The sequence below is a fragment of the Microbacterium sp. GXF0217 genome (assembly GCF_054798195.1).
Map to the genome: position 1 here is coordinate 508,510 of NZ_JBSJZG010000002.1, position 113,339 is coordinate 621,848.

General features: G+C 69.1%; 106 protein-coding genes, 1 tRNA gene and 1 pseudogene (2 of these 108 only partly in view). 55 read left to right on the forward strand and 53 right to left on the reverse strand.

The genetic code is table 11. The features are described 5' to 3' along the window. Nucleotides 1–106, reverse strand: the start of a protein-coding gene (locus ACWAT3_RS05670) for a hypothetical protein (protein ID WP_460796602.1). 554 nt of this gene lie to the left of the window's left edge; only the first 106 of its 660 coding nucleotides appear in the window; it begins with the start codon at nt 104–106; its stop codon lies off the left edge, out of view. Nucleotides 107–259: 153 nt separating this feature from the next. On the opposite strand from ACWAT3_RS05670, the gene ACWAT3_RS05675 reads away from it, so the two are divergent. The 4 genes from ACWAT3_RS05675 to ACWAT3_RS05690 all read left to right on the forward strand — a co-directional run bounded on the left by ACWAT3_RS05675 (nt 260) and on the right by ACWAT3_RS05690 (nt 5,406). Next, nucleotides 260–2,599, forward strand: coding sequence for an arylsulfatase (locus ACWAT3_RS05675; protein ID WP_460796603.1), 2,340 nt, complete (start codon nt 260–262; stop codon nt 2,597–2,599). A 79-nt stretch (nt 2,600–2,678) separates the two neighbouring features. Further along, nucleotides 2,679–4,385, forward strand: coding sequence for an MDR family MFS transporter (locus tag ACWAT3_RS05680; RefSeq protein WP_460796604.1), 1,707 nt, complete (start codon nt 2,679–2,681; stop codon nt 4,383–4,385). 1 nt (nt 4,386) lies between these two features. Beyond that, complete coding sequence (locus ACWAT3_RS05685; RefSeq protein WP_460796606.1) at nt 4,387–4,842, forward strand: MarR family winged helix-turn-helix transcriptional regulator; 456 nt, start codon at nt 4,387–4,389, stop codon at nt 4,840–4,842. Between the two features lie 114 nt (nt 4,843–4,956). After that, nucleotides 4,957–5,406, forward strand: a complete 450-nt coding sequence (locus ACWAT3_RS05690) for a MarR family winged helix-turn-helix transcriptional regulator (RefSeq protein WP_460796607.1) — start codon at nt 4,957–4,959, stop codon at nt 5,404–5,406. A gap of 3 nt (nt 5,407–5,409) precedes the next feature. On the opposite strand, the gene ACWAT3_RS05695 is transcribed toward ACWAT3_RS05690, so the two are convergent. Both ACWAT3_RS05695 and ACWAT3_RS05700 read right to left on the reverse strand, forming a co-directional pair. Next, the gene (locus ACWAT3_RS05695) at nt 5,410–5,979 is read right to left on the reverse strand and encodes an NADPH-dependent FMN reductase (RefSeq protein ID WP_460796609.1); all 570 of its coding nucleotides are present in this window, start codon (nt 5,977–5,979) and stop codon (nt 5,410–5,412) included. A gap of 72 nt (nt 5,980–6,051) precedes the next feature. Further along, nucleotides 6,052–6,837: a helix-turn-helix transcriptional regulator gene (locus tag ACWAT3_RS05700; protein WP_460796610.1), complete on the reverse strand. Its 786-nt coding sequence runs from the start codon at nt 6,835–6,837 to the stop codon at nt 6,052–6,054. Between the two features lie 85 nt (nt 6,838–6,922). Here ACWAT3_RS05700 and ilvD point away from each other — a divergent pair, with 85 nt between their 5' ends. The 5 genes from ilvD to ACWAT3_RS05725 all read left to right on the forward strand — a co-directional run bounded on the left by ilvD (nt 6,923) and on the right by ACWAT3_RS05725 (nt 12,803). Next, complete coding sequence (gene ilvD / locus ACWAT3_RS05705) at nt 6,923–8,839, forward strand: dihydroxy-acid dehydratase (RefSeq protein WP_460796611.1); 1,917 nt, start codon at nt 6,923–6,925, stop codon at nt 8,837–8,839. Between the two features lie 30 nt (nt 8,840–8,869). Next, complete coding sequence (locus ACWAT3_RS05710; protein WP_460796613.1) at nt 8,870–9,847, forward strand: aldo/keto reductase; 978 nt, start codon at nt 8,870–8,872, stop codon at nt 9,845–9,847. Between the two features lie 144 nt (nt 9,848–9,991). Next, entirely contained in the window at nt 9,992–10,999 is a 1,008-nt protein-coding gene (locus tag ACWAT3_RS05715) for a pyridoxal-phosphate dependent enzyme (RefSeq protein ID WP_460796614.1), read from the forward strand. Between the two features lie 44 nt (nt 11,000–11,043). Further along, a complete protein-coding gene (locus ACWAT3_RS05720) occupies nt 11,044–12,672 on the forward strand; it encodes a sodium-dependent transporter (RefSeq protein ID WP_460796616.1) in 1,629 nt (542 codons plus the stop codon). Continuing rightward, nucleotides 12,669–12,803, forward strand: a complete 135-nt coding sequence (locus ACWAT3_RS05725) for a methionine/alanine import family NSS transporter small subunit (protein ID WP_460796617.1) — start codon at nt 12,669–12,671, stop codon at nt 12,801–12,803. Before ACWAT3_RS05720 ends, ACWAT3_RS05725 begins: the two co-directional genes overlap by 4 nt. 64 nt (nt 12,804–12,867) lie before the next feature. On the opposite strand, the gene ACWAT3_RS05730 is transcribed toward ACWAT3_RS05725, so the two are convergent. The 4 genes from ACWAT3_RS05730 to ACWAT3_RS05745 form a co-directional block, all read right to left on the reverse strand. After that, complete coding sequence (locus ACWAT3_RS05730; protein WP_460796618.1) at nt 12,868–13,917, reverse strand: 2,3-butanediol dehydrogenase; 1,050 nt, start codon at nt 13,915–13,917, stop codon at nt 12,868–12,870. After that, a complete protein-coding gene (locus ACWAT3_RS05735) occupies nt 13,914–14,495 on the reverse strand; it encodes a TetR/AcrR family transcriptional regulator (RefSeq protein WP_460796620.1) in 582 nt (193 codons plus the stop codon). The genes ACWAT3_RS05730 and ACWAT3_RS05735 overlap by 4 nt, the downstream gene beginning before the upstream one ends. A 35-nt stretch (nt 14,496–14,530) precedes the next feature. Continuing rightward, complete coding sequence (locus ACWAT3_RS05740; RefSeq protein ID WP_460796621.1) at nt 14,531–15,892, reverse strand: MFS transporter; 1,362 nt, start codon at nt 15,890–15,892, stop codon at nt 14,531–14,533. A gap of 103 nt (nt 15,893–15,995) precedes the next feature. After that, nucleotides 15,996–16,238: a hypothetical protein gene (locus ACWAT3_RS05745; RefSeq protein WP_460796622.1), complete on the reverse strand. Its 243-nt coding sequence runs from the start codon at nt 16,236–16,238 to the stop codon at nt 15,996–15,998. Here ACWAT3_RS05745 and ACWAT3_RS05750 point away from each other — a divergent pair. Beyond that, complete coding sequence (locus ACWAT3_RS05750; protein WP_460796624.1) at nt 16,237–16,434, forward strand: hypothetical protein; 198 nt, start codon at nt 16,237–16,239, stop codon at nt 16,432–16,434. The two genes, ACWAT3_RS05745 and ACWAT3_RS05750, sit on opposite strands and share 2 nt — an antisense overlap. A gap of 29 nt (nt 16,435–16,463) precedes the next feature. Here ACWAT3_RS05750 and ACWAT3_RS05755 read toward each other — a convergent pair whose 3' ends face one another. Continuing rightward, complete coding sequence (locus ACWAT3_RS05755; RefSeq protein WP_460796626.1) at nt 16,464–16,811, reverse strand: hypothetical protein; 348 nt, start codon at nt 16,809–16,811, stop codon at nt 16,464–16,466. 99 nt (nt 16,812–16,910) lie between these two features. Continuing rightward, on the reverse strand, nt 16,911–17,801 hold the full coding sequence (locus tag ACWAT3_RS05760; protein ID WP_460796628.1) for a LysR family transcriptional regulator: 891 nt from the start codon (nt 17,799–17,801) through the stop codon (nt 16,911–16,913). 92 nt (nt 17,802–17,893) lie between these two features. Here ACWAT3_RS05760 and ACWAT3_RS05765 point away from each other — a divergent pair, with 92 nt between their 5' ends. Beyond that, the gene (locus ACWAT3_RS05765; RefSeq protein WP_460796630.1) at nt 17,894–21,334 is read left to right on the forward strand and encodes a bifunctional proline dehydrogenase/L-glutamate gamma-semialdehyde dehydrogenase; all 3,441 of its coding nucleotides are present in this window, start codon (nt 17,894–17,896) and stop codon (nt 21,332–21,334) included. 295 nt (nt 21,335–21,629) lie between these two features. Further along, the gene (locus ACWAT3_RS05770) at nt 21,630–22,115 is read left to right on the forward strand and encodes an FBP domain-containing protein (protein WP_460796632.1); all 486 of its coding nucleotides are present in this window, start codon (nt 21,630–21,632) and stop codon (nt 22,113–22,115) included. 10 nt (nt 22,116–22,125) lie between these two features. Here ACWAT3_RS05770 and ACWAT3_RS05775 read toward each other — a convergent pair whose 3' ends face one another. The 7 genes from ACWAT3_RS05775 to kynA are packed head-to-tail and all read right to left on the reverse strand — an operon-like array spanning nt 22,126 to nt 27,241. Further along, nucleotides 22,126–22,461 (reverse strand): DUF202 domain-containing protein, encoded by a 336-nt coding sequence (locus ACWAT3_RS05775; protein WP_460796633.1) that lies wholly within the window; start codon nt 22,459–22,461, stop codon nt 22,126–22,128. Next, entirely contained in the window at nt 22,458–22,823 is a 366-nt protein-coding gene (locus tag ACWAT3_RS05780) for a YidH family protein (protein ID WP_460796635.1), read from the reverse strand. The genes ACWAT3_RS05775 and ACWAT3_RS05780 overlap by 4 nt, the downstream gene beginning before the upstream one ends. Before the next feature lie 28 nt (nt 22,824–22,851). Then, a complete protein-coding gene (locus ACWAT3_RS05785; protein WP_460796637.1) occupies nt 22,852–23,388 on the reverse strand; it encodes a DEAD/DEAH box helicase family protein in 537 nt (178 codons plus the stop codon). 9 nt (nt 23,389–23,397) lie between these two features. After that, a complete protein-coding gene (locus ACWAT3_RS05790; protein WP_460796638.1) occupies nt 23,398–24,234 on the reverse strand; it encodes a PaaX family transcriptional regulator in 837 nt (278 codons plus the stop codon). Nucleotides 24,235–24,257: 23 nt separating this feature from the next. After that, nucleotides 24,258–25,466: a kynureninase gene (locus ACWAT3_RS05795; RefSeq protein ID WP_460796640.1), complete on the reverse strand. Its 1,209-nt coding sequence runs from the start codon at nt 25,464–25,466 to the stop codon at nt 24,258–24,260. 1 nt (nt 25,467) lies between these two features. Beyond that, nucleotides 25,468–26,385, reverse strand: a complete 918-nt coding sequence (locus tag ACWAT3_RS05800; protein ID WP_460796641.1) for a hydrolase — start codon at nt 26,383–26,385, stop codon at nt 25,468–25,470. A 1-nt stretch (nt 26,386) separates the two neighbouring features. Continuing rightward, nucleotides 26,387–27,241 carry a tryptophan 2,3-dioxygenase gene (gene kynA / locus ACWAT3_RS05805; RefSeq protein WP_460796643.1) on the reverse strand — a complete coding sequence of 285 codons (855 nt, stop codon included), beginning with the start codon at nt 27,239–27,241 and terminating at the stop codon, nt 26,387–26,389. 166 nt (nt 27,242–27,407) lie between these two features. On the opposite strand from kynA, the gene ACWAT3_RS05810 reads away from it, so the two are divergent. Then, nucleotides 27,408–27,701: an HNH endonuclease signature motif containing protein gene (locus ACWAT3_RS05810; protein ID WP_460796645.1), complete on the forward strand. Its 294-nt coding sequence runs from the start codon at nt 27,408–27,410 to the stop codon at nt 27,699–27,701. Between the two features lie 6 nt (nt 27,702–27,707). Here the strand turns inward: ACWAT3_RS05810 and ACWAT3_RS05815 are convergent, their stop codons facing one another. Further along, nucleotides 27,708–28,232, reverse strand: a complete 525-nt coding sequence (locus ACWAT3_RS05815) for a TetR/AcrR family transcriptional regulator (protein ID WP_460796646.1) — start codon at nt 28,230–28,232, stop codon at nt 27,708–27,710. A gap of 73 nt (nt 28,233–28,305) precedes the next feature. On the opposite strand from ACWAT3_RS05815, the gene ACWAT3_RS05820 reads away from it, so the two are divergent. Beyond that, the gene (locus ACWAT3_RS05820; RefSeq protein WP_460796647.1) at nt 28,306–29,013 is read left to right on the forward strand and encodes an MBL fold metallo-hydrolase; all 708 of its coding nucleotides are present in this window, start codon (nt 28,306–28,308) and stop codon (nt 29,011–29,013) included. A 31-nt stretch (nt 29,014–29,044) separates the two neighbouring features. Here ACWAT3_RS05820 and ACWAT3_RS05825 read toward each other — a convergent pair whose 3' ends face one another. The 4 genes from ACWAT3_RS05825 to ACWAT3_RS05840 form a co-directional block, all read right to left on the reverse strand. Beyond that, nucleotides 29,045–29,596 carry a cysteine hydrolase family protein gene (locus ACWAT3_RS05825; RefSeq protein ID WP_460796649.1) on the reverse strand — a complete coding sequence of 184 codons (552 nt, stop codon included), beginning with the start codon at nt 29,594–29,596 and terminating at the stop codon, nt 29,045–29,047. After that, entirely contained in the window at nt 29,593–31,044 is a 1,452-nt protein-coding gene (locus ACWAT3_RS05830; RefSeq protein ID WP_460796651.1) for a purine-cytosine permease family protein, read from the reverse strand. Before ACWAT3_RS05830 ends, ACWAT3_RS05825 begins: the two co-directional genes overlap by 4 nt. A gap of 75 nt (nt 31,045–31,119) precedes the next feature. Further along, nucleotides 31,120–33,648: an MSCRAMM family protein gene (locus ACWAT3_RS05835; RefSeq protein WP_460796653.1), complete on the reverse strand. Its 2,529-nt coding sequence runs from the start codon at nt 33,646–33,648 to the stop codon at nt 31,120–31,122. 115 nt (nt 33,649–33,763) lie between these two features. Continuing rightward, complete coding sequence (locus tag ACWAT3_RS05840; protein ID WP_460796654.1) at nt 33,764–35,053, reverse strand: M18 family aminopeptidase; 1,290 nt, start codon at nt 35,051–35,053, stop codon at nt 33,764–33,766. A gap of 103 nt (nt 35,054–35,156) precedes the next feature. Here ACWAT3_RS05840 and ACWAT3_RS05845 point away from each other — a divergent pair, with 103 nt between their 5' ends. Beyond that, nucleotides 35,157–42,080 carry a DUF7507 domain-containing protein gene (locus ACWAT3_RS05845; protein WP_460796655.1) on the forward strand — a complete coding sequence of 2,308 codons (6,924 nt, stop codon included), beginning with the start codon at nt 35,157–35,159 and terminating at the stop codon, nt 42,078–42,080. 430 nt (nt 42,081–42,510) lie between these two features. Here ACWAT3_RS05845 and ACWAT3_RS05850 read toward each other — a convergent pair whose 3' ends face one another. Next, a complete protein-coding gene (locus ACWAT3_RS05850) occupies nt 42,511–43,167 on the reverse strand; it encodes a response regulator (RefSeq protein WP_460796656.1) in 657 nt (218 codons plus the stop codon). Nucleotides 43,168–43,394: 227 nt separating this feature from the next. Here ACWAT3_RS05850 and ACWAT3_RS05855 point away from each other — a divergent pair, with 227 nt between their 5' ends. Next, nucleotides 43,395–44,576, forward strand: a complete 1,182-nt coding sequence (locus tag ACWAT3_RS05855) for a sensor histidine kinase (protein ID WP_460796657.1) — start codon at nt 43,395–43,397, stop codon at nt 44,574–44,576. A gap of 485 nt (nt 44,577–45,061) precedes the next feature. After that, on the forward strand, nt 45,062–46,138 hold the full coding sequence (locus ACWAT3_RS05860) for an alcohol dehydrogenase catalytic domain-containing protein (protein WP_460796658.1): 1,077 nt from the start codon (nt 45,062–45,064) through the stop codon (nt 46,136–46,138). 35 nt (nt 46,139–46,173) lie between these two features. Here the strand turns inward: ACWAT3_RS05860 and ACWAT3_RS05865 are convergent, their stop codons facing one another. Continuing rightward, on the reverse strand, nt 46,174–46,446 hold the full coding sequence (locus ACWAT3_RS05865) for a DUF7218 family protein (protein ID WP_460796659.1): 273 nt from the start codon (nt 46,444–46,446) through the stop codon (nt 46,174–46,176). A 31-nt stretch (nt 46,447–46,477) separates the two neighbouring features. Further along, nucleotides 46,478–46,891 (reverse strand): CBS domain-containing protein, encoded by a 414-nt coding sequence (locus ACWAT3_RS05870; protein ID WP_460796660.1) that lies wholly within the window; start codon nt 46,889–46,891, stop codon nt 46,478–46,480. 199 nt (nt 46,892–47,090) lie between these two features. Here ACWAT3_RS05870 and ACWAT3_RS05875 point away from each other — a divergent pair, with 199 nt between their 5' ends. Continuing rightward, nucleotides 47,091–47,426 carry a DUF7882 family protein gene (locus tag ACWAT3_RS05875; RefSeq protein ID WP_460796661.1) on the forward strand — a complete coding sequence of 112 codons (336 nt, stop codon included), beginning with the start codon at nt 47,091–47,093 and terminating at the stop codon, nt 47,424–47,426. Here ACWAT3_RS05875 and surE read toward each other — a convergent pair. Next, nucleotides 47,363–48,178: a 5'/3'-nucleotidase SurE gene (surE, locus tag ACWAT3_RS05880; RefSeq protein ID WP_460796662.1), complete on the reverse strand. Its 816-nt coding sequence runs from the start codon at nt 48,176–48,178 to the stop codon at nt 47,363–47,365. The two genes, ACWAT3_RS05875 and surE, sit on opposite strands and share 64 nt — an antisense overlap. Then, nucleotides 48,175–49,170 carry a 1-phosphofructokinase family hexose kinase gene (locus ACWAT3_RS05885; RefSeq protein WP_460796663.1) on the reverse strand — a complete coding sequence of 332 codons (996 nt, stop codon included), beginning with the start codon at nt 49,168–49,170 and terminating at the stop codon, nt 48,175–48,177. Before ACWAT3_RS05885 ends, surE begins: the two co-directional genes overlap by 4 nt. 189 nt (nt 49,171–49,359) lie before the next feature. Here ACWAT3_RS05885 and ACWAT3_RS05890 point away from each other — a divergent pair, with 189 nt between their 5' ends. The 3 genes from ACWAT3_RS05890 (at nt 49,360) to ACWAT3_RS05900 (ending at nt 51,362) form a co-directional block, all read left to right on the forward strand. Continuing rightward, entirely contained in the window at nt 49,360–49,815 is a 456-nt protein-coding gene (locus ACWAT3_RS05890; RefSeq protein WP_460796664.1) for an SRPBCC family protein, read from the forward strand. A 348-nt stretch (nt 49,816–50,163) separates the two neighbouring features. Beyond that, nucleotides 50,164–51,051, forward strand: coding sequence for an SDR family oxidoreductase (locus ACWAT3_RS05895; RefSeq protein WP_460796665.1), 888 nt, complete (start codon nt 50,164–50,166; stop codon nt 51,049–51,051). Next, nucleotides 51,048–51,362 carry a hypothetical protein gene (locus tag ACWAT3_RS05900; RefSeq protein ID WP_460796666.1) on the forward strand — a complete coding sequence of 105 codons (315 nt, stop codon included), beginning with the start codon at nt 51,048–51,050 and terminating at the stop codon, nt 51,360–51,362. Before ACWAT3_RS05895 ends, ACWAT3_RS05900 begins: the two co-directional genes overlap by 4 nt. Before the next feature lie 14 nt (nt 51,363–51,376). Here ACWAT3_RS05900 and ACWAT3_RS05905 read toward each other — a convergent pair whose 3' ends face one another. The 5 genes from ACWAT3_RS05905 to ACWAT3_RS05925 all read right to left on the reverse strand — a co-directional run bounded on the left by ACWAT3_RS05905 (nt 51,377) and on the right by ACWAT3_RS05925 (nt 54,682). Next, complete coding sequence (locus ACWAT3_RS05905) at nt 51,377–52,384, reverse strand: cation transporter (RefSeq protein ID WP_460796667.1); 1,008 nt, start codon at nt 52,382–52,384, stop codon at nt 51,377–51,379. Beyond that, nucleotides 52,381–52,887: a type 2 periplasmic-binding domain-containing protein gene (locus tag ACWAT3_RS05910; RefSeq protein ID WP_460796668.1), complete on the reverse strand. Its 507-nt coding sequence runs from the start codon at nt 52,885–52,887 to the stop codon at nt 52,381–52,383. Before ACWAT3_RS05910 ends, ACWAT3_RS05905 begins: the two co-directional genes overlap by 4 nt. 69 nt (nt 52,888–52,956) lie before the next feature. Then, the gene (locus tag ACWAT3_RS05915) at nt 52,957–53,697 is read right to left on the reverse strand and encodes a YidC/Oxa1 family membrane protein insertase (RefSeq protein WP_460796669.1); all 741 of its coding nucleotides are present in this window, start codon (nt 53,695–53,697) and stop codon (nt 52,957–52,959) included. 61 nt (nt 53,698–53,758) lie between these two features. Further along, nucleotides 53,759–54,031, reverse strand: coding sequence for a DUF6412 domain-containing protein (locus tag ACWAT3_RS05920; protein WP_460796670.1), 273 nt, complete (start codon nt 54,029–54,031; stop codon nt 53,759–53,761). A gap of 42 nt (nt 54,032–54,073) precedes the next feature. Further along, nucleotides 54,074–54,682, reverse strand: coding sequence for an FHA domain-containing protein (locus tag ACWAT3_RS05925; RefSeq protein WP_460796671.1), 609 nt, complete (start codon nt 54,680–54,682; stop codon nt 54,074–54,076). Nucleotides 54,683–54,801: 119 nt separating this feature from the next. On the opposite strand from ACWAT3_RS05925, the gene ACWAT3_RS05930 reads away from it, so the two are divergent. Then, the gene (locus tag ACWAT3_RS05930; RefSeq protein ID WP_460796673.1) at nt 54,802–55,845 is read left to right on the forward strand and encodes an NAD(P)H-dependent flavin oxidoreductase; all 1,044 of its coding nucleotides are present in this window, start codon (nt 54,802–54,804) and stop codon (nt 55,843–55,845) included. Nucleotides 55,846–55,940: 95 nt separating this feature from the next. Here the strand turns inward: ACWAT3_RS05930 and purU are convergent, their stop codons facing one another. After that, entirely contained in the window at nt 55,941–56,792 is an 852-nt protein-coding gene (purU, locus tag ACWAT3_RS05935; protein WP_460796674.1) for a formyltetrahydrofolate deformylase, read from the reverse strand. Between the two features lie 120 nt (nt 56,793–56,912). Here purU and ACWAT3_RS05940 point away from each other — a divergent pair, with 120 nt between their 5' ends. After that, a complete protein-coding gene (locus ACWAT3_RS05940) occupies nt 56,913–58,121 on the forward strand; it encodes a cation:proton antiporter (protein WP_460796676.1) in 1,209 nt (402 codons plus the stop codon). Further along, on the forward strand, nt 58,121–58,573 hold the full coding sequence (locus ACWAT3_RS05945; protein ID WP_460796678.1) for a glutaminase: 453 nt from the start codon (nt 58,121–58,123) through the stop codon (nt 58,571–58,573). Before ACWAT3_RS05940 ends, ACWAT3_RS05945 begins: the two co-directional genes overlap by 1 nt. 2 nt (nt 58,574–58,575) lie before the next feature. Here ACWAT3_RS05945 and ACWAT3_RS05950 read toward each other — a convergent pair whose 3' ends face one another. From ACWAT3_RS05950 to ACWAT3_RS05985, 8 genes are all read right to left on the reverse strand, one after another. Continuing rightward, on the reverse strand, nt 58,576–59,292 hold the full coding sequence (locus ACWAT3_RS05950) for a glutamine amidotransferase-related protein (RefSeq protein ID WP_460796679.1): 717 nt from the start codon (nt 59,290–59,292) through the stop codon (nt 58,576–58,578). Nucleotides 59,293–59,351: 59 nt separating this feature from the next. Next, entirely contained in the window at nt 59,352–60,212 is an 861-nt protein-coding gene (locus ACWAT3_RS05955) for a LysR substrate-binding domain-containing protein (protein WP_460796681.1), read from the reverse strand. 250 nt (nt 60,213–60,462) lie between these two features. Continuing rightward, complete coding sequence (locus tag ACWAT3_RS05960; RefSeq protein WP_460796683.1) at nt 60,463–60,870, reverse strand: transferase; 408 nt, start codon at nt 60,868–60,870, stop codon at nt 60,463–60,465. Nucleotides 60,871–60,970: 100 nt separating this feature from the next. After that, nucleotides 60,971–61,744, reverse strand: a complete 774-nt coding sequence (locus ACWAT3_RS05965) for a DNA-formamidopyrimidine glycosylase family protein (protein WP_460796685.1) — start codon at nt 61,742–61,744, stop codon at nt 60,971–60,973. Further along, nucleotides 61,737–62,585, reverse strand: coding sequence for an EI24 domain-containing protein (locus ACWAT3_RS05970; protein ID WP_460796686.1), 849 nt, complete (start codon nt 62,583–62,585; stop codon nt 61,737–61,739). Before ACWAT3_RS05970 ends, ACWAT3_RS05965 begins: the two co-directional genes overlap by 8 nt. 109 nt (nt 62,586–62,694) lie before the next feature. Beyond that, nucleotides 62,695–67,338 (reverse strand): ATP-dependent helicase, encoded by a 4,644-nt coding sequence (locus ACWAT3_RS05975; RefSeq protein ID WP_460796688.1) that lies wholly within the window; start codon nt 67,336–67,338, stop codon nt 62,695–62,697. Nucleotides 67,339–67,433: 95 nt separating this feature from the next. Next, nucleotides 67,434–69,071: an ABC-F family ATP-binding cassette domain-containing protein gene (locus ACWAT3_RS05980; RefSeq protein WP_460796690.1), complete on the reverse strand. Its 1,638-nt coding sequence runs from the start codon at nt 69,069–69,071 to the stop codon at nt 67,434–67,436. 227 nt (nt 69,072–69,298) lie between these two features. After that, entirely contained in the window at nt 69,299–69,955 is a 657-nt protein-coding gene (locus ACWAT3_RS05985) for an alpha/beta hydrolase (protein WP_460796691.1), read from the reverse strand. 106 nt (nt 69,956–70,061) lie between these two features. Here ACWAT3_RS05985 and ACWAT3_RS05990 point away from each other — a divergent pair, with 106 nt between their 5' ends. The 10 genes from ACWAT3_RS05990 to ACWAT3_RS06035 all read left to right on the forward strand — a co-directional run bounded on the left by ACWAT3_RS05990 (nt 70,062) and on the right by ACWAT3_RS06035 (nt 80,164). Further along, nucleotides 70,062–70,661, forward strand: a complete 600-nt coding sequence (locus tag ACWAT3_RS05990; RefSeq protein WP_460796693.1) for an NUDIX hydrolase family protein — start codon at nt 70,062–70,064, stop codon at nt 70,659–70,661. A 121-nt stretch (nt 70,662–70,782) separates the two neighbouring features. Next, on the forward strand, nt 70,783–72,504 hold the full coding sequence (locus ACWAT3_RS05995; protein ID WP_460796694.1) for a dihydroxyacetone kinase family protein: 1,722 nt from the start codon (nt 70,783–70,785) through the stop codon (nt 72,502–72,504). A 1-nt stretch (nt 72,505) separates the two neighbouring features. After that, on the forward strand, nt 72,506–72,961 hold the full coding sequence (locus ACWAT3_RS06000) for a ribose-5-phosphate isomerase (RefSeq protein WP_460796695.1): 456 nt from the start codon (nt 72,506–72,508) through the stop codon (nt 72,959–72,961). Between the two features lie 2 nt (nt 72,962–72,963). Further along, complete coding sequence (locus ACWAT3_RS06005; RefSeq protein ID WP_460796696.1) at nt 72,964–73,713, forward strand: triose-phosphate isomerase family protein; 750 nt, start codon at nt 72,964–72,966, stop codon at nt 73,711–73,713. 23 nt (nt 73,714–73,736) lie between these two features. Beyond that, nucleotides 73,737–74,450, forward strand: a complete 714-nt coding sequence (locus ACWAT3_RS06010; protein ID WP_460796698.1) for a GntR family transcriptional regulator — start codon at nt 73,737–73,739, stop codon at nt 74,448–74,450. 119 nt (nt 74,451–74,569) lie between these two features. After that, nucleotides 74,570–75,511: a sugar phosphate isomerase/epimerase family protein gene (locus ACWAT3_RS06015; protein WP_460796699.1), complete on the forward strand. Its 942-nt coding sequence runs from the start codon at nt 74,570–74,572 to the stop codon at nt 75,509–75,511. Between the two features lie 20 nt (nt 75,512–75,531). Then, a complete protein-coding gene (locus ACWAT3_RS06020; protein WP_460796701.1) occupies nt 75,532–76,503 on the forward strand; it encodes a 3-hydroxyacyl-CoA dehydrogenase family protein in 972 nt (323 codons plus the stop codon). A gap of 11 nt (nt 76,504–76,514) precedes the next feature. Then, nucleotides 76,515–77,285: an SDR family NAD(P)-dependent oxidoreductase gene (locus ACWAT3_RS06025; protein ID WP_460796702.1), complete on the forward strand. Its 771-nt coding sequence runs from the start codon at nt 76,515–76,517 to the stop codon at nt 77,283–77,285. A 171-nt stretch (nt 77,286–77,456) separates the two neighbouring features. Further along, on the forward strand, nt 77,457–78,851 hold the full coding sequence (locus ACWAT3_RS06030; RefSeq protein WP_460796704.1) for an MFS transporter: 1,395 nt from the start codon (nt 77,457–77,459) through the stop codon (nt 78,849–78,851). Nucleotides 78,852–79,081: 230 nt separating this feature from the next. Beyond that, nucleotides 79,082–80,164 (forward strand): sunset domain-containing protein, encoded by a 1,083-nt coding sequence (locus ACWAT3_RS06035; protein WP_460796706.1) that lies wholly within the window; start codon nt 79,082–79,084, stop codon nt 80,162–80,164. 154 nt (nt 80,165–80,318) lie between these two features. Here ACWAT3_RS06035 and ACWAT3_RS06040 read toward each other — a convergent pair whose 3' ends face one another. After that, nucleotides 80,319–81,386 carry a threonine aldolase family protein gene (locus ACWAT3_RS06040; protein WP_460796708.1) on the reverse strand — a complete coding sequence of 356 codons (1,068 nt, stop codon included), beginning with the start codon at nt 81,384–81,386 and terminating at the stop codon, nt 80,319–80,321. A 48-nt stretch (nt 81,387–81,434) separates the two neighbouring features. On the opposite strand from ACWAT3_RS06040, the gene ACWAT3_RS06045 reads away from it, so the two are divergent. Continuing rightward, a complete protein-coding gene (locus ACWAT3_RS06045) occupies nt 81,435–82,907 on the forward strand; it encodes an MFS transporter (protein ID WP_460796709.1) in 1,473 nt (490 codons plus the stop codon). Between the two features lie 60 nt (nt 82,908–82,967). Here ACWAT3_RS06045 and ACWAT3_RS06050 read toward each other — a convergent pair whose 3' ends face one another. Both ACWAT3_RS06050 and ACWAT3_RS06055 read right to left on the reverse strand, forming a co-directional pair. After that, nucleotides 82,968–83,600 carry an SDR family oxidoreductase gene (locus ACWAT3_RS06050; RefSeq protein ID WP_460796711.1) on the reverse strand — a complete coding sequence of 211 codons (633 nt, stop codon included), beginning with the start codon at nt 83,598–83,600 and terminating at the stop codon, nt 82,968–82,970. 18 nt (nt 83,601–83,618) lie between these two features. Further along, nucleotides 83,619–85,055 carry a DUF6421 family protein gene (locus tag ACWAT3_RS06055; RefSeq protein WP_460796713.1) on the reverse strand — a complete coding sequence of 479 codons (1,437 nt, stop codon included), beginning with the start codon at nt 85,053–85,055 and terminating at the stop codon, nt 83,619–83,621. 72 nt (nt 85,056–85,127) lie between these two features. On the opposite strand from ACWAT3_RS06055, the gene ACWAT3_RS06060 reads away from it, so the two are divergent. Continuing rightward, nucleotides 85,128–85,577 (forward strand): Lrp/AsnC family transcriptional regulator, encoded by a 450-nt coding sequence (locus ACWAT3_RS06060; RefSeq protein ID WP_460796714.1) that lies wholly within the window; start codon nt 85,128–85,130, stop codon nt 85,575–85,577. Between the two features lie 32 nt (nt 85,578–85,609). On the opposite strand, the gene ACWAT3_RS06065 is transcribed toward ACWAT3_RS06060, so the two are convergent. Continuing rightward, on the reverse strand, nt 85,610–86,635 hold the full coding sequence (locus ACWAT3_RS06065; protein ID WP_460796716.1) for an ArsR/SmtB family transcription factor: 1,026 nt from the start codon (nt 86,633–86,635) through the stop codon (nt 85,610–85,612). 45 nt (nt 86,636–86,680) lie between these two features. Here ACWAT3_RS06065 and ACWAT3_RS06070 point away from each other — a divergent pair, with 45 nt between their 5' ends. The 4 genes and pseudogenes from ACWAT3_RS06070 (at nt 86,681) to ACWAT3_RS06085 (ending at nt 89,002) form a co-directional block, all read left to right on the forward strand. Then, complete coding sequence (locus ACWAT3_RS06070) at nt 86,681–87,043, forward strand: cupin domain-containing protein (protein WP_460796718.1); 363 nt, start codon at nt 86,681–86,683, stop codon at nt 87,041–87,043. A 12-nt stretch (nt 87,044–87,055) separates the two neighbouring features. Next, nucleotides 87,056–87,361, forward strand: a complete 306-nt coding sequence (locus tag ACWAT3_RS06075; protein WP_460796719.1) for a DUF4287 domain-containing protein — start codon at nt 87,056–87,058, stop codon at nt 87,359–87,361. Next, nucleotides 87,358–88,002: pseudogene (locus ACWAT3_RS06080) on the forward strand (dihydrofolate reductase family protein). Before ACWAT3_RS06075 ends, ACWAT3_RS06080 begins: the two are co-directional and overlap by 4 nt. Before the next feature lie 46 nt (nt 88,003–88,048). After that, a complete protein-coding gene (locus ACWAT3_RS06085; RefSeq protein WP_460796720.1) occupies nt 88,049–89,002 on the forward strand; it encodes a 1,4-dihydroxy-2-naphthoate polyprenyltransferase in 954 nt (317 codons plus the stop codon). Nucleotides 89,003–89,049: 47 nt separating this feature from the next. Here ACWAT3_RS06085 and ACWAT3_RS06090 read toward each other — a convergent pair whose 3' ends face one another. The 3 genes from ACWAT3_RS06090 to ACWAT3_RS06100 all read right to left on the reverse strand — a co-directional run bounded on the left by ACWAT3_RS06090 (nt 89,050) and on the right by ACWAT3_RS06100 (nt 91,194). Further along, a complete protein-coding gene (locus ACWAT3_RS06090; RefSeq protein WP_460796722.1) occupies nt 89,050–89,319 on the reverse strand; it encodes a DUF4229 domain-containing protein in 270 nt (89 codons plus the stop codon). 61 nt (nt 89,320–89,380) lie between these two features. Continuing rightward, complete coding sequence (locus tag ACWAT3_RS06095) at nt 89,381–90,160, reverse strand: ABC transporter permease (protein ID WP_460796723.1); 780 nt, start codon at nt 90,158–90,160, stop codon at nt 89,381–89,383. Further along, a complete protein-coding gene (locus tag ACWAT3_RS06100) occupies nt 90,157–91,194 on the reverse strand; it encodes an ABC transporter ATP-binding protein (RefSeq protein WP_460796725.1) in 1,038 nt (345 codons plus the stop codon). Before ACWAT3_RS06100 ends, ACWAT3_RS06095 begins: the two co-directional genes overlap by 4 nt. 62 nt (nt 91,195–91,256) lie before the next feature. Here ACWAT3_RS06100 and ACWAT3_RS06105 point away from each other — a divergent pair, with 62 nt between their 5' ends. Together ACWAT3_RS06105 and ACWAT3_RS06110 are read left to right on the forward strand one after the other, a co-directional pair. Continuing rightward, nucleotides 91,257–92,264, forward strand: coding sequence for a helix-turn-helix transcriptional regulator (locus ACWAT3_RS06105; protein ID WP_460796726.1), 1,008 nt, complete (start codon nt 91,257–91,259; stop codon nt 92,262–92,264). Nucleotides 92,265–92,333: 69 nt separating this feature from the next. After that, a tRNA-Met gene (locus ACWAT3_RS06110) sits at nt 92,334–92,409 on the forward strand. Between the two features lie 176 nt (nt 92,410–92,585). Here the strand turns inward: ACWAT3_RS06110 and ACWAT3_RS06115 are convergent. Then, the gene (locus ACWAT3_RS06115; protein ID WP_460796727.1) at nt 92,586–92,789 is read right to left on the reverse strand and encodes a CDGSH iron-sulfur domain-containing protein; all 204 of its coding nucleotides are present in this window, start codon (nt 92,787–92,789) and stop codon (nt 92,586–92,588) included. Next, on the reverse strand, nt 92,786–93,829 hold the full coding sequence (locus ACWAT3_RS06120; protein WP_460796729.1) for an iron-containing redox enzyme family protein: 1,044 nt from the start codon (nt 93,827–93,829) through the stop codon (nt 92,786–92,788). The genes ACWAT3_RS06115 and ACWAT3_RS06120 overlap by 4 nt, the downstream gene beginning before the upstream one ends. A 193-nt stretch (nt 93,830–94,022) precedes the next feature. Between ACWAT3_RS06120 and ACWAT3_RS06125 the strand changes: the two genes are divergently transcribed. From ACWAT3_RS06125 to ACWAT3_RS06135, 3 genes are read left to right on the forward strand one after another with little or no spacing between them, the layout of a single operon-like run. Continuing rightward, nucleotides 94,023–94,367, forward strand: coding sequence for a PLD nuclease N-terminal domain-containing protein (locus ACWAT3_RS06125; RefSeq protein WP_460796731.1), 345 nt, complete (start codon nt 94,023–94,025; stop codon nt 94,365–94,367). After that, on the forward strand, nt 94,364–96,073 hold the full coding sequence (menD, locus tag ACWAT3_RS06130) for a 2-succinyl-5-enolpyruvyl-6-hydroxy-3-cyclohexene-1-carboxylic-acid synthase (protein WP_460796733.1): 1,710 nt from the start codon (nt 94,364–94,366) through the stop codon (nt 96,071–96,073). Before ACWAT3_RS06125 ends, menD begins: the two co-directional genes overlap by 4 nt. Before the next feature lie 27 nt (nt 96,074–96,100). Beyond that, nucleotides 96,101–96,955, forward strand: a complete 855-nt coding sequence (locus tag ACWAT3_RS06135; RefSeq protein ID WP_460796735.1) for a PPK2 family polyphosphate kinase — start codon at nt 96,101–96,103, stop codon at nt 96,953–96,955. A 61-nt stretch (nt 96,956–97,016) separates the two neighbouring features. Here ACWAT3_RS06135 and ACWAT3_RS06140 read toward each other — a convergent pair whose 3' ends face one another. Then, complete coding sequence (locus ACWAT3_RS06140) at nt 97,017–98,261, reverse strand: isochorismate synthase (protein ID WP_460796736.1); 1,245 nt, start codon at nt 98,259–98,261, stop codon at nt 97,017–97,019. A gap of 168 nt (nt 98,262–98,429) precedes the next feature. Here ACWAT3_RS06140 and ACWAT3_RS06145 point away from each other — a divergent pair, with 168 nt between their 5' ends. The 6 genes from ACWAT3_RS06145 (at nt 98,430) to ACWAT3_RS06170 (ending at nt 104,842) form a co-directional block, all read left to right on the forward strand. After that, nucleotides 98,430–99,020, forward strand: a complete 591-nt coding sequence (locus ACWAT3_RS06145) for a DUF402 domain-containing protein (RefSeq protein ID WP_460796738.1) — start codon at nt 98,430–98,432, stop codon at nt 99,018–99,020. A 165-nt stretch (nt 99,021–99,185) separates the two neighbouring features. Further along, the gene (locus ACWAT3_RS06150) at nt 99,186–100,049 is read left to right on the forward strand and encodes a class I SAM-dependent methyltransferase (protein WP_460796797.1); all 864 of its coding nucleotides are present in this window, start codon (nt 99,186–99,188) and stop codon (nt 100,047–100,049) included. Between the two features lie 36 nt (nt 100,050–100,085). Then, complete coding sequence (locus ACWAT3_RS06155; protein WP_460796740.1) at nt 100,086–101,147, forward strand: polyprenyl synthetase family protein; 1,062 nt, start codon at nt 100,086–100,088, stop codon at nt 101,145–101,147. A 30-nt stretch (nt 101,148–101,177) separates the two neighbouring features. Continuing rightward, entirely contained in the window at nt 101,178–102,548 is a 1,371-nt protein-coding gene (locus ACWAT3_RS06160; protein WP_460796741.1) for an FAD-dependent oxidoreductase, read from the forward strand. A gap of 172 nt (nt 102,549–102,720) precedes the next feature. Further along, nucleotides 102,721–103,746 carry an alpha/beta hydrolase gene (locus ACWAT3_RS06165; RefSeq protein WP_460796743.1) on the forward strand — a complete coding sequence of 342 codons (1,026 nt, stop codon included), beginning with the start codon at nt 102,721–102,723 and terminating at the stop codon, nt 103,744–103,746. A 259-nt stretch (nt 103,747–104,005) separates the two neighbouring features. Then, nucleotides 104,006–104,842 (forward strand): endonuclease domain-containing protein, encoded by an 837-nt coding sequence (locus ACWAT3_RS06170; RefSeq protein WP_460796744.1) that lies wholly within the window; start codon nt 104,006–104,008, stop codon nt 104,840–104,842. 109 nt (nt 104,843–104,951) lie between these two features. On the opposite strand, the gene ACWAT3_RS06175 is transcribed toward ACWAT3_RS06170, so the two are convergent. Together ACWAT3_RS06175 and ACWAT3_RS06180 are read right to left on the reverse strand one after the other, a co-directional pair. Further along, nucleotides 104,952–105,575 carry a GntR family transcriptional regulator gene (locus ACWAT3_RS06175; protein ID WP_460796746.1) on the reverse strand — a complete coding sequence of 208 codons (624 nt, stop codon included), beginning with the start codon at nt 105,573–105,575 and terminating at the stop codon, nt 104,952–104,954. Nucleotides 105,576–105,945: 370 nt separating this feature from the next. Continuing rightward, the gene (locus ACWAT3_RS06180) at nt 105,946–106,434 is read right to left on the reverse strand and encodes a YajQ family cyclic di-GMP-binding protein (RefSeq protein ID WP_376177065.1); all 489 of its coding nucleotides are present in this window, start codon (nt 106,432–106,434) and stop codon (nt 105,946–105,948) included. A 187-nt stretch (nt 106,435–106,621) separates the two neighbouring features. Between ACWAT3_RS06180 and ACWAT3_RS06185 the strand changes: the two genes are divergently transcribed. The 4 genes from ACWAT3_RS06185 (at nt 106,622) to ACWAT3_RS06200 (ending at nt 112,375) form a co-directional block, all read left to right on the forward strand. Next, nucleotides 106,622–107,857: a sugar ABC transporter substrate-binding protein gene (locus ACWAT3_RS06185; RefSeq protein WP_460796747.1), complete on the forward strand. Its 1,236-nt coding sequence runs from the start codon at nt 106,622–106,624 to the stop codon at nt 107,855–107,857. Nucleotides 107,858–107,923: 66 nt separating this feature from the next. Further along, nucleotides 107,924–109,537 carry an ABC transporter permease subunit gene (locus tag ACWAT3_RS06190; protein WP_460796749.1) on the forward strand — a complete coding sequence of 538 codons (1,614 nt, stop codon included), beginning with the start codon at nt 107,924–107,926 and terminating at the stop codon, nt 109,535–109,537. After that, entirely contained in the window at nt 109,537–110,424 is an 888-nt protein-coding gene (locus ACWAT3_RS06195; RefSeq protein ID WP_460796750.1) for a sugar ABC transporter permease, read from the forward strand. The genes ACWAT3_RS06190 and ACWAT3_RS06195 overlap by 1 nt, the downstream gene beginning before the upstream one ends. Nucleotides 110,425–110,500: 76 nt before the next feature. Continuing rightward, nucleotides 110,501–112,375: a glycoside hydrolase family 13 protein gene (locus tag ACWAT3_RS06200; protein WP_460796753.1), complete on the forward strand. Its 1,875-nt coding sequence runs from the start codon at nt 110,501–110,503 to the stop codon at nt 112,373–112,375. Between the two features lie 332 nt (nt 112,376–112,707). On the opposite strand, the gene ACWAT3_RS06205 is transcribed toward ACWAT3_RS06200, so the two are convergent. After that, nucleotides 112,708–113,339, reverse strand: the 3' portion of a protein-coding gene (locus tag ACWAT3_RS06205) for an endonuclease domain-containing protein (RefSeq protein WP_460796754.1). 205 nt of this gene lie beyond the right edge of the window; only the last 632 of its 837 coding nucleotides appear in the window; the start codon falls outside the window, past its right edge; the stop codon is at nt 112,708–112,710.

Consider the following 113,339-nt stretch of genomic DNA (forward strand, 5'->3'; position numbering starts at 1 on the left):
CGACGAGGATCGCGATCCAGAGCGGAGCGCCGAGCGAGGCGAGCGCGCGACCGGAGGCGGCGGCCGACCGGCGGATGATTCCCGGGGTCTCGTGGGCGCTCGTCACGCCGAAAGCCTAGTGGCCGCGCTCTGATGCCGCCCGCGCGCGGGAACGCGGGCATGGTGCGCCGAGCCCGCGCCCTCTACTATTCGGCTCAGGGGCAGGGCGAAGTCGCTCAGCGGAGTCGACGCCCGCGATGCAGCGAGAACAGGAGACGACATGACCAGGGACGCTCAGACGATCGCGGGTGCACCGCTGCCGCCTGCCAGGACGCTCCCGTTCGCGCCGAAGGCGTCCGGCAGCTTCGCCGGCCGCACGCTCGCCGAGTCGACCTATGCACCGCTTCCGCCGCAGAAACACCTCGGTGACGACGCCCCGAACATCCTCGTCATCCTCATCGACGATGCGGGGCCTGCCCTGCCGGCTCCGCTCGGCGGTGCCGTCGCGACACCCACCCTGGAGCGCATCCGCAACGAGGGCGTCGGGTTCAACAGGTTCCACACCACGGCGATGTGCTCGCCGACGCGCGCGTCTCTGCTGACCGGACGCAACCACCACCGCGTCGGCTCGGGGCAGATCGCCGAGCTGGCGAACGACTGGGACGGGTACTCCGGTCACATCCCGAAGTCGAGCGCGACGATCGCCGAGGTGCTGCGCAACTACGGCTACTCCACCGGCGCCTGGGGCAAGTGGCACAACACCCCCGCCGAGGAGACGACCGTCGCGGGTCCCCATGACCGGTGGCCGACGGGGTACGGATTCGAGTACTTCTACGGCTTCCTCGCGGGGGAGGCCTCGCAGTACGAGCCCAACCTGGTGCGCAACACCACCTCGGTCCTGCCGCCCAAGACACCGGAAGAGGGCTACCACCTCAGCGAGGACATCGCCGACGACGCCATCGGGTGGCTGCGCAACCACAAGGCGCTCTCGCCGGACAAGCCATTCTTCATGTACTGGGCGACCGGTGCGATCCATGGGCCGCACCACATCATGAAGGAGTGGTCGGACAAGTACCGCGGCCGTTTCGACGACGGCTGGGACGCCTACCGTGAGCGGGCTCTGGAAGGGGCGAAGGCCGCCGGTTGGGTCCCACAGGATGCCGAGCTCACGCCCCGCCCGGACAACCTGCAGGGGTGGGACGAGATCCCCGACGAGCAGAAGCCGTTCCAGGCCCGACTGATGGAGGTGTGCGCCGGCTTCGGTGAGCACGCCGACGTGCAGGCCGGACGGCTGGTCGACGCGCTCGAGGATCTGGGCTACGCCGACAACACACTCGTCGTGTACATCTGGGGCGACAACGGCTCGTCCGGTGAGGGGCAGAACGGCACGATCAGCGAACTGCTCGCGCAGAACATGATCCCGACCACGATCGACCAGCACCTCGCGGCGTTGGAGGAGCTCGGCGGTCTCGATGCCCTGGGCACCCCGGCGACGGACAACCAGTATCACGCGGGCTGGGCCTGGGCCGGATCGACCCCGTACCAGGGCATGAAACTCATGGCCTCGCACCTCGGCGGCACGCGCAATCCGATGTTCCTGCGCTGGCCGGAGCGCATCGCCCCTGACCCGGAGCCCCGCACGCAGTTCCACCACGTGATCGACCTGGCTCCGACGATCTACGAGATCCTCGGCATCTCCGCGCCCGAGTCCGTCAACGGCATCCATCAGGACCCGATCGACGGGACCAGCTTCGCGTACGCGGTCGACGACGCTGCGGCCGAGGGGCGGCACCGCACACAGTACTTCGAGATCATGGCGAGCCGATCGATCTACTCCGACGGCTGGATGGCGTCGTCCACCGGTCCGCGGCTGCCATGGATTCCCGGCGCGCCTCCCGGCATCGCGACCTGGACGCCCGACCGCGACACCTGGGAGCTCTACCACCTCGACGAGGACTGGAGCCAGGCGAAGGACCTCGCGGCGGAGAACCCCGAGAAGCTCGCCGAGCTCAAGGAGCTCTTCGCGATCGAAGCGGCGAAGAACGAGGTGCTTCCGGTCGGAGCGGGACTGTGGGTTCCGGTGTACCACCCGGAGTACCGCATCTCGTTGCCGTACACGCAATGGGAGATGACCGGTGACACGGTTCGGGTGCCGGAGTTCTGCGCGCCGGCGCTCGGCAACAAGCCGAATGCGGTGACGATTCAGACGACGCTCCCTGAGCGGGCGAACGGCGTGCTGTACAAGCTCGGCGGCGCCGGCGGCGGGCTCACCTGTTTCCTCCTCGATGGCGTGCTCACTTACGAATACAACCTGTTCCTCGTGCAGCGCACGACGATCGCGTCGTCCGAGCCAGTGGCGGCCGGCGACGTGACGATCGAAGTCGACACGACGTACGTCGAACCGCGCCCCGGTGGCCCGCTGTCGGTGACGCTGCGCGTCGACGGGGCCGAAGTGGGATCCGGCGTCGTCCCGGTCAGCGCACCCCTGCTGTTCTCCGCGAACGACTGCCTCGACATCGGACGCGCCTACGGCGGTGCCGTCTCGCGCGCCTACTCCGATCGGATGCCGTTCGCCTTCGAGGGCGTGATCGGGAAGGTGCACATCACCTACAGCAGTTGACCGAGGGCAATGGTTGCTGTTTCGCAACTATCGGTGTATGGTTGACGCAGATCAACTTTCCTCTACAGGAGCAGACACCGTGACCTCCACACCTTCCTCCCCGGCTGAGCAGACGCGCTCGGCCCGCGAGGTCTTCACCGCGATCTCCGGCCTCGTCGTCGGAATGTTCGTCGCCGTGCTCTCCGGCACGGTCGTGTCGACCTCGATGCCCGTCATCATCGCCGACCTCGGCGGTACGCAGGCCCAATACACCTGGGTCATCACCGCGAGCCTGCTGGCCACCGCGGTGTCCACCCCGATCTGGGGCAAGCTCGCCGACCTCATGAACCGCAAGGTTCTCGTCCAGATCGCGCTCATCCTCTTCACTGTCGGCACCGTGATCGCCGGATTCTCGACCGACACCAACATGCTCATCGCGGTGCGCGTGCTTCAGGGCATCGGCGTCGGCGGCCTGATGTCGCTCGTGATGATCGCGGTCGCGCTCATCATCTCGCCACGCGAGCGCGGCAAGTACATGGGCGTCGTCGGCGGCATCATGGCGCTCGGCACGATCGGCGGACCGCTGCTGGGCGGATTCCTCACCGACACGTGGGGATGGCGTTCCAACTTCTTCGTCGGCGTCCCGTTCGCGATCATCGCGCTCATCCTGCTGCAGTTCACGCTGCATCTGCCCAAGCCTGCGAAGACCAAGGTCTCGATCGACTACTTCGGCATCGTGCTGCTCGCCGTCGGCGTCTCGACCCTGCTGATCTGGGTCTCGATGGGCGGCAGCCAGTTCGAGTGGGACTCCGCGACGAGCATCGTCCTGATCGTCGGTGCCGGCGTCGCCCTCGCCGCGTTCATCACGGTCGAGTTCTTCGTGAAGGAACCGATCGTTCCGATGTCGCTGTTCCGCAACCGCACCTTCACGCTCTCGGTGATCGCCTCGATCGCCATCGGCGTCTCGATGTTCGCCACCTCGGTGTTCCTCGCGCAGTACTTCCAACTCGCCCGCGGCGCGACGCCGACGGAGTCGGGTCTCATGACGATCCCGATGATCATCGGCCAGATGGGCGCCTCGATCATCATCGGTCAGCTCGTCAGTCGGTTCGGCAAGTGGAAGTCCTGGATGGTGCTCGGCTCCATCCTCGCGGTCATCGGCGTGAGCCTCATGGCGACGCTGCGCTACGACACGCCCTTCTCGCTCGTGGCGGTGTACATGTTCGTCCTCGGCGCCGGTCTCGGCATGGTCATGCAGAACCTCACCCTGATCGTGCAGAACGACACCCCGCCGACGCAGCTCGGTGCGGCTTCGTCGAACGTCAACTTCTTCCGCACGATCGCCGGCACCATCGGCGTCACGATCATGGGGTCGATCCTCTCGACCAGTGTCGGCAACTACATCGCCGATGACCTCAAGGGATTCACCCCGACCTCGCAGGAGGAGATCGACGCGCTCACGCACCTCGCGTCCGGGGACGTCCCCAAGATGAACGAGCTGCCGGAGACGATCCGCACGATCGTCGAGTCCGCGTACGGTCTGGGCATCGCGGACGCCTTCATGATCGCCATCCCGCTCGCTATCCTCGGCGTCATCGCGATCGCGTTCATCAAGAACAAGCCGCTCTCCACGAAGACGGCGGCCGAAGAGCTGCGCGAGCAGGCGGAGGAGTCGGTGATCGAGATCGCCGAGGCCGAGGTCGCGGCATCCCTGAACACGACCGGAGCCATCCGGACGGGTGGGACGCAGCCCACGACCGGCTCCGTGGCCGTGATCGAGCGCGACGAGCAGGAGCGGGGCCGCTGACATGGCCGCCACCGGCACCGCGTCATCGGCAGACGTCGATGATGCACTCGCGGAGTTCCAGGGGCACCTGAACCTGATCTTCGCGAAGGCACGGTCGCTCTGGAAGGAATCCGCAGCCTGGATCCATCCCGAGCTCCAGCCGTCCGGGTACAAGCTGCTGGCGGCGATCGCGCGGGCGGGAAGCACGAACGCGCACCAGCTCGCCGAGCTGTTCGAGATGGACAAGTCCGTCGTCAGCCGCCAGGTGCGGATGCTGGAGGACCTGGATCTCATCGAGTCGCGGCCCGACGAGAACGACGGACGGCTGCGGGTGCTGACCGCGACGCCGGCGGCGTGCGCGGCGCTCGCCGATATTCGCGGCGATCACGCGCAACGCCTGCGGACCAGCATCACTGGATTGACCGAGGATGAGATCCGCACGGCGTCGAAGGTGTTCCGCCTCCTCGCCGAGGCGTGAGCCACCTCCTCGCTCATCGAAAGGGCAGTACGGCACAGTTGCGCGCCGGCGCACTGTGCCGTACTGCCCTTTCGCGTGCCTGGCGGGGCCTGCCGGCGCTCGTACACTGGGCCTATGAGTGATCAGCCCGTCGCGGGCACCGAACTGGACGAAGCGGTCGCCCGCGTCGAGCACGAGCTGGGTCGGCTGTTCGCCCGCATCCGGGTCAGCTGGCGCGAAGCGGCCGTGACCGTGCATCCGGATCTCCAGCCGCTCGGCTACCAGGTGCTCACGTCGATCGCGACCGGCAAGGCTACCTCGGCCGGCGAGATCATCGAGCGCCTGCAGACCGACAAGTCGGCGGTGAGCCGCCAGGTGCGTCAGCTCGAGGAGCTGGGGCTCGTCGAGAGCGTCCCGTCTCCGACTGACCGGCGGGTGCGGGTGCTCGTCGCGACCGATCTCGCACAGGAGCGCATCGCGCTCGCCCGCGCCCGCTACGAGGGGCGCATCGGCGAGCGGCTGCGCGCCTGGACGGCCGCGGACCTCGACCACTTCGCCGATCTGCTGAACGCCCTCGGCGGCTGATGCTCAGGCGCGCGGCAGGACCGTCAGCACGCGTTCGATGTGGTCGCGGAACTCCTGCATGTAGTTCGTCAGGAACTCCTTCGTGCTGTCCACCAGCACATCGCCGTCGTCGGTGAAGATCTCGGGCGAGAAGTGGATGTACGCTTCGGGCGACGTCATCTGACGGGCGTTGCAGAAGCTCAGCACGGACCGCAGGCTCTGCTGCGCCAGCGCGGTGCCGATCGTGCCGACCGAAGCGCCGATGACGCCGGCCGGGATGTGGTCGAACGAGTTCTGGCCCCACGGCCGCGATGCCCAGTCGATCGCATTCTTGAGCGCGCCGGGGATCGAGCGGTTGTACTCCGGCGTCACGAACAGCACGGCATCCGACGCGGCGATGGCTTCCTTGAGGGTGAGGGCGGACGGCGGATAGTCCTCGTCTAGATCGCGGTTGTAGAGCGGCAGGTCGCCGATCGGGATCTCGACGAACTCCAGGCCGTCCGGTGCGACGCGGATCAGCGCCTTCGAAAGCGTGCGGTTGATGGATTCCTTTGACAGGCTTCCGACGAAATAGCCGACCTTGTACGTGGTCATCACGAGCCCTCCTGTGCGTGTGCGATCTGTGCACCAGCATGCTCCGGAATACGCCTGGGCGAAAGAGTCGGCTCAGGCGGGCACGTACAGGATCAGTTCGAGATCGGGGAACTCGCTGGGCACGACCCCGTGCTGCTCGTACGTCGTGAGCCCGGCGAGCGGATGCCGGAACGACCGCTCCCGTGACACGAAGCCCTCGACGTCCCGTTCCTGCCAGATCTTCGCGAAGTCGTCGGATGCCGCGCTCACTCGCGCGACGATGCCGGCCTCGCGCGGCGCGCTCAGCCAGCGGCGGGCCTCTGCCCTGAACTCGCCGACGAAGCGACGGCTCTGCTCCGCCCAATCCGGCAGCAGTCGGCGCAGGTCGGGGTCGGTGAACAGCAGCCACAGCAGGTTGCGATCCTCGGCATCCAGGCTCTCGATGCGGGGGTAGAGGTGCGCGTAGGCGGCGTTCCAGCCGATGATCGTCCAATCCGATGCCAGGAGGAACGCCGGGAAGGGGAAAGATTCCAGCAGGCGACGAAGCCGCTCCGGCGCATGCACGGTCGCGGTCGACGGGGTCGCGATCTCGCCGTGCCCGCCGAGTGTCAGCAGGTAGGTCCGCTCGACGGGGCGCAGGCCGAACAGACGCCCGAGCGCTTCGAGCACCTGGCGCGACGGGTTGATGGCTCGCGCCTGTTCGAGCCAGGTGTACCAGGTGACGCTTAGGCCGGCGAGGGTTGCGACCTCCTCGCGGCGCAGCCCCTGCAGGCGCCCCCGCGGGGCATCAGGCAGTCCGAGTGCAGTGCGGTCGGCACGCGCCCGTCGGTCGCGGAGGAACGCGGCGAGTTCCTCGCGGCGTCGGCGATCGGCATCCATCGTCGCCCTCCGATTCAAGTGGTAGTACCACTACTAGTATCACCGCCGTCTGGTCCGCACGGGAAACCTGTGGCGGAATGGTTCAATGCCCACCCCCTTCCGCTCACGCACCATCACCCACGGCCGCAACATGGCCGGCGCCCGCGCACTGCTGCGCGCCGCCGGCGTGAACGGCGCCGACCTGGGACGCAAGCCGATCATCGCCGTCTCGAACAGCTTCACCGAGTTCGTCCCCGGCCACACGCACCTGCAGCCGGTCGGTCGCATCGTCTCGGAGGCGATCGAGGCAGCTGGCGGCATCCCGCGGGAGTTCAACACCATCGCCGTCGACGACGGCATCGCGATGGGCCACGGCGGGATGCTGTACTCGCTCCCCTCCCGCGATCTGATCGCCGACTCGGTCGAGTACATGGTCAACGCGCACTGCGCCGACGCGCTGATCTGCATCTCGAATTGCGACAAGATCACCCCCGGCATGCTCATGGCCGCTCTGCGCCTGAACATCCCGACCGTGTTCGTCTCCGGCGGTCCGATGGAGTCCGGCCGCGCGACGCTCGTCGACGGCTCGATCCGCACCCTCGACCTCGTCGACGCGATCTCGGACGCCGTGAACGAGAACATTTCGGATGCCGACATGCAGCGCATCGAGGAGGCGGCGTGCCCGACCTGCGGTTCGTGCTCGGGAATGTTCACCGCCAACTCGATGAACTGCCTCACCGAGGCGATGGGTCTGTCGCTGCCGGGCAACGGTTCGACGCTCGCCACGCACACCGCACGCAAGGCGCTCTACGAGGATGCCGGCGCGCTCGTCGTCGACATCGCGCGCCGCTTCTACGACGAGGACGACGCCTCTGTGCTGCCTCGGAGCATCGCGACCCCCGCTGCGTTCGGCAACGCCATGGCGCTGGACATCGCGATGGGCGGTTCGACCAACACGATCCTGCACCTGCTCGCCGCCGCGCACGAGGCGGGCGTCGAGTTCGGTCTCGACGAGATCGACGCCGTGTCGCGTCGGGTCCCGTGTCTCGCGAAGGTCGCCCCCAACGCGGCCGGCGACGGGAAGATCTACTACATGGAGGATGTGCACCGCGCCGGTGGCATCCCGGCGATCCTCGGAGAGCTGCGTCGCGGCGGGATGCTCGACGAGGACGTGCACACCGTGCACGCGTCGACCATGGGCGCCTGGCTCGACGAGTGGGACGTCCGTGGCGGGTCGGCATCGGAGAAGGCGTTCGAGCTGTGGCACGCGGCGCCGGCCGGCATCCGCTCCTCGAAGGCGTTCTCGCAGTCCGCGCGCTGGGAGGACCTCGATCTGGATGCCGCGGGCGGCTGCATCCGCGACGTCGAGAACGCGTACTCGAAGGACGGCGGACTCGCGGTACTCCGGGGCAACATCGCCGTCGATGGCGCAGTCGTCAAGACCGCGGGCGTCGATCCGTCGATCTGGACGTTCTCCGGACCGGCCGTGGTCTGCGAGTCGCAGGACGAGGCGGTGTCGAAGATCCTCGCCAAGGAGGTCGCGGAGGGCGACGTCGTGGTCATCCGCTACGAGGGCCCCAAGGGCGGGCCTGGCATGCAGGAGATGCTGTACCCGACCTCGTTCCTGAAGGGGCGCGGGCTCGGCAAGAAGTGCGCGCTCATCACCGACGGCCGCTTCTCCGGCGGCACATCGGGTCTGTCGATCGGGCACGTCTCTCCTGAGGCCGCCTCCGGCGGAACGATCGCCCTCGTCGAGGACGGCGACATCATCACGATCGACATCCCGACGCGTGGCCTCACGCTCGAGGTCTCGGAGGAGGTCCTCGCCGAGCGCCGGGCACGCCTGATCGAGAACGGCGGCTACCGCCCCCGCGACCGTGAGCGGGTCGTGTCGCCGGCACTGCGCGCCTACGCGGCGATGGCGCTGTCCGCTGACAAGGGCGCCGTCCGCGACGTCGACCGGGTCGAGCGCGCGCTGCGCGAGCAGGAGGCGCGCGAGGCGGAGCCGGCACTGGCTCTCTGACCGCGCACGCTGCGAACGACAGGAATCACGATGGAGTACGTCAACCTCGGCCGCACCGGCATGAAGATCTCCGCGCTCGTCCTCGGATGCATGAGCTACGGGGTCTCCGACCGCGGCCCGCACGCGTGGACGCTCGACGAGGAGACCAGCCGACCGTTCATCCGGCAGGCGCTGGAGGCGGGGATCACCACCTTCGACACCGCCGACATGTACTCGGACGGCACGAGCGAGGAGATCGTCGGCCGCGCGCTGACCGACTTCGCGCGTCGGGACGACGTCGTGATCGCCACAAAGGTGCACGGCAAGATGGGCGAGAGCCCCAATCGCCGCGGCCTGTCGCGGGCGCACATCCTGTCGGCGATCGACGACAGTCTCCGCCGACTCGGCACGGACTACGTGGATCTCTACCAGATCCACCGATGGGACCCGGAGACGCCGATCGAGGAGACCATGCAGGCCCTCGATGACGTCGTGCGGGTCGGGAAGGCCCGATATATCGGAGCGTCATCGATGTGGGCGTGGCAGTTCGCCAAGGCGCAGCGGGTCGCCGAGACGAACGGCCTGACGCGGTTCGTGTCGATGCAGGACCAGTACAACCTGATCCAGCGCGAGGAGGAGCGCGAGATGCATCCGCTGTGCGCGGACGAGGGCATCGGCATCCTGCCGTGGTCGCCGCTCGCGCGCGGCCGACTCACCCGGGATTGGGATGCCGAGACCACCCGCTCGGGCACCGACCTGGTGACGCAGGGCATGTATCGCTCCGAGGAGGCGTCGAACCGGGCGATCGCGGATGCGGTGCGGGCGGTCGCGGAGCAGCGCGGCGTGCCGCGGGCGCAGGTGGCGCTCGCGTGGGTCCGGCAGCAGTCGGCCGTGACCGCCCCGATCGTCGGTGCGACCAAGCCGCATCACCTGGCCGATGCGATCGCCTCGCTCGAGCTCGAGCTCACCGGGGAGGAGCTGGCGCGTCTGGAAGCGCCGTACACCCCGCGGCTCCCCGAAGGGTTCTGACTCTCCTCACCGTGCCGACCGCGCGGTGGTATTCTCACGGTGTGTCCCTGACCTGTCGTTGTTGTCGCTGAGCGCTTTCGCTCTCCTTCATCGACCCAGATCACCCCGCGCCGCTCTGCGCGCATTCCCGTCAGGAAACCACCCGTGCGTTACGCCAACCACATCGCCGAACTCGTCGGCTACACCCCGCTCGTCCGCCTGAATGCCGTCACCGACGGCATCCGCGCCACCGTCCTCGCCAAAGTCGAGTACTTCAACCCCGGCGGCTCGGCGAAGGATCGCATCGCGGCATCCATCATCAACGCGGCCGAGCGCGACGGCCACCTGAAACCAGGCGGGACCATCGTCGAGGCGACCAGCGGCAACACGGGGGTCGGCCTCGCGCTGATCGCACTGCAGCGCGGCTACCGGATGGTGTTCGTCGTCCCCGACAAGTTCGATGGGCCGAAGGTCGCGACGCTGCGCGCGTACGGCGCCGAGGTCGTCGTCACTCCGACCAGCGTCGAGCCGAGCGATCCGCGGTCGTACTACAGCGTCGCGGCGCGGCTCGCGGCCGAGATCCCCGGCGCCTTCAACCCCAACCAGTTCGCGAACCAGAACGGACCGCAGGGGCATTTCGACACGACCGGCCCGGAGATCTGGGCGGACACCGACGGCAAGGTCACGCACTTCGTGGCGGGCATCGGCACCGGCGGCACCATCAGCGGCACAGGGCGCTATCTGAAGCAGGCGAGCGCTGGGCGCGTGCAGGTCGTCGGCGCCGACCCAGAGGGGTCGATCTACTCAGGAGGTCCGATTCACGGCTATCTGGTCGAGGGCGTCGGCGAGGACTTCCTGCCCGACACGTTCGACGCCTCGATGGTCGACTCCTATGAGCGGGTGTCGGATGCCGAGTCGTTCGCGATGACTCGACGTCTCGCTGCCGAAGAGGGACTGCTCGTCGGCGGTTCGAGCGGCATGGCCGTCGTCGCGGCGCTGCGGGCCGCGGCATCCCTCGGGGAGGACGATGTCGTGGTCGTTCTGCTCCCCGACCACGGCCGCGGGTATCTCGACAAGATCTACGACGACGCATGGCTGGTCGCGCACGGATTCGGCGTCCCCGATCGACAGTCCTCCGCCGCCGTGGCGGATGTCGCGACCGGGCTCGCCTGAACCGACCCCCGCAGATCGGCACCCGGTCGGCTATCGTCGTGGACATGGATGCCGCGACGACGCACGCCCCCACTCCGAAGCGCGAGGCGTTCGGGTCCCGCAACGTGTTCATCCTGTCGGCGATCGGCTCGGCCGTCGGACTGGGGAACATCTGGCGCTTCCCCTACGTCGCGTACGAAGGAGGCGGCGGCGCGTTCCTCATCCCGTACCTGTGCGCGCTGCTGACCGCCGGCATCCCGCTGCTGTTCTTCGACTACGCGATCGGCCACCGCTTCCGCGGTTCGGCGCCGCTCGCCTTCCGTCGCCTGCACCGGGCCGCAGAGCCCCTGGGCTGGTGGCAGGTGCTCATCTGTGTCGTGATCGCGGTCTACTACGCCGTGATCATCGCCTGGGCGGCGATGTACACCTGGTTCTCGGCGCAGCTGAGCTGGGGAGCGGGCAACGAGAACGACTTCTTCTTCGGGGAATTCCTGCAGGCAGGTGACGTCGCCTCCGACGGGATCTCCACGACGTTCGTGCCCCAGGTCGGCATCCCGCTCATCGTGGTGTGGCTGATCGTCATCGTGCTCATGGCTCTCGGCGTGAAGCGGGGGATCGGCGCGGCGAACATGGTCCTCATGCCGCTGCTGACCGTGATGTTCGCGGCGCTCGTGGTCCAGGCGCTGTTCCTCCCAGGGGCGATGGAGGGGCTGAACGCCTTCTTCACCCCGAACTGGGAGGCTCTCGCCGATCCGGCCGTCTGGGCATCCGCCTACGGCCACATCTTCTTCTCGCTGTCGGTGGCGTTCGGGATCATGGTGACCTACTCGTCGTACCTCAAGCGCAAGACGGATCTCACCGGCTCGGGGCTCGTCGTCGCATTCGCGAACTCGGGTTTCGAGATCCTCGCCGGCATCGGCGTGTTCGCGGCCCTCGGCTTCATGGCGCAGGCGCAGGCCTCCGAGGTCTCGGAGGTCGCGAGCGCGGGAATCGGTCTTGCCTTCGTCGCGTTCCCGACCATCGTGTCCAACGCCACGGGCGGCTCGATCATCGGCGTGCTGTTCTTCGGCGCCCTCGTGTTCGCCGGGATCACGTCGCTCATCTCGATCCTCGAGGTCATCGTCGCGGCCCTTCAGGACAAGCTCGGCTGGGGGCGCGTGCGCACGACGCTCACGGTGTCGATCCCGCTCGCGCTGATCTCGATCGCACTGTTCTCGACCACGACGGCGCTGTTCGTGCTCGACACGGCGGATGCCTTCGTCAATGCCTTCGGCATCATGGCGGTCGCTCTCGTCACCCTCATCGTGGTGGCGTGGCTGCTGCGCTCGCTGCCGAGGCTCCAGAGGCACCTGAACAGCCGCTCCAGCTTCCGCGTCGGACCGATCTGGCTCCTGCTGGTGGGCGGTCTCGCCCCGATCGTGCTGGGGTACCTGTTCGTCACCGGCCTGATGGAGAAGATCGAGAATCCGTACGAGGGGTATCCGATCTGGTTCCTGGGGATCTTCGGCTGGGGGATGGTGATCGGGCTCGTCGTGCTGTCGATCCTGCTCTCGCTGCTCCCGTGGAGCCGACGTTCGCGCGCGAAGAACGACCCGGAGTACGACGCGTTCCTCGCCAGCGAGGGCTACACACCGGATGCCGAGACGCAGGCCGTACGATTGCCGACGGCCGCAGAGAGGGGAGCGGGCGCATGACCCCCACCGCCGTCATCATGATGATCATCGCCATGGCCACCGTCTGGGGCGGCCTGGTCGCCGCGATCGTGAACCTGGCCAGGCATCCAGAGGTCGCCGAGAGCGAACCGGACGTGCCAATCGAGTTGTGACCGTGCACGACGAAGCCCTGCGCACCGCCGATCGGCCGTGCGCAGGGCTTCGTCGAATCAGATCTCAGTCGGCCTGGACGAGGATCTTCGCGCCGGCGCCGCCGCGCAGCGCGTGGATCGCGTCGACGACGCCGTCCAGCGCGACTTCCTGCACCCAGCCCGTCGTGTCGTACACGCCGCGGGACATGGCGTCGATCACGGCATCGAAGTCCTCGGGCAGGTAGGCCAGCGCCCCGGCGATCTCGGTCTCGCCCATCACCAGCTGGGTGGGCAGGAACTGCATCGGGCGCTCGTGGATGGCGACGACGACCACGCGTCCGCCCGGCGTCAGGCTTGCCAGTGCGGAGGTGATCGCGGGTCCCGCTCCGGCGGCGTCGAACGCGGCATCCACTCCTGCGCCCTCCGTGAGCTCCGCGACCGCGGCGTCGAGATCCTCGTTCACCGGATCGACGACCGTCGCGCCGAGGGCGGCGATGATGGCGCGGCGTTCGGCACTGGGCTCGGAGACGAGCACCCGGTCGATGCCGCGCGCCCTGAGGGCGAACCAGACGCCGATGCCGATCGGGCCGGCGCCCGCGATCAAGGCGGTCTGCCCCGCTTCGATGTTTCCCCGCGACACCGCGTGCCATGCCACGGACATCGGTTCGACGAGCGCGCCCATCCGCAGGTCGACGTTCTCGGGGAGGACGTGCAGCTTCGAAGCATCCACCGTCGTGAAGGCGGCCATGCCGCCGCCGTGCGAGCTCAGCCCGTGGAAGCCGATCTTCTGGCACGCGTTGAACATGCCCTTGCGGCAGGCGGGGCACTCGCCGCAGTAGTAGATCGGCCAGACCGCTGCGCGGTCGCCGACCTGGACGTCGGTCACTCCCTCGCCGACCTCGACGACCGTGCCGGAGAACTCGTGGCCCAGGATCTGCGGCAGGGTCGATCCGGTCACCGGGTGCGGGTGATCGAAGTCGAGACCGGCGGCCTCGGGCGAGTAGTACACGTGCAGGTCGGATCCGCAGATCCCCGCGAACGCGTTGCGCAGCTTCACCTGGCCGGGCCCGGGGGTCGGTTCCTCGACCTCCTCGACGCGCAGGTCCTCCTTGGCGTGGAATACGGCAGCCTTCATTCTTCTCTCCTTTCGTGGGTGGCCGGGTGCGCCAGCCACCACTGCGGTGACGCCGCGAGGATCAGCTCGACGGCGCGGTCGACATCGTCGTCGTCCTGACGCAGCCATTCCTCGATCGCTCCGACGGTGCCGGATGCGGCGTACGCGATCGCGAGTCGCAGTGCGGAGTCGTCGTCGACGAACACCGCGGGCAGGATGCCGGGATGCAGTCGGGTCCACAGCTCCAGACCGGATCGGATCGAGCTCTCGAGGGTGCTGCGCACGGGGGCGGCGAGCGAGGGGTTCATGGCGCCGCGGTACACGGCGCCATGGTGCAGTACGTGCGCGATCAGGGCGCGCTCGCCGTCGCCGATGGCATCCGCGTCCGGGAGCGCATGGATCGTTTCGTCGATCTCGGCGGCGAGTGCGTCCGCCAGCAGGCGGACAGGGCTCTCCGCATGGCGGTAGAACGTGTCCCGAGTGACACCGGCCTCACGACAGACGGCCGACACGGTCACTTCGGTGATCGGCGTCAGCGCTGCAAGGGTGAGAACGGCTCCGCGCAGCTTCTCCTGCGAGCGTCGCGACCGTGCGTCCATGCCCCCATTGTATCCAACAAGTGTCAGATAGGGCGTTATCGTTCGAGAACGGGGCGGCGGATGCCGATCCACGACACGACGCCGCCGATCGCGAACAGGGCAGCCGTGACCCACGCCGCGTCGTGGAAGCCGTTCAGGTCGAGCGTTCCGCCGACGATGGTCGAGAGCATCGCCACGACGAGCAGACCGGCCACGCGCGAGATGGCGTTGTTGATGGCCGAGGCGATGCCGCTGCGGCGCTCGTCGATCGCGCCGAGGATCGCTGCCGTGAGCGGTGCGACAGTGATCGACAGGCCGAGACCCAGCACGACCATGGCGGGCAGCACCTGCCACCAATAGTCGAAGTCGGCCGAGACGGTCAACAGCAGCAGGGCGCCGCCCGCCATGATCAGCGGACCGACCGTCATGAAGATGCGAGGCCCCCAGCGCCCTGCCCAGGCGCCGGCGCGCGCGCTCAGCAGGATCATGAGGATCGTGATGGGCAGGCTGGCGAGCCCTGCCGCCGTCGCGCTCAGCCCGGCGCCCTGCTGCAGATACACCCCGATCACGAAGCCGTTCAGCGACAGTGCGGCGTAGACGAAGAGCGTCGCCAGGTTGCCCCACCCGAAGTTGCGGATGCGGAACAGCGACAGCGGCATCATGGACTTCTCGGTGCGCTGACGCAGCAGGAACGCCCCGAGGAAAAGGATGCCGAGGATACCGGGGATCCAGATCGCCGGTGAGGTCCATCCGAGGTTCGGCTGCTCGATGAGGGCGAACACGACACCGGCGAGACCGGCCGCGCACAGCGCACCGCTGAGCCAGTCCACGCGGATGTCCCGAGGATGCTCCGGCAGGCGCAGCCGTGCGAGCAGCACGAGGGTGACGGCGATCGGGATCACGTTGATCAGGAACACGAACCGCCAGGACAGGAAGTCGACGAACAATCCGCCCAGCAGCGGGCCGATCAGCTGCGCGGAGGTCGTGAATGCCGTCCACACGCCGATGCCGCGCGCCTGCACCTCGCCGCGCATGGTCGCTGTGATGAGGGCGAGCGAACTCGGGACCAGCAGGGCGCCGGCGGCCCCCTGCGCCGCGCGGGCGATGATGAGCATGACCGGATCGAACGCGAAGCCGACCGCGATCGACGAGATGCCGAACGCGATGAGTCCGATGCGCATCACGAACACGCGCCCATAGGCATCCGACACGGAGCCGGCCAGCAGGATCAGAGCGCTCAACGTGATGAGGTACGCGTCGACCGCCCACTGCTGCGTGGTGATGCCGCCGCCGAGCTCCGCGCTGATCGCGGGCAGGGCGACCGTCACGACCGTGCCGTCGAGGAACGTCACGAACGAGGCGAGCACCGCGATGGAGATCACGAGTCGCTGCGTGCCGGAGAGGGATGCCGTGGTCACACGCCGAGACTACGCCCGGCGGCGGACACCGATCCGGATTCGCCATCGACTCCGCACCGCCTCCGGGTCTACTCTGGCGTCAGGCGGGTCTCCTGCCCGCTTCTCACCGGCGAGAGCCGCCACGAAGAGCGAGGTGCGAGATGGATTCGATGATGATGGGCGCCATGTCGAAGGACATGATGTCGATGCCCGGCATGGACATGATGGACATGTCGGTGATGCAGGCGTGCATGGATGCGTGTTCGGCGTGCGAGCAGGCCTGCACGGTCTGTTCGGTGCAGATGATGGACTGTGCGCCGGCCTGCATGAACTGCGCTGACATGTGCAACACGATGATGCGCTCCATGATGCGCATGCAGGGCATGACGCCGGCGGTCATGATGTCGATGCTGGATGCCTGCATCGCCATGTGCCAGATGTGCATGGACGCCTGCATGGAGCACGCGGACCACAGCGAGGTCTGCAAAATGTGCGCTCAGTCGTGCCAGGCCTGCATGGACGCCTGCATGGCCATGAAGGACATGATGATGGCGGCTGCCTGAGCAGCGGCTCGACTTCGAAGGCGGCGCGGTCAGGCGGTCGTCACGTTGAACTGCACGCGTCCGACGGCGAGGACGTGGTAGCGGCGGTGCAGTGCTACCGGTGTGCCCACACCGGCCTCGAGTGCGGCGCTCGATCCGTTCCACAGCGCGTGCGCCGTGCCGTCCAGGTCGCGCACGACGAGGTCGCCGGTCACGGCATCCGCCGACTCGACGATCCCGTCGACCCACTCGGCCGGGGTCGCCGACGCCATCCGGGCCTGGATGAGGTGCAGCGCGTGCCCCGGCGCGAACGAGGAGCAGACATCACCGCGGTCGCACATGCACGCCGCACGCTCACGCACCTGGAGGGGCGAAGAGGCGGGCTGCGGGCTGGACACGATGATCTCCTGACGGTCGGGGTGTTCCAGCAAGAGTAGGTCGGGGCCGGTGCTGGTGGAAGCGGCCCCGACACGTGCCGAAACAATCCGCGAACAGGTTCAGTGCGGGCGATGCGCGGCCAGCGCCTCGGCCAGTGCATCGCGCACCGCGACGACTGCCGCGCTGTCGCGCGAGGAGGCCCTGGTCGCCGCGAAGATCTCCCGGACGGGAGAGCCGGGCAGCTCCCGCAGCCGCACGCGGGCGTGGTCTCCGGTCCAGACCAGGTCGGGCAGCATCGCCACGGCATGCCCCGCGGCGACCAGTCGTGCATGGGCGACGAGGTCTGTGGCCTCGAAGCGCACATCCGGCTCGAACCCCGCCGCGCGGCACTGCTGCACGGCCCACTGCCGGACGGCGGCGCCCTCGGGCTCCAGCACCCAGACGCGATCGCGCAGGTCCGCGAGCTCGGTGGCCGGGTCGCCGCGCGGAACGGCCAGACGGATCGGATCCCGCCCCAGCAGCGTCCGCTCGATGCCTTCGCTCACCGGACGCGTGTGCCCTGGATACTGCTCGGCCACCACGAGGTCGAAGACGCGCGCCTGCAGTTCGAACAGCGCGATCTCGGGAGCCAGTTCGCGCATCTCGACGCGCAGCCCTGGCATCCGCTCCGCCAGCGTCGTGAGTGCGGCGGGAACCAGCGCCTCGGCGGCGGTCGGCATGACGGCGATGCGCACGCGCGCCGGGGTGTCCTGCGAGCTCGACAGCTCGGCCCGAGCAGCCTCATCCAGCTCGAGCGCCCGTGCGGCGTGCGCGGCCAGCACACGACCCTGCGCGGTCAGTCGCACGCGCCGTCCGTCCGGCTCGAGCAGCGCGACTCCGGCGTCGCGTTCGAGTTGGGCGAGCTGCTGCGACACGGTCGACGCGCTGTAGCCCAGCGCGCCCGCGACCTCGGCGATGGTGCCGCGCAGCCCCAGCTCGTGCAGCAGGCGCAGACGTCTGAGTTCGAACACGGCGCTCCCTGCTGAAACATCGATGAACCTGAACGATATCCATCGTAAATGTGCGCTGTTCACGATCAGTGCGCGAGGCGCACACTGAATCCATGAGCACAACTGCATCCTCCGCCGAAGCATCCGTCGCCGACCTCGCGGGACTCGCCGACGACGCCGTCGCGCTGGTGAGGCAGTGGCTCGTCGAGAGCCGCGGCATCCCGGTGGATGCCGCGGGCGAGCGCCTCGCCGGTGTCCTGCGCGACGAGCACGGCCTGGATTTCACCGTGGGCTTCGTGGACGGCGTCGTCCGGCCGGAGGACACGAAGGTCGCGGCCCGCATGCTCAAGGCGCTCGTGCCGCTGACCCCCCGATTCCTGCCCGCGCCGATGCGCGCGGCGATCGGCCTCGGCGGTGCGACGTCCACCGCCTTCCCCGGCATCGTCGTCTCCGCGGCCCGCGCCGTGCTGCGCCAGATGGTGCGTCACCTCATCGTCGACGCGCGCGACGAGAAGCTCGGGGCCGCGATCGCGCACATTCGCGAGACGCAGGGGGTGAAGCTCAACGTCAACCTCCTCGGCGAAGCGATCCTCGGCCACGACGAGGCATCCCGTCGGCTCGAAGGCACGCGCCGGCTGATCGAGCGCGACGACGTGGACTACGTGTCCATCAAGGTCTCGTCCACGGTCGCACCGCACAGTCCGTGGGCGTTCGACGAGGCGGTCGCGCATGCGGCGGAGGCCCTTCACCCGCTGTACGAACGCGCGGTGAAGGACGACACCTTCATCAACCTCGACATGGAGGAGTACAAGGACCTCGATCTGACGATCGCGGTGTTCACCGACATCCTGGACCGCCCGGAGTTCCACGGGCTCGAAGCCGGCATCGTGCTGCAGGCGTACCTTCCCGATTCCCTGGGCGCCATGATGCGTCTGCAGGCGTGGGCCGCCGCGAGGGTGGCCGGCGGCGGCGCACCGATCAAGGTGCGCGTCGTCAAGGGCGCGAACCTGCCGATGGAGACGGTGGATGCCGAGACGCACGGCTGGCCGATCGCGACGTGGTCGACCAAGCAGGAATCGGACGCCTCGTACAAGGCGGTGCTCGAGTACGCGCTGCGTCCAGAGCACGTAGGGAACGTGCGCATCGGCGTCGCCGGGCACAACCTGTTCGACATCGCGCTGGCCTGGCTGCTCGCGGAGCGCCGTGGCGTCACGGCGGGCATCGAGTTCGAGATGCTGCTGGGCATGGCCAGCGCCCAGGCGCAGGTGGTCAAGCGCACGGTCGGCTCGCTGCTGCTGTACACGCCGGTCGTGCACCCCGACGAATTCGACGTCGCGATCGCCTACCTGATCCGCCGGCTCGAAGAGGGCGCGTCGCACGAGAACTTCATGTCCGCGGTCTTCGATCTCGATGAGGATCCGGCGCTGTTCGAGCGCGAGAAGGAGCGCTTCCTGGCGTCCGTCGCGTCGATTCCGACCGATGTACCCGGCCCGAACCGCATCCAGGACCGGCGGCAGCCGGCGCTCGCCGCTGCGGAGCACGGGTTCGCGAACACCCCGGACACTGACCCGTCCCTCGCCGCGAACCGGGCGTGGGCCGACGGCATCCGATCCCGCATGGGCGAGTCGTCCCTGGGCGACGACACGGTCGCGGCGAACACCCTGTCCACGCCGGAGCAGGTCGCCGCCGTGATCGAGCGCGCCGTCGCCGCGGGCGACGCATGGCGCGCGCTCGGCGCCGAAGGACGCGCCGCGATCCTGCATCGTGCCGGCGACGTTCTCGAAGCCCGCCGCGCCGACCTGCTCGAGGTCATGGGATCCGAAGCGGGCAAGGTCATCGAGCAGGGCGATCCCGAGGTCTCCGAGGCGATCGATTTCGCGCACTACTACGCGGAGTCCGCCCGGACCCTCTCCGATGTCGACGGCGCGACCATGACGCCCGTCGGCCTCACCGTCGTGACGCCGCCGTGGAACTTCCCGGTCGCGATCCCGGCCGGCTCGACGCTTTCCGCGCTCGCGACGGGGTCGCCCGTGATCGTCAAGCCCGCGCGCCAGGCGCGGCGCTCCGGAGCCGTCATGATCGAGGCGCTGTGGGAGGCGGGCGTGCCCCGCGACGTGCTGCAGTACGTGCAACTCGACGACCGTGACCTGGGCGCCCGGCTGATCAGCGACCCGGCGGTCGGCCGCGTCATCCTCACCGGCGGGTTCGAGACGGCGGAGCTCTTCCGCGGCTTCCGCGCCGATCTGCCGCTGCTCGCCGAGACGAGCGGCAAGAACGCCATCATCGTCACGCCCTCCGCCGACCTCGACCTCGCGGCGAAAGACGTCGCGTACTCGGCCTTCGGGCATGCCGGTCAGAAGTGCTCGGCCGCGTCGCTCGTCGTGCTCGTCGGCTCGGCCGCGCGATCCGAGCGGTTCCGCCGCCAGCTCGTCGATGCGGTCCGCGCCTACGACGTCGGATCGCCGACCGACGGCTCGAACCGGATTGGCCCGCTGATCGGCCCTGCCGAGGGGAAGCTCCTCGACGCGCTGACGACGCTGCACGGCGGCGAGTCCTGGCTGCTCGAGCCGGAGAAGCTCGATGAGGAGGGACGGCTCTGGCGCCCCTGCATCCGCGAGGGTGTGGCACGGGGGAGCGAGTTCCACCTGGTCGAGTACTTCGGCCCCGTGCTCGGAATCATGACGGCAGACAGCCTCGATGAGGCGATCGACATCGTGAACGACATCGACTACGGACTCACCAGCGGCATCCAATCGCTCGACGAGGACGAGATCCAGCAGTGGCTCGCGACGATCGAGGCCGGCAACGTCTATGTCAATCGCGGGACCACGGGCGCGATCGTGCAGCGGCAGCCGTTCGGCGGCTGGAAGAAGGCGGCCGTCGGCGCAGGCTCCAAAGCGGGTGGGCCGAACTACCTCGTCGGACTCTCCGAGTGGTCGGATGCCGCGGTGCGCTCGGAGACGGCTCTCGACGGCCTCGCAGTCTCGGCGGTCGCGCTGGTCGAGGGAACGGATGCCGAGTGGCTCCGCGGAGCTCTCGCCACCGACATCGACGCCTGGGCATCCGAGTTCGGCATCGTCCGAGACGCGACCGGCCTCGTCACCGAGCAGAACCTGCTGCGCTACCAGGCCGTGCCGGTGACGCTGCGCTTCGAAGGCTCGCGCGTCGCCGAGCTGATCCGCGTCGCGGCTGCGGGGCGCCGGGCGGGCTCGCGCGTGACGGCCAGCATCGCGTCGCCGCTGCCCGCCGGCGTCGCCACCTGGCTGGGCGCCCACGACGTCACGGTCGTCACGGAGGACGACACGGCGTGGGCCGCGCGAGCGCGTCGCCTCGCGGCATCCGATGGTCGGGTGCGTCTGATCGGCGCGGATGCCGCGGCCACCGCCGCGGCCGTCGACGGTGCTCCCAGCCTGGCGCTCTATGCGAACCCTGTGGTGGCGGCAGGGCGCGTCGAGCTGCTGACGTTCCTGCGCGAACAGGCTGTGTCGATCACGGCGCACCGCTTCGGAACGCCGCGCCGCTACGACGTGCCGCCGCTGGAGCCCGTGCGTTGAGTCCGTGGGTGACCGGGCTCGGGGTCGCGGGCGATTCCTCGACCCCGATGATCGCGACAGCGGGCGTTCTCCCGGGGAGCTGGAGTAAACTCGCGGCGTGCTGTTCACGATGAGCGCCCTCGGGGCGCGGAAGGTGGCCGCAGGCGCGCATCGCGCCGGCGGCAGAGGCTGACCGAAAGCCGGAGGCGGAACTCCCGTCCCCGGTGAAGCGTCGTACCCCGGCATCCCGCTGATCGGATGCCGTGACCTCTCCCTTCTCCTCCGGCCCTCCGGCCGCCGTCCGAAAGCAGTCCTCTTGCGTCCCATCGACGAGCGCGACATCCGCGCCTCCCTCATCAACGCCTCCCGCAAGGAAGCCGCCACCCTCGCGATGCCGGCCGATCTCGCCGACATCGACTTCGACCGCCTCGACTATCTGGGCTGGGTGGATGCGAAGCATCCGCGTCGCGCCTGCATCGTGACCGAGGTCGACGGAGTTCTCACCGGCGCGCTGCTCCAACGTGCCGAGCAGCGCATCCGCACTCGTGCGCAGTGCAGCTGGTGCGAGGACGTGACCCTGCGCAACGACGTGCAGTTCTACGCCGCACGCCTCGCCGGGCCGCGCGGTCGCAACGGCGACACGATCGGCACGCTCGCGTGCGCCGAGTTCGGCTGCTCGCGCAACGTCCGGATGCTGCCGCCGCTCGCCTACGAGGGCTACGACCGCGAGACCGCCCGCGACCTGCGCATCCTGAAGCTGCAGGAGAACGTGGCGGCGTTCCTGCGCGAGATCCGCGGCTGACACCCCCGCGTCAGCGCATCCCGGCCCCGACCAGCACGACGAGTGCCATCACGCCGGCCGCCGTGGCGAACCCCACCAGCAGCACGGTGAGCCGCGCGTCCGGCATCCGGTCCGGTCGGCCGGCGGACAGCGCCCGGTCGAGCGCGCGCGCTCGCCGGGCCGAAGCGACCCAGAACAGGCCGGATGCCGCGACGCCGGCGATCCCGGGGATCACCCAGAGCCCAGAGCCGAAGATCACCGGGAGTGCGCGTGCGGCGATGAGCGAGACGACCGCGATCGACAGCGCAGTGCGCCGCCAGGCGAGCTGTGTCCGCTCCGGCTGAAGGCCAGGGTCGTACTGCGTCACAGCAGCGCCGCGATGAGCACCAGGATGCCGGCGGCGGTCACTGCGACCGCGACGAGGGGGGCGAGCAGGGAGCCCGGCAGCGGCGCGGCGAGCCGCATGGCGCGCTCGCTGCGGATCCAGCCGATCCAGGCGAGCAGCGGCGTCGCGATCCCGGCGACGATGAGCACGAGCGATGCGATCAGGCGCAGCTGAGGATGCAGGTCGAGGCCAAGGACTTCGAGCGCGACTCCACCGGCGATGAGGCCGAGGGCGGTGCGGATCCACGCGAGGAGGGTCCGCTCGTTCGCAAGGCTGAACCGCGGATCGGGCTCCGTGCCGTGCCGGTAGACGGCAGCGGGGAAGCGGGGGCGCTCGACGGACATACGATTTCCTCCGGGTCGGGCTCCAATCCTACGGTGCGCTCTGCGGGAACGCCTCGCGCTCGAGCAGGGCGAGACGGCGCTCGCGGGTTCCGGCGATCTCGATCACGCGCGCCGAGTCCGGCACGAGATCGGCGTCATCGGACAGCCGCAGCAGCGCGGCATCCGTCTCCTCGCGGAGCTCGAGATCCTCGGACTCCGGGATCAGGATGCCGTCGGCCGGCGTGAGCGGGAGCAGCACCAGCAGATCGACGGACTCCATCGCGGCGGCCGCGTGCTCCGCGAGATCATCGATCTGCCCGGCGGCGCCGGGGCGCCCGAGCGCCACCCACGCCTCGAGGTAGGCGAGGAAGTCGAGCGGGCAGCGCTCCATGATGGTGTCGGCGGTCGACGGCATCCGCTGCAGCCGACGGGCAGCGATCTGGAACTGGTCGACGAACGAGTCCACGCTGGCGCCGCCGCCCGTGTGCGGGTCGCCGTGCACCGCGAACGCCGGGTGCCGGGCGTGGAAATCGGCGATCAGTGAGCTCTTGCCCGTGCCGTGCGTGCCCGAGATCGCGATGCGCATGCTCGGAATCTAGCCGACCTCGGCCGAGACGTGCGTCCATGCCCGTGCCGACAACTCGGACGACAGGTCGGCGAAGACGGCGAAGCTGGTGCGTCCCGGCCAGTCCGCGGGCAGCAGCTCGGCCGGGAGTCCAGGATCCAGGTACGGCAGCGTCCGCCACGCGTCGATCAGCCGGACGTATGCGACGAATGCGTCGCGATCCGTCGCGGCATCCGGAAGCTCGGACACCGCGGCCTGAAACCGCTCGTGCTCGGCGCGCAGCGCGGCCAGATCCCACCAGTCGTGCGCCGCATCGGCGAGCGACCCGGCAACGCGCGGCGCATCGGCGCGGAACAGCACGGCGGCGTCGCGGACGTCGAGCGCTCGCAGCAGCTCCTCGGCCTCGTCCTCCAGGTGTCCGGGCAGGATCCACAGCGCGGGGGAGACCGCGCCGGCTCCGAGCCACTGCAGGCCGCGCCGCAGACGATGACGCAGCTCGCGCCGCGACTCGGGGATCGAGTAGGACACCAGGCACCACTGCTCGCCGTCCGTCATGGTGCGGATGTCGAAGATCCGCCGGTCGCCGCGCTCGAGCATCGGCAGCGCGGCCGGGTCGAGACGGTAGCCCGCGGCATCCCTCCGCTCCGCCGTCAGCAGGCCGCGCTGCTTGAGTCGGGCGATGCCGGTGCGCGCACGGGGGGCCGGGATGCCCAGGTCGCCGGCGAGCCGCACGAGATCGGCGGTCGAGATCCAGCCGCCCAGCGTCCGCAGGTAGAGCCCGACGACGGTGCGCAGCAGGGATGCCGTGCTGCCGGGGCGCGCATCGAAGTCGTCCTCGGCGGTGCGGGGCGGCGGTTGCTCGCTCAACGCCGGAGCGGGTCTGGCCTCGCTCACAGAGCGTCCCGAACAGCCAGCACGCCGGTGATCGCCTCCACGTGCGAGGTGCTCAGCGGCGACAGCCCGAGCCGGATGCCGTCCGGGAAGCGGAAGTCGGGGATCACGCCGTCCGCCCACAGCTGCTGCGTCACCCGCTGGAACTCGGGATGCCCGATCGACACGTGGCTGCCGCGCACAGCGGCGTCACGCGGGCTCAGCAGCCGGACGCCGCGCGGCGCCAGCTCCTCCTCGTACGCTTGCAGGACGAGCTCGGTGAGCGAGATCGACTTCGCGCGGATCGCGTCGATCCCGGCATCCTCGATGTGCTCGAGCATCCCCTGCATCGCGAGCATCCCGACGACCGGCGGCGTCCCGCTGATCAGCTGGCGGATGCCGGGGTCCGGCGCATACGTCGAGGTCATGGCGAACACATCAGCAGCGCCCATCCACCCCTGGATCGGCTGCCGCAGCACACCGTGCAGCCCGCGGCGCACGTAGGCGAAGGCCGGGGACCCAGGCCCGCCGTTCAGATACTTGTACGTGCAGCCGACGGCCAGATCGACGCCCCAGGCATCCAGCTGCGTGGGGATGACGCCGACCGAGTGGCACAGATCCCACAGCACCAGGGCGCCGGCGTCGTGGATGATGCGGGTGATGCCGGCCATGTCCGCGAGAGCGCCGGAGCGGTAGTCGACGTGGCTGAGCACGACGAGCGCCGTGCGCTCCGAGACGACGGCGGCGATGTCCGATGCCTGCACTCCGAGCACCGGGTCGGGCATGATCCAGCGCAGATCGAGGCCGTGCTCGGCCGCGACGCCCTCGGCGACGAAGCGATCGGTCGGGAAGTTGCCCTCCTCGATGACCAGTTCGCGGCGGTCGGGATGCACGGCGACGCCCGCGCGCATGAGTTTGTAGAGCAGCACCGTCGTCGAGTCGGCGACGACCGTCTGGCCGGCAGCCGCACCGAGGCACGCGGCGCCGATGCGGTCGCCGAGCTGTGTCGGAAGGTCCATCCACTGCTCATCCCAGGAGCGGATCAGCCGCGTGCCCCAGTCATGTCGCACGAACTCGGCGATGCGATCGGCGGCCGAGGCGAGCGGGCGACCGAGCGAGTTCCCGTCCAGGTAGGCGGTGACGCCCGGCGCTTCGGAGAACGCGCCCAGATGCTCGGCGAGCGGGTCGGTGGCGTCCAGGTCGCGCGCGCGCGAGAGCAGATCGGTCATGTCAGGCCTCCAGATCGGCAGGGGTGAGCGGGCGCGCCCCCAACGGGTCGACGGATTCGGGCGCCGCGCCGGGGATGAAGAGCAGGCGGGCTGCCGGGTCCTCGATGTCCTGCGGTGCGAGTGTGCGCAGCAGGTCGGCGCCGTCGATGCCGGCCGCGCGCAGGGCTTCGATCTCGCGCGGATTGAGGCCGACGGGCGTGGGCCCGTTGCCCATGTCGGTCCCGTAGAGCACCACGCCGCCGGCCGCGTGGAAGCGGCGGACGTTGTCGATCGCGATGTCGTACGTCTCGCCCTCGTGGATCGCGAGTGTCGAGATCCACCGTACGGATGCTGCGTGCGCTGCGATCTCCGAATCCGTCAGACGCTCGCTGAACGGTGCATGCGCCAGGACGGCTGCGCCCAGACGTGCGACGCGCTGCGCCTCGCCAGGGCCTTCGGCGTGCGCGACGACGGTCAGGTCTGCGGATGCCGCGATCCCGACGATCGCGCCGAACATCGCATCCGAGAACACCGGACCGGCCGAGCGGTTGCTGGCGACCTTGATGAACGAGGCGCCCGCCGCTCTCATCTCCACGATGGCGGATGCCGCGGCATCCGCATCGGCGACCTCGCGGACCGACCCGGCCGGCGCCCACGCCCGATCGGCGGGGTAGCCGCCCGGGGGAGTGAGGAACGCGCCGGCAAAGCGGATCTCGACGCTGTTCGCGGTACGCGACTCCTCAGACCCGCTTGGCCTCGGTGCGAGGGCGGCCCTGCGACCCGCGAGGTCGGCCACGACCGTCGGATGCCCGCCGAGATCGATCACACGGCCGAGCACGGAGTCAGCGAGAAGCGCGGAATCGACCAGCTGCAGATGCACGTGGTGATCGGTGAATCCGCCGCTGATCACTCCGCCGGCGACCCGTCGCAGCGTCGGCATCTCAGCCGCCGATCTCCGTGCGGACGGTGTAGAGCTCGGGGAAGAACGTCAGCTCGAGTGCGCGCTGCAGGAAGGCTGCTCCGCTGGATCCGCCGGTGCCGTGCTTCATGCCGATCGTGCGCGTCACGGTCTTCAGGTGCCGGAACCGCCAGAACTGGAAGTTGTCCTCGAGGTCGACGAGGTCCTCGCACGCCTCGTACAGATCCCAGTGGGTCTGCGGATTCTGGTAGATCTCGCGGATGGCCGCGACGAGTTCGGGGTGCGGACGGTACGGCTCGCGGACGTCTCGTTCCAGGATGTCGGTGGGGATCGGCAGCCCGCGGCGCGCGGCGAAGCGGAGGAACTCGTCGTAGAGCGTGGGGCGCTCGTACTCGGTCGTGAGCAGCGCGAGGTTCTCGGGATGATCGCGGAAGACCGACAGCATCCGCTCGTTCTTGTTGCCGAGCGCGAACTCGACCGCGCGATACTGCACCGACTGGAAACCGGACGAATTGCCCAGCGCGCCGCGGAACTGCGCGTACTCGGTCGGCGTCAGGGTGGCGAGCACCGACCACTGCTGCGTCATGACGTCCTGAATCCGCTTGACGCGTGCGATGCGCTTGAGCGCTTCGCGGAGGTCGTCGCTGGCGAGCAGATCCCGCGCGCTGGTCAGCTCGTGCAGAAGGAGCTTGAGCCAGAGTTCGGTGGTCTGGTGCTGGATGATGAACAGCATCTCGTCGTGATGCTCCGGCCGGCTGACCGGATGCTGAGCCGACAGCAGCGTGTCCAGCTCGAGGTAGGAGCCGTACGTCATCCGGTCGCGGAGATCGGTGACGATGCCGTCTTCCAGGGCGCGTTCGTTCTGTTCGGAGCTCACGTTCGAACAGTATCACTCACGTGACGATCGTCACAGATCTGAAATGCGGGGCACGAGGGTCTCTTCGAGAACTGGGTTCAACCTGTGGTTGAGGGTCTGGGGAGAATGCATGCTCGAATGTCGGAGGCCACGGGTTGAATGGTGGTTATGAACAGCATCGTCGCTCATGGTCCGCGACGGCGGCTGCGTCATCCCTGGCTGCACGGTCCCGGCGACCTGGTGCGAGATCCATCACGTCCGGGAGCATGCCGACGGCGGCCCCACCCATACCGACAACGGGGTGCTGCTGTGCTGGTGGCATCATCGCACCCTGCATCTGACCGAGTGGACGATCCGGATGAACCACGGGGTCCCGGAGATCCGCGGCCCCGCCTGGTGGGACCCGCACCAGACCTGGCACCGCGCCCGCAGTCCGCACCGCACGGCACCCAGGCGAAAACGCACCGGCACTGCCGCCTGAGGCGAGCTATCCGCGCAGGCTCGTGAGGATCCGTTCGAGGCCATACTCGAACGCGCGATCCACGTCGCCGCCGAGGCGGAAAGCGCCGGCGAGTTCCATCTGCAGGAATCCGGTCGCCCACGCCGTGAACAGGCGCGCCGCGTCCAGGGCGGCATTCGTGCCGACCAGCGAGGCCGCCGCACGGATCACCGGCGCCGCCGCGCGATCCAGCGCGGGCAGAGGAGCGGAAGCCGCGAACATCAACCGGAATCCCTCCGGATTCTCGTGCGCATAGGCGCGGTAGACCGCGGCGAGGGTCGCGAGATCGTCGCCGGCCGCGGCCAAGCGGATGCCGAGATCGTCGACGATGGCCTCGGCCACTGCGGTGAGCAGCGCATCCCGATCCTGCACGCGCTTGTAGAGCGACGGGGCCCGCACTCCGACCCGCGTGGCCACCGCCTGCATGGTGAGTCCGGCGGGGCCAGAGAGCTCGAGGATCTCTCGGCTCGCCGCGATGATCTCGGTGTACGACGTGCGATCGGGTGTCGGCATGCGTTCCTCCATGGCTATTGACATTAGCCATGATAGCTACATATCGTAGCCATGTCATCGGAAAGGACGGGACATGAAGCTCGCTCCACACCTGCACCGTCTGGGCAACGACATCGTCGCCTCGTATCTCATCGACCTGCCCGACGGGATCACGCTGGTGGATGCGGGACTTCCCGGCCACTGGAACGACCTGCAGGACGAGCTCGCGCTGATCGGCCGCTCGCTCTCCGAGGTGCGCGGGCTCGTCCTCACGCACGGCGACAGCGACCACATCGGATTCGCCGAACGTCTGCGCCGTGAGACCGGAGCCCCGATCTTCGTCCACGCCGCGGATGCGCATCGCGCCCGAACCGGGGAGAAGCCCAAGCCGCCGATGGGTCCGGCTCGCCTCGGACCGACGCTCGGATTCTTCGCGTACGGGCTGCGCAAGAACGGCATGCGCACGCAGTACGTGCAGGATGTCGTCGAGGTCGCGGACGGCGACGTCCTCGACCTGCCTGGCTCGCCCGTCGTGATCGGGATGCCGGGGCATTCGCCCGGCAGCATCGCCGTGCACATCCCCGCGGCGGATGCCGTGTTCGTCGGAGACGCGCTGACGACGCGGCACGTGCTGACGGGGCGGGAGGGCGGCCAGCCGGCGCCGTTCACGGATGAGCCCGCGGTGGCGGACGCGTCTCTCGGCCGGATCGCGGACATCGAGGCATCCTGGGTGCTGCCCGGGCATGGTGCGCCGTGGCACGGGAGTCCGTCGGAGCTCGTCGCGGCCGTGCGTGCGGCCTGATGTCCGCGCTGAGGGTGCGGGCGCCTGGCGCTCAGCGCGCGGCGAGCACGGTCGCCGTGTCGCTGATCGTGATCTGCGGCGGGTACAGCCCCATCACCTGCACCGCGGCGGCGTGATTCTCGGCCGTCGACCCCGCGCATGCATCGGCGGCGACGGTGACGTGCGCCCCGGCATCCGCTGCGGCCAGCGCCGTCGAGATCACGCAGCAGTCCGTCGAGATCCCGGTCAGCACCACGCCTGCGCCACGGCCGACGATCGCCTCGAGTTCGGCGCCCCACTTCCCGAACGTGGGCAGGTCGAGCGTCGGATGCGGCGACAGCTCGGCGGCCTCGGGCACGAGCGCGAAGAGCGGGTCGCTCGTCGGCTGGTCGGCGAACGGCCAGTCCGCGAAGTAGTCGCCCCACGACGTCGTGCGGTCGGCTGTCGGAATCCAGCGCGTCACGATCACCTGTTCGCCGAACGCGTCGGCGAGCTCGCGGATCCGCGGCATCGCCCGGCCGAAGAACGGCGACCCCCAGGCGGACGTGGGCGACGCGAAGATCGCCTGCGGATCGATGACGACGAGCCAGTCGGCCCGCGTCATGACTGCTCCTGCCGGCGGATCTTCCCGGCGCGGGCGAACCACGTCACGAGGAACGACAGCACCAGGGCGAAGAAGACGCCGAGGTTCGCGTACGCCCACTCACCGTCCCGGCCGCCGATGAGGAACAGCAGGTAGCCCTGCCAGTTGTTCCACGGGGCGGCGTCGGCGAAGTTGTTGATGACCAGGCCCCAGCCGATGACGCTTGTCACGATCATCGTGCCGATCGAGGTCCAGTCCCAGGCGCCGTAGCGTCCTGAGCTGTCGAACAGGGCCGCCTCGTCGTAGTCCTTCTTCCGTCGGAGGACGTCGGCGATCAGGATGCCGGCCCACGATGCGAGCGGGACGCCGAGTGTGATGAGGAAGCTCTGGAACGGACCGAGGAAGTCCGTCGCGAAGAACACCACGACGATGGTTCCGATCGTCAGGATCACGCCGTCGATCGCTGCCGCCGACGGGCGCGGAATGCGGATGCCGAGACTCAGGAGCGTCAACCCGGAGGAGTAGATGCCCAGCACCGCGCCCGAGACGAGCGCGAGCACGGCGGTCAGCAGGAACGGGACGAGCACCCAGGTCGGCAGGATCGTCGCCAGGGCTCCGATCGGGTCGGCCGCGATCGCGGCCCTGAGCTCGGCATCGGAACCGGCGAGCAGGATGCCGAAGACGACCAGGATGACCGGGGCGATCGAGCCGCCGATCGTGTTCCAGGCGACGATCGCCCCATCGGAGGCGGTCCGCTTCTGGTAGCGCGACCAGTCGGCGGCGATGTTGATCCAGCCGAGCCCGAACCCGGTCATGACCATGACGAGCGCGCCGGTGACCTGCCCGATGCCACCGGCGGGCAGCGCCATGACGGCGGCGAGATCGATGTGCGAGGACGCGAGGATGATGTAGAGGATCGTCACGACGCCGGTGATCCAGGTGAGCACCGACTGCAGGCGCATGATCGTGTGATAACCGAGGACGGATGCCGCGACGATGAGCGCTGCGACGATCGCTGTGGCGGCGATCTTCAGCCACACGCTGTCGCCATCCCCGCCGAGCTGTGTGATGACGGTCGCGGTCGCGAGCACCGCCATGATCGCGAGGAACGTCTCCCAGCCGATCGAGGTCAGCCAGCTCACGATGCCGGGGACCTTCTGCCCCTGCACTCCGAACGCCGCACGAGAAAGCACCATGGTCGGCGCCGACCCGCGCTTGCCGGCGATGGCGATAAGCCCGCACAGCAGGAACGACACCACGATGCCGATGACCGACACCAGCGTCGCCTGCCAGAACGAGATGCCGAAGTCGAGCACGAACGACCCGTACGACATCCCGAACACCGACACGTTCGCGGCGAACCACGGCCAGAACAGGTCACGGGGTTTCGCGGTGCGCTCGGACTCGGGGATGATCTCGATGCCGGCGCGCTCGATCAGGGCCGGTGCCGCGGCGATGTTCTCGGACATGACTGCCTCCCGAAGGCGGCTGCTGGCTGAGCCGCTCGATGGAACTCATCCTGGCACCGCGCGGCGGCGGCAGGGTCAGCTGTTCGCGGCGCGCCCCCGGCGGATCGTCAGCACCGCTCCGACGCCGATCGCGAACGCCCCGAGTCCCACGAGTGCGAACGGGAACGGAGCGCCGGTGGTGGCGAGGTCGTCCGGGTCGGTCGCGTCGGTGCCGGGTGAGGTGGCGCTGGTGCCTCCGCCGGCGGTGCCGGCGTCCGACGGGTCTGTCCCCGCCGCGGTGGCGTCGGCGCTCGCGCTGGCAGTGCCTCCGAGTGTGCCCGCGTCGGATCCCGTCGCATCGGAGTCCGCCGCGGCGGAGGCATCCGCATCGGCGGCTGCGGCGGCGTCGATTGCGGCGCCGGCGTCGGCTTCGGCGTTCGCTTCGACCGTGGCGTCCGCGTCGACGTCGGCATCTGCGTCGACCGCGGCGTCGGTGTCGACGGCAGCATCTGCGTCGACGGCGGTGGCGGCGTCGGCATCTACTCCTGCGTCTGTGTCGACTGCAGCATCTGTGTCGACTGCGGCATCTGTGTCGACGGCGGCGTCCGCATCTACGGCAGCGTCTGTGTCGACGGCGGCGTCCGCATCTACGGCAGCGCCTGTGTCGACGGCCGCATCTGCGTCGACGGCGGCGTCCGCGTCGACGGCTGCGTCTGCATCGACGGCTGCGTCTGCGTCGACGGCTGCGTCTGCGTCGACGGCAGCGTCCGCGTCGACCGCGGCATCCGCATCGGTTTCCGCCTCGCCCGGATCGGGGGCGAGGAGCGTGAAGTTCTGCTCCTCGTAGATCTCGCCGGTATCCGTGATCGTGACGGTGATCGTCGGCGAGCCCACGATCTCGTAGCCCTCCGGAGCGACGACCTCGATCGTGTGCCGTCCGTTGAGCAGCTCGGTCACGCTGTAGGTGCCGTCCTCGGCGGTCGCGACCGACGAGGTCTCGTCCACCCACGTGACGTTCAGAGTCACGCCGGCAACAGGGTTGCCCGCGTCATCGCGCACGCTGCCCAGCACCGTGCCGTACCGGCCGAGCGAGAAGTCCGCGTCGGTGATGTCCTCGTCGCCGACGGTCTGGCCTCGAGAACTGGTCTGGACGTAGGTTCCGGGCGGAATGTCATCCTCTGAGATCACGACGCTGTAGTCGCCGGGCGGCAGACCGGCGAACGAGTACGCGCCGTTCTCGTCCGAGACCGCGGTCATCGGGCCGCTGGGGCCGTCCAGGTGCAGGACGACGCCCGCGACGCCTTCGCCGGCGATCCACACACGTCCGGACAGCGACGCGTTCTCGTTGAGCACCGCGTCGACGTTCTCGATCGGGGCGGTATCGCCCAACTCGATGGTGATCGACGGCGGCGCCGTCTGCACGGCGTATCCGGATGGCGGCGTCACCGTCGGCTGCCAGGTGCCCACCGGGACCTCGTCGAACAGGTACGTGCCGTCCAGGCCGGTCACGATCGTCAGATCTCCCTCGTCGGTGGGGATCGTGACCGTCGCCCCCGGCACAGGGTTGCCGTCCTCGTCGCGCACCGTGCCGGACACGGCGACAGGGATGATGTCGCGCACCGACAGATCGACCACGGCATCCGTCGTGCGCAGATCAGCCGCGCCGGAGCCGACGACCGCGATCTTCCCCGCGGGCGGCTGCACGGTGACCGCGTAGCCGTCGGTCGCGATCTGGCCGGGGAACGCATACGCGCCGCCGACGCCAGACGTCGTGGTCGCGATGACTTCGCCGTTCGCGTCGATCAGCGTGAGCGTCGCGCCCTCGAGACCCGCGCCGGCATCCGTGTCGGTGACCGTGCCGGTGATGTCGCGGGCGATGACCGAGAACCAGGTCTGGTAGACGGGGAAGCCGGCGCGACGCGTGAACTCGATGGTCAGTGTCGACAGCGAGACGGTCGGCTCGAACCAGCCCGAGGCGCCCGACGTGTCGAGTGCCTGCGCGTTGCCGGTCAGGGTGAGCGCGTCGGCATCCCACTGCGGGACGTCAGCGGCGTCACCCGTGCAGTTGGGTTTGCCCGCGACACCGGGCGCGCAGTAGTTGAACCCGCCTTGGAAACCGAGATCGGCCGCCGTCGCACGTGCACCGGAGGCCGTGATGGCGGAAAGCCGGACGGCATCGGCATCGATGTCGCCGAGCGTGAACGCCCAGCCGGATGCCGGGGTGGGGCGATCGAACGCATAGGTCGTCGTCGACGGCGACGAGGCGTTGTCGGCTTTCGGGCGCAGGTTCAGGTACGGGCTGTTCTCGCTGCTGCCGTACTTCGCGCCGACCGGCGTCCCCTCGGACAGCCACGTCGAGGTTCCCGTGGGCACAGTGGCGCCACCCCGGGAGTCGCTCGTCACGGTCGCGCTGAGGGCGGGCCGATCGGTGAACGAGATCGCGGTCGAGTAATCGTTGGCGCCGCCTGTGAGCGGAGCCCATGTCGCCCAGGTCACCGTGCTCGCCGCGGACGCGGAGAGCGCCCCGCCGGCTGCCGGTGCGACGAGCATCGCCGCGGCCAGGAGGGCGAGCAGGCCTCTAGAACCTCGTCGACGATCGGAACGGACGGTGCGCGTACGCGACATGCGGCTTCTCCCGGTCGAGGGCGGAGGTCACCTCAACGTATCGAGTCACCCGGAATCGCGATACGGCGAGGGAGAAATCCGTCGGCTCTTACCGATATATCGCACCGCTGCGAGTTCAGGCCGCGAAGAACGCCCTAGCGACCCCGGCGAGGTCGTACAGGTCGCTGACGCCGGCGAGCTCGCGCGCGGAGTGCATCGACAGGATCGGGATGCCGACGTCCACGGTGCGGATGCCGAGGCGCGTCGCGGTGATCGGGCCGATCGTCGACCCGCACGGGACGGCGTTGTTCGAGACGAACTCCTGCGATGCGACGCCGGCTGATTCGCACCAGGCGGCCCAGGCAGCGGCGCCCACGGCATCCGTGGCGTAGCGCTGGTTCGCGTTCACCTTGAGGATCGGACCCGAGCCGAGCAGCGGCTGCACCACCGGGTCGTGCTTGTGCGCGTAGTTGGGGTGGACCGAGTGGCCGACATCGCTGGACAGGCACCAGGATGCCGCGAACGCGCGGCGCTGCTCCGAGGCATCCGCACCGAGACCGGCATAGATGCGCACCAGGACGTCCTCGAGGAAGGGGCCGGCGGCGCCGGAGCGCGAGGAGGAGCCGAGCTCCTCGTGGTCGAACGCGGCGAGCACGGCGATCCCGCCAGAGGCCAGCGGTGCGGACGCGAGGGCGCCCAGCGCCACGACACCGGCGTGCACGGAGGCCAGATCATCCAGGCGGCCGGACGCGAAGAACGCATCGTCCTTGCCGAAGACCGCGCCGCGCGCGGCATCAGCCACGACGGCGTCGAAGCCTCGGATGCTTGCGGCATCCACACCGGCGGATGCGGCGAGCTCGCCGAGCAGGTCCTCCTCGGACGGGTCGCCGAGACCCCAGACCGGCTGGGTCTGGAACTGCTTGTCCAGCGCGAGTCCGGTGTTGGCCTCGCGGTCGAGGTGGACGGCGAGCTGCGGCAGGCGCAGCAGGGCGCCGGTGTCGGCGAGCACGACGCGGCCGTCGGCGAGCGCCAGACGCCCGGCGAGGCGCAGCTCGCGGTCGAGCCACGAGTTCAGCAGCGGGCCGCCGTAGACCTCGACGCCCGCCTGCAGCCAGCCGCGGGAGCCGGTGGTGGGCTTCGGCTTGAGCTTGAATCCGGGGGAGTCGGTGTGGGCGCCGAAGATCTGGGACGGTGTGGTGGAGTTCGCATCGGCGGGCACGGCCCACGCGATGGCGGCGCCGTCACGGACCACGACGTAGCGTCCGCCGGGCTGCGCTGGCCAGGCATCCTCTTCCCCGAGCCGGACGAAGCCGACCTCCTGCAGGCGCCGGGCGACCTCTTCCGCGGCGTGGTAGCTCGACGGCGACGCCGCGACGAAGTCCGCGAGATCGTCGGCGTGGGAGCGGGCGGCGGGGGAGACGGGCATGGGGGACCTTCCGGAGGCGGACATCATCTCGATGCTATTACTCACGGTTCTGCCGGATGAACGCGACGGCTAGCATGACCGGTAGCTCTGAGAGGACACCGACGTGCCATCACTGACTCGACCGAGGACCATCCGTGGAACCGCCCTGGCGGTCAGCGCCGTGCTCCTGGCATCGATGCTGGGCATCATCGCCGACGTGGCCGACCCGACGCCCGCGCTCGCCGCGCAGGACCCGACGGTGTGTCAGAACTCCGTGGGTCTCGTGAACGGCGGCTTCGAGCAGCCGACTGTCCCGGCCGGCAGGTACTCGCTCCTCGACGAATCGGCCGTGCCGGGGTGGTTCACGAACGACGTGCAGAACAAGATCGAGATCTGGAGCAGCGGCTTCAGCGGTGTCGCCTCCGCCGAGGGCGTCCAGTTCGCCGAACTGAACGCGTACAGCGCCAGCCGGCTCTATCAGGACGTCGCGACCACTCCGGGGCAGACGCTGTCCTGGTCTCTGAACCATCGCGGCCGTTCGGGCACCGACGTCATGCGGGTGCTCATCGGTCCTCCGGCCGCACCGGTCCAGAACGGCGCGAACATCAGCGACGGACTCGCGTGGGGTGCGCACACCGGCACGTACACGGTGCCGGCCGGACAGACCACGACGCGTTTCGCCTTCGAGGCGGTCAGCTCTGCGGGAGGCAACGCCGCGGTCGGCAACCTGCTCGACAACATCACCTTCGGCACGGGGCCCTGCCTCATCAGCGACAAGACCGTGCAGAACGTCACGTCCGGCGGGACGGATGCCGAGGTCGGCGATGTCCTGCGCTACACGGTCACGACGCGGAACGACGGCGGAAATTCCGCCCGGCAATCGGTCGCCACCGACGTCCTCGACCCCGGACTGGACTTCGTCCCCGGATCGCTGCGGATCGTGAGCGGGTCGGGTGTCGGTGCGCTCACAGATGCCGCGGGCGATGACCGAGGGGAGTACGCATCGGCCGAACGCACGGTGCGCGTCCGGCTCGGTGATGCGGCATCCCCGACCGTCGGCGGCGCCATCGGCGCCGCCACGACCACCACGTACTCGTTCGACGCGCGCGTCAACATCGACGGTGCCGCCACCACGATCCCGAACGAGGCGCAGGTCGCTTTCCGGGACGACGTCGTGGGACAGGACAGGGTGTCCACGACGCAGACCACCGAGACGCCGGTGGGGAACGCCGCGGACCTCGAGATCACCAAGACGCTCGACACCGCTCCGCTCGTCGCGGGCGAACCCGTGTCGTACACGCTGGTCGTCGAGAACAACGGCCCTCAGGCAGTCGACGACTTCGAGGTCTATGACCCGATTCCGGTTGCCGTGACCGGCGTGCAGGCGCAGTCGACCAACGGCTCCTGCCTGGTCGCCGAAAGCGTGAACTGCGCCGGCGGCGCGCTCGCCGTGGGGGAGACCGCCGAGATCACCATCACCGGCACGCTCGCCTCGGATGCCGCGGCCGGTTCCGCGGTGGTGAACACCGCGGAGGTCTCGTCGGCCGTCACAGACCCGGACATGTCGAACAACATCTCCACGGCGAGCGACACGGTCACCTCGGCGGCGGACGTCTCGATCGAGAAATCGTTCGCACCGGAGTCCCCGGTCGCGGGAGATCAGGCCGTATACACGATCACCGCAGCGAACTCCGGGCCGTCGACGGCTCAGAACGTCGTGATCACGGATCCGCTCGACCCGGAGACGACGTTCGTGAGCGCCACGGCGAGCGCCGGGTCGTGCGATGTCGACGACGCGACCGTCTCGTGCGCGATCGGTGCGCTCGCGCCCGGAGCGACGGCGACGGTCACGGTGAGCGTCGATCTGGATCCGGATGCCGAAGCGGTCGTCCAGAACACCGCGACGATCACGACGTCGACCTCAGACACGGATGCCACGAACAACGCCAGCTCGACCAGCTTCGATCCGACGATCGAAGCCGACCTCGCGGTGACCAAGACGGCGTCGGCATCGACAGTGACCGCGGGTGACGAGCTCACCTACACGATCGGGGTCGAGAACATCGGACCGTCGGACGCGCAGAACGCCGTGCTCACGGACACCGTGCCCGAGGGGATGACGGTGGTGAGCGTGACCGAGCCCACCGGCGCGTCGTGCACGTTCACCTCTGCCTCGATGCGCTGCGACTGGGCCACCCTCGCGGACGCGGAGACGGCCACGGTCGAGGTGACCGTCCTGGTCGCACCGGACGCTCCGGCCGGTTCCGTGATCAACACCGCGTCCATCGGCTCCCCGGCCGAGGACGTGGACACCACGAACAACTCGGCGTCCGCGACCGTGACCGTCGAGCAGCAGGCGGACCTCGGCATCGAGAAGACCGCATCGCCGACGACCGGAGTCCCGGGCACGGAGCAGACGTTCACCATCACCGTGACGAACGACGGCCCCTCGACGGCGCGCGCGGTCACCCTCACCGAGTTCCTGCCGGCCGGTCTGCTGAATCCAACGATCGCCGAGGTCGACTGCCGAGGTCTCGGATCGATCCGCGCGTGTGGCATCGGGGACCTCGCGCCGGACGAGAGCCGTTCGATCACGGTGACCGGCACGATCGATCCCTCGATGACAGGGAGCCTCAGCAACACGGCGAATGCGGCATCCGCCACGCCGGATCCGAACGACGACAACTACTCCGACACCGTGGTGGTCCCGCTCGCCCCGTCTGCCGATCTCGCGGTGACGAAGACGACATCCACCCCCGCCGTCGCTCTCGACGGAGAGGTCACCTATCTCGTCACTGTGCGCAACGACGGGCCGTCGGACGCCACCGGTGTCTTCGTCGACGAAGTCGTGGAGGACGGCATCGCGCTCGTCTCCGCCGATGCTTCGGTCGGCACCTGGTCGGTCGAAGGATGGGCGGTGGGAACGCTCGAACCCGGGGCTGAGGAGACGATCACGATCTCGGCCGTCGCGACCGCTGAAGGAACGTTCACCAACACTGTGATGGCCTCCGCCGAGACGCCGGATCCGGACGAGTCGGACCTCATCGACGCCGTCGACGTCACAGTCGCGGCCTCCGCCGACCTCTCGGTCGTGAAGACCGCTTCCCCCGATCCCGTTCCGGTCAACGGGCAGATCACCTACACGCTGACGGTGCAGAATCTCGGCCCGAACGCGGCGATCGACATGGTGATCTCCGACCCGCTGCCCCCCGAGCTGATCGATGTGACCACGACCATTCCTGGCTGCACGATCGCCGGAAACGAGTTCCGCTGCGTCGTCGACTCGTTCCCGTCCGGCGCCGGCGGGCAGCTGCAGTACACCGCGACCGTCGACCCTTCCACGGCTGCGGCGGAGGTGACGAACGGAGTCACCGTCTCGTCGGCCACCGCCGACCCAGACGAATCGAATAACACCGACTCCACGACGACGCCTATCACCGGTAGCGGTGCGATCGAACTCACCAAGTCCGCCGGACAGCCGACGGACACGAACGACGACGGGCGCATCGGCGCGGGGGACGAGATCGCGTACAGCTTCACCGTCCAGAACACCGGACCGACGACGCTGACCGGCCTGGCGCTGACCGACCCGCTGCTCGGGGGAGCGATCGTCTGCCCTGAGCTCGAGGATGTGACGCTCTCGCCGCGGGACGTGGCGGAATGCGGCCCGGTGACCTACACGATCACTCAGGGCGACGTCGACGCGGGTGGCGTCGTGAACACGGCATCCGTCTCGGCATCCTCGCCTCGGGGTCCCGTCAGCGACGACGACGAGGCGACCGTCCTCATCCCCGCGGTGAACGGCATCAGCCTGGACAAGACGGCTGGCGATGCAGTGGACGTCGACGGCGATGGTTCGTTGGGCGTCGGCGACACGGTCGAGTACCGCTTCACCGTGACCAACACCGGTACGACGACGCTCGCCGGCGTCGCGCTCGTCGATGACATGCTCGGCGGCGTCATCGCCTGCGAGAGCGCGGACGGCATCCTCGGTGCCGGTGCGAGCGTCGACTGCGGTCCCGTGACGTACACGCTCACGCAGGACGACGTGGATACCGGCTCGGCGCACAACACGGCGACCGTGACGGCCATCGCACCGGGAGGCCCGATCACTGACACCGCCGAAGCGGACACCGCGATCGACGGCACGGATGCGATCGAGCTGCGCAAGACGGTCGGCGCCCTCACCGACGTCGACGGCGACGGCCGCTACGGCGCCGGCGATCAGATCGGCTACCGCTTCACGGTCGTGAACGGCGGCACGACGACCGTCACCGTCGACACGCTCACCGACGCGATGCTCGGCGGCGATCTTGGATGCTTCGACGAGGGCGCCGTGACGCTTGCGCCCGACGAGAGCGTCGACTGCGGCCCCGTGACGTACACGATCACGCAGGACGACATCGACGCAGGCGTCGTGGACAACACGGCGACGGTCGCGGGCGACGGACGCGAGCCGGTGCAGGACGACGGGTCGACGCAGGTCCTGCTGGAAGGCGTGCCCCAGATCGATCTGATCAAGACGGCGACGACGCCCGCGGACACGGACGGCGACGGCATGATCGGCGCCGGCGATGCGGTCGAGTATTCGTTCACCGTGACGAACACCGGCACGATCACGCTCACGGATGCGGTCCTCGATGACCCGCTGCTCGGCGCGATCGAATGTCCGGCGCTCGCCGAGCCCTCGCTCGCCCCGGGGGATGCCGTCGACTGCGGGCCCTTCGCGTACGTGCTGACGCAGCAGGACGTGGATGCCGGATCGGTGCACAACGAGGCGACGGTCGTCGCGCAGTCCTCGATCGGTGAGACGCAGGATGCAGCGGCCACGGACACCCCGGTCACCGGCACGGACGCGATCGAGCTGGTCAAGACGGCCGGCACCCCGACCGACATCGACGGCGACGGACGCATCGGCGCCGGCGACGCCGTCGACTACGCGTTCACGGTGACGAACACCGGGACGACGACGCTCACGGCCGCCGTGATCGACGACCCGCTGCTGGGCGGCGCGCTCGACTGCGCGGATGCGGCGGCGGCCCTTGCTCCCGGCGATGACGTCGCGTGCGGCCCTGTCCGCTACACGCTGACCCAGGAGGACATCGACGCCGGAGTCGTGCGCAACACGGCATCCGTGTCGGCGACGTCGCCGAGCGCAACCGTCGCCGACGATGCCGAGGCGACCGTGACCATCGCCGCGGTGAACGGAGTGCATCTGGTGAAGACGGCCGCGCTGCCGGTGGATGCCGACGGCGACGGCGCGCTCGGCGCCGGCGACACGATCGAGTACTCGTTCGAGATCACGAACGCGGGGACCACGACCCTGTCCGGCATCGTCGTGTCCGATCCGATGCTGGGCGGCGAGATCGCCTGCTCCGCGGCGGAAGCGGAACTCGCGCCCGGGGCGACGATCACGTGCGAGCCCGTCGTCTACACGCTCACTCAGGAGGACATCGACGGCGGCGTGGTGCGCAATACCGCGACCGTGACCGCCGATGCTCCCGACGGCGACGTGACCGACACCGCGTCCACCGAGTCCACGATCGACAGCACCACCGCGATCCACCTCGACAAGAGGGCGCATGCCGTCGCGGATGCGACCGCTGACGGACGCATCGGCGCGGGAGACGAGATCTCCTACGTGTTCACCGTCACGAACGTCGGCACCGCGACGCTCTCGGATGCCGAGCTCGAGGACCCGCTGCTCGGCGGCGTGCTGGACTGCCCCGCGATCGCCGGAGCATCCATCGCACCGGGGGAGGCGATCGAGTGCGGGCCGTACGTGTACGAGCTCACGCAGGACGACGTGGAAGCCCAAGGGGTGCACAACGAGGCGACCGTGACGGCAGGGACGAGCACCGATTCCGCGAGCGTCGACGTGATCATCGCCGGTGCGGACGGCATCTCGCTCGACAAGACCGCGGCCGCTCCGGCGGATATGACCGGCGACGGACGCATCGGTGCCGGGGATGAGATCGGCTACACGTTCACGGTGCGCAATACCGGCACGACCACCCTCCGGGATCTCGAGATCGACGACCCGCTGCTCGGCGGAGCGGTCGACTGCCCGGCTCTGGACGGCGCGGAACTCGCCCCCGGCGAGGCCGTCGAGTGCGGCCCGGTCGCGTACGTGCTCACGCAGGTCGACGTCGATGCGCAGTCCGTGCACAACGAGGCGACGGCCAGCGGCGACGGACTGGGGCCGGTGGACGACAGCGCCTCGGCCGACGTCGCGGTCACAGGTGCGGACGGCATCGGCCTGGTGAAATCGGCCGCCGCGATCGAGGACGCGAACGGCAACGGTGTCACGGATGCCGGAGACACGATCGACTACACGTTCGCGGTGACGAACACCGGCACGACCACCGTGTCGGAGCTCTCGATCGCGGACGCCATGATCGACGGCGAGATCACATGCGAGGCGACGACCGTCGCGCCGGCGGAGATGGTGCTGTGCGGCCCGGTGACCGTGGCGCTCACGCAGGCGGACATCGATGCGGGCGAGGTCGTGAACACGGCATCCGCGTCGGCGCGGGGAGCGGGCTCCGCTGTGGTCACCGCCGACGCGAGCGTCACGACGTCGATCGACGGGCAGTCGGCCGTGTCGGTGGAGAAGACCGGCGGGGACTACGTGGACGCGAACGGCGATGCCAAGGTCAGTGCGGGCGACACCGTGCAGTTCCGGTTCACCGTGACGAACACCGGGACCGTCACCGTGACGGACATCGCGATCGACGACCCGAAGCTCGGCGGCGCCGTCGCATGCGACGCCCCCGATCTCGAGCCCGGCGCGTCGTTCACCTGTGGTCCCGTGGCGTACACGATCACCGCCGAAGAGGCCAAGGCTCATGCCGTGACGAACGCGGCGACCGTGACGGCGATCAGCGGGGCGGTGACGGTCACGGCATCCGATTCCGTGACGGTCGAGCTGCCCGAGCTCGCCGTGACCGGCGGCGTCGTGACCGGGCTGGGGTGGGCGATCCTGCTGATCGCCCTCGGACTGCTCGGGATGCTGATCGCACGCATCCGTCGGACCCGGCTGGTGTGACGCACGACGGGGCGGAGCCGAATCGGCTCCGCCCCGTCGACGTCACCCGCTCACGCCTCGGCAGTACCTGGTACTTGCCGGTGGTGCCGGGCTCCGGCGGGACGACGGCGACGAACTCGCCCTTGCCCTGAACGGGCGCGGCGAAGGTCTCGTCCGGGATGCTCGGGTGCGACACGTAGACGACGTCGATCGTGGCGTTGCCGTTCTTCACCTTCAGGCCGGTGAAGCGCTGATGGCCCGCCCACCCGCGCGACTGGAAGTCGGCGAACAGTGTCGCGCCGTTCTTCCGGCGGGGTGTGGACGGCGCTCTTCGGTGTGACGGCCTTGGCGAAGCCCTCAGGCGTGGACAGTTGCTGATGCACGGTCGCGATGCTCATCGCAAGATCATGGCGAGCTGTGTGAAACCGCCGGTCGGCTCGGGCGGCCTCGGTCAGCGGAAGTCGATCAGCCCGGCTCGGGCGGCGGTGACGATGATCTGCACGCGATCGCGCAGGTGCCACTTGGCCATGATGCGTCCGAGGTGCGCCTTGACGGTGCCCTCGGAGACGATGAGAGCCCCGGCGATCTCGGCGTTCGACATCCCGGCGGCGAGGCGCTCGAGGACCTCGGTCTCGCGCTCGGTGAGCGGCTCGAGTTCGGCGGCGCCCTGCGCGCCGGAGGACGCCTCCCGCACATGGCGGATGAGCATCGAGGCGACGCGAGGAGACAGCGAGCTGGCTCCTCCGTTCACTTCGCGGATGCCGGCGACGATGCTCTCGGCGCTCGAGTCCTTGAGCAGGTACCCGGAGGCGCCGGCGCTCAGCATCGGGAGGACGGTGTCGCTGCCGTCGAGCGTCGTCACCGCGACGACCTTCATGTCCGGCCAGCGCTGGATGATCGCCGCTGTCGCTTCGATGCCGTTCATCTCGGGCATCTGGACGTCCATCATCACGACATCCGGGCGGTCGCGCTCGATCGCGACGAGCGCCTGTCTGCCGTCCTCGGCCTGACCGATCACGTCGATCTCGGGGTCCCGGGAGACGAAATGCGCGAGCGCAGTGCGCACGAGGGGGTCGTCATCGACGATGAGCACGCGGATCTCCGGCATGGAGGAAGCCTAACGGCTGAAGGGAAGGTCTAGACGGAGCTAGACCTTTGGCTAAAGAACTCTGGTCTTGAGGCAGATGTGGTCGAAGTTGATCGCCGAGAAGATGTAGATATCGCTAGACAAAAGACCAACTTCGGGGGTGAATGACGATGACTTTCTGGGAACAGTTCGGACGCTGGATCGGCCTTTACCGCTAAGAGTACCTGGCGGATAGGACATACTGAACTATGGCTTCAGACCGGTCGGCGCGCAGCGCCTCCGACGCCCTTCGCCTGGGGCGCGGAGAGAAGCTCACCGTCGTCGAGCGAATCTTCCTCCTGGCCATCGTCGCCGGCATCATCCTTCTCGATGTATCCGGCGTGCTGTCCACTCCGGACGCGGATCATCTGCGCTCCGTGATCAGCATTCTGGCCACCGCAACTCTTGCTCTCTTCGTCGTCTCACCTCTCGTGGCGACGTCGGCTCTCGGCGTCGCCTTCGCGCTGTCGTTCCTCGTGGACGCTCAGGCCCTGGTCCTCACGACCGCTGCCGTCGCCGCAGCGCTCGTTATGCGTCTTGGGCGCACGCCGCTGGTCCTGTCGTACATGGCCGGCTTCCTCGTCGCGACGGCCATCGTCGCGTTCGGCGACACCGAAGTGCCGGTCAATGTCGGCATCTATCTGATCGCCGCTGCTGTCGCCGGCGGCGTCGGCTTCGCCCTGCGGATGGCCTTCGCCCGCGGCCAGCGGCTCGAGCAGCAGCTGGCCGCCAGCGCCGAGCAGGAGCGGCAGGCCGTGCTCGCCGAACGGCGCTGGATCGCTGGCGAGCTGCACGACAGCATCGCTCACCACCTGACCATCGTGTCTCTGCACGTCCAGATGCTCGACGATGCCGAAGTGCGCGCCGACTCGCAGGAGGCGATCCGCGTGGCCGCGCGCAAGGCCATGACCGACCTCCGGTTCGTGATCGACCTCGCCGAGGACGGACCGCGCGGTTCCGAGGTCCAGATCGGCGATCTCGCCGATGCGGTCGCCGAGGCCGGCGATGAGCTCGACGCGGCGGGGCATCCCGTCGTGCTCGACGGAGACGTCCGGGACGAGCGCATCCCTCGCTCGGCCGAGATCATCCTCGCGCGCGTCGTGCGCGAGTCCGCGACGAACATCCTCAAGTACGCCGGGGTAGGACCTGTGATGATGGATCTCGACATCACGGATGAGACGGCGACGCTCACGATCAGCAGTCCGCTGTCCCAGACGACGCGATCTGGTCTTTCGTCGAGTCGAACAGGACTTGAGCGCATGGCCGAACGGGTGCTCGGCGGCAGTGGAGAATTCCGCGCGGGCGAGGAAAACGGGCGATGGGTCGTCGTTGCGGGCCTGCCGATCGTCCGACGACCGGACGCCCCCGCAGACTCTGTCCAAAAGTCGTAGACACTCTCGACCTTCGACACTGTTCGGAGGTGAATTCACAAACGTATCCTGGGATCTCCCCAGAGTACGGCGTCCCCAGCGCCGTGATCGCGAGCGCAGGGTCAGGGCTTCCAAACGGATCCGCGCTCGCGATCTTTCTGTTTCCGGGCGCACGTGCGCCCGATGCCGGACGCGGGTCGGCCCGGACCGGCGCATCGACGGCCCGATCCGCTGTGACCGCGACGTGCCTGCCGCGACGTGTCTGACCGAACGGCCGCGCGTCGGTGAACAGAGCGTGAACTTCTGCAGCGTCGGTGCCTACCGTGTGTGAGCCACTGCCAGAGTGGCATGCGGATCACCGCCCTCCTTTGTCAGAAAGCTCCTCATGCAGCGCCGCCTTCTTCCTGCGCCCGCCGACGCATCCGTCGCGCGACCGCGGATGCGCGGCGAGCAGCGGGACCTGATCGCTCGTGGCCGGGCGGCGGCCACGGCGCTGGGGGGCTGACGTGCGCACGCTGCTGCCGCACCCCGAGCTGCGCGACATCGCGCTGCGGCCGGCAGCCACGGCGCGCGTCTGGCTGGGGGCAGGGATGCCGTTGGAGACGGTCGCGGTCCCCGGCGTCCCGCTGGCGGCCGGTGATGTGCTGGTCGCGGTCGAGTTGTCGACGATCTGCGGGTCGGACGTGCACACCGTGCGCGGCGAGCGCCCCTCACCCGTGCCCGTCGTCCTCGGGCACGAGAGCGTCGGCCGTGTGATCGCGCTCGGCGACGGAGAAGTGCACACGGTCGACGGCGGAGTTCTGCGCGTCGGCGATCGCGTGGTGTGGTCGGTCACGGTGTCCTGCGGCACGTGCGACCGCTGCACGTCGCGGCTGGCCCAGAGATGCCGGTCCCTGGCGAAGTACGGCCACGAGAGGATCGAGCCGCGCTGGGAGCTCACCGGCGGGTTCGCCTCGCACGTGCACCTGCGGCGCGGGACCGCGATCGTCCGGGCGCCGGAGTCGCTGCCTGCGGCGGTGCTGGCTCCGGCATCCTGCGCCACGGCGACGGCCTGGGCGGCCGTGGCGCGCGCCGGACGCGATCTGGACGGAGTCCCGGTGCGCATTTATGGCACGGGCCTCGTCGGGCTCTCCGCCGCCGCGATCGCGGCGGACCTCGGCGCGAGCGTCACCGTCGTCGATCCGTCTGCGGAGCGACGAGGGTTCGCCGAACGCTTCGGGGCTGAGCCCGCCGAGGCGGGGCCGCCGATGGTCGTGATCGAGGCATCCGGTCATGCGGTGGCCGACGCGATCGAAGCGGTCGACGTGGGGGGTACCGTCGTGCTGGTGGGCGGCGTGCGCCCCGCGCCGCCGGTCGCTCTGGATCCCGAGAGTGTCGTGCGCCGTCTGCTCACGATCACGGGAGTGAACGACTACTCGGGTCCGGATCTGCTGGCAGCCGTCGGGTTCCTCGCCGGGCGCGGCAGGGCGTATCCCTTCGCGGACGTCGTGGGAGCCGTCCACCCGCTCGCGGATGCGGATGCCGCGCTCGCCGCCGCTGCGGAGCCGGGCGCCCCGCTGCGGATCGGCCTCGTGCCTCGCTGAGATGCCCCTGGGGGCGGGTTGTCTCGGAGCTGGGCTCAGTGGTTGCGCAGTGCTGAGATGAGTTCGCTCTTTCGTTTGCCGGAGTAGCCGTGCAGGCCGAGCTCCTTCGCGCGCTTCTTCAGCTCGGGGACGGTCCAGTCGTCGTAGTCGCCTGACTCGCCTCCTCGGCGCCCCACCTCCGAGCGGCCCTTCTTCGTTCCGCCGGTCGCATTCGAGATGCGGGCTGCCTTCTCCTTGGACGCGCCGTCCTTCCGCAGCTCTTCGTACAGCTCCGGGTCCTTCAATCGTGATCGCTGATCGCGTGGCATGGTCGTTCTCCCGCTTCTCGGATGCCGGCCGTCACACCGAGATGCGTTCGACGGTCTCTCCAGTGGCCTCGGCGGACATCGCGCGTGCGACGTCGGCCTGGCTGACGATGCCGACCAGGAGGCGGTCCTCGATGACGGGGAGCCGTCTGATCCGGTACTCCTGCATGCGCGCGAGCGCGACCGAGACGTCATCGGAAGCCGCGACCGTCACCGGTGTTCCCGCGGCGAGCACTCCAGCGCGGGTCGTCTCGGGGTCCATGCCGTTCGCGACCGCTCTGACGACGATGTCGCGATCGGTCAGCATCCCTTTCAGCCTGCTGTCCTCCCCGCAGATGGGGAGAGCGCCGACGTCCAGCTCCGCCATCACCGTCGCGGCGATGTGCAGCGAGTCGTTCTCGCCGATGCATCGCGCACCCGGAGTCATGATGTCCCTGACCAGAGTCATGATCGTTTCCTCTCGTTTGCGTGTGCGACACGATACGAGCGCGGGCGGATGTGCGACGGGGGGTTGACACCCGCGGAACGGGGCGGACTCGCGGGCTCGCACAGCGACGGGCAACGGCTGCCGGACGGCTACGCTGTCGACAGGGGGATGAGAAGGCGGCCGACCCGATTCGCGGGCTCGGCACACGAGAGGATGGTGCATGGGCAAGTTCATCTACGAGGGCGGCGTCAAGGTCGAGATCGAGGACCGCGCACTCACGCACATCCAGCTGGTCGTGAGCGCGAAGCTGCGCCGTGGCGAGCCGTTCCCGTTCTCCTGGCGCGAGGACGCGAGCGTCGGCGGCGGTCGGACGACCGTCTGGATGCACGCATCCAGCGCGCTGGTCTTCAAGTACTACGGCAGCCGCTCCCCGGCGATCAACCGCGCGTGGATCGAGGCGCTGGCCTTCACAGCCAACTCTCCCGGCGGGCTCTACCTGGTGCCGGAACCCGCGGACGGCGGCGAGCCGATCACGGGGGAGACCCCAGCTCTCTGATCGATCAACTCCGCAGGGAGCGGGAACGCGCAGCTGCTGACGGGGTCGATTCCGGTGACCGTCACCCAGCCCTCCGCGAGCAGGGCAGCATCGCTGTTCTCTGCCGGGAGCAGGGGCAGATCCTCCACGGCGAGGCGCACGTAGTGCTCATCCGCCTCGGTCAGGGTCGTCTGGACGATCCCGAACGGAGCGAGGGGCGCCTCGACGAAGCCTCGCATCTCGGGCGCGTTCGGCACGTTGACGTTGACGACCGTCCCACGCGCCCTGGTCATCAGCTGCGGCACCAGGCGCAGCGCGGCATCCGCTCCGGTTCTCCAGTGGTACGACGTCGGGTCTATGCCGACGTCGAGCGACACCGCCATCCCCCAGGTGCCGCCGATGCCGCCGGTGAGAGCGGCTCCGACCGTGCCGGAGTGCAGGATCGCGCGACCCACGTTCGCGCCGTGATTCACGCCGGAGAGGACGAGGTCCGCCGGATCCCCGAAGGCGCCGCGCGCGGCGATCAGCGCGATCAGGCCAGGACCGCCGTGGACGGCATGCGCTGCGACGCCGTCGAGTCCGTCGAGTTCGCGCTTCTCGATGCGGATCCGTCCGTCGGCCTCCTCGGCGAGGATGGACGCGCTCGATCCGCTGGACTGCTTGGCCGGTGCTGCGACGACCACGTCGAAGCCGGCCTCGACCGCGGCCGCAGCGAGAGCGTGCAGCCCAGGGGCATCGATGCCGTCGTCGTTGGTGACGAGCGCGCGGGTCATGCGTCCTCCTCCGGTGTCGCTCGGGCCGCGAGTCCGTCCGGACTCGTGCGCTCTTCGGCGATCGGAGCCTCGTCGGCGTCGAGCGTGCGCTGACGCACGCGGTCGCGCAGCCCGCGGATGGCGGCACCGTCTCCGGTGCCGAGGCCGTGCCTCGTGACGTTGAGCGCGCCGGCCGCTGCGCCGAGCGACATGGCGCGCCGCAACGGCTCACCGCGGACGAGACCGGCCACCACGCCAGCGGTGAGCGAGTCGCCGGCGCCCCGGGTCTCGGCCTCGGCGAACGCCGGCAGGGAGAACTCGACGGTACCGTGCTCGTCCATCAGCAGCAGCGGATCCGAGGATCGCGTCACGATCACGGCGCGCGCGCCCTGTTCGCGCAGTCGCCGCATCGCCGAGCGGATGTCACCGGTCGAGTCCGTGTCGATGAGTCCGTCATCGGCAAGCTCCTCGTGGCTCACCTTGAGGATGTCGATTCCGCCGTCGATGACCGCCTGCATGCGCTCACCGGCGAGGTCCGCCACCACACGGCGCTCGTCGTCGCGCAGGTCGGCCGCGAGCCGGCGGTACATATCGGCGGGGACGGTCGTGTCGCCAGCCGGTCCGCTGAGGATCGAGATGCGCGACGTCGACGCGGCATCCAGCATCCGCGTGTAGAGGTCGTCGAGCTCGTGCCGGCCCAGCGGGTCGCCCTGCTCCTCGGCGATCTCGACCCGCTTGCCGTCGCGGCGGTCGTGGACGTAGGCAGAACCCCGGCCCGCGCGTTCCACCGCCACGACTCTGAGGCCTTCGTCCTCGAGCAGATGACCGAGGATGCTGCCGATCTCGCCCGTGAGAACGCAGCACATCGTCGCCTCGCACCCCAGCCGCCGCAGCATCCTGGCCTGCCAGACGCCCTGCCCTCCGGCGTGGACATGGATCTCGGAACCCTGCGGGTGATCCTCGACCGTGACGGTCAGAGTCGGGGACGGTGCGAAGACCGTGACATCGCTCATCCGCACACGCTAGGCGCAGGCGGCAGGCTGACGCAGGGGATTGACGCGAGAGCGACGACGGGTTATCCCCGTCTCCCGGCATGGCACGGTACGCGCAGCAGCAGAGCGGGTCAACCCCGGGACGGCCGACGGCACTGCTTCGTAGATTGAGGGATCCGAGCACGAGAGCACACGAAGGAGACGATCGGAATGACCGAGGTGATCAGAGCCGAGATCGAGGTCGAGGCGCCCGCGAGCGCGGTGTACGACCAGTGGGCGCGGCTGGAGGACATGCCGCACTACATGTCGATGGTCAAGAGCGTCGAACGGCTGAGCGAGGACCGTACGCACTGGGTCGTCAACGTCGGCGGCGTCGAGCGGGAGTTCGACGCCATCGTGACCGAGGCGCTCCCGAACCAGCGCATCGCCTGGGCGAGCGACGGCGAGAAGATCCACACCGGAGTGGTGCGGTTCACGCCCATTGACGCCGAGCGCACGCGCATCGAGTTGGAGATCGGCTGGGTGCCGGAGACGCTCACCGAGCGGGCTGGGGCGCTGCTGCACCTCGACGAGCGCGCGGCGGAATCCGACCTCAAGCGCTTCAAGGAGATCATGGAAAACGGCGGCGGAAGCAGCGTCGGCACGGATCCCGACCTGGCCTTCTGACCGGGTCAGGGGTTCCGCGGGCCGTGGCGCCGCTGGTCCGGGGATGGCGGGGCGGACGGCTCCATAGGCGGGGCGGCGCGACGTCGTCGCGGTGCCCCCTCGGCGGACGCCCGATCCGCGTCGAGCTGCTCATCGGGTGGGGGTTGCGGCTCGACGTGCGCCGGTCGCAGTCCGAGTCCACCGTCACGCAACCGCGCCGGGTGGTCAGCCCCGTTGGCAGATCGCGCGCGAGAGCCCACGCACGCGGAGGATCACCGCACGTTCAGTGTCAACCCCCTGGTTCTCCGGGCGGCGGCGGGAGAGGGTCGGTAACGACCTTCCTGACGTTTCCCCAGAGCGAGGATGATGATGACCCCCACACCCGATGACCCCCGTCACGTGCACCCCGATGGACCGTTCCCTCCCCAGTCGCAGGACGAGCAGCCGGGACAGACGGACGAGACTCGGCCCACCCCCGATCACGGCGAGCAGAGCTACGTCGGGCACGGTCGGCTGGCGGGACGCCGTGCCCTCATCACGGGCGGTGACTCGGGCATCGGCCGCGCGGTCGCCATCGCCTTCGCCCGGGAGGGCGCCGACGTCGCGATCGTGCACATGCCCGAGGAGCAGAAGGATGCAGACGACACCCTGAGCCTCGTCCGCGACGCGGGACGCAAGGGGCTGAGCCTCGCCGGCGATGTCCGCGAGGAGAAGTTCGCCACGGATGCCGTGATCGAAGCCCGTCGCGCACTGGGCGGCCTCGACGTGCTCGTGCTCAACGCCGCCTACCAGCACGATGTCGGCGGCTTCGTGAACCTCTCCAGCGAGGACATGCGCCGCGTGTTCGACACGAACCTCGCAGGCCTCCTGTACTCGGCGCGCGCCGCGTTCCCCTCCATGGAGGCGGGCGCATCCATCATCGTGACCGCGTCGATCCAGGCGGCCGAGCCATCGCCAGGGCTCATCGACTACGCGATGACCAAAGCGGCGCAGGTCGCCTTCGTGAAGGCCCTCGCGCAGGAGGCCGGTCCCCGCGGCATCCGCGTCAACGCCGTGGCTCCGGGACCGATCTGGACCCCGCTGATCCCATCGACGGGCTGGGACGAGGAGAAGGTCTCCAACTTCGGCGCCGACACTCCGCTCGGCCGAGCCGGGCAGCCGGCCGAACTCGCTGGCGCCTACGTGTATCTCGCGTCGACCGAATCCTCCTACACCTCGGGCGCAGTTCTCGCGGTGACCGGGGGGAAGGCATTGTGAGCATCGTGGCCCCCACCGGCCCTCCGTCAGCGGCGACCCCGTCCTGGGAGATCGTTCCCCTGGGTCGCGCCGGATGGCGCATCTGCGACGCCACTCGTGGGCACGCCGATGCGGCGCGTCTCGTCGCCTACGCCGAGAAGAGCGAGCTCGGTGCGATCGAGGTGCTGTGGTTGCGCAGCCCGTGTCCGCATCGCTCGCGCTACCGGGATCTGAACGAGCTGCTCAACGATCTGGATGCCGCTGTCGCCGCGGCTGCGGAGGACCGCTCGACGCGGCCGTCCCAGATCCCGCACTTCCCGCCGGACAAGTAAGCGCCGCGGATGCTTCAGCGGGCATCGCTCGCTGAAGCATCCGCCCCGCGGTCGGCCTCGTCCGGCAGCTGCTCGACGGGGATGACGACGACGTCCTGGACCTTCCAATCCAGGGACGCGATGCCCTCGGACGCGCGACGCAGCTTCCGCATCGAGACCCGTACGCGGCGCGGGCGGACGAAGGCCTCGATGTGGAACACCTGTCCTTCATCCCGCATCCGGATGGCCGCGTCCGCGACCCACGGGAGCGCACGAAGGTACCCCACGACGTCGGTCGCCAGGGGATGCGGTGACTCGTCGTCATAGGTCCTGGCGCGCTGATCCATGAGATCGAGTACGGCGGAGCGCGTGTTGCGCACCCCGTCGCGCACGATGCCGACGGAGATGAACAGGGCTGCCAGGCCATCCAGCCACCAGATGCCCATGCCGATGCCCAGCACGCCGACGATCGAGGCCGCGTTCGTGTGCCAGTCGGCCTTGGCCATATCGGCATCCGCGTGCAGGAGCTTGTTGTGCAGCAGCGGGGCCAGCCGAGCTTTCGCCGGCCCGTAGAAGAACACCGGACCGATCACGATCACGCACATCACGCCCACCATGAACCAGCCCAGCCAGATCGTCTGCCCGAACAGCTGCACGGTGCCGATCGTGGGATGATCCTGCGTGACCAGTCCGACGACGGCCTCGAAGGCGAGGTTCAGCCCGACCGTCGCGAGCGCGACACCGGCAACGACGTGGCCGACGCCCATCGCGCGATGGCGACCGTACGGGTGGTCGACGGTGGGACGGCGTCGGACCAGCAGCAGGGCGACCAGGAAGGCGATCTGGGGCAACAGCGACAGCATGTCCTCGATCCACGCGGTGCGCATGGACTGCGAACCGCCCACCACGAACGCGACGAGGACGATCGTCACGCTCGTGTAGGCGATCGTGAACCACTCCCAGCGGATGGCGGACCGCAGGGCGCGATACTGCTCGGGCGGCAGGTCCGTCCGGCCGAACCGGCGCAGGTTCTTGCGCGTCATGATCCGGCCTCGGAATCGAGGAAGAGCTCGATGTCGGACAGCAGGGCGTTCTCCCCGGCCGGGACGAGCCAGACGACCGTGCGGCCGTCGAGTCCAGGGAGGTCGGAGTAGCCGCGCGTCGCGCCGACGCGCTCCGTCCAGGGAGTCTCGTCGCTGAAGCCGCCGATGGCGATGTCGATGTCGCCCTGTTCGAGCAGCGCCACGAGGGTCTCCTCGCCCGCGAGGGTCCACGCGATGTGCGCATCGATGGATTCGGCGTAGTCGTTCATGAGCTCGATCAGTGGACCCGTGGGCGGGCCGTCTCGTCCGACCTCGATTTCGGCGACGCCCGGTTCCGCGCTCAGTCCAACCCGGAGCGTCCCATCGGTCGCGGAATCCAGAGTGCCGTCCGGGTCGACGGGCACCGTGCCGAGGCATCCGGTCAGGATCAGGGCCAGCGCGCCGCCGATCGCGACGGCCGATGCGCGTCGGAAGCGGGCGGGTCGATCGGTGCGGGCGCGCATGCCCACAGCGTCCGCGCGGGGGATGCTGTGCTCAACAGGGTTGACCACGGCATCCGCTCTGGCTAGCGCTCAGACCGGCAGCGGATACCGTCGACGCAGGATGACCCGCTGCACGAGCGTCCAGACGACCGTGACCGTCAGATACAGGGCCGCCGCCAGCGGGACGAACACGGCGAACACCACGGTCGCGTAGTGCAGGGCGCTCATCATCCGCAGCAACCCGGGGGACGACAACGGAGAGTCGTCGACGGGCGTGGGCCGGAACACGCGCCGGGTGATCTCCGCGGCGACTGCCATGATCGCCATGAGTCCGCCGAAGACCGCGAGCGTCGGCAACGAGAAAGGCCCTGCCGTCAGCATGTGCACCAGGCTCGTGCCCAACGGAGCCCCGAACAGGTCGTGCGCGAGCAGGTCGTTCGGGTGGCCGGCGATCTCGGCGCGCAGGAACAGGGTGTACAGGAGACCGACGACCGGCGCCTGCAGCAGCACGGGGAGGAGCCCGGCGAACGGCGACGTGTTCTCGTCGCGGTACAGCTGCAGCGTCTCGCGCTGCAGCCGCTCAGGGTTCTTCTTGTGGCGCTTCTGGAGCGCGCGCAGTCGTGGGACGAGTCGGGCTCTGGTCTGCTCGGCCCTGGCCTGGGAGACGCCGACGGGGATGAGCAGGGCCCGGACGATCAGGGTGACGACGACGACCGCGAGAGCGGCCGCCGAGGCACCGGCGATGGGGTCGAAGAGCGTGGCGAGGCCGGCGAGTGCGCCGTAGGCGGCGTCGAGGAGCGCGGCGAGGGGAGGGAAGGCGAAGATGTCCATGGGGTCCGTTCGATGAGTCGGGAGGGTCGGCGGATGCCGTGTCCCGACGCGAACGAACGGATCACACGGCGCGCACGACTCCCGGCGCTCGCGGACGAGGGTGGCCGGCGGCATCCGGATCGCTCTGCGACAGCAGAGCCGACGCATCGATGGCGCGCAGCGGATGCGGGGGCGAATCCTTGCCGACGGGCGGCGCGCCGATCGCGATGGCCACGATGAGCGCCGCAACGGCGAGGACCGCGACGGCAAGGCCGAGGGCGGTCATGTCCGGCATCGCGACGAGCCCGAGCGCGGACAGCACGAAGGCCATCACCTGCTCGATCATCGCCGTCATGGCATCGAGGGTACTCCACCTCGGTGGGGGTCTGCCCGGCGATCAGCTCCAGGGTTCGTCGGACGCGCCGTCCTCATCCGGTGCGGTGGCTCCCTGCTTGTCCCCGGCGAGCCGGGCCGTCGTGGACGACCGCTCGGCTCGCTCCGCCGATCCGCCCTGCCCCGAGGCATTGGCCGCGGACGGATCCTCGTCTGAGGCATCCGGGTGGGCGGCGTCGTCGGCTCGGTAGTCGGGGCGCGGCGGCTGGAGCGGCTGATCGGAGTACTCGCCGCCCTGACGACCGCCGTAGGGGCGGCCGTGGTCCGCGGACTCCTCGCGTCCGAACACGAGCTCCCACTCGCCGATCGTGAAGCTCGCCCCGGTGCGCAGGATCTGGGTGCGCTCGCCGGAGACATCCTGGGATGCCGCGCTCGTCTCGCCTTCGCCATGCAGCGTCAGCACGTACTCATCGCGTTCGTCGTGCGTGATCGTCGCGTGCACGGGGTCTGCTCCGGCCAGGACGAGGTCGCTCCCCGCCGCCGATCCGATCTGCACCACGTCGTCGCGCAGGTGATAGACGAGGCGGTCGTCGTCGCGGGTGATGCGCAGGTGCGGGTCGCCCGCACCCCAGGCGTCATGCGTGGTGGTCGGTGTCTGCGGTTCCGTGCTCATGGTGACCTCCAGGTCGGCGGGTGATCTCCTGATCAGACGGTAGGCGGACGCCGTCGCCGGGCGAGAGGGGGTTGACAGCCTCGACGAACGGATGCGGTGCGCGGGCGTAGCCTCGAGTCATGACTGATCTCGCAGAGCTTCTCGGCATCCGGCATCCGATCGTGCTCGGTGCGTTCGGCGGGCTGTCGTCCATCGACCTGACCGCCGCCATCTGCGAAGCCGGCGGGCTGGGGTCCTACGGGCTGTACGGATACGACGGCGATCGGATCCGGAGGACCGCCGCCGATCTGCGTGCAGCAACGCCGCATCCGTTCGCCTTCAACGTCTGGCTGCCGCTCGGCGACGAGGTCGAGCCCGGTCCGCAGCACGCCGTGTTCGCCCAGGCGCTCGAGCCCTTCTACGAGGCGGTCGGGGTCGATGTTCCGGCACGCCCCGAGCGCTACCTGCCGTCGCTCGAGGAGCAGCTCGACGCGATCTGGGAGGCGGCCCCTGCCGTCCTCAGCGTCGTCTACGGCGTTCCATCAGAGGACGTGATCGCCGAGGCGCGCCGCCGCGGCATCCGCGTGGTCGGGACGGCTACGACCGTGGCCGAGGCGCTCGCGCTCGAGGCGGGCGGAGTGGATGCGGTCGTCGCGACGGGCATGGAGGCGGCGGGGCACCGCGTGTCGTTCCTGCGGGAGCCGGAGGAGTCGCTGGTCGGCACGTTCGCTCTTGTTCCGCAGGTGGTGGATGCCGTAGGCATCCCGGTCATCGCCGCCGGCGGAATCGCGGATCGACGCGGAGTGGCCGCTGCCTTCGCCCTGGGAGCCTCGGCGGCGCAGGTCGGGACGGCTTTCCTGGCGACAGCGGAGTCCGCGGCGAACGAGGCTCACCGTGCGGCGATCCGCAGCACGTCGGCGGACGCCAGCGTGCTCACGCGCGCCATGAGCGGTCGGCTGGCCCGTGGCGCCAGGAACCGCGCGGTGCGCGCGATCGAGGCGAGCGGCACCGTCGCGCCGTTCCCGATGCAGAACTGGCTCACCGGACGGTTCCGCACCGCGGCGGGTGGGCAGAATCTCGGCGAACTGCAGTCGCTCTGGCTCGGACAGTCGGCGCCGCTGGCGCGGTGGGACACGGCATCCGCCCTGTTCGATGAGCTCGTGGCCGGGGTGCCCGTTCGCTGAGATCCGGAGGATCGCCCCGGATCAGGACGGTTTCTGCGGGACCGTCCTGATCTCGGGAGAGAGTCCTGTTCTCGGGACGGCGATGCCGCCGCGAATTAGAGGATGACGGTCGACCGGCCGTGCACGATCACGCGGTCTTCCGCGTGCCACTGCACGGCGCGGGCGAGGACGAGGCGTTCGACGTCAGCGCCGCGGCTCTGCAGCTCGGCGGCGGACTCGGAGTGCGTCACACGGGTGACGTCCTGCTCGATGATGGGGCCCTCGTCGAGATCCGCGGTGGCGTAGTGCGCTGTCGCGCCGATGAGCTTCACACCGCGCTCCTTCGCTCTGGCGTACGGGTTCGCGCCTATGAACGCGGGCAGGAAGGAGTGGTGGATGTTGATCACCGGCACGCCGAGGCGTTCGATGAACGAGTCGGTGAGAATCTGCATGTAGCGCGCCAGGACGACGAGGTCGACGTTGCCCTGGAGCAGTTCGAGCTGGCGCTGCTCCATGGACTGCTTGTCCCCGGACGGGATGTGCACGAACGGGACGCCGAAGCCGCGCACCGACTCGGCGAGGTCGGGGTGGTTGGAGATGACCATGGTGATGTCGACATCGAGCTGGCCGCGCTGCGCGCGCCACAGCAGCTCCATGAGGCAGTGATCGTACTTCGACACGAAGATCGCGACGCGCTTGCGGCGCGAGACGTCGTGCAGCGACCATTCCATGCTGAAGCGGTCGGCGACCTGCTGGATGGAGGCCTCCAGCGCGGGGCGCGCGGCCGAGAGGCCAGGCAGGTGGATGACGGTGCGCTGGAAGAAGCGCCCGCCCTCGGAATCCGTGGAGTGCTGATCCAGCGAGATGATGTTCGCGCCGTGCTCGGCCAGCACGCCGGCGACGGCGGCGACGATTCCGGGCTGGTCGTCGCACGCGATGAGCAGACGGGCGGTATCGGGCTGGGACATGGGTGCTCCTTGCAGGGTCTGCGTCGATTCTGCCCCGTGTGCGCCGGTGGTGACGAATCGCGGTCGTGCTCGCGAGCATTCGGCCCGCTCGGCGGTGTCGGGGCCGATACTCTGACAGGCGTGAACCCGAGTGAAGCAGGACTCGTCCTCGTCCCCTTGATGGCCGTGCTCGCACCCTTGCTCGCCAAGGGTGTGCGACCGGTGCTGCGCGTTCCCGTCATCGTGTTCGAGCTCGTGCTCGGCATCCTGATCGGTCCGTCGCTGCTGGGCTGGGTCGAGACCAGCGAGCTGTTGGAGAAGCTCAGCGAGTTCGGGCTGGCTCTGCTCTTCTTCATCGCCGGGTCGGAGATCGACTTCCGCAAGCTCGCGGGCAAGCCGCTCGTGCGCGCATCGCTGGGCTGGCTCCTGAGCGTCGCCCTCGGAATCGGCCTGGGCTTCTTCTTCGCCCCCGGTGAGGGGATGGTCGTGGTCGGCATCGCCCTGAGTTCGACCGCGCTCGGAACGCTGATGCCGATTCTGCGCGACGCCGGCGAGCTCGGGACGCCGTTCGGCCGCACGGTGACCGCGATCGGCGCCGTCGGCGAGTTCCTTCCGCTGATCGCCATCTCGATCTTCCTCAGCACCCGCACCACGTGGGTCGCCACCGCGGTGCTGCTGACGTTCGTGGTGCTCGCCGGAGCCGTCGTGCTGTTCGCGCAGCGGACGCCGCACGGACGCCTGCACGCATTCCTGCGGGCGACGCTGCACACCTCGGATCAGTTCGGCATCCGGTTCGTGCTGCTGCTCATCGCATCGCTCGTCGCCCTGAGCGTCGTGCTCGACCTCGACATGCTGCTCGGTGCGTTCGTCGCCGGTGCCGTGTGGCGCATCATCATGGCCCGCGCACCACACGAGGATGCCGAGGAGATCGAGAGCAAGATCGAGGCGATCGCCTTCGGCTTCCTCGTGCCGATCTTCTTCATCTACACCGGCCTCACCTACGACTTGGATGCGCTGCTGGCGTCGCCGGAGGCTCTGGCTCTGGTGCCGGTGTTCCTGATCGCGCTGCTGCTGTTCCGCGGTGCGGCCGCACAGTTCTCGGCGGAGCCGGGGTCGAGCGTACGCGAGCGGTCGGCGCTGGCGCTGATGTCCGCCACGGGACTTCCGATCATCGTCGCGGTGACCGCGATCGGCGTGGAGGAGGGCATGCTCGATTCGGGCATCGCCGCGGCGCTCGTCGGAGCAGGCATGCTGTCGGTGCTGCTTTATCCGCTGATCGCGATGTCGCTGCGCGGCGACAGCGCGAAGCTCGCGGAGGCGGGCAGGGACAAGCCGGTCAGCGAGCTGTGATGCAGGCTTCCGCTCTCCTGGATTCCGCCCGCCGGCAGCTCGCCGGCGTGGCCAAGGAGGGGCTGGGCGAGGAGAAGCACTCGCGCTTCCGCGGCGATCGCATCCTCCGCATCGGCGAGGCCTGGCACGTCGGCGTTCTGCTGCTCACGGATGATGCCGTGCTGGCGACGGCCGAGGTGCTGCGCGCCGCGGATGCCGGACGGCGCGGCTACCCAGCCGAATCGGCGCGTGAGCGCGCCGTGCGACGGGAGTGGGCTCTGCGCGGCGGCTTCGCCGAGGGCGAGGTCGCGCACGTCGGCTGGAGCGTGATCGATGTGGATGCGGTGGATGCCGGCGGCTCGTCCGGTCCGCTGGCGATGATCGACGGCATTCCGCAGGTGCGGTGGTCGAGCGCCGGCGGGTACATGCCGCTGGAGGCATACCTGCGCGAGCGGATCGCGCTGCTGGCCTGACGTCAGGCGAACGTCGAGGCGAAGCGGGACAGCAGGGCCTCGCCCTCGGTGACCGTGGAGGCCAGCACGCGCTGCTGCACGGCGTCGAAGGCATTCGCGTCGAAGTACCCCTTGGTGCGGTAGAACGTCATGCGCTCGGCGAAGTCCGCGGGGCTCGGCTCCGGATGGAACTGCGTGGCGTACAGGTGCGTGCCCACGCGATAGGCCTGCACGGGGCAGGCGTCGCCGGTCGCGAGCAGTTCGGCCGTCGGCGGCGTCACGGCCGCGGACTCCTTATGGGCGGTGAACACCGTGAGCTCTGGTCCACTCGGGCCGAAGAGGGGATCGTGGGCGGCGGCCCCGGTCGCGCGGATGCGCACGGCCGCGGTGGACTCGGGGTGATCGAGCGTCACCGTGCCTCCCAGCATCCGCGTCACGACGCCGATGCCATAGCAGGTGAACAGCGCGGCTGCTCCTCCATCGATCGCGGCGGCGGCGATGCGCTCGAGGTCGGATTCCACGCGGCGCTGCAACGCGGTCGGCGCAGGCTCGGTGACGTTCAGCGGGGAGCCGCCGATGACGATGCCCTGGTGCGCGTCGAGCGTCGCAGCATCCAGCGGCGAGTACAGCAGGTCGAGCCGGTCGAGATCGTCGACACCGAGTCCGCGACGGAAGGATGCGTGCTCGGCATCCGCCGCGGCCAGCTCAGGGCGCACGCTGATGTAGAGAAGCGAGGCCATTCGGCGATTCTAGCCAGTCGCGGACCGCGCGGACGACGCGGATGACGGACGGTGACGCGTCAGCGCGAGGAGTTCGCGGTGCGGCCGCGGATGATCCCGACGAAGGCGTCGACTTCCTCGGTCGTGCGCTCGCGGGGCCAGGCGAACGCGACGGTCGACTGCGGTCCATCGCGCAGCACGCGGTACTCGACGTCATTGCGGCGGTGCAGGCGTGCCAGCGACATCGGGACGACGGCGATGCCGACACCGGTCGCGACCGTCGCGATGAGGTCGGCGGTCGTCGGGACGGCGCCGTACGCGGATGCCGTGGTCCCCGGAAGATCCAGTTCGAGCACGTCCTCGCGCGAGGTGAGCAGCACTTCGCCCGCCAGGTCGGCGGCGTCGAGTTCTTCTGCCGCGAGGAGGTGCGATTCGGCGGCGGCCACGACGACCGCGACCTCGTCGTAGAGGGGGATGACGTGGAGCGCGGCATCCTCGAGCGGAAGGCGGACCAGGGCTGCATCCAGATCGCCGAGGGCCGCGTGCTGCTCGGCGACAAGGAGCGGAACGAGTTCGAGGGGGATGTGCGGCATCCGTCGCTTCCACGTGTCGATCCACTTGCCGGGGGTCGCGCCGGGGATCGCTCCGAGACGGAAGCTGCGCGGTGCGGATGCCGGGGCGTCGTGCTGCGCGGACGGCGGAGAGTCGGTGGGGTGAGCGTTCGCGCCGCGAGAGGGGGCGGGAACGCCCGGCTGCTTGGTCGGCTTGGCCTTGATCGGCTGGGCCTTGGCGCCCTGAGCCTTCCCCGCTTTGCCGGACTGCGATGCGGCGGGTCGCTGGGGTCGGCCGCCCTTTCCGGTCCGGACGGGCGTGCCCTTGCTGGCGGGCCGTCGTCCGCCGCCCGCGCGCCCGCTCCGTGCTCCGCCTCCGCTTTTCGCCACGTCGTTCAGGCTACTCGCCCGGGCGCGGCTTCATCCGCGGGTGCGACGTGCGTTGCTCGGGATGAGGCCTGCGCCATTGCGGGTGAGTACTTCGCGGGGTGAGGCGTCGTTGCGCAGGCGGAGTGTCACCGCGCAAAGCACGTCTCGCGGCTTGCGGGAGGAGGACGCGGCGAAAGAACGTCGGCGCGCGCCGACATGCGTCTCGCCGCGATTCGCGAAAAGACCGCGCCGACGGTGGGATGCCGCTGGGTCAGGCCGCCAGCCAGAGCCCCTTGCGGTCGGTGGCGATCGTGAGACCGGCGGCGACGATCTCGTCGTCGCCGATGCGCGACCCGCGGACGATGCGCGCGCCGGCTCCGACCTCGGTGCGGACGCCGATGTGCGCCCCCGCGCCGACGGCGGCACCCTGGCCGATGTGCGCGTGCGCGTCGATCGACGCGTTCTCGCCGATCACGGCATCCGGCTCCACCCAGGCGCCGCGAGCGATCTTCGCGCCTGCGGCGATGTGCGCACCCGGCTCGATATAGGCGCCGGCCTCGATGATCGCCATCGGGTGCACCTTCGCGCCGTGCGCGACGAGTCCGCGGCCGTTGGCGTGCTTGCGATACCGCAGCGTCGCGCCCTGGTCGTCCTCGATATCGATGTAGTTCTTGCCCACTTTTCCTCCCAGTCCGGAGACTCCCGGATATAGACACAACCAGAGGACCCGCGAATTCATTCCCGGATCGGGATGTTCGATCCGTGGGCGCGCGGAATGGTCAGCTCTGGCAGGTCGGACACCAGAACGTGACGCGCTCGCGCGTCGGATCGGCGCCCTGTTCGCCCCTCAGGATGAGCGTCCCGCACCGCCGGCACGGCTGACCGGCGCGGCCGTAGACCCAGTCGGTCTGGCCTCGTCGCGCGACCCCGGTGAAGGTGCGATCCGGCCGGTCGCGGTTCGCACGGATGGTCCTGGCGCCGAGTGCGACGAGCGCGCCGGTGTCGACGTCCGCCGCCGGGGTCGTCGGCAGGATGCCCCGCAGGAACAGCAGCTCGGCCGCGTACTCGTTGCCGAATCCGGCGACGTTGCGCTGGTCGAGCAGGGCCACGTGGATGCTGCGCGGATCCGCACTCAGTCGCGCGGCGGCCTCCGCGGCATTCCACTGCGGGCTCAGCGGATCGGGTCCGAGATGGCCGACGACCTGGTCCTCGTCTCTCGTTCGGAGGAGGCTGACCTCGGCGATGTCCACGCCCACGGCCTCGCGGTGGGCGGTGCCGACGATCGCGCGCACGCGGAACGCCGGATGCCGCCATCGCTGCCCTGGTGCGTAGAGGTACCAGGCGCCGTCCATCCTCAGATGGGAATGCAGGGTGTCGTCGCCGATGCGCAGCAGCAGGTGCTTGCCCCGCGCGACGCAACCATGGATGACCGCGCCGGTGAGATCGGCGGTCGCCGCGCGCGGAACCCTCAGGTCGAAGCGCGTCACGGTCTGCCCCGCGAGCGCCTCGGTCAGGCGCCGTGCGGTGCGGAAGACGGTGTCGCCCTCAGGCATTCGGACTCGGCGGGGCGGGTAGCGCCGGCGGGTGGGGTGTCGATCCGGCGACCGGACGGGGCGGCTGATGGGGTGTCGATCCGGCGACCGGAGGGGCTGGCGGCACCGGCTTCCGTGCGCGTTCGACCAGCGAGCGCGCGAGGCTGGTGGATCCGGCCACGGCCGCTGGCATGGTGATGATCGCGCCGAGCGGAATCATGAAGCACAGCTGGGTCGCGACGCCGAAACCGAGCACGCGTGCACGGCTCACCCGCAGCACCTCCGACCGTGAGTAGCTCGTCAGACCGCGCGCATCGAAGGCCCGACCGGTGAGCTCACGGGCGAGCAGGCGACCGGTGAGCACGATGCTCGTCGCGCCGGCGAGGAAGCCGCCGACGAGCGGGATGAAGCCGATCGCCAGGGTCAGCAGCGCCACCAGGATGCCGAGCGCGATCAGTCGGATGCCTTCGCCGACGGTGGTCCAGAAGCCGGTCTCTCCGGAGGGTTCGCCGCCCATCGAGCGCTCGACCCCGCGCCAGATCCGCTGGTAGAACGGGTCGCCGATCGTCAGCGTGAGGGCGGTGAACACGGCGCCGGCGAGGGTGAGGGCTGCGATGAACATCACGATGCCCAGGCTCACCCGAAGGATCTCCCGCCATGGGCTGATCCATCCGTCGGCGAACGGCGTCGCCCAGTCGGTCACGAGGCCGAGGCTGAAGCCGAACGGGACGAGCACTGCGGCGAGCACGAAGAACGCGATGACGGCGGGAATCAGGCCGAGGGCCATGAGCTTCGGGCGCACGGTCCAGAACCGGAAGCCTGTGATGAGCATTCCGACGCCGATCCCGAACTCCCGCAGCATCGTTCCAGCGTAGAGTGCGGCGCGGACATCGGCACGGCTCCGGTGTTCGGTCACGCTTCGGGCGGGTGCGCCGCGCGCAGCAACGGCGCTCGCGCATCCACCGCCGCGTTCAGACGGCCTTGCGCAGCGTGAAGCCACGCGGCGTCGCGACGAATCCCGCCTCCTGCAGCGCGATCGCGAACGGCGTGCCGTAGACCGGCTCGCCATTGATCTTCTCGACCGTCAGGGTCTCGAGTCGGCGCGCACGGGAGGTCGCTGCGAGATCGGATGCCGCGGCACGCAGCGCCTCGTCGTCCTCCCCGAACGCCAGCACCGTGCGCCCGCCGCGCTCGAGATACAGCACGAGCGCACCGTCGACGAGGACCACGATTCCGCCGGCCTTGCGGCCTGGGCGGTGCGTCACCCCCTCGCGTCGCGGCCAGGGCAGCGCCGCACCATACGGATTGGCCGGGTCGGTCGCGGCAAGGGTGATCGCGTGGCGCGGCGGCGGGTCGGAGAGCCCGGCGAAGGTGCGCAGACGGTCGACTGTGGTGGATGCCGCGAATTGCGCAGCCCCGAGCTTCTCGATGACGTACCCGCGACGGCAGTGCCCGGCCTCCTCGAACCCGGCCAGCACGCGGTACACCTGCGCGAAACCACCAGGGACGCCCTCGGACTGCGCCGATCCGCGCGTGACGACGCCGTAGCGGTCGAGAAGCAGCCCCGCGGTCACGGTGGCGCGCCGTGCGGCATCCGTCTCGCCGGGAGGCAGCAGCGACCAGCGGCCGCCGGTGAGAGTCGGTCGGGCCACGGTGCCTGCGAATGACACTCCGCGGTAGGTGCGTGCCCGGGGCGCACGACGTACGGCCTTGTGCGCCTGGGAGCCGCCCGCGAGCAGCTGACGGACCGGCGCGAACGTATCGTTCGTGACGCGACCCGACCAGGTGAGCGCCCACAAGGCGTCGAGTACGGACTGCTCGTTCTCGGCACCGACGCGGTCGCGCAGGGGCGCGGCGAAGGATGCGCCACCCACTCCGAGAGCGCCCAGCAGCCGGGCTTCGAGGGAATCCGCAGCGATCTCGGTCTCGTCGGGCTCTGGCAGCGTGAACGGGGCGAGATCGACAGGATGCAGCGACACCCAGCCATCGCGTCCGGGGAGCGTCCCGTGGCCGGACCAGAGGACCTCGCCGTTCGCAGTGAGTTCGTCCAGCATCGCGGGGGCGTAGTCGCGCACGCGCGACGGCAGGACGAGAGATTCCCACGCGCTCGCCGGAATCGGCACACCGGCGAGCTGCTCGATCACGCTGAGCACGCCGTCCAGGCCCTCGACCGGGCGGGAGAGATGCTGCCAGTCCGGCAGGAAGCGCGCGAAGGCGGTCGGTTCGACCGGCTCGACGCTGCCGCGGATGGCCGCGAGCGACCGCATCCGCAGCCGGCGCAGCACTTCGGTGTCGCACCACTCCGGACCAGCGTCGGCTGCGGCTTCGGCGGCGGACAGGAAATAGCCGCTGCTGATCCGTCCTGCGCTCTCGAGACGCTGAAGGGTGTGTCGGGCCACGGCTGTTCCGATGCCGAATCGGGCCGCCACGGCATCCGTCGTGAACGGCCCGTGCGTGCGCGCATGCCGGGCGATCAGGTCGCCGAGGGGATCGGCGAGCGGCTCGAGGAAGGCCACGGGGATGCCGGTCGGCAGTGCGGCGCCGAGTGCATCGCGCAGACGCGCGGCATCCTCGATGGCCGCGAAGCGGGCGACCCCGCCGATCGTGACCGGGATCGCGCGCCGAGCGGTGACGAGCGCGTCGAGGTGGGCGTACGCGGCTTCGAGCGGCGTGTGCGCATCGGTGGGATCATCGGTGGGCGCGAGCCGCTGGGCGATCTCGGTGGCATCCATCGGGCCGAGCATCCGCAGCAGGTCGGCGACGCCCTCGAGACCGCGGGCGCGGCGATCGGGATCCAGCCGCTGCGCCTCGCGTTCGAACTGGGCGATGACCTCGGGGTCGAGCAGCTCGCGCATCTCGACCGTGCCGAGCAGCTCGCCGAGCAGCGCGGGGTCGACCGACAGTGCGGCGGCGCGTCGCTCGGCCAGCGGGGAGTCGCCTTCGTACATGAAGGCGCCGACATAACCGAACAGCAGATCGCGCGCGTACGGCGACGGCTGGGCCGGTTCGGTCTCGACGAGGCGCACACGGCGATCGGCGATCGACGTCGCCAGCGCGCGCAGCGACGGCAGGTCGTACACGTCCTGCAGCACTTCGCGCAGCGTCTCGAGGATCACCGGGAACGTGGGGTGGCGCCTGGCCACTTCGAGCAGCTGGGCGCTGCGCTGACGCTGCTGCCAGAGGGGGGAGCGGCGATTCGGGTTCGTCCGGGGCATGAGCAGCGCGCGGGCCGCGCATTCGCGGAAGCGCGAGGCGAACAGGGCCGAACCGCCGACCTCTTCCGTCACGAGCTGCTCGAGCTCGTCCGGGTCGAACACGAACAGGTCCGCGCCCGGCGGTTCGCTCTCGGCATCCGGAATCCGGACGATGATGCCGTCGTCGCTGGCGACCGCGGAGCCCTCGACTCCGAGGCGCTCGCGGACGCGGGCGTTGATCGCCAGGGCCCAGGGTGCGTGAACCTTCATGCCGTACGGGGAATGCAGGATGATGCGCCAGTCGCCGACCTCGTCGTGGCCGCGCTCGACGGTCAGCGTGCGATCGGTGGGCAGCGTGCCGGTGGCCTCGCGCTGCTCGGCCAGATGGGCCATGAGGTTGTCTCGCGCCATCGCGTCGAGACCGGCGTCCATGAGCCGCTGCGTCGCCTTCGCCGGTTCGGCGGACGACACCTCGCGCGAGAAGGCGCCGAGCGCTTCGCCGAGCTCGAACGGGCGCCCGATGCCGTCGCCGTGCCAGAACGGAACTCGCCCCGGTTGACCGTAGGCGGGGATGACGTTGACACGATCGTGTGTGATCTCGGCGATGCGCCAGCTCGTGGTTCCGAGAGTGAAGACATCGCCGACCCTGGACTCGTAGACCATCTCCTCGTCCAGTTCGCCGACCCTCGCGCCCGTCGACTCGCCGGCGACGAAGACGCCGAACAGACCGCGGTCCGGGATCGTCCCGCCGCTCGTGACGGCGATGCGCTGCGCGCCGGGTCGTCCGGTGAGCGTTCCGGCATCCCGATCCCAGACGAGGCGGGGGCGCAGCTCGGCGAACTCGTCGGACGGGAAGCGACCGGCCAGCAGGTCGAGCGTCGCCTCGTAGGCCGAGCGGGGCAGCGACTGGAACGGCGCGGACCGGCGCACCGTCTCGAACCACTCCTCCACGCCGATCGGATCGATCGCGCACGCGGCGACCGTCTGCTGGGCCAGGATGTCCAGCGGATTGCGGGGCACGGAGATCGCCTCGATCTTGCCCGCGAGCATCCTCTCGGTCACGATCGCCGTGTGCAGGACGTCGCCGCGGTGCTTGGGGAACAGGGCCGCGCGGCTGACCTCGCCGACCTGGTGGCCTGCGCGTCCGACCCGCTGCAGACCGGATGCTGCGGACGGCGGCGCTTCGACCTGGATCACGAGATCGACGGCTCCCATGTCGATGCCGAGCTCGAGGCTGCTGGTCGCGACGACGCAGCGCAGGACGCCGGATTTCAGCTCCTCCTCGACCTGGGCGCGCTGCTCTTTCGAGACCGATCCGTGGTGGGCCTTCGCGAGTACGGGATCCGCGCCCGAGGTCGCGCCGCCCTGCGCAGGCATCGCGGCCGGCACCCGCCGCGCCGGAGCCGGTGGCGGGCTCTCGCCGCTGCGTTCGGCGTAGATCTCGTTGAGTCTGCCGGTGAGGCGCTCGGCCAGGCGGCGCGAGTTCGCGAACACGATCGTGGAGTTGTTCTGCAGGATCCGGTCGACGATCGCCTCTTCGACGTGCGGCCACACCGAACCGGTGACCTCGGTGTATTCCGCATCGGCCGGCGCCATCGGATCCGGCACCCCCGGCGGTGCCGGCGGGTTCGTCATATCGGGGATCGGGACGACGACGCCGAGCTCGAACGTCTTCGTCGCGCGCGGTGCGACGATCTCGACCGGTTCCGAACCGCCGAGGAAGCGGGCGACCTCGTCGATCGGCCGCACCGTCGCGGACAGCCCGATGCGCTGCGCCGGCGACTCGGCGTCGCGGGCGCGGCGCAGGGCGTCCAGGCGCTCGAGGCTCACCGCCAGGTGGGCGCCTCGTTTGGTCGCGGCGACCGCGTGCACCTCGTCGATGATCACGGTGTGCACGCCGCGCAGGGTCTCGCCCGCGCGGCTGGTGAGCATGAGATAGAGCGACTCGGGCGTCGTGATGAGGATGTCCGGTGGATTCGACACCAGTTTGCGGCGGTCGCTCGAGGTCGTGTCGCCCGAGCGCACGCCGACGGTGACGGAGGGAGCAGGGATGCCGAGTCGCCGCGCGGATTGCCCGATGCCGACCAGAGGAGAGCGGAGGTTGCGCTCGACATCGACGCCGAGCGCCTTCAACGGCGAGATGTAGAGCACTCGCGTGCGCGGTGCGTCATCATCGGCATCCGCAGGCCCGGCCGCCGACCGCTCGCGGAAGATCCTGTCGATCGCCCAGAGGAAGGCCGACAGCGTCTTGCCCGATCCTGTCGGCGCGACGACCAGAGCATGTTTGCCGGCCGAGATCGCGTCCCAGGCGCCGGCCTGCGCGTCGGTGGGTGCGGCGAACGCCCCGCGGAACCAATCCTGGGTCGCGGGGGTGAATCGCTCGAGCACGTCATGTCCTGAGCCCGTCGCAGCGTCGCTCATCTCTCCATCATGGTCGGTGCGTCCGACATCGGGTCGATGATGTCGGACGCACCGGTCGGACGATCGGCATCGCTGCGCGCGTACCCGCGTCGCGATCAGCCGACCTGCACGAGTCGGCCCTCCTGATCGATCTCGAGTGCGAGATCGAGACCGAGCCGGGCGAGGAACGCGTCGTCGTGGCTCACGACGAGCACGGCGCCGCGGTACGCCCTCAGTGCTTCGACGACCTGGTCGACCGTGTCGATGTCGAGGTTGTTCGTCGGCTCGTCGAGCACCACGAGGTGCGGCGCCGGGTCGGCGAGCAGCAGCTTCGCCAGGGCGACCCGGAAGCGCTCGCCGCCCGAGAGCGCCCCCACCGGGCGGTCCGTCGTCCCGCCGCGGATGAGGAAGCGTGCGAGCCGATTGCGCAGCTCCTTCTCGGGGATGGATGCCGCGACGACCGCGATGTTCTCGAACACGGAGAGCGTCTCGTCGAGCCCGTCGACGCGCTGCGGCAGGTAGCCGATGCGGGCGGTGTGGGCTTCGGCGCGCACCGGTCGCTCGCTGCTGCTCCGATCCGAGCCGGTGTCGTCGATGACAGCGGCTCCGCTCGCGACCAGGCGCTCGAGCAGCGTCGTCTTGCCGACGCCGTTGCGCCCGATCAGTGCGACGCGCTCCGGGCCCTGGATGATCCACTCGCGATCGTCGTCGCTGAGGGTGGCGATGCGACGAGTGCGGGAGACATCGGGATCGGGCAGCTCGATCTTCATGGTGTCGTCCGATCGGACTCGGCGGCCGGCCTGATCCAGGGCGGAGCGTGCGGCATCCTCTTTCGCGGCGACCTCCGTTCGAAGCCGGCCGGCCGAGACCTCGGCGGCCATCTTGCGGCCGTTGGCGATGATCTTCGGCACCCGCTTCTCCTCGAAGGCCTTGCGGCCCATCTTGGCGCGGGTCGCGAGCTTGGACTCCGCCTCGATGCGCTGGCGCTTCTCCTTCTTCAGCGCCTGGGCGGCATCGCGTTCGGCCTGCTTCGCGGCATCCTGTTCGGCATCCAACCAGGAGCGCCACTCGGAGTACGGCCCGCCGAACACACTCAGTGAGTGCGCGTAGAGCTCGGCCGTGTCGTCCATGAGCTCGAGCAGGGCGAGATCGTGACTGACGACGACGAGCGTCCCCTTCCACGATCGCACCATGTCGGCGAGCGTGGCGCGCGCGTCGCGGTCGAGGTTGTTCGTCGGCTCATCGAGAAGCGTGATCGGTGCGCGACGCAGACGGATGCCCGCGATCGCGACCAGCACGGCTTCGCCGCCGGACAGCTCGCCGACGCTCCGGTCGAGGAACGAGGGGTCGAGTCCGGCTTCGGCGAGGGATGCCTCGGCGCGCGCCTCGATGTCCCAGTCGTCTCCGACGGCGTCGAACTGCGCGGGGTCGACGTCGCCGGACTCGATCGCTCGGACCGCATCGAGCGCTCCGGCGACCCCGAGGAGCTCGGCGACGCGACGCCCGGTATCGAGCGTCAGCCGCTGCGGGAGATACGCGATCTCCCCGGTGGAGTGGATGCTGCCCGTCGTCGGTTCGAGCTCGCCGGCGATGAGTCGCAGCAGCGTGGATTTGCCTGAGCCGTTGCGTCCGACGAGGCCGGTGCGTCCGGTGCCGAATGCGCCGGAGACGCTGTCCAGCGCGACGGAGCCGTCCGGCCAGGTGAAGGTGAGTCGGTCGAGGGTGACCGATGCGTGAGGGGTCGGGGTTGACATGGTGTCTCCTGTCGAGTGCGAGGGTGCACTGACACCGGGGATCGCTCGACGCCGTAGCAGGCGGAGGATGCCGTGTCCGTGAAGGATCGTCGGGTCAGCGCGCGGGAAAGTGAGCGCGGAGGCGACGATTCAGATCAAAGGACTTCCAAACACGGCGGACAGGACATGGCGACGATACCCGCGTGGGAGCGATCGTGCAACCCGGGCGTGTCGCGGACGGGACTGCCTCAGGCGGTGGCGATCCGCTCCAGCCACTTGTCGAGGAACGCGCGGACGTCGAGCAGTTCGTCCTCCGAGACGCTGTGCGTGAGCCCGGGATAAACGCGCCCGGACAGATCCGAATGCTCGGGCAGCCAGAGCGCCGTGTGCGCGATCAGATCGGGCGGGATGACGTCGTCGTGCGTGCCTCGCCCCCAGAACACGGCGGGACGCAGCTGGCGCAGGTCCTCGTCGCGCGGCAGGTCGCCCGGCGTCGCATAGCCGCTCAGTGCGACGACCGCGTCGAAGCGTTCGGGTTCGAGCCGCAGCGCCTGCAGGGAGACGGCCGCTCCCTGCGAGAACCCGAGCAGCGCCACGGATGGCGCTCCGGGGGCCGCGGCATCCAACCAGGCGAGCAGTGCGCGGGCGGCGGCCGTCGTCGGTTCGGGGCTGCGCGAAGCGAGGTCTTCGATCGGATACCAGGATCGGCCGGGCATCGGCCAAGGCGGCGTGAGAGGCGCCGCGATCGAGGCGACGGCCACGCCGTCCGGCAGGTAGGGGATCAGCCCGTACAGGTCGTGTTCGTTCGACCCGTAGCCGTGCAGGAGCACCACGAGGGGAAGGCCGTCTCGGTCGCCCGGCGCCCAGCGCGTGGCAGTTTCGTCGATCCTCAGCGCGTCATCCACGCCACCATCCTGCCAGCGACCTCGGACAGGAACCGCGGTCTCGGTCCATCGGGCGGGGCGCGCCGACGAGGAACCGCTGCGCAGGTCCGCCTGGTAGAAATAACCCATGAGCGTCCGCACACCCGACCCCGATCCCGAGGACTCCGGCGACGACCTCGCGCACTTCAGCGAGGTGCCGGCCGGGGCGGCGAATCCGGGTTGGCTGAGCGAGTTCGAACTGGCCGAGGCGCGACGCCGTCTGCCGATGATCTATGTCGAGGCGCTTCCGGTGCGCACCGATGGCGTCGGACAGGTCACCGAGGTCGGGATCCTGCTGCGTTCGACGCCGCTGGGCGAGATGACCCGCACGATCGTGTCCGGTCGTGTCCGCTTCGGCGAGACGATCCGCGACGCGCTGTTCCGTCACGTCGAGAACGATCTGGGGCCGATGGCGTTTCCGCTGCTCCCGCCGCAGCCGGCGCCGTTCGCGGTCGCGGAGTACTTTCCGATCCCCGGTGTGAGCGCATTCCACGACGATCGGCAGCACGCGATCTCGCTGGCCTACATCGTTCCGGTGACCGGTACGTGCGAACCAAGGCAGGATGCTCTCGAAGTCACGTGGTTCTCGCCGGAGGATGCCGCGTCCGCCGAAGTCTCGGCCGAGATGGAAGGCGGTCGGGGCACGCTCATCCGTCAGGCGCTCGCCGCTCTCGGCCTGCTGCGCTGACGAGCGCGGACTCGCCCTTCGGAGCGGGGGCGTACCTGCACGTAGCACTTCTATCCGATTTCCTATAGGATTCTGAGCACGGCAGCGATATCCGCGGCCGCCCCGCTCTAAGGAGATCGCAATGACGCGCCTGTTCAACGATCCGGACGACTTCGCCGCCGATTCTGTGGCGGGTTTCGTCGCCGCGAGCTCGCGGTGGGTGCGTCCAGTGAACGGCGGCGTCGTCCGCTCGACGCGGGGCGCTGATCCCATCGTGTCGGTCGTGATCGGCGGCGGCAGCGGCCACTACCCGGCGTTCGCCGGCCTCGTCGGCCCGGGCCTCGCCGCCGGCGCCGTGATGGGCAACCTCTTCGCCTCGCCGTCCGCCCACCAGGTGCACACCGTCTCCACCGCGGCGCACGAGGGGCGCGGCATCCTCCTCAGCTACGGCAATTACGCCGGCGACGTGCTGCACTTCGGTCAGGCGCAGGAGCGTCTGCGCGCAGCGGGCGTCGACTGCCGAACCGTCACCGTCACCGACGACATCTCCAGCGCCCCGGCATCCGAGCGCGAGAAGCGCCGCGGAATCGCCGGCGACCTGGTCGTCTTCAAGATCGCCGGCGCCGCGGCGGAAGCCGGCCGCGACCTCGACGACGTCGAGCGCCTCGCGATCGCGGCGAATGACCGCACTCGCTCTCTCGGCGTCGCCTTCAGCGGCTGCACTCTTCCTGGTGCGGACGAGCCGCTGTTCACGGTTCCTGAGGGTCGCATGGCGGTGGGCCTCGGCATCCACGGCGAGCCGGGCATCGACGAGGTCGACGTGCCGACGGCCGCGGGCCTCGCTCAGCTGTTCGTCGAGTCGCTGCTCGAGGAGATCCCCGACGGCGTGGCGCGCGAGAACGCCCGCGTCGTGCCGATCCTGAACGGGCTGGGCAGCGTCAAGTACGAGGAGCTCTACGTCGTCTACGCCGAGGTCGATCGTCTGCTCGCCGACGCGGGCATCACGGTCGTCTCGCCGGAGGTGGGAGAGTTCTGCACCAGCTTCGACATGGCCGGGGTCTCCCTGACGCTCCTCTGGCTGGACGACGAACTCGAAGAGCTCTGGCTCGCGGCGTGCGACACCCCGGCTTTCCGCCGCGGCGCGGTCGAGGGGCGCGTGGTCGTCGACACGGTCGCCGCCGAGGACGAGGAGTTCGTCATCGGCGCGGCCTCCGACGCGTCCCGCGCCGCCGCGCAGACGATCGGTCAGGCGCTCTCCTCGATGGCCGCGATGCTGGATGCCGAGGCCGACGAACTGGGCCGCATCGACCGGATCGCTGGCGACGGCGACCACGGCATCGGCATGCAGCGCGGGAGCAGGGCGGCGGCGGCTGCGGCCGCGGAGGCCGTCGATGGCGGCGCCGGCGCGCGCACGACTCTGCAGCACGCCGGTGATGCCTGGGCCGACAAGGGCGGCGGAACCTCCGGTGCGATCTGGGGCGAGATGCTCGTCGCGCTGGGCATGTCGCTGGGAGACGAGGCTGGCGTCGACGCCGCAGCCGTCGGAGCTGGCGTCGCGCGCATGAAGGACGCCGTGATGTCCTTCGGCAAGGCCACCGTCGGCGACAAGACCATGATCGACGCGATCGTCCCGTTCGCGGATCGGCTGAACGAGCGACTGGATGCCGGTGACGACCTCATCCCCGCTTGGACGGGTGCCGCGAACACCGCGACCGAGGCCGCGGAGGCCACCGCCCACCTCACTGCCAAACTCGGCCGCGCGCGTTCGCACGGCGACAAGAGCCTCGGCACACCCGACCCAGGCGCGGTCTCATTCGCGCTCATCACGCATACGGTTCTCGACATCCTGAAGGGGAATGATTGACATGGCACTTCGACTGGTGATCGGTTCGGACGATGCGGGCTTCGACTACAAGGAGCGCATCAAGGCCGACCTGCTGAACAACCCGCTCGTGGCGGACGTCGTCGATGTCGGCGTCAACGCGGACGGACACACGAACTATCCGACCATCGCCACCACGGCCGCCGAGAAGGTGGCCGCGGGCGAGGCCGATCGCGCGATCCTCATCTGCGGCACCGGTCTCGGCGTCGCGATCGCGGCGAACAAGGTGCAGGGCATCCGTGCCGTCACCGCGCACGACTCGTTCAGCGTGGAGCGCTCGGTGCTCTCCAACGACGCGCAGGTGCTGTGCATGGGCCAGCGCGTGATCGGCATCGAGCTGGCTCGGCGCCTCGCGCGCGAGTGGCTGACCTACACGTTCGACCCGCAGAGCGCGTCGGCGGAGAAGGTCGACGAGATCTGCGCCTACGAAGGACGCTGAGCATGGCGGGTCGGATGCTCATCGGGGCGAGCCTGAAGATGTACTTCTCGCACGCCAGGACGCTCGCGTGGGTCTCGGATGTCGCCGAGATCCTCGCTTCGCATCCGGCTCGCGATGCCGTGACGGCGTTCGTGATCCCGCAGTATCCGTCGATCCCTGCGGCGCTCGACCACGGCGGCGCGCTCGCCGTCGGCGCCCAGAATGTCGCCACCGAGGATGAGGGCGCATTCACCGGAGAGGTCTCGGCGCGCGTGCTGGCTGAGCTCGGCTGCCGGTTCGTCGAGGTCGGCCATGCCGAGCGGCGACGGCTCTTCGGCGACACCGATGAGGTGGTCGCCGCCAAGACGCACGCGGCGCTGCGCAACGGCCTCACGCCCATCCTGTGCGTCGGGGAGGCTGAACGGATGGCGCCGGAGGACGCTGCGCAGGCCTGTCTCGCGCAGATCCGTTCCGCGCTCGCCCCCGCATCGGATGCCGGGGTCACCGGCCCTGTCGTGATCGCGCACGAGCCGCTGTGGGCGATCGGCGCCCCGGCGCCGGCCGGACAGGATCACATCCGTGGCGTCTGCGACGCGCTGCGCGCCGGGATGCCGGCGGATTCGGATGCGTCCGTGATCTACGGCGGCAGCGCGGGCCCGGGACTGCTCACGCAGATCGCGGACAGCGTGGATGGCCTGTTCCTCGGTCGATTCGCGCACGACCCGACGGCTTTTCGTGACATCCTCGATGAGGTGGGATCACTGACGGCGTGATCGCCGTCGAGAGGGAGAAGACGATGACTGATGGGGGATTGGTCGGGCTGGATGCCACCATCGAGCGCCGTGGCCTGCGGGACCACGTCTATGAACGCATCCTCCAGCTGCTGCTCAGCGGCGAGGCGGCGCCGGGTGCCCGGCTGTCGATCGACACGATCGCGCGTCAGCTGAACGTCTCGCCCACCCCGGTGCGGGAGGCGATGGTGCAGCTCGAGCGCACAGGGCTCGTCACCCGTGAGGCGCTCAAGGGCTACCGCGTGGCGCCGCCGCTCGGACGCGCGCAGCTCCAGGAGCTGTTCGATGCGCGGATCATGCTCGAATCCCGTGCGGCCCGCCTGGCGACACCTGCGAGCGGAGAGATGCTCGACGAGCTGCGGGTCGCCGAGGAATCGCATCGTCGCATCGGCGAGCGGGTCATCACCGCGCTGCGCGCCGCGACGACCGACGTCGAACTGACGACGGCGTACTTCGCCGCGGATGCCGCGTTCCACCGCGTCGTGTTCCAGCACTGCGGCAACCGCTACCTGACCGAGATGTCGGAGTCGCTCGGCGCCCAGCTGCACCGGATGCGGCAGTCGGCCGAGCACGGCGTGACGGATGTGCGCGAGGCGATCGCCGAGCACGAGGCCATCGTCGACGCCTTCGCCAGCGACGACGCCGACGCGCCGGAGGAGCAGATGCGTCGGCACATCGCCCAGGTGCGAGCCAGGTCGCTCGATCTCGAGAAGGCCTGAGTCGGCTGCAACGGTCCTGAGCGCGTCGGCGCGAACCGGGGCTTGCGCTTCGCTCTATTTCCTATAGGATCTATGAATGCCGACAGGATGTCGGAAACAGGATCGTCAACGGAGTCGTCATGACCGCATCGTCGCAGCCCCTCACCAGTGAGAACTGGCCCATCGCCGTCTGCATGCACGGATTCAGCCACGCCGTCCCCGCCGGCACGAGTCTGCACGACGCCTCCGCTGACGTCTGGGACGGCGTGTTCGCGCAGATCGAACGGCTCGGGTTCACCGCGCTCGAGATCGCCGACAACCACATCCGCCCCTCCGATCTGTCGGCCGAGCGGCGCGCCGAGCTGAAGACGATCGCGGGCAGTCACGGCGTCGATCTCATCTCCGTCCACGTGCAGCGCCAGAGCGTGATCGAGCCGGGCAAGGGCGAGGAGAACCTCGCGTACGCCCACCGGGCGATCGACGCCGCGGCCGATCTGGGCATGCAGGTGTTCTCCACCGGTCTGCACCAGCCGTTCTCCGAGGCGCAGCGCCAGGCGCTGTGGTTCTGGACGGCGCAGGGACCGGTCGACCCGGACGACGCCGAGGTCCGTGCACTCGCGGTGAAGCGCCTGCGGGAACTCGGGGAGCACGCGGCATCCGTCGGCCTGCCGATGGCCCTGGAGATGTACGAAGACACCTACCTCGGAACGGCCGACAGCGCTGTGCGCCTGATCGAGGAGATCGGGCTCGACAACGTCGGACTCAACCCCGACATCGGCAACCTCGTTCGCCTGCACCGTCCCATCGAGGACTGGCGCGAGATGCACGAGAAGACCCTGCCGTACGCCAACTACTGGCACGTCAAGAACTACATCCGTGACGAGTCGGCCGACGGAACCTGGCAGACCTCGGTGCCCACGAGCATGGAGCTCGGGCTCATCAACTACCGCGACATGGTCGCTCGCGCCGTCGAGCTCGGCTTCCGCGGGCCCTTCCTCATGGAGCAGTACGGCGGCGACAGCCTCGGCGTCTGCGCCACCAACCGTGACTACCTCCGGACTCTGCTTCCGGCCAACGCCTGATCTCGAAGGAGACGATTGACATGACTGACCAGGAACGCCCCGTCTACGCCGTCATCGGCAGCGGATACATGGGCGGCGGCATCGCCCAGTCCCTCGCGCTGTCGGGAGCCGACGTCCGCATCGCCGACGTCGACATCGAGATCGCCCGCGGCAATCGCGAGCGCCTCATCACGGAGGCCGCGCAGTTCGCCGCCGACGGACTCTTCCCCGCCGACGCATCGGTCATCATCGCGGAGCGGCTGAGGGCCGCGACGATCGAGGACGCCGTCGCCGGTGCCTCGTTCATCGAGGAGGCCGTGCCGGAGAAGATCGAGATCAAGCACGCGACTCTGCGCCGCATCTCGGAGGCCGCGGCACCGGACGCCATCATCGGCAGCAACACGTCGACGATCCTCATCGGCAAGCTGGCCGAGGCCGTCACGAACCCGGCGCGCTTCCTCGGCGTGCACTTCTCGAACCCCGCGCCGTTCATTCCCGGTGTCGAGCTGATCCCGCACGCCGAGACGTCCGACGCCGTGCTTCCCGTCGTCGAGCAGATCGTGGCGGCGACAGGCAAGGAGACGGCACGCGTCAAGGACGCCACCGGGTTCGTCCTGAACCGTCTGCAGTACGCGCTGTTCCACGAGGCGACCCAGCTCGTGGAGGAGGGTGTCGCGAGCCCCGAGGACATCGACACGATCGTCCGCACGACGTTCGGGTTCCGCCTGCCCTTCTTCGGCCCGTTCGCGATCGCCGACATGGCAGGGCTCGACGTCTACGCGTTCTGCTACGCGTCGCTGCAGACCGAGTTCCCCGAGCGGTTCGCCACGCCGAAGGCGCTCGCCGACCTCGTCGAGGCAGGCAAGCTCGGTACGAAGTCGGGAGCCGGTTTCCTCGACGTGCCCGCCGACCGGACGCCGGAGCTCGTCGCTTACCGCAACAAGGCCTACGTCGCGATGAAGAAGCTCATCGACGAACTGGGCCCTGCCCCGATCCACCCCGCACAGAGCTGAAGGACCCGATCATGGCAACTCCCTTCCCCGCAGAGCGCACCGCGATCCTGACCGGTGCGGCGAGCCCCCGCGGCATCGGTCGCGCGACCGCGTTCTACCTCGCCGAGCGCGGCTGGAACATCGGAATCATCGACGTCGACGGTGAAGCTGCGCAGCGCACGGCGGCCGAGGTCGCCGAGAAGCACGGCGTCCGCGCCGCGGGCGCCGGCGCCAACGTGGCCGACCGCGAGCAGGCCGTCGCGGCCGTCGACGCTCTCGAGGCCGAGCTTCCGCAGGTCGTGGCGCTGGTGAACTTCGCCGGTGTCTCGTCGCCGATCCCGTACCTCGAGGTCACGCCCGAGGAGTGGCATCGTGTGCAGTCGATCAACCTCGAAGGCGTGCACTGGATCACCCAGCGCGTTTCGCGCACCCTCGCCGAGAACGGTGTGGGTCGCCTGGTCGGCATCTCATCGGTGTCCGCCCAGCGCGGCGGCGGCACCTTCTCGAAGACGCCGTACTCGGCGTCGAAGGCCGGTGTCATCGGCCTCATGCGATCGATCGCGCGCGAGCTCGGTCCGGTCGGGGTGACGGCCAACGTGATCTCACCCGGCCCGATCGACACCGACATCATGGGCGGGACCCTGACCGACGAGCGCAAGACCGCGATGGCCGCCGACGGAGTGCTGCCCCGGATCGGCACCCCGACGGACATCGCCGCTGCGGTCGCCTACCTGATCAGTGAGGATGCCGGATTCGTGACGGGTCAGACCCTGAACGTCGACGGCGGCCTCTACATGCACTGACGATCCCCGAAGGGAGCACCCGCATGACCCGTTCCTGGTCCAAAGGTCGCATCGCTTTCCTGGTGCTCGGAGTGATCTGCGTGGCCGTCGGCCTCGTCATGATCATCCCGGCACTGGGCAGCTGACCCGGCATCACCCGACAAACCCCTAACTGCTCAAAGGAGAGTCCTCGTGTCCGCATCCGATTTCGGCGAGACGACGCGCACCAACGTCACCGTCGCCCAGGGCCTGCTCAACAGCCCTCACCTGGCCAGCGGCATCCGCAAGGCGACCTTCCGCCTCATGCCGATGCTCATCATCCTCTACTTCGTCGCGTTCCTGGATCGCACGAACGTCGGCTTCGCTGAGGCCGCGATGGAGGTCGATCGCGGCATCTCCGCCGGTGCCTACGCGCTCGGCGCCGGCATCTTCTTCATCGGCTACGCGCTGTTCGAGATCCCCTCGAACCTGCTGCTGGACAAGTTCGGTGCGCGCTTCTGGCTCGCCCGTATCGCCATCACCTGGGGTATCGTCGCTTCGCTGTTCGCGTTCGTGAACGGCGAGACGATGTTCATCATCCTGCGCTTCCTGCTCGGTGTGACCGAGGCCGGTCTGTTCCCCGGTGTCATCATGTTCCTGGCGCAGTGGTTCCCCAACAAGCGCCGCGTGCAGATGTTCGCGCTGTTCTACCTCGCGCAGCCGTTCTCGCAGATGCTCGGCGCCCCGCTCTCGGGCGGACTCATCAGCTTCGGCGAGCAGGTCACGCCGTGGGCCGGATGGCAGGTGATGTTCTTCGTCGAGGGCATGATGGCCGTCGCCGCGGGTATCGCCGCCTTCTTCTTCCTGGTGGATTCGCCGCAGAAGGCGAAGTTCCTGACGGATCAGGAGAAGTCCGCGCTCAAGGACGTCATGGAGCACGAGAACTCCGTCAAGGAGGCGGACGGACCACGAGGGATCGGCGCCGCGCTGATCAGCTGGAAGGTCTGGTACTTCACCGCCATCTACTTCTGCCTGCAGATCGCCGTCTACGGCACCACCTTCTACCTGCCGCAGCAGGTGGCCGGTCTCATCGGTCAGGACGTCGGCTGGCAGGTCGGGCTCGTCTCGGCGATCCCGTGGGCTGTCGGTCTGTTCGCCTGCTACTACGTCGGCAAGTTCGCGACCTCCGTCAAGCGCCGCCGCAACTGGGGAACGCTGTTTTTCTTCATCACCGGCGTCGCGATCCTCATCTCGGCCTGGGCCGGGGCCAACGGGCAGAGCCTGCTCGGCATCGTGGCGATCACGATCGCCGTGGCGGCGTTCCTCTCCACCGGCCCGATCACCTGGTCGTTCCCGACGTCGTTCCTCACGGGCGCTGCAGCAGCGACCGGTATCGGACTGATCAACTCGCTGGGCAACCTCGGCGGCTTCGTCGCTCCGATCATGCGCACCGGCGTCAACGAAGCCGTCCCGACCGACAGCGGAGCGTGGGGCGTCGTGTCCCTGGGAGTCTTCGCCTTCCTCGGCGCGATCCTCATGTGGACCACGCGCTACTTCAGCGCCAAGGCCGACGCGCTGCTGGTCGAGGAAGCCGTTCCGGGGCACTGACCCGGAATCGAACGGAAGCGGGACGTGCATCGGAGGGATGCACGTCCCGCTTCTCCTGTTGCGGTGGGTTCACGTCGGACGGCGGCTCGATGGTTCGCCATCGAGTTGCGGACCCTGCGCGACAACGTGTATTCATATCGAAGGCGCGGCGATCTGCTGGGGCGCCGTCTCGAGGGGATCTCATGGGGAATGCAACGTCAGCGCGCCCGTTGCGCGCTATCGCGGGAATCATGTCCAGTGCCGTTCTGATCGCGTCGATGGTGGCTCTGTCGCCGACGCCGGCATCCGCTTCGACCGCGGGTGGCGTGCCCCAGGCAGGCATCGTCTCGGCGGCTTCTTCTTTGACCATCGGTACGCCGAAGGTCACGGGAACCGCGACGATCGGGCAGACGCTGAAGGCATCACCCGGGACATGGACCGCGGGAACCGCGTTCGCCTACCAGTGGCTCGCCAACGGTGCACGCATCGCAAAGGCCACGGGCTCGACACTCGCGCTCACCGCATCGCTCGTCGGCAAGAAGATCTCCGTGCAGGTCACCGGTTCGCAGCCCGGCTATACGACCGCATCCAAGACCTCCGCGGCGACGGCGGCCGTTCTGCGAGCGCTGACGACCGCGACCCCGACGATCACCGGCACGGTGCAAGTCGGGCAGAAGCTCACGGCGAAGCCGGGCACGTGGACTTCCGGCACGGCGTTCACGTACCAGTGGTACATCGCGGGAGTCGCGGCATCCAAGGCGACGGCCTCGACCTTCACGATCCCGGCGTCGGCGGCCGGCAAGACCGTGACCGTGGCCGTCACCGGAAGCAAGAGCGGTTACGCGAACGCCAGCCGCACCTCGAAGGCGACGGTGAGCGTGCGCGGCATCCTGACGGCTCCGACGCCCAGGATCTCGGGAACTCCAGCCGTGGGAACGAACCTGACCGCGGTGGCCGGAACCTGGACGGCTGGCACCGTGCTGACCTACCAGTGGTACGCGAACGGCGCAGCGATCTCGAAGGCCACCGGGTCGACGCTCGCGCTCTCGGCAGCCCTCGTCGGGAAGACGATCACGGTGAAGGTCACCGGTTCGAAGCCCGGCTATGCGACGGCGACCAAGGCATCCTCCGCCACCGGAAAGGTGTACTACCCGAACCGGACCACCCCGGCCTCCGAGTGGAACTGCCCGTCCTGGGCTCCCATCAAGGGCAACGCGAACTCGGGGATCTACCACGTGCCGGGCGGCCGATACTACGAGAAGACCAAACCGGAGGAGTGCTTCCGCACCGAGGCGGCGGCCGTCGCCGCCGGCTATCGCAAGTCGAAGCTCTGACTGCTCGGCCGAGAGGTCCGCGCGCCTGCCCCCGATGCGGCTGGCGAGCCCGGTTCGACACCTGACCCGGCCACGCGCCCTGGCACGGTCGTCCCGCCGCCGATCCGCGCGAGCCCGCCGAGATCGCGCAGGTTGAACGCGCCCTCCCAGCCGGTCACGCGGTCGTCAGCCGGCCGATCTCGGCGATGAACGCATCCACGTCCTCTTCGGCGGTGTCGAAGCTGCACATCCAGCGCACCTCGTTGCGCGCGGCGTCCCAGTCGTAGAAGCGGAACGACTCCCGGAGCCGGTCGGCGACGCCGTCGGGCAGCGTCGCGAAGACGCCGTTGGCCTGCGTCGGCTGGGTGAACTTCACGCCCCGGATCGCGCCGTCGGCGAGTCCGGACTCGATGCCGGCCCGCAGGCGCTGGGCCATCGCGTTCGAGTGCGTGGCGTTGCGCAGCCAGAGGTCGCCGTCGAGCAGCGCGATGAGCTGAGCCGACACGAAGCGCATCTTCGAAGACAGCTGCATGTTGAACTTGCGCGAGTAGATCAGGCCATCCGACGCAGCGGGGTTCAGAACCACGACGGCCTCGCCGAGCATGGCGCCGTTCTTGGTGCCTCCGAAGCTCAGGACGTCGACACCGGCATCCGCGGTGAAGGCGGCGAACGGCACGCCGAGAGCGGCGGCCGCGTTCGAGATGCGCGCGCCGTCGAGGTGCAGCTTCATGCCGCGCGCGTGCGCGTGATCTGCCAGGGCACGGATCTCGTCGGGTGTGTACAGAGTGCCGAGCTCGGTGGACTGGGTGATCGAGACGACGAGCGGCTGCGCGCGGTGCTCATCGCCCCAGCCCCAGGCCTCGCGGTCGACGAGTTCGGGGGTGAGCTTGCCGTCGTCCGCCTGTACGGTCAGGAGCTTGAACCCGCCGATGCGCTCCGGAGCGCCGCCCTCGTCGACGTTGATGTGGGCGGTGGATGCCGAGATCACCGCGCCCCAGCGCGGAAGCATGGACTGCAGGCCGGTGACGTTCGCGCCGGTTCCGTTGAAGACCGGGAACGCCTCGGCATCCGCACCGAAGTGCGAGCGGAAGACGTCCTGCAGCCGCTCGGTGTAGACGTCCTCGCCGTAGGCGACCTGGTGCCCGTCGTTCGCGGCGGCGATGGCCGCCAGAACCTCGGGGTGGATGCCGGAGTAGTTGTCCGACGCGAATCCCCGGATCGCGGGGTCATGAAGGGTGCTCACCACACAAGCCTATGTCGGATGTCGGCGGTCCCGATTACTCTCGGAGCCATGGACCGGACTCTTGCGAAACGCGCCTTCGCGAACGTCCTCGTCAACACGCTCATCGCGAACGTGACGACGAGTTTCCTGTGGTTCGCGCTGACGTTCTGGGTGTACATCGAGACGCAGTCGGTGCTCGCCACGGGCATCATCGGCGGTGCCTACATGCTGTTCGTCGCGATCTTCGCGATGGTGTTCGGCACGATCGTCGACCGGCACCGCAAGCACGCCGTCATGGTGCTGTCGAGCGTCATCTCGGCGGTCGCTTTCGGCGTCGCCGGCGTCCTCTACCTGTGGCAGCCAGAGTCCGAGCTGCTGAACCTCGGCGGGCCCTGGTTCTGGCTGTTCTCCGGTGTCATCCTGTTCGGCGGCGTGATCGAGCAGCTGCGCAACATCGCCCTGTCCACCACCGTGACGCTGCTGATCGAAGAGGACAAGCGGGCGAACGCCAACGGACTCGTCGGCACGGTGCAGGGGCTCGCCTTCCTGGTGACGAGCGTGTTCTCCGGACTGTCGATCGGGTTCCTCGGCATGGGCTGGACGCTCATGATCGCGATCGCCGCCATGGCGCTCACCTTCGTGCACCTGCTGTTCGTGCGGATCCCCGAGGACGACCCGGAGCCCGATGCGGATGGCTCCTCGAGCGCCCTCGACTTCCGCGGCAGCGTTCGTGCGATCCGGCTCGCACCAGGCCTGTTCGCGCTGATCGTGTTCTCGACCTTCAATAACCTCATCGGCGGCGTCTACATGGCGCTCATGGACCCGTACGGGCTGACGTTGTTCAGCGCACAGGTGTGGGGTTTCGCGCTGGCGTTCGCCTCGACCGGGTTCCTCATCGGCGGCGCGCTCGTCGCCAAGTTCGGTCTCGGCAAGCGCCCGGTGCGCACACTGCTGTTCGTGGTCATGGCGATGGGACTGCTCGGCGCCGTCTTCATGCTGCGCGAATGGTGGCCGCTGTACGTCGTCGGCATGTGGTTCTACATGATGCTCGTGCCGCCGGCCGAGGCCGCGGAGCAGACGGTGATCCAGAAGGTCGTGCCCTATCAGCGGCAGGGTCGGGTGTTCGGGGTCGCCGCGGCGATGGAGGCCGCAGCCGCACCGATCACGGCGTTCCTCATCGCGCCGATCGCCGAGTTCTGGATCATCCCGTACATGGACAGTGCGCCGGGGCGGCAGCAGTGGGGCTGGCTGCTCGGCGACGGAGAGGCGCGGGGCATCGCCCTCATCTGCCTGTTCGCCGGGATCATCATGGTGATCATCGGCGGTCTGGCCTTCTTCACTCGCTCGTACCGGAAGCTCACTGAGCTGTACGCCACGGCCCCCGAGCAGGAGGTCGGACCGGACGCCGAGCCGACGGATGCCGTCGACACCGATCTGGAAGACACGCGCGCCGATGCCCGGGTCTCCGACGCGCGCGCTCCCGACGCGCCGCCGCCCGTGCGCGGCCTACCGCCGGAGTACCCCGAGCATCGCGGGTCCTGATCTTCACCTCTCGATCGTGGAGCGACGGGAGCGAGTCCGAGCCCGCCTGCGCGGAGACGTTCAGATCTCGATGATCTGGTCGTTCAGGGCCGCGGCGTCCCGGTCCCACAGCGCGGTCACGGCCGCGGCGAGAGCATCCGGTTCCAGGCTCTTCGCGCGGAAGACGACGGATGCCGCGCGCATCGGCTGCTCGGCATCCCTGGCCGCCTTCGCGAACCCTTGTGCGACGGCGCGAGCCCATGCCTCGCTGGCCGCCTTGATCGCGGCGTAGTTCGCACCGCCGGCGAGAGGGCGGGCGACCGCGGTGGAGGAGACGATCGCGAAGCGTCCGTCATCCGACGCGCGGAGTGCCCCATCGAATGCCCTGCTCGTCGCCCGAACGGCCTGCAGCGCAGGAAGGAGCGCATCGAAGTCCTCGTCGCTCTGACCGGAGAGCCCGCCGCCACCGCGCCACCCCCCGACGAGGGGGATCACTCCGTCGATCGTCCCGAGCGTGGCCGCCAGCGCGGTCATCTCCGCCAGCGAGGTCGCGTCTGCCACCTCGACCTGCGCCCCGGCATCCTGGAGCGCCTCGAGCCGATCCGCCGACCGTCCGGTCGCGACCACGCGCGCCCCGGCATCCACCAGGGCACGCGTCACCGCCAAGCCGGCCGCGCTCGTCGCGCCAGCCAGCACCACGCGTTGCGTCATCATGATCTACTCCGACGACGGTCAGTCCGTGCCGCGGATCCCCTGCGTCGACGCGATCACGTCGCGCATCTTCTTCTCCAGCGCCTCGAAGAACATAGACAGCGGAAACTCGTCGGCGAGCACGGCATCCGTGAATCCCTTCGGGGGGCCGCCCAGCACCTCGTCCGAGAGCCCGCGCGCCCACACGGACGCCGGGTTCGGCGTCAGCACCGAACTGACCAGTTCGTACGCGGCGAGCCAGTGCGCGGTCTTCGGCCGGTCGATCGACCGCCAGTACAGCTCGTCGATCGCCGCGCCGAGCGCGATCACCGCATCCGGAACGCTGTCCCAGTCGAACGCGAGCTGCGTGTCCGTCCAGTGCAGCACTCCGCGCTGGTGCAGCCAGGCGAACAGCAGCTGTCCGCCGAGCCCGTCGTAGTTGCGCACCCGCGACCCGGTGATCGCGAACCGGAAGATCCGGTCGAAGATCACCGCGTACTGCACGAGTCCGGCGTGCTCGAGCATCTGCTGCTCGGCATCCGACAGCTCCTCACCCGCAGAAGCCCGCGCAGCCAGGCGCTGACCGATCTCCACCGACGACCGGAACGCCGTCAGATCGCACCGCAGCTCTTCCAACGAATACAGGAAGAACGGCATCCGCTGCTTGATCATGAACGGGTCGAACGGCAGGTCGCCGCGCATGTGTGTGCGGTCGTGGATGATGTCCCACATCACGAAGGTCTTCTCGGTGAGGTCCTGATCATCCAGCATCCGCGCGGCGGCAGCAGGGAGGTCCAGCTTCGTGATCTCGGAGGCCGCACGCACCACGCGGCGGTAGCGCGCGGCCTCGCGGTCCTGGAAGATCGCGCCCCACGTGAACGGGGGGATCTCCCGCATCGCGACGGTCTCCGGGAACAGCACGGCAGAGTTCGTGTCATAGCCGGGCGTGAAGTCGATCAGCCGCAGCGAGACGAACAGCTTGTTGCCGTAGTCGCCGCTTTCCAGCTCGGCGATGAACTCCGGCCAGATCGCCTCGACGATCAGCGCCTCGACGAGCCGGTCGCTGGATCCGTTCTGCGTGTACATCGGGAAGACGACGAGATGACGGATGCCGTCGACCCGATGCTGCTGCGGCTGGAAAGCGACGAGGGAGTCCAGGAAGTCGGGCACACCGAACCCGGAGTCCGCCCAGCGCTCGAAGTCCGCGACCGACGCGTTCAAGTACTCGGCGTCGTGCGGGAACGCGGGCGAGAGTGCGCGGATGCCGGCGACGATCGCGGCGACATGCTCGCGCGCGGCGTGGTCTGCTCCACCGGCCGCGTCGGTCGAGGGGATCGACCCGTCCTGCGTCTGCAGTGCGCGGATCGCGATGGCCGCCTCCTTCAGCTGCGTCCACGCGGCGGACGTCTCCGCGATTGAAGCATCCTCCACGACCTCGGGCTCGCCGATGATGGCCTTGGCAGCAGGAAGAGTGGACATCGGGACCTCCGATTCTGAGGTGTGGCGGAATATCTCCGGTGAAAGCGTGAGATGACCGATATTCTTCCATGTATGGAAGATGCTGTCGACCGCGCGATCATCGCCGAGGTCTCCCGTGATGCACGCGCCACCCTCGCTCAGCTGTCCGAGGCGGTGGGGCTGGGGACGTCCGCCGTGCAGTCGCGCTTGAAGCGACTCGAATCCCGGGGGATCATCACGGGCTATCGCGCGCTCGTCGACGCCGAGCAGGTCGGCAAGCCGCTCTCTGCTTTCATCGAGATCACTCCTCTCGACCCCGCGCAGCCGGACAATGCTCCCGAGCTGCTCGAGCACCTCACCGCGATCGAGGCCTGCCATTCGATCGCGGGGGCGGCGAGCTACATGCTCTTCGTGCGCGTCCCGACGCCACGTGCTCTGGAAGAGCTGGTGCGCGACATCCGCCTCGCGGCCAACGTCTCGACGCGGACGACTGTGGTGCTGCAGACGTTCTACGAGCACCGCCCGATCGTCCCCGCCGAATAGGCCGGCCCCGCGCCGCTCGGAGCGCCACCCACTCACAGCACCGCCCCTACCATCGCCTCTCCGAGTGGCGTGCGCAGATGCAGCATCCGATTGGCGCTCCGCTCGCTCGCGATCAACCCCGCCCCGCGCAGGACGCTCAGATGGTGGGATGCCGTCGACACGGCGATCTCGGCATCCCTCGCCACCTGCGAAGTCGTGCGGGCGGACCCGGATGCGAGCAGAATGCCCGCGCGCGCCGGGCCGAGGAGCGCGCCAAGCGCCTCGGCGGTCTCGGAGGAATCACGCGCCCACCCGGCCGTGATGCCCCGCGCCGGATAGAAGAGCGTCGGCTGCGCCGGAGGCTCGGTGAGCACCATGCATCCCCACGACGACATGACCGACGGGACGAGCACGAGGCCGACACCGCGGCAGTCGACCTGCTCGCTGTGCCGACGAAGGCGCACGTGAACGGCGCCGTCGCCCCAGCTCACCCGCGCGTGCAGGCCGCCCGCCATGGCCGAGATCCCGGACGCCGCGATCGTCCGCGACCGCGTGGCGATGTCGGCGCGCAGAATGCGCTCGAGCTGCGGCCACACCGGCGCGACGGCAGCATCCCACACCTCAGACCAGGCGTCCGCGATCATGCGCCGCGCGCGTTCGGGGTCCTTCTGCATGTCGCGCAGCGCTCGCTGCCTCGCGCCCTGCGAGCGCACGACCATCTTTCCGAAGTCGACGCGCATCGGTGCGAGAGCGGCGGAGCGCAACGCATCGAGCTCGGCCTCCGGCGTCATGTCCCAGCGCGGCGTCGCCGTGAGGAAGTCGGGCATGTAGCCGTCGTCTCCGATGACGGCGGCGAGCAGCGCGAAGCTCTCGCGAGGCAGGCGCTCGCGCACCGCGCGCAGCCACCCCCACTGCAGCGGATGCTGGGCCGGTCGCAGCAGCACCCGCACGGCGTGGGCGAGCTCGTGCCCTGGAGAGACGCCGAAGCGCACGGCCTCGACGTCGCCGGGGCTCAGATGGAACTCGACGCGATGGTCGGGGTGCTCGACGCCCTCGATCGGGCGCGTATTTCGATCCACATCGAAACTCTAGGATGTCGTCTGCACTGTGTCGAGACTGGAGCCATGAACAGCAGAACTCTTCCCGAGGGGGTCGTCGCCGTAGCGGACATCCGCATGGGAGCCAGCCGCAGCCGCAGGTTCGTCGGAGCAGAGCATGACGCCGACGTCTCCTACTTCTACGTCGAGAACCAGCCGGGCGAAGGGCCGGGGTTGCACTGGCATCCCTACTCCGAGACCTGGGTGGTGCTGGATGGGAGCGCCCGCATCACACGCGGCGACGAGACCTTCGACGCGATCGCCGGCGACACCGCCACCGTCGCGCCCTTCGTACCGCACGCCTTCGTCAACGCCGGAACCGGCGTGCTGCGCATCCTCTGCATCCACGCATCCGCCATCATGATCCAGACGTTCCTCGACCAGGCATAACCAGGAGACCCCATGTCCTTCCAGGCATACCTCGACAACATCGAGACCAAGACCGGCCTCACGCCGCGCCAGTTCATCGACCTCGCAACCGAGAAGGGATTCGGCGCCGACACCAAGGCGGCTCCGATCCTGGAATGGCTGAAGACCGACTACGACCTCTCGCGCGGCTACGGCATGGCCCTCGTGCACGTGATCACGAAGGGTCCGCAGATCAGCAGCAAGCACGTCGGGTCCGACGGTGCGCATGCCGACCCCGCGGACACGCTGTGGCTCGACGGCAAGGCCACGAACCCGAACGACGCGAAGGCAGGCGCATGACCGTCCGCGTCGATCTCAACATCTCCCTCGACGGCTTCGCCGCCACCGCAGACCAGACCCCGGATGACCCGATCGGGAAGGACTGGATGCGCCTCGTCGCGGCCTACACCGCGACACGCACGATGCAGTAGCGCGTCTTCGGCGAAGCATCGGGGGCCGGCACGACCGGTGTGGAGGAGAAGTACGCGGCCGCGTACTTCGAGGGGATCGGCGCCGAGATCATGGGGGCCGGCATGTTCGGCCTGCACATCTACGGCGACGATCCCGAGTGGCGCGGATGGTGGGGTGAGGAACCGCCCTTCGCGTGCCCGGTCTTCGTGCTCACGCATACTCCGCGTCCGTCGATCGAGTTCGACAACGGCACAGCGTTCCATTTCGTGGATGCCGAGCCCGCGGACGTTCTCCACCGGGCGGTCGAAGCCGCGGGCGGCGCCGACGTGCGCATCGGCGGTGGCATCGAAGTCGTGCGGCAGTTCCTCGCCGCGGGGCTCGTCGATCGGCTGCACGTCGCGGTCGTCCCGATCGTGCTCGGCCAGGGCACCCGGCTCTGGGACGGCATGCGCGGACTCGAGGACGGCTATGCCGTGACGGCTGAGGTGGCAGAGAGCGGCGTGACGCACCTCACGTTCCAGCGCTCCTGACGTCGGCTGCCACGGGGCACATCGGCGCGGCCACTATGATTCCTCCGTGGCGTCCAGCAAGCGATCTTCTCAGAAGCGTCCCCGTACGAGCGGCAACCCGGCGAAGCGACCCATCGTCGAGGCGCCCCCGGTCACGTTCGGCGACTGGGTGGGCGCGGCGCGGCTGCGGACCCTTCCGCTCGCCGTCGCTCCGGTCGTCATCGGCACCGGCGCCGCGCAGATCGTCGACACGGCCCTGCACTGGGTCATCGCGCTCGCGTGCCTCGCGGTCGCCGTCTTGCTGCAGATCGGTGTGAACTTCGCGAACGACTACTCCGACGGCATCCGGGGCACCGATGCGCACCGGGTGGGACCCGCGCGCCTGACGGCGTCCGGTCGCGTCTCCGCGAAGAGCGTGCTGATCGTCTCGCTCGTCTTCTTCGGCCTCGCCGCCGTCGCCGGGATCGCGATCGTGATCCGCACGCAGCAGTGGTGGATGCTGGCGGTCGGCGCCGTCTGCATCATCGCGGCCTGGTTCTACACCGGCGGCAAGCGCCCGTACGGCTACTTCGGCCTGGGCGAGGTGTTCGTCTTCGTCTTCTTCGGGCTCGTCGCCACGCTCGGCACGACCTGGGTGCAGGCGTTCGCACTGCCGCAGGAGGCGTGGCTCGGCGCGATCGCGGCCGGCCTGTTCGCGTGCGCCGTGCTGCTCGCCAACAACCTGCGCGACATCGATCAGGACAGGGTGGCCGGCAAGCGCACGCTCACGGTGCTGATCGGCCGACGCGCGACGCAGGTGCTGTTCACGCTGTTCCTGATCGTGCCGTTCGCGATCTCGACCTTCATCGCGCTGCTGTACCCGATCGCCTGGCTGACGCTGCTCGCGCTGCTGGCTGGTCTTCCCGCGCTGGCGATCGTGTGGAGCTATCGCAAGGCCGGCGAGCTCGTGATCGCGCTCGGGCTCACGTCGCTCACGGCACTGCTCTACGCGGGCGGACTGTACTGGGCTTTCGTCGGCTGACGCCCACGGTCGTCGGCTGACGCGGGTTCACGCGCCCGACGCCGGCCTCACTCGGTGGCGGCGTCCTCCGCTGCGGCGTCGTCCGCGGCCGTGCGTCCCTGCCCGGCGGCGCGCCGCTCGTGGAACTCGGAGGACGCATCCGAGAGGGGCTTGCGCAGGAACAGGAACGAGATGCTCATTCCGATCAGCGCGGCGAAGATCGCGGTGAGCCACCAGTACTCCCGCAGGATCGGGAAGAACAGCCACATGATCGCGAGCGGAACGACGAACGCCAGCAGGCGCAGCACGGAGTACACGAGGAGAGGCGGGATCTTCACGCGCCAAGTCTAGGCGGCGCGCCTGTGCGGCATCCGGGGATCGGATGCCGCACAGGAGGCGTCAGCTGCTGCGTCGGATCGCGCGGATGCCGACGAGCAGCCCGACCACGGCCACGGCGATGCCCGCCAGGCAGCCCCAGAGGATCGAGGGGTTCGCGTAGTCGCCGGCGAACAGTGCGCGCTCCGCCTGCACGACCCAGTTGACGGGGTTCACTCCGGCGACGACGCGCATCCATCCTGGGCCGTCGTCGAGGGGGAGAAGCATGCCGGAGAGGATGAGCAGCGGGAAGATCAGCGACTGCTGCACGCCCCAGAACAGCCATTCGCGGTCCTTGGTCGCCAGCGCGAGTGCGTAGGACAGCGAGCCCAGCCCGACACCGAAGACCGCGAGCAGCGCCAGGCCGGCGAGCAATCCGAGCGGATTGATCGTGAAGCCGAAGGGCCAGGCGATGAGCACGATGATCAACGCCTGCACCACGATCGGCGCGATCTCCTTCAGCGCGCGGCCGACCAGCAGCGAGGACCGTCCGAGCGGCGCGACGAGCGTGCGCTCGTGCGAACCGGTCATCATCTCGTACTGCAGATTCGAGCCGGTCGCGCCGGTGCCGAACAGCACGATCATCACGAGCACGCCGGGCACGAACCACTGCAGCGTCTCGCCGGCGGGCTGCCCGGACGAGCCGATCAGCAGGGGCGCGAACAGCCCGAGGAACACGAGCGGCTGCAGCAGGCTGAAGATCAGGGTGAACGGATCCCGCAGGGTCGGCCGCAGTTCCCTGGCCAGCACGTTGCGGGTGTCGCGCACGAGGTTCGCGCGGACGAGGGTGTCGGGGTTCGTCATGAGAGTGCTCCTGTCGTGATGGTCGTCTCGGCGTCGTTGTCGCCTGTGTCGGACGTGGCCTCTCCGCCCTCGCCGGCTTCGCGCAGCGTGCGTCCGGTGAGGGCGAGGAAGACGTCGTCGAGGGTGGGTGGGACGCCCGTGGCGCGGGTGACCGCGATGCCCGCGGCGTCGAGCTCGCGCACGATCACCGGCAGCAGGCGATCGCCGTCGGGAACCGTCAGCGAGAGCGACGCGTTCTCGCGCGCGACCTCACGCGGCGTGAGCCGAGCGACGATGGGCTGCGCGGTCGCAGCCTGTGCCGCATCCGCGAACCCGAAGGTGAGCACGTCGCCCGCGAGCGTCGCCTTGAGCGCATCGGCCTGGTCGTCCGCGATGATGCGGCCGCGGTCCATGACCATGACGCGTTCCGCGTAGCGGTCGGCCTCCTCGAGATAGTGCGTGGTCAGGAAGACCGTCGTGCCGTGCTGGCGGCGCAGCTGGAGGATGTGCTCCCATAGGTTGGCGCGGCTCTGCGGATCGAGGCCCGTCGACGGCTCGTCCAGGAAGAGCAGCGGCGGGGCGTGCATGAGTCCCAGCGCGATGTCGAGTCGGCGCTTCTGTCCGCCGCTGAGCTGCTGGACCGTGCGGCCGACGAACCCACCGAGATCGAGCGACTCGATCAGCTCGTCCGCGCGTCGGATGCTGTCGCGCCGGCTCATCCCGTAGAAGGCGCCCTGACTGAGCAGCTCGTCGCGCACGCGCTGGGCGAAGCTGCCGCTCGTGAGCTGGCCGACGTATCCGATCCGGGCTCGTACCCCGGCGGCATCCGATCGGATGTCGTGTCCGACCACGCGCGCCGTACCGGAGGTGGGAGGGATGAGGGTCGTGAGCATGCGCAGGCTGGTGGACTTGCCGGCGCCGTTCGGCCCGAGGAAGGCGACGAGTTCGCCCCGGGTCGCTGCGAAGGTGAGGTCCGTGACGGCGGCGACCTCGGCCTTCTTGACGGTGAAGACCTTGGTCAGGCCCTCGGTCTCGATGATGTGTTCGTCAGTCATGCGACGAGAGTAGAGAACGATGAGGACAGATCCTGTCCTCATCGTCTGGCAATCTTGACGGCATGACCGATACCACCTCCCGCGCCCTGGCTCTGCTGAATCTGCTGCAGACGCACCGCCACTGGTCCGGCGCAGAACTCGCCAGGCGGCTCGAGGTCACCGAGCGGACCGTGCGCCGGGACGTCGATCGCCTGCGCGAGCTCGGGTACCGTGTCGAGTCGGCTCCGGGATCGGCCGGCGGGTATCGGCTCGAAGCGGGCAGTGCCGTCCCACCGCTGCTGCTCACGGACGACGAGGCCGTGACGATGGCGATCGGACTGCGGGTCGCGGCGACGCAGCAGCTCGTCGGCGGTGCCGAAGTGACGCTCACGGCGCTCGCCAAGCTCGAGCAGGTGCTGCCGGCCGAGCTGCGGCGACGGGTCAATGCGCTCGCCGGAACAGTGCAGCCCCCGCGCGTCGGCGAGGGGCCCGTCGTGTCGCCGGTGGTGCTGGGGGAGCTCGCGCTCGCCGCCCGCGACAGCGAGCGCGTGCGGCTGCGGTACACCGACGGGCAGGGTGCGCAGAGCATCCGCCGGGTCGAACCGCACGTCCTGTCTCCCGCCGGTCGCAACTGGTACCTGCTGTGCTGGGACATCGAGCGCGAGGACTGGCGGACGTTCCGCGTCGACCGGATCGAGGATGTGGAGCACACCCGTGTGCTCTTCGCGCGTCGCGACATCACGGACGAGGAGGTCGCCGAGCGGATCCTCATCGCGACGTCGTGGTCGCCGCAGAAGGTCGAGGCGGATGTGGTCATGGATCTGCCGCTGGAGCAGATGCAGGAGCACTTCGGCGTCTGGGCGCAGGGCGCCACGGCGGAGAGCGCTGACCGCACGCGTTGGCCGATCGGCGGCGGGGACTGGCGGGAGGCGCTGTACGGGATGCTGTACATCCCGCCGGGTGTCGACTACGTCACGGACTTCCCTGAGCCGGGGCGCGCCGAGCTGCGCGAATCCCTCTCGCGGGTGCTGAAGGCTCTGGATGACGAGCCGCCGGTGCCGCGTCATCCCGCGTCATCCGATGACTCATAGGGTTATCCCAGCTTGCGCCACTGGCCCCGGAGATCACGGGCCGGTAACGTCGATCGCGTTGCAAGACATCGCGGCGATCCGGGCGGTCCCGGGCTCCAGTTCATACCTGAGAGCGCTGCGGGTTCGACTCCCGCCGTCGCGTCCACTTCAGAAGATCCCATGCGTGTGGCCGCACCTCGTCGTGTTCGCGTGCGCATGTGACGTCGACCGCGGACTCAACCCCGTCGATGCCCGCCGGCGTGCAGGGACGTCCGGCGGCGTCGGAAGGCCTGACGCAGACGATCGGGACGGCGCGAACGCGCCGTCCCGATCTGGCCGATCTCAGTCACCCTCCGTACGGAAGCCGGCCGCCTTGTGCGTCCCATCGCAGAACGGTTTGATCGCCGAGAGCCCGCACCGGCACAGGGCGATCGTGCTCCGGTGTCGCTCGACGGGCTCGCCGTCCGGGGTGCGCAGGTCGACGTCTCCGCGCACGAGCAAGGGCCCGTCCGGATAGGGCGTGATGGTCGCGCGCTCGCCGGTCATGAGCGCGCGCCCGTTCGCAACGAGGATTCTCCGTGCGACCAGGAATCCAGCATCCGCTGTCCGACCCAGCCGTCGACGGTCAGGCAGGCGGCGGCGCCGAACATGATGTCGGCCAGCAGATCGGGGCGATCCTCGGCCAGGGCGCCGGCGAGGTCTCGCGCAGCGATCTGCTCGTGGACGGCATCCGCTTCGACGTGCTCGTCGAAGTAGTCCGTGACGTCCTCCTCGAACCCGAGCCGACGCAGCCCGTCGGCGTACATGCGGTTCGGGATCGACGACGTCATCTCGAACGCGGCGAGATGGCCGACGATCGCTCCGAGCAGGCGGCGGTTGAGCCCGAACATCGACATCATGTTGTGCGAGGCCAGCGTCACAGCGGGGACGTCGTCGACATAGGTCCCGTAGGCGTCGTCGAGGCCTGCCCCGCGCAGGGATGCCGCGAAGATCGTGGCGTGGACCCGGTCGGGCCGTCCGCCTCCGTACTCGTCGGCCTGGATCTCGACCAGCGCCGCCTTCGCGCGGCCGTGCAGGCGTGGGATCGCCCAGGAATGCGGGTCGGCTTCCCGGAGGGTGTAGACGGACCGCTGGATGAGGAATTCGCGGGCCTGCTCCGCCGTCGCGGTTCTCGCGAGGTGACGCGACAGGCTCGGCCCGGAGTCCGCCGCCGCGAGAGCGAACAGCGACCGGGCGACGGCGTCGGCCGTGCAGGACGGCAGCTCGGGCGGTGAGACCTGCGCACGCAGAGCCTGCTCGAACGCCTCCTCGAGCGTCCGTCGTGTCGCGATCAGCGCAGGATCCCATTCCTTCTCCGCCGAGAACGATTCGATCGAGCCGTAGGAGGAGGCGTACAGCGCGAAGAGGGCGAGTTGGATGTCGTCGTCGTGGACGATGTCCGTCGTCTGCGCGAGTGCCCGCGCAGCCAGCTCGCCGTGGTCGCTGTCGGTTGATTCCCCGCAGAGGTGCTGAAGGATGGCGTCGCTGAGCGGACCGCGCCCGGAGAACGGGAGGCAGACGGCGGGATCGACAGCGGTGAGCGACACGATGATCTCCGATCCTGAGGACGATCGGCGGGTCCCGATCCAGATGCTCGCAGTCTCTCGCTCGCAAGTGCGGGCGGGAACGGCCTTGACCGGCGGCCGGGGGACAGGCTACGAGAGGGCGGGCGACGCCCCGTGTGCGACGAAGACCCCCCGTGTGCGGCCGACGTGCAGACAAGCGGCCTAGACTGGGGCCGTGGTTCGACTGTTGTTCATCGGAGGCCTGCTGGCCCTCGTCTTCTGGGTGTTCAGCATCGTCGATTGCGCAGTGCAGCCGGCGACGCGGCATCGTGGTGTGTCCAAGGGCGTCTGGATCGCGATCGTGGTTCTGATCCCGGTCATCGGCGGCATCCTCTGGTTCACGATCGGCCGCCACCGCGCGGATGGCAAGGGCGTGGCGCGCTCTGTCGCACCGGATGACGACCCGGAGTTCCTGCGCAGCATCAGCAAGACCGAGCAGGACGACCGCATCCGCCGCCTTGAGGAAGAACTCGCCCGCCTGGACGACGAGAACGACGGCCCGGCGGAACCACGGTCGTGACGGCCTCTCCGGCCACGGATGCCGCGGCGTCCCTGATCGCTTCGCTCATCGCGCACGGGGTGCGTGACGTCGTGATCTCGCCGGGGTCGCGCTCACAGGCGCTTGCGCTCGCCGCCACGCACTTCGCCCGGCAGGGGTCGTTGCGCGTGCACGTGCGGATCGACGAGCGGGTCGCCGGCTTCACCGCGCTCGGCCTCGCCCGAGAACAGCGCGTGCCGGCTGCCGTCATCTGCACGTCAGGCACCGCCGTGGCGAACCTGCTGCCCGCAGTCATGGAGGCGTTCCACGCCGGAGTTCCGCTGCTGCTGCTGACCGCCGACCGGCCGCCTGAGTTGCGCGGCGTCGGAGCGAATCAGGCCACCATCCAGCCCGGAATGCTCGAGCCCTTCGTCCGCCTCAGTGTCGACGCACCCGTGCCCGGAGACGATAACGCGTACGACTGGGCCGCGCTCGGAGCGCAGGCCGTCTCCGTCGCCCTCGGGACGAACGGCGCGCCTGACTCACTCGCGGCTCCGCCGTCCACGGCGCCGGTGCTCACAGGCGTTGCCGGACCCGTCCATCTGAATCTCCCGTCCCGCGAGCCGCTGTCGGCGGCGCTCGCGTCGTCCGTGACGGCGACGCCGGGGCCGGCCCCCGTCGCAGCCCAGATGCCACCGCTCGAGGTGCACCACGGACCGCGGACAGTGGTCATCGCAGGAGCCGATGCCGGGCCGGAGGCCGAGGCGATCGCGCACGCCGGCGACTGGCCGCTCGTTGCCGAGATCGTCAGCGGCGCACGCTTCGGACGCAATCTCGTGCACGGGTATCGCGAACTCCTCAGGGAGGAGTCGCTCGGCGGCCGCGTCGAGCGCGCGATCGTGCTCGGGCATCCGACGCTCAGTCGCGAGGTGACCGCGCTGCTGCGTCGCACCGATCTGGACGTCATCGCGGTGCGATCCGGTGGCGAGGAGCTGAATCTCAACGGACGGACGACCGCGGCGGCATCCGTCGTCATGGCGGAGGGCGAGCCCGACTGGTCGTGGCTCAGCGCGTGGCGGGCGGCGTCGGCCGCGGCATCCGTCGACCTGTCCGAGCCGGCCCCCGACACCGACGGTCTGTTGTCCGCCGACGCCGCGACCCGGCGCGATGCGGTCGGCGTCGAACTCGCCGCCGTCCGGCGTCCGCTGGACAGGGCGCTGCTCGCGGATGCCGTCTGGCGGGCGACGTGGCCGCACGATCGGCTCGTGTTCGGGTCCTCCCGACTGGTCCGCGTGGCCGACGCGCTGCTGCAGGGCAAGAAGATCCCGGTGCATGCCAATCGCGGTCTCGCCGGCATCGACGGCACGATCGCGACGGCCACCGGCATCGCGCTCGCGAGCCAGGCAGACGGAGCCGCAGGGATCACCCGCGTCCTGCTCGGAGATGTCACGTTCCTGCACGACGTCGGGGCGCTGCTGCTCCCGCCGGACGAAGCCGAACCGCGCCTGCAGGTGATCGTCGGCAACGACCGCGGCGGCACGATCTTCGACGCACTCGAAGTCGCATCCGAGGCGCCGGGCGTCGATCTCGACCGCGCGTTCTACACGCCGCACACCGTGGGCATCGAGCACCTCGCGCGCGCATACGGCTGGGAGTATCAGCGGGTCACAACCCGCACGGCACTCGATCAGGCGCTCACGACGCCGGCCGGCGGTCGTCAGATCATCGAGGTTCCACTCGAGCGCTGAGCGGTTCGCTTCCGGCAAGATGGGCGCATGAGCACACATGGCTGGCATGCCGCGGCATCCGAGATCCTGCGCGTGGGCGAGGGGTTCCGCCTCTCGGATGTCGACCCGGACGGTGCCCCGGGGTACCGGGGTGACAAGCATTCCGCAGCGAAGGATCTCGCCACGCGCGTGCAGGATCTCGACGAGCTGCAGGAGCGGCTGTGGGCGCAGAGCCGCTCCGGCGATACGCAGGATGCCGTGCTGCTCGTGCTGCAGGCGATGGATTCCGCCGGCAAGGGCGGGATCGTCCGTCATGTCGTCGGCGGTGTCGATCCGCAGGGTGTCGAGCTCGCCGCCTTCAAGGCGCCGACCGACGAGGAGCGCGCGCACGACTTCCTCTGGCGGGTCGAGAAGCGCCTGCCCGAACCCGGATACATCGGCGTCTTCGACCGCTCGCACTATGAGGACGTGCTGATCGGCAAGGTACGGTCCCTCGCCGATGCCGCCGAGATCGACCGCCGATACGACGCGATCAACGAGTTCGAGGCGCGGGTCGCGGCATCCGGAACCCGCATCGTCAAGGTCATGCTGCACATCTCGCAGGACGAGCAGAAGGAGCGGCTCATGGAGCGGCTCGATCGCCCGGACAAGCACTGGAAGTACAACCCGGGCGACGTCGACGAGCGGATGCTGTGGCCGGCGTACATGGACGCCTACCAGGCCGTGTTCGACCGGACATCGACGGATGCCGCGCCCTGGCACGTCGTCCCGGCGAACCGCAAATGGTACGCGCGCCTCGCCGTGCAGGAGCTGCTGCTCACGGCGCTGCAGGACATCGACCCCAAGTGGCCGGCGGCGGACTTCGACGTGGATGCCGAAAGGGCGAGGCTCGCCGCGAGCTGAGTGCGCGGCGGTGGTCGGGTCCGGCGTCGCTGTCGTGCGACCTCGATGCGTCGGCCGCCGGCTACGCCAGCGCGTCGACCAGCGGGCGGAACTTCACACGCGTCTCCAGCAGCTCCGTCTCCGGATCGCTGCCCGCCACGATCCCAGCGCCCGCGTACGCGGTGACCGGAATCGCGGCGCCCGCGGCATCCGTCCCGAACTGGGCGCAGCGCAGCGCGATGGCCCACTCGCCGTTGCCCGCGGCATCCACCCAGCCGACCGGCCCGGCGTAGCGGCCGCGGTCGAACGGCTCGAGCTCGCGGATGGCGGCGATCGCGGCATCCGTCGGGGTGCCGGCGACAGCGGCCGTCGGATGCAGCACGCCGATCAGATCCAGTGCCGACTCGCCGTCGGCCAGCTCGCCCTCGACGTCGGTCGCGAGGTGGAACAGGTTCGGCAGCTTCAGCAGGAACGGCTGCTCGCTCGCCGCCATCGCCCGCACATGCGGGCGCAGCGCGACGAGCAGGCTCTGCACCGCGTACTGGTGCTCGTCGAGATCCTTGGTGCTGGACGCGAGGGATGCCGACGCGACCGTGTCGGCATCCGGATCCGCCCCTCGCCCGATTGTGCCGGCGAGCACGCGCGCGGTCACCGAGCGATCCTGCGCTGTGACGAGCGTCTCGGGGCTCGCACCGATCAGTCCGTCGACGGCGAAAGTCCAGGTGTCGGGGTATCCGGCGGACAGCGCGCGGACGAGCCGGCGCAGGTCGGATCCGGCGGGAATCGTCCCGGCGAGGTCGCGCGCGAGGACGACCTTGCTCAGTTCGCCGCCCGCGATGCGGTCGAGCGCCGCGCCCACGGACGCCTGGTACCCCTCAGGGGTTTGCGCGCCCGGGCCGACGGTCCCCGCCCAGTGCGGCCCGTACGCGGTCTCGGCGAGCGGGGCGTCGAGATCTCCGATGCGGGTGATCCAGCTGCGGCCCTGACGCTTGCCGATGATGATCGACGGCACGATCAGGATGCTGTCGGCATCCGAATCCTCATCGAAGGTCAGCGCACCGAAGGCGACGAGGCCTGTGCCGGGGAGGTCGACGGCATCATCGATCTCGGCATCCGCGCAGAGCGTGCGCCAGGCTTCGGACGCGATCGCGGCGCGGGAGGATCCTTCGTCGGCGGGGATGCGGATCACGGCGGCGATCCCCGATCCTGCCGCGACGATCCCATCGCCGCGGCGCAGCCAGGCGAGGGGAGCGGCGGGGGCGGCATAGGTCAGCAGATCCTCGAGGGGTTCGATCTCGCGGGTTTGCACGACCAGGGTGTTGCTCACCCCTCCAGGATATGACCGTTGCGCGGCGCCACCGCCGGTACGCCTGCACGACCCGGGAACAGATGCACGGCCGTTTCGCGGATTCGGTCGTGCAGGTGTTCCCTGGTCGTGCAACTGTCCCCGGCCAGGGCGGGCGCGACGGCGACGACCGCCCCATAGGCTGGCACGATGAACGACCGCCCTGCACCCGGCACCGAGATGATCTTCCAGTGGCGCAAATGGGACGGCTCGCCGCACTGGCGCCACGAGAGTGTCTACCTCGGGTCGGATGCCTGGGGTGACTGGATCGGCCAACCGGTCGGGTTCCACAGTGCCCGGCCGGGTGCGGCCTTCGGCGCCGACGTCCCGAACGTCACGCTGATCCCGGCGATCGATCACGTCGGTCAGCGCGACAAGGTCACGCTGCTCCCGGCCTCCGCCGACTTCGCGCTGACCGTGAATCGCGATCACCCCCGCGACCTCCGCATCTACATCGACCTCGCCTGGGACGTCCGCTGGGAGTCGCCGCTGCTCGCCACCGGCATCGACATGGACCTCGACGTCATCCGCCGCACGAACGACGAAGGAACCTACGTCGACGACCGCGACGAGTGGGCCGACCACAGCGCCAGGTACGGATACCCCGCCGACGTCATGGAGCACCTCGAAGCGCTGACTCTCGATCTCGAGGACCGCGTGCGTCGCCAGGTCGCTCCGTTCGACGACGCGACAGGGGATGCCTGGCTCGACCGCCTCGTCGCTCTCGGCCTCGATCGCTGAACGGCCCCCGGTTGTTCGCTGGGTGACGGCCGAGTCACCCTTCGTCTTCCGCGGTACACCTGCACGACCCGGGAACGGATGCACGACAGTTTCCCCGATTCAGCCGTGCAGGTGTTCCCGGGTCGTGCAGCTGTCCCAGGCTGCGCCCCGTTCACCCGCCATAGACTGAGGAGCGTGACTGAGCCCAACCGCGCCGATCTCGGCAAGGACCCGTCGCGCGTCAGCGGCATGTTCGACCAGGTCGCCGAAGGATACGACCGCACCAACGTCGTCATGACCTTCGGCAACGATGCGCTGTGGCGCGCGGCATCCACCCGGGCGGTCGACCCGAAGCCGGGGGAGCGCATCCTCGACCTGGGAGCCGGAACGGCGTCGTCGTCGGCATCCCTCGCCCGCAGCGGAGCCGAGGTCGTCGCCGCCGACTTCTCACCGGGGATGCTGGCCGAAGGCCGCCGCCGCCACGGTCACCTGCCGAACCTGTCGTTCGTCGAGGCCGACGCCACCGATCTGCCGTTCGAGGATGCCGAGTTCGACGCCGTCACGATGTCCTACAGCCTGCGCAACGTGCAGGATCCGAAGAAGGCGATCCGCGAGCTGTACCGGGTGACCAAGCCGGGTGGGCGCGTCGTGATCAACGAGTTCTCCACGCCGCCGAACCCGATCTTCCGCGGACTCTACCGGTTCTACAACGCGCAGATCCTGCCGCGCGTCGCGCGCGTGGCCGGCACCAATTCCGACGCGTACGACTACTTGAACGAGTCGATCCGCGACTGGCCGGATCAGAAGGCGCTCGCCGCGTGGATCCGGGATGCCGGATGGATCGACGTCGCGCACCGCAACCTCAGCCTCGGCATCGTCGCTCTTCATCGCGCCACCAAGCCGAAGTCCGTGGTCGCCGAGCCGCAGCCGACCACGACTCCGAAGCGCAAGCCCGCCGCCAAGCCAGCCGCGGGCTCCAAGCCCGCCGCCAAGGCCAAGCGCGCCACCCCCGCCCCGGCGTCGGCCCCCACCCCCGAGAAATCCGACTGACCTTTCGACCCAGGCCATGCGGGTAGGCTGACAGACGTGACTTCGAGCCCTACCGCTCCGGGTTCGCGCCTGGCGAGCCGACTCGGCTTCAGCGACCGCGTCTTCATCGGCCCCGCTGCCCGCCGCGTCGCGCGAGAGATCGAGGACGGCCTCGAACTGGTCGAAGAGGGACTCGCGGTCGACCTGCGCGTCGCGGACTCCGTGGCGGATGCCGCGAGCCGCTACCTCCTCGAAGCAGGCGGCAAGCGCGTGCGCCCGGTGCTGACGCTGCTGACCGCCCAGCTCGGCGACGGCAACACCCCCACGGTCATCGACATCGCCAAGGCGCTGGAGATGACGCACCTCGGCTCGCTCTACCACGATGACGTCATGGACGGCGCCGACCGCCGCCGTGGCGTCCCGGCCGCGCACGCGGTGTGGGGCAACAGCGTGGCGATCCTCACCGGAGACATCCTGTTCTCCCGCGCCAGCCAGCTCATGTCGAAGTACGGCGATCGTGCCATCCGCCTCCAGGCCGACACGTTCGAGCGTCTGGTTCTCGGCCAGCTGCACGAGACCGTCGGTGCGCAGCCGGGCGACGACCCCATCGAGTTCTACATCCAGGTGCTCGCCGACAAGACCGGATCCCTCATCGCGGCAGCGACGCAGGCCGGTGCGCTGTTCTCGAACGCGCCGGCGGAGTACCACGAGCCGCTGCGCGTCTACGGCGAGAAGGTCGGCGTCGCCTTCCAGCTCATCGACGATGTGATCGATCTGTCGGCCAAGCCCGAGGACACCGGCAAGGTTCCTGGCACTGATCTCCGCGCCGGGGTGCCGACGATGCCCTACCTCCTGCTCAAGGCTCGAGAGGATGCCGAGGCGCAGGCCCTCGCGGCCCGCATCGACGACGGGGTCGCCCGCATCGCGGAGGGCGCCGACCCGAGCATCCTCGACCAGCCGCTGGCCGATTTGCGCGACCACGCCGTGACGCAGCAGACCCTCGAACTCGCCCGCACGTGGACGGACGACGCGATCGCCGTGCTCGCTCCGCTCCCCAAGGGCACCGTCCGCGAGGCGCTGACGCGTTTCGCCGATACCCTCGCCGACCGCAGCAGCTGACGCGGTCACCGCAGCATCCGAAAGGCAAACATGACCAAGCTCAGGCTGGCCATCGTCGGGGCAGGCCCCGCTGGCATCTACGCGGCGGACATCCTGCTCAAGACCGAGCGCTCCTTCGACGTCTCAATCGACCTGTTCGAGCACCTGCCTGCCCCGTACGGGCTCGTCCGCTACGGCGTCGCGCCGGATCACCCGCGCATCAAGGGCGTCATCAACGCGCTGCGCGACGTGCTCGATCGCGGAGACATCCGCATCTTCGGCAACGTGCACTTCGGCGAGGACATCACGCTCGCCGACCTCAAGAAGCACTACAACGCGGTGATCTTCGCCACCGGCGCGATCCGCGACACGAACCTCGACATTCCGGGGGTCGACGCCGAGGGCTCCTTCGGTGCCGCCGACTTCGTGAGCTGGTTCGACGGGCACCCGGACTTCCCGCGCGACTGGACGCTGGATGCCGAATCGGTCGCCGTGCTCGGCAACGGCAACGTCGCCCTCGACGTGGCGCGCATCCTCGCCAAGCACGCCGAGGACCTCCTGCCGACCGAGATCCCGGACAACGTGCACGCCGGACTCGAGGCGTCGAAGGTCACGGATGTCCACGTCTTCGGACGTCGCGGCCCGGCGCAGGTGAAGTTCACGCCGCTCGAACTCCGCGAGCTCGGCGAGCTGCGCGATGTCGACATGGTCGTGTACGACGAGGACTTCGACTACGACGAGGCGTCCAGGGCCGCCGTCGAGAGCAACAAGCAGGTCAAGGTCATCGACCGCGTCCTGCAGCAGTGGCGCACCCGGCCGGGGGCGAACAATGCCGGTGGTGAGGCATCCCGTCGTCTGCATCTGCACTTCTGGGCGCGCCCGGTGGAGATCAAGAAGGATGCCGAGGGCCGCGTCGCCGCGATCGTCTACGAGCGCACCCAGCCCGACGGCTCCGGCGGTGTGCAGGGGACGGGCGAGCTGCGCGAGGTCGCGATCGGTCAGCTGTACCGCGCGATCGGCTACTTCGGGTCGCCCCTGAAGGACGTGCCGTTCGACAAGAAGCACGGCGTGATCCCGAACCACGAGGGCCAGGTGCTCGCGAAGGATTCCAACGAGCGCGTCCCAGGCGTGTACGCGACCGGCTGGATCAAGCGCGGACCCGTCGGCCTGATCGGGCACACGAAGTCCGACGCGATGGAGACCGTGCAGCACCTCGTCAACGACCAGGGCTCATGGTGGCAGCCGGAGGACCCGTCCGAGGACGCGATCCCCGCACTGCTCGCATCGCGCGGCGTGGCCTGGACCGACCTCGACGGCTGGCACCGCCTCGACCAGCACGAGATCGCACTCGGCGCCCCGCATGATCGTGCCCGCATCAAGGTCGTCGACCGCGACGAGATGGTGCAGATCTCCCGCGACTGAGTCGGTCGGCTTCGTTCTCGGAGTTGGGACACGCGTGAGGCGGATGGATGCCGCGGCATCCCGCCCGAACCGTGACCGTCCGCGGGTTCGGTCACGCATCGAGTGGCTTCCGTGCGATGCGTCCCCGCCCGAACGGTGACCGATCGGTGAGACCGGTGGGTACCCTGGGCACATGACCGACTGGACCCCCGACGTCCTCGGCGACGAGTTCGAGCAGCGGACCCTCCCGCTCGGATCGGATGCCGAGGGTGACGTCGTGGCCACACTCGTCCGAGCGCTGCCGACGGTGCCGGAGCAGCCGAGCGGCTGGGACCGGTTCGTGCATCGTCTGCGCGGTCACCCGCACGTCCCGTCCGCACCGGATCTCGTCGACGTCGACGTGCTCTACGTGCACGGCTGGTCGGACTACTTCTTCCAGAAGCGCCTGGCACGGTTCTGGACCTCCCGCGGCGCACGCTTCTTCGCCCTGGATCTGCGCAAGTACGGTCGGAGCCTCCGCGAGGGCCAGACCGCGGGGTACATCTCCGATCTCGCCGCCTATGATGAGGACATCGCGGCGGCGCTGGACGCCATGTCCGCGGCATCCGATCGTCGTCTCGTCCTGCTCGGGCACTCCACCGGCGGCCTGATCCTGAGCCTGTGGGCGTCGCGCAATCCGGGGCGGGCAGCGGCGGTGATCCTGAACTCTCCGTGGCTGGAGTTCCAGTTCGGCATCCGTCCAGCGATCGCCCCGGTCATCGGCTGGGGTGCGAGGGTCAGACCTCTGGATGCCGTCCCGCAGGTGGATCTCGGCTTCTACTCGCGGGCGCAGACCGCGGTCGCCGACCCCGACGATCCGGTGGAGGTGAACCTCGCCTGGCGTCCCGAGCAGACGATGCCGGTGCACACCGGCTGGCTGCACGCCGTGCTCGCCGGCCACGCGCGGGTGGATGCCGGCCTCGCGATCGATGCTCCGGTGTGCGTGCTGCTGTCCGCGCGCACAGCGGTGCCGAGCCGCTGGTCGGACGAGCTGACGAGCGCCGACAGCGTCCTCGTCGTGGACGACATCGCCAGAGCCTCGCTCAAGCTCGGATCGTCCGTGACGGTCGAGCGGATCGATGGTGCGCTGCACGACGTGTTCCTGTCGCGGCACGACGCGCGCGAGGACGCCTACCGTCGCCTCGACCGCTGGGTCACGGGGTGGGCTGCGGCACGGTGACCCGGCCCTGACGCCCACGGATCCCCGACGCCCGCGGCCCCGATGACGATTCATGGAGCCCGACGCCCCCGGATCCATTGACGAATCACGAATCCGGTGACGAATCACGGATCGATCGACCGATTCGGTTCGTGATTCGTCACCTGGTCCGTGAAACGTCGCTTCCACTCGCTCTGCACAGCCGGGCGGCACGTCCTGGTTGTCCACAAACGATGATCTCCCCACACAGCAAACCCTCTCTTGGCGCAAGGTTGTCGGCATGCTCTCCGCACACGACACCATCACGAGGCTCGGCGGCATCGCCCGCAGTTCGACCCTGCAGCAACTGGGGTTCACCCGGCAGGGTCTCGCCAATGAAGCGCGCCGCGGAACGATCCAGCGCATCCGAAACGGCATCTTCGCCACGAGGGTTCTGAATGACGACGTGCGCAGGGCGATCGAGCACGGGGGAGCGCTGACCTGTGTCAGCATCCTCCGGCTCAAGGGGGTGTGGGTCCTGCCGCGCCCAGACGGACTCCATGTCTGGATGCCGTCGAGGAGGCACCCGCTCGATCACCCCTCCTGCACCTGCGTCTCGCACTACTTCCACGGGAGCCCGCCACTGGGATCCGCGTCGATCGAGACGGCTCTGCTGCATCTGCGTCGGTGCGCGGGTGATGAGGCGTTCTTCGCGGCCTACGAGTCGGCGTGGAGGCAACGGCTTCTGTCCCGCGCGGCGCGTGCCCGCATTCGTGCCGCCCTGCCGCGAACGAGTCGTTGGCTGATCGATATCGCCAGGTCAGATGCTGACAGCGGACTGGAATCGCTCATGAGGATGAGATTGCATCTGCTCGGCATCCGGCTCGAATGCCAGGTGCTGATCGACGGTGTCGGCCGGGTCGACTTCGTCATCGGTGGCCGGCTGATCGTCGAGGCGGACGGTGACGACAACCATGGGTCGTCGACGAAGCGGCATCACGATCGGGTGCGGGATGCCGCGGCATCCGAACTCGGATACGAGACTCTTCGGTTCGACTATGCCCAAATCGTGCATGACTGGCCCACTGTTCAGGCGGCGATCATCGCGGCGCTTCGTCGACTCCGGGTCATCCGATGACGAATCACGGATGCTGTGACGAATCACGAGTCAACAGACCGAATCTGTTCGTGATTCGTCACCGGGTTCGTGATTCGTCACCGGGCCGAACGTCACGGGCCGAAGGACTTCAGACCCCGTGGATGGCCCGGCTGGCGTGCTCCGCGGCATCCGCATCGCCCGTCATGAGCGCGTCACGCAGCGCGCGGTGAAGCGCGAGAGTCTCATCGCGCGCCTCGGGAGCAACCTCGCGGAGGTTCCGAGCGAGCGCCATGCCTGCGTCCCGCAGCAGGCCGTGCTGCAGCGTGTTGCCACCGAGCTCCGACAGGCGCTGGAACAGCACCTTGCGCGCGAGCGAGTAGGCGATCGGGTCGGCGATGCTCTCGTCGAGGGCGTCGACCAGCGCCGCGACGTCGACGCGATCAGCGTCGGTCATCCTCCGCGCGGCGAGGCGGGCGACGAAGCCGGCCTGAAAGCCGGCGAACTCGCGGGATTCGGCGATGACCTGATCGGTGACGGGCGTGACCTCGGTGTATCTGCTCGGGTACATCGTCACCAGCCCGATGCGTTCGAGCCGCTGCAGCGCCTCGCGGATCGGCATGCGCGACACGTGCAGCTGCAGTGCGAGCTCGGCATCGCGGATGCGCTCGTTCGGCGCAAGATCCCCGTTCACGATCGCCGTGCCGAGATGCTGGAAGATCTCCTCCGCCAGCAGCTTCTTCGTACGCCCGATCCGTCTCGATTCCCCAGTCATCGACTTGCCCCCAAGTACTTCTACTACCCCAGCCCCTGCGTTGCGGCCGGGGTGCAACTACATCACGAACAGGGGGGAGATGCCAATCCTGGCGGCTACTGTGGCCGGCGATCGCAGTGCGCCGACCGGCCACAGCAGGTGCCGGTCCGGCGCGCCGGAAACCCTTCTCGTTCCCCACCGGAGAAGTCTTCTGACCCCCCGATCAGCAGAGGCACCGCCTACCAGCTTCTCGGATCGCGACCCGTATATCAGTATGCGATTCCGGATGCCGGTTCGATCGGTCACGCGTGGGGTGACTGACCGGCCGTGCGCCGGCCCCCGGGCACCACGAACACCGGCATCCCACCGGCGGATGCGTGACCCGGGCGCCTTACCGGTAGTTGATGAACTGGAGGTCGACCTCGAGGTCCGATCCCTTGAGCAGCGCGATCACGGACTGCAGGTCGTCGCGGCTCTTCGACTGCACCCGCAGCTCGTCGCCCTGGATCTGGCTCTTCACGCCTTTCGGGCCCTCGTCGCGGATGATCTTGCTGATCTTCTTCGCGTTCTCGGACGAGATGCCGTCCTTCAGCGACGACACGATGCGGTACTCCTTGCCGGACGCGAACGGCTCGCCGGCGTCGAGGCTCTTGAGCGAGATGCCGCGCTTGATGAGCTTGGACTGGAAGACGTCCAGCACGGCCTTCGCGCGCTCTTCGGAGTTTGCCTTGATGAGGATCTGCTCGCCGCTCCACGCGATCGAGGCGTCGGTGCCCTTGAAGTCGTAGCGCTGCTCGACCTCCTTGCGGGCCTGGTTCAAAGCGTTCTCGGCCTCCTGGTGGTCGACCTTGGAGACGATGTCAAAGGAGCTGTCAGCCATACAGGAAGTGTAGCGATCCTGTCGATCCGGCGAACTCGTGGAAACGCTTCCAGAACGAAAACACGGCGCTGGGCGCGGTCCCAAGGCCCAATCGCCTGATCGGCCGTTGCAAAAACAGTCGTTCTCGTTGCATACTGTAAGCGCTTGCAGTCCTGCAGGCCATCAGCACTCAGAGAGGCACACACCAATGAAGGTGAACAAGAGGGGCATCGTCGCCTTGGGCGCGATCGCGATGGTTTCCACGCTGACGCTCGCCGGTTGCTCGACCGGCAGCAGCACCGACGAGGGCTCGTCCTCCGGTGACGACAGCACGGGCTCGCTGACGGTGTGGGTGGATGCCGAGCGCGTCGACGCCCTGGCCGGAGCCGCCGAGGCGTACGAGGAGAAGACCGGCGTCAAGGTCGAGATCGTCTCCAAGGACGTCGACACCATCAAGGACGACTTCATCCAGCAGGTGCCGACAGGCAAGGGCCCGGACATCACCATGGGCGCCCACGACTGGCTGGGCGAGCTGTCCACCAACGGCGTGGTCGCACCCCTCGAGCTCGGCGACTCCGCCGAGGACTACCTCCCCGTCGCATTGCAGGCCTCCACCTACGACGGCACGGTCTACATGCTCCCGTACGCGGTCGAGAACATCGCCGTGTTGCGCAACGCCGACCTCATCCCGGAGGCTGCGACCAGCTGGGACGACATGCTCGCCAAGGGCCAGGCCGCCGGCCTCGCTCACCCCTTCGTCGTCGAGCAGGGCGCCGAGGGCAACCCGTACCACCTGTACCCGTTCCAGACCGCGTTCGGTGCTCCGGTGTTCGGCACCGACGACACCGGCAGCTACGACGCGACCGACCTGCAGCTCGGCAGCGAGGGCGGTTTCGCCTTCGCCGACTGGCTGGGTGCGCAGGGCGCGGCAGGCAACTTCAACACCGACATCGACGGTGAGATCGCCAAGCAGCAGTTCCTCGACGGCACGGCCGCATTCTGGCTGACCGGTCCGTGGAACGTCGGCGCAGCCGTCGACGGCGGCATCAACGTCGCGATCGACTCCGTCCCCAGCCCGACCGCCGAGGTCGCATCGCCGTTCGCCGGCGTGAAGGGCTTCTTCGTGAGCTCGGAGTCCGAGAACAAGGTCGCCGCGAACGACTTCCTGGTCAACTACATCGGCACCGAGGACGTCCAGCTCGAGCTGTTCGAGACCGGCAACATCCTGCCCGCTCTGACGGCAGCAGCGGATGCCGCGGCATCCGACCCGATCATCGCCGGATTCCAGGCCGTCGGCCAGGACGCCGTTCCGATGCCCGCCATCCCGGCCATGGGCTCGGTGTGGGAGTACTGGGGCGTCGCCGAGGCGGCCATCATCAACGGCGAGGACCCGACCGCGACGTGGCAGAAGCTCGTCGACGACGTGACCGCCGCAATCCAGTAACGAAGAAGTGCATTCCCGTCGGGGCGGACCGCGCGTCCGCCCCGACGGCTTCACCACGGGGAAGACATGACTGACACCGTCGAGGTCGACGAGGCCACAGCGCCGCCGACAAAACGCCAGCGCCAGGCCGCGCAGATCGCCGAGGCCGCCTCCGGCCGCATCGGATGGATGCTGCTGAAGATCCTGCTGCTCGCGATCGTGGACGCCGTCGCGCTGTACGCCGTCTTCGTGCTCTTCACGCACCAGGAATGGCTGGTGCTCGGCATCGTCGTCGCCGTGACGGTGCTCGTGAACTACATCTACTTCTCCCGCAAGCGAGTGCCGGCGAAGTACCTGACGCCCGGCATCATCTTCCTGATCGTCTTCCAGGTGTTCACGCTGCTGTACACGGGCTACATCGGCTTCACGAACTACGGCACCGGGCACAACGGCAGCAAGGATCAGGCGATCTCGTCCCTGCTGGCCTCCGCGCAGGAGCGCGTCGAGGATTCGCCGACGTATCCGGTCACGGTCGTCGAGCAGCTCGGCACGCTCGGCCTGCTCGTCACCGACCCGGAGTCGGGCGACGCGTCGGTCGGCACGAACGAGCAGCCTCTCCAGGAGGTCGACGCGACCATGGAGGGAGACAAGGCGATCGCCACCGACGGCTGGACGACGCTGACCTTCGCGGACGTGCTGTCCCGGTCGGGGCAGATCGAGGACCTCTCCGTCCCCTTCAGCGAGGACCCCAACGACGGCGCCCTGCGCACTCCGGATGGGCAGAGCGGGTACCTTTACATCTCCACGCTCGAGTACGACGAGGCCGCCGACGCGATAATCGACACGCAGACCGGCGAGGTCTACTCAGACATCGGCACCGGCGCCTTCACCGCGGAGGACGGCACGGAGATGCTGCCCGGCTGGCAGATCACCGTCGGCTTCGACAACTTCGTGCGCGCCGTCACGGATGAGACGATCCGCGGCCCGCTCATCTCGGTCACGATCTGGACGTTCGCGTTCGCGCTGATCTCGGTCGCGACGACGTTCTTCCTGGGCCTGCTGCTCGCGCTGGTGTTCAACAACACCCGGATGCGGTTCCGCAACGGATACCGGATCATCATGATCCTGCCGTACGCGTTCCCGGCGTTCCTGTCGGCGCTGGTGTGGGCCGGAATGATGAACGAGAGCTTCGGCTTCATCAACCAGGTGCTGCTGGGCGGTGCCGAGATCCCGTGGCTGACGGATCCGACGCTCGCCAAGGTGTCCGTGCTGCTGGTGAACCTCTGGCTCGGCTTCCCGTACATGTTCCTGGTGTGCATGGGGGCCCTGCAGGGCATCCCGGAGGACGTCAACGAGGCCGCCGTGATGGACGGCGCGAACCCGTGGCAGATCTTCCGCCGGATCAAGCTGCCGCTGCTTCTCGTCACGGTCGCGCCGCTGCTGATCTCGTCGTTCGCGTTCAACTTCAACAACTTCAACCTGATCTACATGCTCACCGGCGGCGGTCCGCGCTTCAGCGACGTGGCGATCCCGGTCGGGCACACCGACATCCTGATCTCGATGGTCTACAAGGTGGCCTTCACCGGGCAGTCGCGCGACTACGGTCTCGCGTCGGCGTTCACCATCCTGATCTTCATCGTGGTGGCGACGATCTCGATCGTCAGCTTCCGCAAGACCAAGGCACTCGAGGAGTTGAACTGATGAGCACCGACATCGCCTCGCGTCGCCGGCGGAGCTTCGGCAGCTGGTTCGCCGACACCGGATGGCGCCACCTCATCGCCATCGTCGTCAGCATCTTCGCGCTGTTCCCGCTGCTGTACGTGCTCTCGGCATCCCTGAACCCGAACGGAACCCTCACCGGCTCCAACCGGCTGTTCTCGGCGATCGGCTTCGACAGCTACGTCCGCATTCTCACGGATCCGCAGAACCCGTATCCGCAGTGGTTCCTGAACACGCTGATCATCGCGGTCGTGACCGGCTTCGTCACGGTGTTCATCGGCGCGTGCGCCGCGTATGCCTTCTCGCGCATGCGCTTCGCCGGTCGCCGTGTCGGGCTCGTGACGATCGTCGTCGTGCAGATGTTCCCGCAGCTTCTTGCTGTCGTCGCGATCTTCATGCTGATGTCGACGCTGGGGGACTGGTTCCCTGCGATCGGCCTCAACACCCACACGGGCCTCATCCTGGTGTACCTCGGCGGCGCGCTCGGCGTGAACACCTACCTGATGTACGGCTTCTTCAACACGATCCCGAAGGAGATCGACGAGGCGGCCCGCATCGACGGCGCCGGTCACGCGCGCATCTTCTTCACGATCATCCTGCGTCTCGTGGCGCCGATCCTCGCGGTCGTCGGTCTGCTGTCGTTCATCGGCACGGTCAACGAGTACGTGATCGCCAGCGTCATCCTCATCGACCCGGAGCAGCAGACGCTCGTCGTCGGCCTCACCAAGCTCGTCTCCAACCCCCGCTACGCGGACTGGTCGGCGTTCTCGGCCGGTGCCGTGATGGCCGCGATCCCGGTGATGGTGCTGTTCCTCTTCCTGCAGAAGTACATCGTCGGCGGTCTGACCGCCGGCGCCACCAAGGGCTGAGGACGCCGGGGTAACCGGGCCGTCACAGGCGCCGGTTACCCTGAGCATCCGATCGTTCTGACCGCCGGGAGGACCCATGACTCTGCTGCCCCACCACGACGGCTCGCCGCTGCACGTCTCGAACGATGCGCCTGTCCTCGGCGAGGTGGTGACGGTCCGGCTGCGGGTTCCGGTCGGGTTCGGAGAGCTGGATGCCGTGCGCACCCGCTCCAACCCCGACCACGAGCCGGAGTGGACGGATGCCGTCCGCATCGGCACTGCCGACGGCTGGGACTGGTGGGAGGCGCCGATCACCGTGCGCAATCCGCGGCACGGGTACCGGTTCGTGCTGCTTCATGCCGATGGTGGCATCCAGTGGTTCAATCAGACCGGACTGCACCGGATCGAGACGCGCGACGACGATGATTTCGCCCTCGTCGCCCAGCCGGCGCCGCCGGCGTGGCTGCAGGAGAGCGTGATGTATCAGGTGTTCCCCGACCGGTTCGCCCGGTCGGCGCAGGCCGATGCGCACGAGGTGCCCGACTGGGCGATCCCGGCATCCTGGGACGAGCCGGTCGACCCGGTGTCGCCCGGCCGGGGCGGGCAGTTCTACGGCGGAGACCTTCCAGGGATCACGGAGCGGCTCGACCACCTCGTCTCGCTCGGGGTGAACCTGCTGTACCTGACGCCGATCTTCCCGGCGACGTCGAACCACCGCTACGACGCGTCCAGCTTCGACCGGATCGATCCGCTGCTGGGAGGCGAGGACGCCTACATCGAGCTGATCGAGCAGGCGCACGCCCGTGGCATCCGGGTGATCGGCGACCTCACGAGCAACCATTCCGGCGACCGGCACGAGTGGTTCCAGGCGGCGTACCGGCATCCGGGCGCACGGGAGCAGGAGTACTACTACTTCACGGATGCCGAGAACACCGCCTACGAGTCCTGGCTGGGGCACAGCTCCCTGCCGAAGTTCGACTGGTCGAGCCCTGAACTGCGCGAGCGGTTCATCACGGGCGACGATTCGATCGTCGCGAAGTGGCTGAAGCCGCCGTTCGGGATCGACGGCTGGCGCATCGACGTCGCGAACATGACCGGACGCCTCGGCGCGGTCGACCTGAACGCCGAAGTGCGCGGGCTGCTCGCCGAGACGGTGCGGCGAGTGAATCCGGACGCGATCCTGCTCGGCGAATCGACGAACGACGCGGCGAGCGACCTGCAGGGAGACGGCTGGCACGGGGCGATGACGTACCCGTCGTTCACGCGTCCGCTGTGGGGCTGGTTGAGCGAGCCGACGGGTATTCCGTATGCGGAATGGGACGGCACGATCACCACGCAGCCCTGGTTCTTCACGCAGCCGCTGGGCGGGATTCCGCGGTACACGGCGCGCGACTTCGTGGATGCCGTGACGCGGTTCACTGCGGGGATTCCGTGGCGGGTGCGACTGGGGAACATGCAGCCGCTCGATACCCACGACACCGCACGGTTCGCGACGAACGCGGCCGAGGGGACGATCCCGGTCGCCGTCGGCCTGTCGATGACGCTTCCGGGTGTGCCGGTCGTCTTCGCGGGTGACGAGTTCGGGCTGGTCGGCGCTGATGGCGAGTCGAGCCGCACGCCGATGCCGTGGGGCAGCGAGAGCGACCCTGTCGTCGCCTCGCGGCTCGCTCTCTATCGGTCGCTCGTGGCGCTGCGTCGCGAGCATCCGGTGCTCGCGACCGGCGGGATGCGGTGGCTGCACGTGGACGACGAGACCATCGTCTTCGTGCGCGAGTCCATCGAGGAATCCGTGCTCGTGCTCGCGACGCGCGGGGGAGCGGACGTCGAGCTCGCCGGCGGTGCGGTTCCGGTCGGTGCGAAGGCGCTGTTCGGCGAGGCGACGCTGGCGACATCCGATGGGTCCGTCGTGCTGGTCGCCGAGGGTCCTGCCTTCGCGGCCTGGAGCCTCCCGGGCGTGCCGCTGCCCGCCTGACTGGCTGGTCGTGGGGCACACCTGCACGACTCGGGAACAGTTGCACGACGTTGGGAACAGTTGCACGACTCGGGAACAGTTGCACGACTCGGGAACAGTTGCACGACGTTTCTGCGGGTTCGGTCGTGCAGGTGTTCCCGGGTCGTGCAAGTGTCCCGGGGAGAGCGGCGGCGGCGCGCAGCGGCGGCGGGGCGCAGCGGTGGCGGCAGGGCGATTGCGGTCGCGGATGTCGCTGGGTACAGCTGCACGGCCAGGGAACAGTTGCACGGTGGTTCTGCGGGTTCGGTCGTGCAGGTGTTCCCGGGTCGTGCAAGTGTCCCGGGGAGGGCGAGTCAGGCCAGGTCACGGACGCGGCGAAGCGCAGCGAGGATGGCGGGCAGGACGCTCGGCCAGTCGTGCACAATCTGTGCGTAGTCGAAGCGGAGCGTTTCGTACCCCAGGGCGGATGCCGCGGCATCCCGTACGAGGTCCTTATGACGCATGGTCTCGCCGTCGTGATTCTCCTTGCCGTCCGTTTCGATGATCAGCCGTCCGCCGATGACGAAGTCGACCTTGCCGACGCCATCGATGATGACCTGGCAATCCAGTCGGATGCCCAGAATTCGCAACCGTAGTCGCAACAGGGACTCCAGTCCGCTGTCGGCGTCAGGGCGCGCGAAGTCGACGAGCCATCGCGCCGACGCCGGAAGCGCGTCGCGGATGCGAGCGCGAGCTGGGCCCGACAGCAGCCGCAGCTTCCATGCGGATTCGTAGGCGGCGAAGAACGCTTCTTCACCTGCACAGGTGAAGACGTGGATCAAGGCGGTTTCCGCAGTGGCGAGGCCGAACTGGGTGCGGCCATCGAAGAAGTGGCTGACGCACTCGCACCCGGGGTGCGGATGTCTCCGGCCGTTGGTGCCCATCCAGACGTGAGGGACCGGTTGTTCGGTCAGAGTCCAGACGCCGCGGCGCTTGAGCGCGGCTT

What these genes read in the sequence shown, in the direction of transcription:
- ACWAT3_RS06045 (WP_460796709.1), top strand. Translation starts at nt 81,435, where the DNA reads ATGGACCGGACTCTTGCGAAACGCGCCTTCGCGAACGTCCTCGTCAAC.
- ACWAT3_RS06100 (WP_460796725.1), bottom strand. Translation starts at nt 91,194, where the DNA reads ATGACTGACGAACACATCATCGAGACCGAGGGCCTGACCAAGGTCTTC.
- ACWAT3_RS06000 (WP_460796695.1), top strand. Translation starts at nt 72,506, where the DNA reads ATGGCACTTCGACTGGTGATCGGTTCGGACGATGCGGGCTTCGACTAC.
- ACWAT3_RS06190 (WP_460796749.1), top strand. Translation starts at nt 107,924, where the DNA reads ATGACTGACACCGTCGAGGTCGACGAGGCCACAGCGCCGCCGACAAAA.
- ACWAT3_RS06105 (WP_460796726.1), top strand. Translation starts at nt 91,257, where the DNA reads ATGACCGATACCACCTCCCGCGCCCTGGCTCTGCTGAATCTGCTGCAG.
- ACWAT3_RS05735 (WP_460796620.1), bottom strand. Translation starts at nt 14,495, where the DNA reads ATGGACGCACGGTCGCGACGCTCGCAGGAGAAGCTGCGCGGAGCCGTT.
- ACWAT3_RS05830 (WP_460796651.1), bottom strand. Translation starts at nt 31,044, where the DNA reads ATGTCCGAGAACATCGCCGCGGCACCGGCCCTGATCGAGCGCGCCGGC.
- ACWAT3_RS05825 (WP_460796649.1), bottom strand. Translation starts at nt 29,596, where the DNA reads ATGACGCGGGCCGACTGGCTCGTCGTCATCGATCCGCAGGCGATCTTC.
- ACWAT3_RS06005 (WP_460796696.1), top strand. Translation starts at nt 72,964, where the DNA reads ATGGCGGGTCGGATGCTCATCGGGGCGAGCCTGAAGATGTACTTCTCG.
- ACWAT3_RS06010 (WP_460796698.1), top strand. Translation starts at nt 73,737, where the DNA reads ATGACTGATGGGGGATTGGTCGGGCTGGATGCCACCATCGAGCGCCGT.
- ACWAT3_RS05820 (WP_460796647.1), top strand. Translation starts at nt 28,306, where the DNA reads ATGAAGCTCGCTCCACACCTGCACCGTCTGGGCAACGACATCGTCGCC.
- ACWAT3_RS06075 (WP_460796719.1), top strand. Translation starts at nt 87,056, where the DNA reads ATGTCCTTCCAGGCATACCTCGACAACATCGAGACCAAGACCGGCCTC.
- ACWAT3_RS05835 (WP_460796653.1), bottom strand. Translation starts at nt 33,648, where the DNA reads ATGTCGCGTACGCGCACCGTCCGTTCCGATCGTCGACGAGGTTCTAGA.
- ACWAT3_RS05945 (WP_460796678.1), top strand. Translation starts at nt 58,121, where the DNA reads ATGCAGGCTTCCGCTCTCCTGGATTCCGCCCGCCGGCAGCTCGCCGGC.
- ilvD (WP_460796611.1), top strand. Translation starts at nt 6,923, where the DNA reads ATGCCCACCCCCTTCCGCTCACGCACCATCACCCACGGCCGCAACATG.
- ACWAT3_RS05800 (WP_460796641.1), bottom strand. Translation starts at nt 26,385, where the DNA reads ATGCCGACGCTGCGACGGGTCGCCGGCGGAGTGATCAGCGGCGGATTC.
- ACWAT3_RS06160 (WP_460796741.1), top strand. Translation starts at nt 101,178, where the DNA reads ATGACCAAGCTCAGGCTGGCCATCGTCGGGGCAGGCCCCGCTGGCATC.
- ACWAT3_RS05675 (WP_460796603.1), top strand. Translation starts at nt 260, where the DNA reads ATGACCAGGGACGCTCAGACGATCGCGGGTGCACCGCTGCCGCCTGCC.
- ACWAT3_RS05690 (WP_460796607.1), top strand. Translation starts at nt 4,957, where the DNA reads ATGAGTGATCAGCCCGTCGCGGGCACCGAACTGGACGAAGCGGTCGCC.
- ACWAT3_RS06015 (WP_460796699.1), top strand. Translation starts at nt 74,570, where the DNA reads ATGACCGCATCGTCGCAGCCCCTCACCAGTGAGAACTGGCCCATCGCC.
- ACWAT3_RS05875 (WP_460796661.1), top strand. Translation starts at nt 47,091, where the DNA reads ATGGGCAAGTTCATCTACGAGGGCGGCGTCAAGGTCGAGATCGAGGAC.
- ACWAT3_RS06055 (WP_460796713.1), bottom strand. Translation starts at nt 85,055, where the DNA reads ATGTCCACTCTTCCTGCTGCCAAGGCCATCATCGGCGAGCCCGAGGTC.
- ACWAT3_RS05990 (WP_460796693.1), top strand. Translation starts at nt 70,062, where the DNA reads ATGAGCGTCCGCACACCCGACCCCGATCCCGAGGACTCCGGCGACGAC.
- ACWAT3_RS05730 (WP_460796618.1), bottom strand. Translation starts at nt 13,917, where the DNA reads ATGAAGGCTGCCGTATTCCACGCCAAGGAGGACCTGCGCGTCGAGGAG.
- ACWAT3_RS05910 (WP_460796668.1), bottom strand. Translation starts at nt 52,887, where the DNA reads ATGCGCGCCCGCACCGATCGACCCGCCCGCTTCCGACGCGCATCGGCC.
- ACWAT3_RS05975 (WP_460796688.1), bottom strand. Translation starts at nt 67,338, where the DNA reads ATGAGCGACGCTGCGACGGGCTCAGGACATGACGTGCTCGAGCGATTC.
- ACWAT3_RS06050 (WP_460796711.1), bottom strand. Translation starts at nt 83,600, where the DNA reads ATGATGACGCAACGCGTGGTGCTGGCTGGCGCGACGAGCGCGGCCGGC.
- ACWAT3_RS05840 (WP_460796654.1), bottom strand. Translation starts at nt 35,053, where the DNA reads ATGCCCGTCTCCCCCGCCGCCCGCTCCCACGCCGACGATCTCGCGGAC.
- ACWAT3_RS05815 (WP_460796646.1), bottom strand. Translation starts at nt 28,232, where the DNA reads ATGCCGACACCCGATCGCACGTCGTACACCGAGATCATCGCGGCGAGC.
- ACWAT3_RS05925 (WP_460796671.1), bottom strand. Translation starts at nt 54,682, where the DNA reads ATGAGCACGGAACCGCAGACACCGACCACCACGCATGACGCCTGGGGT.
- ACWAT3_RS05895 (WP_460796665.1), top strand. Translation starts at nt 50,164, where the DNA reads ATGACCCCCACACCCGATGACCCCCGTCACGTGCACCCCGATGGACCG.
- ACWAT3_RS05850 (WP_460796656.1), bottom strand. Translation starts at nt 43,167, where the DNA reads ATGCCGGAGATCCGCGTGCTCATCGTCGATGACGACCCCCTCGTGCGC.
- ACWAT3_RS06020 (WP_460796701.1), top strand. Translation starts at nt 75,532, where the DNA reads ATGACTGACCAGGAACGCCCCGTCTACGCCGTCATCGGCAGCGGATAC.
- ACWAT3_RS05905 (WP_460796667.1), bottom strand. Translation starts at nt 52,384, where the DNA reads ATGACGCGCAAGAACCTGCGCCGGTTCGGCCGGACGGACCTGCCGCCC.
- ACWAT3_RS05865 (WP_460796659.1), bottom strand. Translation starts at nt 46,446, where the DNA reads ATGCCACGCGATCAGCGATCACGATTGAAGGACCCGGAGCTGTACGAA.
- ACWAT3_RS05795 (WP_460796640.1), bottom strand. Translation starts at nt 25,466, where the DNA reads ATGACCGATCTGCTCTCGCGCGCGCGCGACCTGGACGCCACCGACCCG.
- ACWAT3_RS05710 (WP_460796613.1), top strand. Translation starts at nt 8,870, where the DNA reads ATGGAGTACGTCAACCTCGGCCGCACCGGCATGAAGATCTCCGCGCTC.
- ACWAT3_RS05810 (WP_460796645.1), top strand. Translation starts at nt 27,408, where the DNA reads ATGGTCCGCGACGGCGGCTGCGTCATCCCTGGCTGCACGGTCCCGGCG.
- ACWAT3_RS05720 (WP_460796616.1), top strand. Translation starts at nt 11,044, where the DNA reads ATGGATGCCGCGACGACGCACGCCCCCACTCCGAAGCGCGAGGCGTTC.
- ACWAT3_RS05915 (WP_460796669.1), bottom strand. Translation starts at nt 53,697, where the DNA reads ATGGACATCTTCGCCTTCCCTCCCCTCGCCGCGCTCCTCGACGCCGCC.
- ACWAT3_RS05885 (WP_460796663.1), bottom strand. Translation starts at nt 49,170, where the DNA reads ATGAGCGATGTCACGGTCTTCGCACCGTCCCCGACTCTGACCGTCACG.
- ACWAT3_RS06200 (WP_460796753.1), top strand. Translation starts at nt 110,501, where the DNA reads ATGACTCTGCTGCCCCACCACGACGGCTCGCCGCTGCACGTCTCGAAC.
- ACWAT3_RS05780 (WP_460796635.1), bottom strand. Translation starts at nt 22,823, where the DNA reads ATGTCCGTCGAGCGCCCCCGCTTCCCCGCTGCCGTCTACCGGCACGGC.
- ACWAT3_RS06035 (WP_460796706.1), top strand. Translation starts at nt 79,082, where the DNA reads ATGTCCAGTGCCGTTCTGATCGCGTCGATGGTGGCTCTGTCGCCGACG.
- ACWAT3_RS05725 (WP_460796617.1), top strand. Translation starts at nt 12,669, where the DNA reads ATGACCCCCACCGCCGTCATCATGATGATCATCGCCATGGCCACCGTC.
- surE (WP_460796662.1), bottom strand. Translation starts at nt 48,178, where the DNA reads ATGACCCGCGCGCTCGTCACCAACGACGACGGCATCGATGCCCCTGGG.
- ACWAT3_RS06115 (WP_460796727.1), bottom strand. Translation starts at nt 92,789, where the DNA reads ATGACCGGCGAGCGCGCGACCATCACGCCCTATCCGGACGGGCCCTTG.
- ACWAT3_RS06070 (WP_460796718.1), top strand. Translation starts at nt 86,681, where the DNA reads ATGAACAGCAGAACTCTTCCCGAGGGGGTCGTCGCCGTAGCGGACATC.
- ACWAT3_RS05995 (WP_460796694.1), top strand. Translation starts at nt 70,783, where the DNA reads ATGACGCGCCTGTTCAACGATCCGGACGACTTCGCCGCCGATTCTGTG.
- ACWAT3_RS05785 (WP_460796637.1), bottom strand. Translation starts at nt 23,388, where the DNA reads ATGCGCATCGCGATCTCGGGCACGCACGGCACGGGCAAGAGCTCACTG.
- ACWAT3_RS05870 (WP_460796660.1), bottom strand. Translation starts at nt 46,891, where the DNA reads ATGACTCTGGTCAGGGACATCATGACTCCGGGTGCGCGATGCATCGGC.
- ACWAT3_RS05695 (WP_460796609.1), bottom strand. Translation starts at nt 5,979, where the DNA reads ATGACCACGTACAAGGTCGGCTATTTCGTCGGAAGCCTGTCAAAGGAA.
- ACWAT3_RS06060 (WP_460796714.1), top strand. Translation starts at nt 85,128, where the DNA reads ATGGAAGATGCTGTCGACCGCGCGATCATCGCCGAGGTCTCCCGTGAT.
- ACWAT3_RS05855 (WP_460796657.1), top strand. Translation starts at nt 43,395, where the DNA reads ATGGCTTCAGACCGGTCGGCGCGCAGCGCCTCCGACGCCCTTCGCCTG.
- ACWAT3_RS05700 (WP_460796610.1), bottom strand. Translation starts at nt 6,837, where the DNA reads ATGGATGCCGATCGCCGACGCCGCGAGGAACTCGCCGCGTTCCTCCGC.
- purU (WP_460796674.1), bottom strand. Translation starts at nt 56,792, where the DNA reads ATGTCCCAGCCCGATACCGCCCGTCTGCTCATCGCGTGCGACGACCAG.
- ACWAT3_RS06145 (WP_460796738.1), top strand. Translation starts at nt 98,430, where the DNA reads ATGAACGACCGCCCTGCACCCGGCACCGAGATGATCTTCCAGTGGCGC.
- ACWAT3_RS05970 (WP_460796686.1), bottom strand. Translation starts at nt 62,585, where the DNA reads ATGCTGCGGGAGTTCGGGATCGGCGTCGGAATGCTCATCACAGGCTTC.
- ACWAT3_RS06025 (WP_460796702.1), top strand. Translation starts at nt 76,515, where the DNA reads ATGGCAACTCCCTTCCCCGCAGAGCGCACCGCGATCCTGACCGGTGCG.
- ACWAT3_RS06180 (WP_376177065.1), bottom strand. Translation starts at nt 106,434, where the DNA reads ATGGCTGACAGCTCCTTTGACATCGTCTCCAAGGTCGACCACCAGGAG.
- ACWAT3_RS06095 (WP_460796723.1), bottom strand. Translation starts at nt 90,160, where the DNA reads ATGACGAACCCCGACACCCTCGTCCGCGCGAACCTCGTGCGCGACACC.
- ACWAT3_RS05750 (WP_460796624.1), top strand. Translation starts at nt 16,237, where the DNA reads ATGATGCGCATGCAGGGCATGACGCCGGCGGTCATGATGTCGATGCTG.
- ACWAT3_RS05685 (WP_460796606.1), top strand. Translation starts at nt 4,387, where the DNA reads ATGGCCGCCACCGGCACCGCGTCATCGGCAGACGTCGATGATGCACTC.
- ACWAT3_RS05745 (WP_460796622.1), bottom strand. Translation starts at nt 16,238, where the DNA reads ATGGAGCGCATCATCGTGTTGCACATGTCAGCGCAGTTCATGCAGGCC.
- ACWAT3_RS05950 (WP_460796679.1), bottom strand. Translation starts at nt 59,292, where the DNA reads ATGGCCTCGCTTCTCTACATCAGCGTGCGCCCTGAGCTGGCCGCGGCG.
- ACWAT3_RS06175 (WP_460796746.1), bottom strand. Translation starts at nt 105,575, where the DNA reads ATGACTGGGGAATCGAGACGGATCGGGCGTACGAAGAAGCTGCTGGCG.
- ACWAT3_RS06195 (WP_460796750.1), top strand. Translation starts at nt 109,537, where the DNA reads ATGAGCACCGACATCGCCTCGCGTCGCCGGCGGAGCTTCGGCAGCTGG.
- ACWAT3_RS05765 (WP_460796630.1), top strand. Translation starts at nt 17,894, where the DNA reads ATGAGCACAACTGCATCCTCCGCCGAAGCATCCGTCGCCGACCTCGCG.
- ACWAT3_RS06185 (WP_460796747.1), top strand. Translation starts at nt 106,622, where the DNA reads ATGAAGGTGAACAAGAGGGGCATCGTCGCCTTGGGCGCGATCGCGATG.
- ACWAT3_RS06165 (WP_460796743.1), top strand. Translation starts at nt 102,721, where the DNA reads ATGACCGACTGGACCCCCGACGTCCTCGGCGACGAGTTCGAGCAGCGG.
- ACWAT3_RS06135 (WP_460796735.1), top strand. Translation starts at nt 96,101, where the DNA reads ATGAGCACACATGGCTGGCATGCCGCGGCATCCGAGATCCTGCGCGTG.
- ACWAT3_RS05980 (WP_460796690.1), bottom strand. Translation starts at nt 69,071, where the DNA reads ATGTCAACCCCGACCCCTCACGCATCGGTCACCCTCGACCGACTCACC.
- ACWAT3_RS05920 (WP_460796670.1), bottom strand. Translation starts at nt 54,031, where the DNA reads ATGACGGCGATGATCGAGCAGGTGATGGCCTTCGTGCTGTCCGCGCTC.
- ACWAT3_RS05965 (WP_460796685.1), bottom strand. Translation starts at nt 61,744, where the DNA reads ATGCCTGAGGGCGACACCGTCTTCCGCACCGCACGGCGCCTGACCGAG.
- ACWAT3_RS05930 (WP_460796673.1), top strand. Translation starts at nt 54,802, where the DNA reads ATGACTGATCTCGCAGAGCTTCTCGGCATCCGGCATCCGATCGTGCTC.
- ACWAT3_RS05890 (WP_460796664.1), top strand. Translation starts at nt 49,360, where the DNA reads ATGACCGAGGTGATCAGAGCCGAGATCGAGGTCGAGGCGCCCGCGAGC.
- ACWAT3_RS06170 (WP_460796744.1), top strand. Translation starts at nt 104,006, where the DNA reads ATGCTCTCCGCACACGACACCATCACGAGGCTCGGCGGCATCGCCCGC.